The sequence below is a fragment of the Clostridium tagluense genome (genome assembly GCF_003865095.1).
Classification (GTDB): domain Bacteria; phylum Bacillota; class Clostridia; order Clostridiales; family Clostridiaceae; genus Clostridium_AD; species Clostridium_AD tagluense.
The window spans coordinates 1-115,343 of sequence record NZ_BHYK01000013.1 but is presented as its reverse complement, the minus strand read 5'-3'; the positions used below and the strand labels follow the sequence as shown (position 1 = coordinate 115,343).

The window sequence follows — 115,343 nt, the reverse complement described above, 5'->3', positions numbered from 1 at the left end:
CAAATTACATCCTTTTATACTTAAATTGCTTATACTAAATTCCATTTCATTTCCTTTGTAACTATCACTTATATATTCCGGCAAATTTTTTCCATATATAATTTTGTTATCACTCATAACCACAGACCTTTCTACTATATTTTTAAGTTCTCTTATATTTCCTGGCCAGGAGTAATACTTTAAGCAATCTAATGCCTCATCACTAAAATAACTTTTTAGTCCATACATTTCATTAATTTCTTCCGTAAAGAATTTGATAAGTGGTACAATATCTCCCTTTCTTTCTCTTAGAGGTGGTATGTTTATAGGAAAAACGCTAAGTCTATAGTATAAATCCTCTCTAAATAAATTTTCTCCTATCATTTCCTTTAAATTTCTGTTTGTTGCTGCTATTATTCTAACATCCACCTTTACTGGCTTTAATCCACCTACTCTTTCTATCTCATGTTCTTGCAGTACCCTTAAAAGTTCAACTTGAACCTCTTGTGATAACTCCCCAACTTCGTCTAAAAATATAGTTCCTTTATCCGCAAGCTCAAATACCCCTATTTTACCCTGCTTATTTGCTCCTGTAAAAGATCCTGCTTCATAGCCAAAAAGTACCGATTCTATTAAATTTTTAGGTATAGCTCCACAATTTATAGCAACAAAAGATTCCTCTTTTCTTAAACTATTGTAATGTATATACTTCGCAATCCCTTCTTTTCCAACACCTGTTTCTCCTTGCACGAGGACTGTGGTATTTACCCTAGAAACCTTGCTTGCCATCTTTAGTACTTGTATCATATTATCATCTTCTATTATCATTTTACTTATATTAAAAATATCACTTTTTATTTTTTCTTCATTACTTTCTTCTATATTCTCTAAAACCTCACTCATAATATATAATCCCCTTTAAAGAAATTTCCTTTATTAGTTACCTGAAATTCTTGTTTAATGTGTTAACGACTTAAATCCATCTCCAAAGGCTTCATATATATTATTTACTGTTATAAAGGCATCCTTATCAACAGAGTTTATAAATTTTTTTAGTGTTATAAACTCCCTTCTTCCTAAAATGACCACAAGAACTTCTTTATTCTCATTTGAAAAATCCCCTACTCCATTATATATAGTACATGTTTTCTCTAGATCTTCTCTTATATATTTTCTTATTTTATGGCTGTTCTTACTTATTATTGTAACTTCTTTGCATACGTTTATCCCATCTATAATATTATCTATAACATAACCATTAATTATAACTCCAAGCATCGCATATAATGATAACTTAATTCCAAAAGCAAAAGCTGCCATTATAGTTATAATTAAATCGCACATTAAAACTCCTTTTCCTAAATTTATATGAAAATATTTATTTAATATTTTAGCTAATATATCTGTACCGCCAGTTGAAGCATTTTGATTAAATACTATAGCCATACCTATACCTGATATTAATATTCCAAATACAAGTTCTAGGAAAATATCTCCTGTAAGTGGATTTTTAATAGGTATAAACTTTTGAAATACGATTATAATACCTGATACGCCAAAGCTTGCATATACACTTTTCCCACCAAAACTCTTTCCTATAATAACAAATGCTATTACAAACAAAAAAAGATTTATTATTATCATAATCCAGCCTACGGATAATCCCCCTATGAATTTATTTATAACTATTGCTAGTCCATTAGCTCCACCTGTTGCCAAATTGTTTGGCATTAAAAAGAAGTACATACCTGCTGATACCATAATCATTCCTATATTTATAAGCACAAATTCCTTTATCTTTGTTTTCATAATACTCCCCCTAATTATCAATTATTTTGCCCATTAGAATAATAATGATTTTTTTCCTGCAAAAAATTAAACCCTTTAGTATTTCTACTAAAGGGCGTGACAGCATCACAAAAAATAAAATTCATTTTTGTACAAATATGCGTCACCCCCTATCTCTCGTAGCGTTCTTGGTGCATTAATAAAGGCAGGTCTTCTGACTCTGGATCATAGTCGCTTTAATCCTTCCCAACAAAATTGTCAGTGGTATAATTTAAAGCTTCTCACCATTACAGCGGCGGGACCGCTTAGGAGTTTCACCTAATTCCCTTTTAAATGAGATACAAACTATCTCATACCTTTACTTTTTTTTAAAAGTTTCTTTGAAATTCTTCCATAAAACCTTTTTTAATTGAACCTTATTCATAACAGAGTTTTTGTTGAATTCTTCCACAATAACCCTGTCTGCTTCTCTATTTCCTGTTATATTGATTTGATATTCCTTAGCTAAGTCTTGATACATATTCATAATAGTTCCTCCTTCAAATTCTAAACATTATTTAACCATAATTTTAGAATTTGAGGTGGTTCTGGAAAACATCCATATGCACTTGCTCTTTTTAAATTTAAATACGTAGCATTAAATAAATCATTTAATGAAAATTTTATTAACTTATTTATTTTGCTCATACTTATAACACCTCCCAGTATCCACATGAGTAACTAGTATTACTTTACTTTAATAAATATATTATAAATTAAAACTTCATATGCCATACATATTTTATTATCCCAAGTCCAGGTTATATTTTTTTATTTTATATTGCAGATTTTGTCTTGAAATACTAAGCTCTCTTGAAGTTTTGCTAACATTATTATTGTTTTTTTTCAGTGTTTTTTGAATAATTTCCTTTTCAACATTAGCCATATAAGTGCCCAGCTCGAATTTTCCCTCTGAACTTGTCACCATATATTATAAACACCTCCCTGTCTCACATAGAGTTACTTATATAATTGTATAAAATTATTCTGACTTCTTATTTTTAAATGGTAAATGTGTAAAAAAAGTGGCAAAAAAAAACCACACCCCAAAGATGTAGAATAATGTAATTAACTTTTTCACGTATTGAAAAACCCAATATAATTGTTAAATTACGTATTTTCATCCTCCCTCCGAAGACTAAAATTCTACACATTAGGCAGGTTTACTGGCTTTAGCATCATCTTACTCTCCAACCTTCTCAGTTTCCCAATGGTTTTCTGGATTTCATCCTCTAATACAGTAGCGGTGGGCTGCAGTGGTTTTTAACCACTTTCCCTTTTAACCCTTAGTTCAGGGCACCTAAAGCTGATATTCAATTTTGTGATATATAAATCATATTGGCAGTATCTAGTACTGCCAATATGATTTATATATGAGTCCCATTATTTAATTTTCTTCTCCTGATTTTCTTTTTTAGTTCTCTCTACAAATCTTCCAAGGAAAAAGAAAAGAACACCGACTCCAATACCTGTCTGTAGACAAAAGAGTAAACTCTCAATTTCACCTGGTAATTCTCCACCAATCAAAGTTTCCATAACAGGTGTAGCCCAAGGCTTATACTCGGTACCTGTAATCTCGGAAACTACTTTGCTTCCTGCATCATCGGAGCCACCGAACTCAGCACCCTTTAACGCAAATAATGGTATAATGGCAATCAATGCAGCAATAATTAATAAAATGATAACTTTCTTTTTCGTCTTTGCCATTAATTTTCACCTCCATTTAAAAATCCAATATCTGTAAGTTCAGATTTTGCATATGTTTCAAGACCCATAATGATGACAACAGTCAGAATACCTTCGATAATTGCCAGTGGAAGCTGTGTCGGTGCAAATACTGCAAGGAATTTACCAGCAGACGCTACGATACCACCGCTTGCAGAAGGATATGCAAATGCAAGCTCAAAACTTGTTACACAATAGGTGAATAGGTCACCAATTGATGCTGCCAGAAAAATGCCTACATATTTATTGACTTTCAACTTCTGACATAATTTATAGATTGCATAAGAAATAAGCGGCCCTGCAATAGCCATGGAAAACGTATTAGCACCAAGCGTTGTTAGTCCCCCATGAGCAAGCAGGGTTGCCTGAAAAATCAGTACAATGATTCCAAGAATACTCACTGCCATTGGTCCGAATAAGATTGCACCAAGTCCAGTACCAGTCATATGTGAGCAACTTCCTGTTACTGACGGAATTTTTAAAGATGATAGCACAAAAACGAATGCTCCTGCCATAGCAAGAATAGTGATGGATTTACGATTATCTGACAATGTTTTCTTAATTGATAAGTAACCTGCTACTAAGAACGGGACACATATAACACCCCATATTATACAAAATTTTAGTGGAAGATATCCTTCCATAATGTGCATTGCGTTTGCTACGGTATTTACTCCGAAAATTAATGCAAAAGCAATTGCAATAGAGACTATTCTTCTTTCTTTTTGATTCATTTTTTTTCCTCCTTTATTGTTTTTAATTTATATTAATCTAAGCTAAAAAGCCTAGAAAAACTAACTATTTTTCAAGTATTTTCTTGAACTCTTGGATATTTTTCGGATAGGCTTTAGTATCTTCCAGCAGATGTTTTTCTACAAGCAATTCATAAACCTCCATCATAGTTGGCTGTTTTAGATTTGCCTGTTTTAAAATTTCAGTGTTTTGGAAAATTTCTAACGGTGTTCCATCTGCAATAATTTTCCCCTGGCAGAATACAAGGACTCGCTTAGCCCATCTATATGCAAAATCTACATCATGGGTGGAAATCAGCATTGTTTTACCCTCCAAACCAAGCTTGTCCAAAACTTCTTCTAACATCATTGCATTTAAAGGGTCCAGTGATGCAGTGGGTTCATCAAAGATAATGATTTCCGATTTCATAGCAATGATACCCGCAATGGTGACACGCTTCTTTTCACCCCCACTCAAATAGTGTGGCGGACGATCTTTAAAATCTGAGATGTTCATATATGCCAGTGCTTCATCAACCCGCTTTAGTACTTCATCTTTGGGAATCTTTAGATTCATCGGTCCGAATCCAACTTCTGCCCTAACTGTAGATGCAATTATTTGATTGTCCGCATCCTGAAATACGATTCCAATTTTTTTTCGAAGCTCTTTTAAATTTTTTTTATTGACGACAGTACCCCGATAAATGATTTTTCCCTGTTCTGGTGTAAATACACCGTTTATGTTCAAGAAAAACGTGGATTTTCCGGATCCATTGGAGCCAATGACAGCGATTTTATCACCTTCATAGATATCAACGCTTACGCCGTCCAATGCAGACTTTCCATTTCCATAGACGTAGTATAAATCTTCTACATTTAATATTGGTTTTTCCATAGTATCCCCTTCCTATCTTGTAAATCCCCAGATTAGAATCAAAAAAATTATAAATGCTACTGCATAGGCAATCTGTATTGTCTCTACCTTTTTATCTTCCTCTAAAAAAATAAGATCTCCATCATAGCATCTGGCCTCCATGGCATCATAATAAGTGTTTGCCTTTTTAAGGGAAATAACTAGCATATTACTTGCAATGCTTCCAAATGTATAACAGGAAGTTTTAAAATCACAGTAGCCCTGGCGGGATTCTGCAGAGTTTTTCATTTTAGAATAGACATCCATTAAAATGAAAATGTAACGATAAATCAGGTTCATCAGCTCTACAATAAGCTTTGGCACATGTGCGGCTCGGAGTACATAGATAATCTCAGAAGATGGAGTTGACAGTGTCATCATCTGTAGGGAACTTATAGCTGCAAAAACCTTCAGAATCAAAAAGACCACTTCCTTAATCTTTGCCTGAGAGGTAAACACATAGCAGAAACCAAGATTCAGGTTATACTGTCCCATAGGCTGCTTTGAAAAATCAATGGCAATTGTAAAAGTGCCAAGGAGAATAAAGACGATTGGAATCGCCAGTATTGACAAATATTCATTTACTGGAAGCTCTCCTTTTACAATGGTCAAATAGGCCATTGCAATAATGACAACAACAGATACATAAGGGTTTTCCAATGCAATACAAAGAATCAGTATAGCAGCAGAAAGAGATACTTTAAAAGTAGCATTCCAGTGTCTGATTTTAGAAGTGTAAGCATAAAAATCAATTGAAAACCCTTCGCCATGTTTATGTCCGCTTTTATGGTGATGATGTTTCCCATCTCCATGTTTCCATTTGAAGAAAACCACAACTATCAGAAATATGGCACATAAAATAATAATAATTTTTCCCATGTCACACCTCCTTTGAATTTTTACCTCATGTTAGCATTCTTAATAATTTAGAACCACAAAAATGGAGGAAACATTGTGAACAATGGAACCGACAATTGGGTTTAAAAAACAAAATTCCTTTTAACTAAAGTGTTAAAAGGAAACGCTTGAAAAATATGCTTATTCATATAAAATAAATAAACAAATTTTCATTACAATGCCCTCTCTATGACTCGTAGAGTTTATGGTGCAGAAATATAAGCAGGTCTTCTGACTAAAGAATCATTATTTAAGTACGCCTTCCCCGTTTCCAAGTGGCATAATATACCTAAATTCATCTATTACAGCTACGAGATAGTTCAGGATTTTAACCCAATTCCCTTTTAATTAATTTTAATTAAACCTATATTCTATTATTTAGTTTTTAGTTCTTTGCAAATGCCCTTACTATACAATAAGTCAATGAATTTAGTTGTAAAGATGTAACATATTTTGCCCCTCCAAACATAGCATCTTTTTCTATTATGTATATTAACAACCTTTTAAAACACTATATTCCAAAAAAAAATACCCAACCTACAAAAGGTCGAGCAAAATATTTTATAAAAATAAAATGTCTTCACATCCCATGTGAAAGCAATATAATTGCAATCCCGTCCCTCCGTAGGATAAAGCTGTATATCATCTAGGCAGGTCTCCTGGCTTAGGGGTCACTCTCCTCCAACCTTCCCAGCGCTTGCCAGTGGTATGGATTTGTCTCCGTGTACAGTAGCGGGGGCTGCAGTGGATTTCGACCACTTTCCCTATTAATCCTTTAAAAGGTACCTTAGATGACTATTTATTAAGTTATTACTGTTATTATAGCCTATATTTACCTTTATTGCAATATCTAAAATTCTATACCCTCTCTAGATGGCACTCCCTCATTAAAATAATGCTTTATGTCCTTCATCTCAGTTACCAGATTTGCTTTATCTATTATAGCTTTAGGTACGTTTCTTCCTGTTAAAATTAACTCTATATTGTAAGGTTTATTATCTATTAATTCTAGTACTTGTTCTTCACTTATTAATCCATTGTTCAATGCTCCCATTACCTCATCCATAATAAGTATATCGCATTTTTCTTCTTTTAATGCCTCTTTGCAAAATTCATATCCTTTTTGCACTTCTTCTTTTAATTCAATTTTTTCCTCAGCATTTAATGTCCAAAAAAAACCTCTCTTTTTCTCAAACCTAAATATATTAAAAAAAGGAGCCAATTTTTTGGAACTTTCAATTTCCCCAGTTTTACTTCCTTTTAAAAACTGTACCATAAATACATTGTATCCGTTTCCAGCAGCTCTCACAGCTAGTCCTACAGCTGCGGTTGTTTTTCCTTTACCATTTCCTGTATAAATTTGTACATATCCATTTTTTAATTTTCCCATTATATTCATCTCTCCTTGTTTAAAAATATCTAATTGTGGTACTACGGTAATTTCCTCTTAAGGTCGAGTAAAAGACTTTATATAAAATAAAATGCCTTCACATCCCATGTGAAAGCAATACAATGCAAAAAAGCATATATAATTGCCATCCCGTCCCTCCGTAGGATAAAGCTGTATATCATCTAGGCAGGTCTCCTGGCTTGCGGGTCACTCTCCTCCAACCTTCCCAGCGCTTTGCCAGTGGTATGGATTTGTCTCCGTGTACAGTAGCGGGGGCTGCAGTGGATTTAGACCACTTTCCCTATTAAACCTTTAAAAGGCACCTTAAATAATTTTTTATTAAGTTGTAACAATAGTATAGAATATTTTCTCTTTTTTTGCAATGCTAAAAGTAAGTTTTCATCCATAGCTTTCCAGTCCTTGGCTACTTGCTCTTATTTTATCACCAGCTCTTATTCATTGAATTTTAATCATTATCCATTTATCCTTTATATAGAATACATAAGATATATTGACAATTTGCAAAAGTATAAATATGATTAAACTAGATAATAACTATATTTCATTATAAACAGAATATTTTTATGCACTCATCGCAATTGGGGTGTTAAATAATTGAGAAGGGAGAGTGTCAATGGGTAAAAATATATTAAAAACCACAGATAAAAAATTAAATAAGGATATCAAGAAAATTTTCATGCTTTCATGGCCTATTATGATAGGCATGATACTTCAAAGTCTTTTAGGAACAGTTGATACATATTTCATAGCAAAGCTTGGTACAAATGAAGCCGCAGCTGCTGCACTATCTAATTCAGCTTCGAGTGTAATCTTTGTGATATCAACTCTAGTTTCAGCTGGAACTATAGCTCTTGTTTCAAGAAGTTATGGTGAAGGTGACATGGAGTCAGTTAGATCTTTTAGTGGACAATCATTTACTCTATCACTTATTTTTGGAATAATATTGAGTATAATATGCTTTTTAAATACAGAAAGCATAATCAAATTAATTTTTAATCCGGAACCAAATGTAGTAGCTCTGACCGAAAAATATTTATCCGTTGTCTTTATTGGAACAATATTTGTATTTTTAAATTCAGTATTAAGGACAATACTGCAATCACTAGGAGATACATTAACTCCACTTATAATTTTTGGAATATCTAATTTAATAAATGCAATACTTGATTCACTTTTTATGTTCACATTTCATTTGGGAATTGCAGGTGCTGCTATTGCAACAGTTATATCTATGCTCTTTTCCTGCATTGCAATTACCCTTGTTCTTATTAGGAAAATATACGATTCTAGTCTAAATAAATTTATATGGAGTATGAAGCTGCAACTAAATAACAGTATGAGAATATTAAAGATAGGCGGCTGGGCGTGTTTGCAGCAGGTTGCAAGACCTATTACCGGAATGTTTATGTTCAGTCTTGTGTATACAGTTGGAGGCAGAGAGGGTACCGCAGCTTTCGGAATAGGTGGACAGCTTTTTAACTATACCTTTATATTCCTTGTTGGTCTTTCAACTGCCATTTCAATAATGGTGGGGCAAAGCCTTGGGCGAGGTGATATAAATGCATGTGATAAAATTATAAAAGAAGGATTAAAACTGGCAGGCTACAACATGATTTTATTTTCAATACCCTATTTGATTTTTCCAACAGATATAATGAGTTTTTTTATTAATGATCCATTAGTAATAAGAACTGGAGCCGAGTACCTCCGAATAGTATATGTTGGTCTTATTTTTGTAGTATACACAACAATTTATGGAGGAGCTTTTCAAGGGTCAGGAGATACATTCCCACCTATGATTTCCTCAATAGTTGCAAACGTAGTTTTAAAGCTTCCCATTGCATATATCCTGGCAAGCAGATTAAATATGGGGACAAATGGTGTGTGGGCTTCAGTATCTTTATCAGTTGTAATTGAGGCAGTTATTATAATAGTATATTTTAAAACCAATAGATGGAAGGAGAAAATTATATGATAGTAAAAACTAAAATATCACAAGCAATTATGGAATACTTAAAGCAAAATGAAATTGTAAATTTAAATATAATAGGCATAATAGAAAATGAACCCCTGGCAGAAATATATGTGGATAAGGAACAATTATCTAGAGGTGTTCTTGTAAGATACGAATACTTTAACTACATATATACTGAGGATGATGTGTTTTTAGATGAAGTGCTTAAAACACTATTTAAAGATAATTTTTATGGATTTTCAGGTGTATACAGACCACTTGCCCAGAAAATAAGAGAAAGATATTTAGTAACCTGGGAAAGCAGATGTTCATTGCACTACCTTCCAAAGGAAAATTTAGATTTAAGTCTTGTAAAAAACACGGTAGAATCTATTAATATAAAAGATGCAGAAACAGTTGATAATTTTTACACCTATAGAAATCCTGATAGCCTTAAAACCATTGAAAAAGATATATCTCATCGACCATCTTCAGCTATATATTCTAATGGAGATATTGCCTCATGGGTGCTTGTTCACAATGACAATTCCATGGGTATAATGTTCACAAAGGATGAGTATAGAAAAAATAATTATGCAGTTGATACTTCAATAGACCTTTCATCAAAGATTATGAAGCTAGGAAAAATACCTTTTCTTCAAATAAATGAAGCAAATAATATGTCACCAGGTCTTGCAGCAAAATGTGGCTTTATAAAATATGGTTATTCAGATTGGTTTGGAATAATTGAAGGAACTCCGAAGGATCTCATAGATTCAAACAATCAAAGCAGAAATAATCATATTAAAGCCATTGAGGGTTTTAGGTATATAGATGATAAAGAGCTTAATTGTATGTACCTTCCACCCTACATTTTAAATAGTGAATATGAAAAAATAGAAGGATTTGCTATTGAAAAAGCTACAAATAGTGAAATGATAGACACATGGTGTGGAACTTTTATAGCTGCTCTTGAAATTAAAGAAATTGAAAAGAACACTTTTAAAAATATAGTTTATAATGCTGTTACAAACATTGAAAATGGCTATACTCTTTATAACGGGATTTTAAATGGGGAAGTAGTTTCTACAACTGCATTTAGTAAATTAGATACCGATGTCTTAGGATTATATTTTGGGGCCGTTAAACCTTCATTAAGGGGAAGAGGAATTGGACGAGCTACAGTAATTAAAACAATAAAAGATGTAACAAAAAATGATGATATAGAGTTTATATTACTTCAAAGTCCTGATAAATATGTTGATATGTTAGAAAAAATAGGCTTTGTTCACAGTCATTATATAAATAATGATATGGATATATAGCAATAATTTATAAATTTAAACGGTTATAAAAAAGCGACACTAATCAAATTATTTTGATAGTGCTGCTTTTTTGCTATATCTCTATTAATTAATGATGGAAACTAACTTTGTTACAAATACAAGTATTTAATACTGATTTATCATTTAAACTCTCCAATTCTTTTTTTAAATCACGAAGAAGTAAAAATATCATATCACGACTAACACCGTGACGAATTAAAATACGTTGTACAGTTATATCTTGTCGATTGCTTGGGAGTGGATAGGAGGCTATTTGCCAACCATGCATTCTTAAACGATCAGAAAGATCATAAAGTGTGAATCCACTTGCAATTTCATCCTTTAGTTTATAACAAACTGCAGGTATTGCACCATGACCATCATATAATATTTCAAATAAATCTATTTTGGAAAGCTCCCCACCTAAATACTGGGCAGTATTGGCACAACTATTCTGAATTGCAGTATAGCCCTCATGACCCAATTGCAAAAGCTTGTAATATTGGGCAATAATTTGACCAGCTGGCCTTGAAAAATTCAGTGCAAATGTTGGCATTTGTCCTCCTAAATAATCCACATTAAAGATTAATTCCTCAGGCAAATCCTCCAAAGCCCTCCAAACTACCCAACCAACACCAAGCGGTGCCATACCAAATTTATGACCTGATGCGTTAATAGATTTAACCCTAGGAATGCAAAAATCCCACTTAATATTTTTCTGTATAAATGGTGCAATAAATGCTCCGCTAGCTCCATCCACATGAATGGGGATATCATAGCCTGCTTCTTTCTCAATCACATCTAAGGCTTTAGCAATCCCCTCCACTGGCTCATAAACGCAGGTAAATGTGCTACCCAAAGTTGCCACTACTCCAATTGTATTCTCATCACAATAATCCACTAATTGAGAAGGCTTCAAACATAGCTCATCTGGTAGTAGAGGAATTTCTCTTATCTCTACATCAAAGTATCTTGCAAATTTATGCCAACATATTTGAACAGGTCCGCATACAATGTTAGGATTACTCGAAGATTTACCCTCAGCTTCGCGACGTTTGCGCCATTTCCATTTAAATGCCAATCCACCAAGTATTGCCGCTTCACTTGATCCAATTGTTGAACACCCAATGGTGTCTAGTTTTCCAGGTGAATGCCAAAGATTTGCCAATATATTAACACATCGATGTTCAATTTCAGCAGTTTGCGGGTACTCATCCTTATCTATCATATTTTTATTAATTGATAAATCCATTAGATCACGCACTTCGTCTTCAATGTATGTAGTGCAAAAGGTTGCTAGGTTTTGGCGAGCGTTTCCATCCATAAACAGCTCGTCGTAGATCAATCGCCGAATCACTTGAGGATCGGAAATTTTATGGGGCAATTCATCTTTCGGAAGCTGAGTCTGAGCTATTGAATTAGTGTAAAGAGATTTAAACCCTTCATCATCTCTGTTTTTATTATTAAACAATGTCATATTTTATTCCGCCTCTCTTATCCACAATAATTAAACCATTATATTTTTATCTATTACAGGCTACCAATATTTCTTGCTTAAACTAGCCTGCCTAAACTTATATTTTACCTTTTAATATATCTATAGATAATAGCCCATTTTTCTCTATATGACTAATTATATTATTTAATATTTTACACCTGTATTCTACGCATTATACTATCTCATTGAAAAAACATACTTAATATCACTTTTATATAAATTGCTGGTGCTTGTCCATGAATACATTAAGCTAAAATTATGAATATTTTCTTATTCATAAATATCTGAAAATTCTACATTCATCTTTTCAATAAATTTGTCTTTATCCTCAGTTTCGTTAAAATTATGTATTATGCACTCCTCATTTGTATCATATTTAACTGGAAGTTCAATAATAAATTCGCAGCCTTTTCCATATTCACTTTTTACGCTAATATTTCCACCATGCATTTCAACAAGAGATTTCGTTAAAGATAACCCAATACCACTACCCTCATTCTCTCTTGTAAATAGTTTTGAAACTTGTTTGTATCTTTCAAATATTATATTTTGATTTTCTTTTTCAATTCCAATCCCATTATCTTTAACTGAAATAACAATCCTGTCCACTCCCTTGTAAATATTTATAAGAACAGAATCCGCAGTAAATTTTATAGCATTTGAAATGATGTTTAACATTATCCGCTCAATCATATCCACATCACATGTTATTAACATTTTTTCAATATCTGTATGGAATAGCAAGTTGATGTCCTTTTGTTTTGCATAATCCGATACCGACAATGCAATTCTGTTAATAAGACTTACAATATCTTGATTTCTAAAATGTGGTTCGTAAAATCCCGCATCAATTTTAGTTGAATCAATTAGGTTGTTAACCAACCTTAATAGACGCATGCAATTTCGTTTCATAGCTTTTAAGTGTTTTGAAGTTTTTTCTTTGTTCAAATAAGAGCCATTTTTAAGATATAGCTCAAAAAGCTGAACCCCTGCCAGGGTAACGTTGATAGGAGTTCTGAGTTCATGTGACATATTAGCAATAAATTCACTTTTGTTAATACTAGCTTTTTCCGCAATTTCCTTTGCTTTTTTTAGCTCTTCTTTAACATTTTTTTGGAAAGTAATATCTTGAAAAACTCCGTACCGAAAAGACGGTTGTAGCAATTTTCCTTTTACTGATGTAAACCTGTCAAGAAACCATCTGTACTCACCATTTTTGCATAAAAACCGGTACTCTATTGCTATTGTCTCTGATGCACCATTCTTTGCGGATGCTTCTTTTATACGCTGGATTACATCATCCGAATCATCCGGATGAATCTTTTTAAAAACAGTATTCTCATTCATTACTAGAATTTCCTCAAGAGTATAACCTGTTAATCTTTCAAAAACAGGACTCATATAATCATATTTATCAGTTACAACATTTCTTCTATAAGATGCATCCTGGGAATACTCAAGAACATTAGAAAACCGTTCCTTAGCTTCTCTTAATTCCTGTTCCATTAGCTTGCGAGAATTAATATCAGAATGCGTACCTGTTACTCTTAAAGGCTTTCCATCTGTAGTCCAGCTTATAATTTTACCCTTGCTAAGTATCCATTTATAAAATCCATCTTTTGCACGGAGTCTATATTCACTGTCGTAGGCCGGAACTACTCCTTTTAAATACCTGTTTAACTTTAAATAAGCAGACTCCTTATCCTCAGGATGAAGCAACTCGTCCCATTCGCTAAATAAATTTTGAATCTCATTCTCTTCATAACCAAGCATGCCCTTCCATCCTTTTGAATAAATCATCTCATTTGTTATTGCATTCCAATCCCAAACACCATCTCCGCTACCCTCAAGAGCAAAGTTTAGCCGTTCCTCGTTTGCTTTTAGCTCCTCCATAGTTCTCTTATCCTCAGCTATCTCTTTTTCAAGAATAGCATTAACTTGTTCTAATTTTTTCATATTAGCTTTTAGTTTTTCTATTTCTATAGACCTTTCTCTATTCATAATTTTACCCCCCACCCTATAATCCAATAACACTATTTCAAACTGTTTGTATTTATTATTAATCAGTTACGCACTAACAAGTCTCACTTTAATTCTAAATTTATACATATATTTCAATTATATTAATATCCTATATTTATTCAACATAAATCTTAAAATTTTTAATATATTTTAGCATAAACTCAACATATTCCAAGAACACCATATAAATTTGTCATAGTATTTGTGTGAAATCGCCTTTTATATGCCCCAGGTAAATGTTAAACCTCGGAACACTTGCATAGATTGTATCTATATTGCTAGGGTTAAACTGGATGAAAAGCTCTCAACCCCTTCCAGAAAATCCTGTACATGATAAGGGTGGATGAAGTGAAAATCATCACCTGCGGTACTGCAATATTAACTAAAACATTACAAAACCCTCGATATTTGGTACAATGTTTGTGTAATTTAAATATTATAATATATAAATTCAAACTTGTTTTTTCTAATATAGGGGGTATGTAATATTAATAAAATAATCAAAATCATTTATGTATTAGTTGGTTTTATAGCAATGGGATTAGGTATTATAGGAATAGTTTTACCAGTACTACCTACAACCCCTTTCTTACTTTTAGCCTCCGTATGCTTTATGAGAGGATCTGAAAGATTGAATACCTGGTTTAAGAGTACTAAAATTTATAAGAAGCATCTAGAAAGCTTTATTAAAGATAGAACCTTAACTTTAAAGCAAAAGGTAATAATATTATTATTCGCCGATTTTATGATAGCTTTCCCACTAATAATTACAAATAACATATTCATGAAAATTGTTTTAATATTTATTATATTATGTAAATATTATTATTTTATTTTCAAAATTAAAACTAGAAAGATATTAAAAGTAGATTATCAGACAGAAGAAATCTGATAAGATGTAAAAAAGCCAGCTAAGATTATTAATATTTACCTTAACTGGCCTTTCTTTATATGTTTTATTGATTTTTTGCTTCCTTAGTAAGCGCATTGTAATTAGGTGAATCAGCACCAATTATTTTATCTAATTTCCAGTTGTATCCGTTAGTTCCATCATAAACAAGGAAATATAATGCTACAAAAGAACCAGAAGCGCTTTTATTCTTTTTATCATCCTTATAAGTAATACTTCCATAAACATATTTTATATTTTCAAAACCCTTTTTGGATAATATTTTACTAGTTTTAAATGTCTTCGCTTCTTCAGGTGTTATTTTATGATTATTAGACCACCAGAAAAACAAATTATTTCCTTCAACTTCAACATTAGTAATAGTTGATATTACTCGTGGAGTCGCCACATTATTTATTGTCCCACTATTAACAGTAGTTTTTGCTTTATCTGTTAACGCTATTTTGCTTAAAGATATTGAGAAAGTATAGCCAGTTGTTAATACTGATTTTATTTCCCCCGCTGTATTTTCCCTCTTAGCATTAACATATAGTACTCCCTTTTCTGCATCATACCTTTTACCAGCTACATTAATACTCTTAGTAAAACTATCCTTTACAGTAAACCCTTTGCCTCCAAAAAAATTCGAATAAGTTACTGTTTCTTCCAATCCATTTTCCCTTACAGCTTCAATAACCTTTTCGTCAGAAAAAGTTGGCGATATTACCAGTGTAAAATCCTCAGTGCTATTTTTCTCGGTAGTCGCAATTCTCCATACTTCATTTTCAAAAACAAGCTTGCACTTTATTTTTCCTGTAGTAGCCAGAAGTCCGCTGTCTATAGATGTTTGCATTAGAATTTCTTCTTTCCCCTTTTCTAAATCTGGTGTTTTTAAACTTATACCAAGACTTTTTACTTCTTGTCCACCTAATACTACTTTTGTATCTGCAATGGTTATACTTAATTTTTTCACGGCTTCCAAGAACTTCTTTTCATCCATACCTACAACCGGTTTTATTGCATTAACTGTGTCCAATCTAACTCCGTCACTTATTTTCCATTGATTTTTACCTTGGTAAGTATATACTACTGATGCCAAGGTCTTTGCCTCAATGGCGCCGTTGTTCAAAGTTAACGCTATCTTTATCTCATCCTTACTCTTATCTGTATTTCTAGTATTTATACTGAAGCTTTTCATGTTATCCGTGCTCATTTTTATGCTTGTACCTTTAGGAAGCGTTATTATTTTTCCCATCAAGTCTTCCTTTATTCTAACTTCATCTACGGGCCTTGCAGTAAAAAATGTGTATGCAAACACCCCTCCTCCAATAACAACTAATAAGGCTATTATAGGTATAACTACTTTCATATTCATAAAACTTTTCTTTAATGGAGTAATTTTTTTTTCTTTGATTACTTTCATATTCATAAAGGTTTTCTTTAATGAATCAAATTTTTTTTCTCTGATTACTTTCATGTTCACAAAGGTTTTTTTTAGTGAATCAAAAAACTTATCTCCATTTTCTCTGTTATACTTCTTTATATTTTCTTCTGTTATTACAGGCATAGGTTGTGTATCTTCATGGTTTTTCTTATTTATGTCCCCGGTAGTTATATTCTCGTTTTCTATGTTATTAATTTTCGAATCAATGCCTTCTTCTATTTCCTCTCCACAATATGGACAAAATTTCAATCCACTAATATTAGTAAATTCATTATTACAATTGTTGCAAATCATTTATTCCCTCCAAACATTTATGTAAATATATAAAATAACCAATATTTTGTATTCAATATATTATATCCTGTTTGCACACTATATTCAAACATATTCACCACCACTACCCTTTGAAATTATAAGGAATAAAGTTTTAGTACATATTGTGATTTCTTAAAAAAACCTTATTTCTGCCTGAATTTTTAGCTTTATAAAGTTCTTTATCAGCAATTAAATACATATCCTGTGAAGTTTTAAAGTCTGATCTACGACCATGCACGCCACCTATACTTATGGTTACTGGATAACACCCATTATTCCAAATATAATTAAAATCAAGCTTCTCAATGGAGCTACGAAGTAGCTCTGCACTCTCTAATACCTGATTGTATTCAATGCCTCTAATAAAACAAACGAATTCTTCTCCACCAAATCTTCCAAGTATTCCATATTTATTTCCAAAAACACTTTTTAAACAGCTTGCTATTTTTTTAAGACAATTATCTCCTTGAAGGTGTCCATAATAATCGTTATAGCGTTTAAAATGATCAATATCTATCATTAAAAAGGCTAAATTAATGGGACTTATTTCACTTTCCTGCCACACCTTAGAGATATAATTCTTTACTCCTCTCCTATTAGGTATATTAGTAAGTTCATCAGAGATTATCTTTACACTTAATTCTTTGTTTACTTTTTCCATTTTATGAAGTAATAGGTTTTGGCTCCCCATATCCTTTTCCAATTGTTTGTTTAATTTTGTAATTTTTTCAGCTTCCTCTTCACTAAATAACTTACTAAGCTCAATTTTTATTATTTCAAGCTTATGAGAGATTGCAGTAGTTTCAATTTTCTGCTCCATTGTATGATACTTTTTATAAAATTCAAGTGACAATCTAAAATCTGCTTTTCTTTCATAAAATTCAGTTATAATCTTATATATCTGACTTAGTTTTTTTCTAGCATTTATTTCTTCTCCATATTTAATGGCTTTATTGAGATAGAATAAGAAAAGCCCTTGGTTTTCAAGCCTTTCAAGTTCTGCAAGATTCATCAGTACATCTATTGAAAAAAACTTATTCTCTATCCCCTCTAATCGAGAAAGCGCATTATTATAGCATTCCCTTGCCTTACCATATTCCTTCTTAATAAAATGTATTTTTCCTATTTTATTTTCAACTTCTGAAAGAGCAGTAATATTATTATTTTCAATTAAAATATCATAACTTCTTTTATAACATTCAAAACTGTAAGCGTAATCTTTCTTTATAAAATATATTTCACCCAAGTTTTCTAATATAACCGCTATATTAGTCATATAATTATATTTTTCACATAAATTCATTGCACTATTATAAGATACTAGTGCCTCCTCAACATTTCCCACTTCTTTATACACTTCACCCATATTGTTCAATATTCTGCTCATTGTAAGCGAATCTCTTGTCTCTTCTAACATGTGTAATGCTCTCAAAAAATTTTCAAGTGCTGTCTCGTACATGGCATTATAAAAATATACAACCCCTATAAGGTTTAATGCCCCTGCTAATTCCACAGGTTTATCATAAATCTCAAATAGCTTAGAAGCATCAAAAGCATAATTAAAACAGTCATTAAGTTTTGTCATTGACCTACAAGCCAGTGCCATGGCAAACAATGCATAAGCCTCTTCCAGCTTTAAATTATTCGCTTTTGCAATATCATAAGCCTCCTTGCTCATATCAAAAGCAAGACTTGGTTGCTTAAACGAAATCACTTTTGCCTCTTTAATTTTATTCATAACTACTGTTGAAACGTCCATTATAAGAATTTCCCCCTAAAATATAACATTAGTCATACTTGTTTATTTATACATTACCTATTCTACACATTCCACTTTTTTCCTTTATCTTTCAAGGAATTCATCAAACAAAGAAATATTTTATTATATTATGGGTGAATTTGTTATATCCAAAACATAAGAGCATAAATTCAGTTTTCACATTATTTTTTCTTGAAGCTTTGCTTAAAATTCATGTTATAATTGTATATAAATAAACTATAATATAGCGCCCATTTGTAAAATATTACAATTAAATAAAAGGAAGATATAAAATAATAGTTCCTACCATTCTTATACTGCATTTCATAATTATTAGGAAAAATTTATGACTTGCCGTAAAGATGCAAGCTACTGATTAAGGGGGATTTATTGTGATTAAAAAAATTAATACAATGTATTTTAGTGCTACAGATACAACTAAAAAAGTGGTATGCAATATAGGAAAGAAATTTTCCCAAAATATTGATAAAGGAATATCTATAAATAATATTGATTTTACATTACCTGAAGCTCGAAAAAAAATAGTGTCGTTTACGAAGCAGGATATCCTTATTATAGGAATTCCTGTTTATGCAGGAAGAGTTCCTAATATATTATTAAAATATTTAAACTCTATTACCGGTAATGGTGCATTAGCAATTCCCGTAGTTGTATATGGAAACAGAAATTATGATGATGCATTAATAGAACTGAAAGATATACTTGAACTAAATGGTTTTAAAGTTATTGGCGGGGGTGCATTTATAGGAGAACATGCATTTTCTAAAACTCTTGCTAAAAATAGGCCCGATGAAGAAGATATGGCTATTGCACGCGACTTTGCAAATCAATTATATACAAAAATAATAACTCAAGATAAATATCAAACTGTAACTATAAATGGAAACAAGCCTTATAGAAAACACTATATTCCTACAAATAAAGATGGTATTGATGTTGATATTAGAAAGGTTTGTCCAAAAACAACTAGCAATTGTAATGATTGTAAACTTTGTGTAACTATATGTCCTATGGGTTCCATTGATTTTCAAGATGTATCTAAATTAAATGGAATTTGTATTAAATGTGGAGCTTGTATTAAAAAATGCCCAATGAATGCAAAGTATTATGATGATGAAGATTATTTGCTACATAAGCATGAATTAGAAGTTAATTTTACTTATCGAAAACAACCAGAATTATTTCTATAGAAAAATAGGCATGAACTACCACTACACTAAAACTAAATCTTACTGTTCCACTTTTGTATTTATAAAAGAAAAAAGAGCTATCTCGCTATAAAAATTACTTTCTATAGCGAGATAGCCCCCTCTTTATTTATAATACAGTTCTAAACTGTGACATATGAGTAATTATATACTCCATACATCCCATACCCATTGCAAATACGGATACCATTATTATTAAAATTATTGCGTGGAAATCGTATTTCATTATCTCTTCCTTGTTTATTAAATATGCTACAATGATTTCAATTCCCAGTAGCACTAGAACTAGTGGCCACAGCGATGCTATTTGTAAATAATTAATACTTGGATTTATTAATCGTAATAAAAACATTATTCCAAACATAACTAAAACTATTCCGGTTGTAAAGGTCCCCACTCTACGTCCCTTAATCATTCATATCACACTCTTTTTTCTTACCAATAATAAGTTTTGCACCTACAACAATTATTACAACACCTATGATTATTTGAGGAGCCACTCTTACTACATCATAGATAGCACCATATACTTCATCGGACATATATCTAGACAGACTATCCATAATATTATTCCATATTAAGTAGGCACCAAGCAGTAATAGCAGTACGCCTGACCACAAGGTGTGTTTTTTAAATATACCTTTATCTATTTTTGCAAGTTCATCAAGAGAAAATAAATAATTATCCTCTAAAAGTAAAAATTCTTCATCTGTAGAATAACGTTTGTTCATACAATCGAAAAATGAGTAAAACCAGATTAATGGCAATACAAAGAGCAGTGGACCTATAGCAAGAAAGCTAGAAAGAAATATTAAAAAGAAGAATGCTGCCATAAGTGATAGTCCCATCTTCATAAAGCCCATATACATGTGCCCTGCTCCAGGTAACATTGAAAAACAAAAGGTTAAAAATTTACTTTTTTCCTTTTTCATTATTAAAAACCTCCAAATTAATTATTTTTTGAGAGAAATTATTAAGACTTTGATTAACTGTGTTAATAGTACTTAAACTCATTGGGTTTACATTCAATGTTTTGGTTTTAGTATTTGCCAGAAAATTTAATCCATTTGAAAAAACAAACATCAATGCTATACTTGCTGCCATTGCCACCCTAAGAGAATAAAACATAAACTGGGTATTATTTTCTTTTTTATTTTTAATTTTGCACATTATTTCCTGCTCAAATCCCAAAGGAGCGTTTGCAAGTTCACTATCATTAAAACTATTGGCGAGCATATCCGCACACCCTTCACAATTGCAAATGTGTTCCGATAATAAAACTAGTTCATTATCACTTAGAGACCCCTCTTTAAATGCTTTTAGCGATATTTTAGTTAAATGGACCTTTTCTTCAAATAGTGTACTACTCACATTAACTCCTCCTTCCATAAAACTTTTAACAGTTTCTTAGATCTATAAAGATGGGTTTGCAATGTCTTCAAACTCTGACCTGTATCCTTTGCCATATCGGAAAGTTTAATATCTTCACAAAAATAGTTTAGGGCCACCGCCCTATAGGGCTCTTTTAATTTCTTACATAAACTATATATCCTTTCTCTACTATGTTTTTTTAAAAGTTTATCCTCAGGCAAATCTCCCGTGTCCACTAACCCATCAAAATCTTCATTAGATAAGCTATTAATTGCTCTTGCAGGACTTTTAAGAAAATCTTTACATTTATTTGTGGCAATTGTTGTAAGCCAAGCCTTAAAATTCACCCCATCAAATTTACTTAAGTTTGTGTAGGCAGACAAAAAAGTTTGTTGAGCCAAATCTTCTGCATCAAAGTAATTTTTTGTAAAGGATAGGCAAATAGTAATGATTAAGCGTTCATATTGTTTTATATAGTTTGCAAACTGCTCCTTTTGAATAACCATCACCCCTTTTTTGTCCTTACACTTAATATAACGATTGAAAATATAAAAACACTTCAATTCTATAAAAAATTAATTTATTATTAGATAACATCCAATATAGAGTACAATAAAATTAAATGAATTTATTGAAGTCTTTTGTATTGTAATTAAAAATAAGGCTAAAATATAATTAATTATGTTTTGTAAGGAGCAACTGATGTTTAAAAATAAAATAAACCCAGATCTTTATCATGGAAATAATAGAAAAAATAACTTTTTTGAAGGTTGGTATTTTAAGTTAGTAGATAAAAATATGAATAATGTATTAGCTTTAATACCTGGAATTCACCTTGGTAAATCCCAGGAAAACTCACATTCTTTTATTCAGATATTACAAGGTAATAAAGCCAGTTATAGCTATAAAAAGTTTACAAAAGATGAATTTTTCTCTGAAAATAATACTGAGTTTAATATAAATATTGCAAATAACAATTTTTCTCTAAAGGAAATTTCTTTAAATATAAATGATGACACTTATAATATAAAAGGCAGTGTTTGTTTTAAAAACTTATTGAAATGGCCAGACTCAGCAATAAATCCTGGAAGCATGGGATATTATAATTTTATACCTTTTATGCAATGCTATAGCCAAGTTTCGGTTATGGATATGGACCTTGAAGGATCTTTATGCATTAATGGATCTGAAATAGATTTTAGTGGTGGAAAAGGGTATGTAGAAAAAAATTGGGGCTCTGCTTTTCCTTATTCTTGGACTTGGGTGCAATGCAATAGTTTCAAAAATAGGAAAGCTTCTATTAGTTGTTCTATAGGCCATATTCCCTTTATGATTACAAGCTTCAGAGGTTTTTTAATTGGATTATTCATAGATGATAGATTTTATAAATTTACTACCATAAATAAAAGTACTTTAAACATTGTTCAAAACGCATTAGATGTTATAATAACCACTGAAAATAAAAAATACAAGCTAATAATTGAGACAAAAACAGATAAAAAAGATTTTATGCTCTGTATGGGGCCTAGAGATGACAAAATGATTCCACTAGTTGAGGAAAATTTAAAAGCATCAGTAAAAGTTACTCTTATAGATAAATCAATTTCTAAAACTATATTTTGTGAAAATGGTCTATGTTGTGGCATTGAATATGGTGGAGATCAAAGAATGATATTAAAGTGAATAATTAATAAATATCAATAAATATTTATTAATAATTATTATTGTTTACAAACATATTAAACTGTAGTAATATTAAAATAATAGAAAAACATACTAAGATTTATTTTGAAAGGAAGAGATTAAATTGAAAATTGAAAGACTACTCCAACCTAGAATTTTAGCTTCATCAATAAATGTAAAAAACCCCATAGTTATGGCACCTATGACCACTTTTTCAGGAAACCCTGACGGAACTGTATCTGAGGCTGAACTCAGTTATTATAAGGCCAGGTCAAAAGGGGTAGGAATTGTAATTACTGCTGCAACCTATGTAAGCTTATCTGGCAAAGGTTTTCCAGGACAATTTGCTGCCTATGATAACAGCTTTTTACCAGGACTAAAAAAATTAGCAGAAGCCATAAAAGGAGAAGGCGCATTGGCAATCCTACAAATATTTCACGGAGGTAGAATGGCAATCCCTGCTGATATACCGGATGGACAAACTATTAGTGCCAGCGCAGTAGCACCAGAAAGACCAGGCGCAATGACACCTAGAGAAATGACGCAGGCAGAGATTCAAGATACTATTAAAGCCTTTGGTGAAACAGCAAAATTAGCTATAGAAGCCGGTTTTGATGGTGTAGAAATTCATGGGGCTAACACATATTTATTACAACAATTTTTCTCTCCACACTCTAACCGCAGAAAAGATCATTGGGGCGGAAATGTAGAAAAACGAATGAATTTCCCATTGGCTATTATAGCAGAAGTTAAAAAAGTAGTAAAAGAAAACGCTAGTGATAGTTTTATAGTAGGATACCGTTTTTCACCAGAGGAAATGGAGAACCCAGGTATAACTCTAGACGATACCCTTTTATTTATAGATATATTAGCAAATCAAGGACTAAGTTACTTGCATAGTTCAATAATGGATTTTTGGCAGAGCTCAATGAGGGATACAAAAACTACAAGTCCTATTATTTGCAAAATTTTGGACAAGATACATGGTAGAGTACCATTCATTGGCGTGGGTTCCATCCATACACCAGAGGATGCCATTAAGGCATTGGATAGTGGTGTAGATTTTATATCTCTTGGCAGAGAGATAATCATGGACCCAGAGTGGGCTTTAAAAGTTCAAAGTGGGAAAATATCAGAAATACGTACTACCTTGAGTAAAACTCAAGAAAAAGAGCTAGATATACCAGCACCACTTTGGAATGCAATTATAAACACACCTGGTTGGTTCCCAATTACAGAATAATTCTTTTATAGATCTAAACTGCATAATGCATTTATATAAGAAAAGTGCCAGATATGAAATTAAATCATATCTGGCACTTTTCTTATAACTTAAAGCCTTAGTAAAATAGCCTACTATTTAATCAATTTATTTCTTCTCAAAAAGTCTTCTGCAACTTTTTCTGGCTTTTGACTAAGCTTATCCACCTTATAATTTAAATCTATCATGGTCTCATCATCAATTTTTCCAGCTAATTTATTAATTAAAGGTTTAAGTTCTGGATGTTTTTCAAGCATTTTATTATTAATTGTTGGCACGGCATAATAAGGTGGAAAGAAATGTTTATCATCTTTTAAAACCTTAAGCTTAAATGCCTTTAGCAATCCCTCAGTACTAAAAGCATCTAGAACATCCGTTTTATTGTTATTTAAGGCTGTATACCTTAAGCCACCGTCAATTGCTCTAACACCTTTAAACTTCAAGTTATATAATTTATTTAATCCCAAATAACCATCTTCTCTATTACTAAATTCTATTGTACAACCTAATACAAGTTTGTTACCTACCTTTGCTAGATCCGAGACAGTCTCTAAATTGTATTTTTGAGCAGTGTCTTGACTTACAGCTAATGCATAAGTATCGTTAAACCCAAGAGGCTTTAGCCATGTTATTGCATAGTGTTTACTAGAATAATCACTTACAACTTCATAAGTCTTATCTGGGTCACTAATAGGTTTTTTCTTCATGATATCAACTAAAGCAGTACCAGTATACTGAGGGCACACGTCTATTTTACCGGCTTTTAATGCAGTAAAAGCTATTGCTGAACCTCCTAAATTAAATTTTCTTTGTACTTTTAAGTCTGTATTTTTTTCTATTAATATTGATAACATATTCCCTAATATGGTCTGTTCATTGCTATTAGAAGAACCTACAACAATCACATCACTCTTTCTAGTAAATATGAATGTACAACTAGCTACAATAATAACTAATAAGCTACTAGCTACAATTTTTTGCATATTGTTAATCTTATATTTTTTCTTCTTAGACAGCTTAATTGTGCCATCCGCTTTTCTGATTCTTGGAGGAGTTACGCCTTGTTCAATTTTCCCCACAATAAAGTCCATTAATAGTGCGAGTAGACATGCAGGAATTGCTCCGGCTAGAATCATATAGTTATCTACAGTCTGTACTCCTGAAAATACCATATATCCAAGTCCACCTGCTCCTATAATAGCAGCAATTGTCATAAGTCCAACCGCAGTAACTGCTGCTACTCTTATGCCGGTCATAATTATTGGAAGTGCAAGTGGTATTTGAACAAGTTTAAGTATTTGTTTATTTGTCATACCCATACCTTTAGAAGACTCAATTACATCCGGATTTATATTCATAAGTCCAGTATAGGTATTTTTTATAATAGGAAGTAAGGAGTATAAAAACACCATAAGGATTGCTGGTCTGCTACCTATTCCCAGTACTGGTATTAAAAATCCTAATAATGCCAAACTAGGTACTGCTTGTATTACATTTGCAAAACCTATAACTGGTCCAGATAATTTTTTAACTCTAGATATTAATATACCTAGTGGAACTCCAACAATTATAGCTATAATTACAGCAAATATGGTTAATTGAATATGCTCAATTGTTAAATTTATTATCTCACCTTGTCTTAAAACTACAAAGTCATTAAATTTAGATATTGAATTTATCATATCCATTACGCCTCTACCTCCTGGTTAATATACTGATTGCTTAAAACTATTAACAAGCTATTTTCAGTAATTAATCCAACTAATTTTGAACTATCATCTACAACTGGCACATACCCAATTTGAAGTTCATTCATTAGATTTAGTATATCTATTAGAGAATCATTCAAATTAACAGTTTTAATTTCACGCCCCATAATAGTATCTACCTTTATAGAACCTAGGGTATTTCTTCTAATATTTTTTAGAGTAACAATTCCATCTATAATATTTTCTTTATTAACAATTAATAAACTGTCTACTTTATGTGACTTCATGATTTCTACAGCTTGAACTACTGTTCTACTCCCGGTAATTTTAATTGGATCAGTAATCATAATATCCTTAGCCTTTATAAATTCAGGCTGCTGCCATATCCTATTTTTTCCTATAAACTCTTTAACAAAATCATTAGCGGGGTTATTTAAAATTTCTTCTGGACTATCAAACTGAAGTATATTCCCGTCTTTCATAATGCAAATTCTATCACCAAGCTTAAGTGCTTCATCCATATCATGAGTTACAAAAATTATAGTTTTTTTAAACTCTTGTTGAAGATTAAACAATTCATCTTGAAGCTGATTTCTAGTAATTGGATCTAGTGCGCTAAAGGGCTCGTCCATAAGAATTATATCAGGATTTGTTGCCCAAGCTCTTGCTACGCCAATTCTTTGCTGCTGACCTCCACTGAGTTCACAAGGATATCTATCTACATACTGTGCGGGTTCCATCCCTACCATTTTAAAAAGCTCATTTGTTCTTTCAACTATCTTATCCTCTGACCATTTTTCGAGTCTTGGTATTAATCCAATATTTTCTCCTACAGTCATATGTGGTAAAAGTCCTGTTTGCTGTATGACATATCCCATATTTCGCCTAATCTTAATGGTATCTTCCTTTGATATATCTTTACCATCTAAATATATATTTCCCGAAGTTGGTGTAATTAACTTATTAATCATTTTTAAAGTTGTGGTTTTACCACAACCACTTTGTCCTACTATAATTATGAACTCTCCTTTATTTACAGTAAAACTAATATCCTTAATTATTGTTTGGTTTTTAAAAACCTTTGTTATATTCTTAAACTCTAACATATTCCCTCTCCTCAATAAACTAATAAAAGTCAGCTATTGTCTTTTAATTATAACTGACAACTTATATGGTATCATAGGATTGCCTGTTTACATAACTCCATAAACTAAGAACAAATGTTATAGTTCTTTGAATATTAAGATATAGTTTACATAGTGGCAAAAATGAAACATATGCTAGATATTCCTCCCATTAAGTAGCTATATGGCATAGTTGTAGAATATTCTATATTAAAGATTTCATATTCGAAAAAAATAGTGGGAATATTGTTCCCACTTGTTAATTATCTGCATATGAAACTGGTACATTATTTATTCCAAGTTCTAGTGCTGCAGCATATTCATCATATCCTGATACTATTACAAGGCTTCCTTTTTTCACAACAATAGGTTTGTTAAATTTATTATTATTCTTCATATAATTTATTGCTTTATTCTTTGAACGTTTTATTGACAGATCTTCATTTTCATTTACTAGCTTTGAAATATCCATTATTTCATCAGTTCCAGCTGGCATTTCATAATTTAAATCTATTTGTCCATTCTCATCTTTTAACAAATGGAATATTTTAATTGAGGTTGCCTCTACTGAAATAAACGGTGTACCTTTGCTATTTACGCAGGCCTTCAATTCACCTTTAATAACAAAGTAATTTACATCCTTCATACCTATTACTGCATCTCTCCAGTAATCCTTTTTTACAATTACTCTATAAATTGATTGTGTCTTATCATAATTAGCTATTTTAAAGAGTAAATTAACGTCTCCATTCTCTAGCCTAGTTGTTTTTACAGGTAATCCCTTAATAATAATCTCACTTTTATTCATAATTATTCTCCTTTTAATTTTATATTTTTAAACTCTCAAATTCTAAAAATAAAACACCTAGAAATCACATGTGACTTTCTAGGTGTTTTAAACTGAATTGTAATTTAACTCCATATTAACTTTTACTAAAGTGAATTTACTTAGTCCTATGTTAGATATTTTTAAATATTTTTCAAACGTATAATTATTATAAGCTAACAAAGACTTCACCCCATTCTAATTTTTTTTTATTTGTGACCAACAAATGTTATCTTTCAATATCTTTACTTATATATTCATTGTACCATTTCACGCATAAAATTACAATTTTAATCCCATTGCCCTTCTTTTCTTCTATTATTTAATATATTTTTCTTTTCCCCCCTTAAATCTAAATATATTAACGTATTTATAAATGGAGATTAATTTTCCTATTTTCATGTAAACTTTATGGATCTAGTGGTTACATAAAAATCAATATACTCTACTATAACAGTATTTTATTGTGCTTATAGTATAATTTGTATTTATGGAAATTATAATAATTCAGAAAGGAATAATAATTAATGGGTAATCCTATACTTGATACAGAAAAACTTAGAGAAGAATTAGAAAGACTTATTTCACTAAAAGGCTTAAATCATAAGGATGTATTAAAATTAAGTCAAAGATTAGATAAATGTATATTAATGTATTATTCAGAAAAATATTAGTTATTTTTTATTGTGCTATTGAACAGTTAATTTATGAGTGACATCGCGAATTGGATAAGATAATAAATATAATTATAAATAGAAAAGGTGGTAACTTAAATTGAAACAATTAAAATTTAAAGCTTGGGATAATTATAGACAGAAAATGCATAAACTACAAGGCATGACTTTTGATGCAAAAAGCTTCCTTCCTTCTGCTCTTAAACTCCCTGGTGTGACTTGGAGGCCCGTTGAAGAATACGAATTACTTCAATGGGTATACTTATCTGATAAAAATGGAATCAATGTATATGAAGGGGATTATATTAAGATTTCATCTACTGTTTACAATGTGGTTTGGAATGATACTATAAGGAATTTTCAGCTTGAAGGTATGGAAGACTCTTCAAGTCGGAGTATTATTGACGTCTCTTTGGGAGATATCCTTGGAAATAAATTTGAAAATCCAGATTTATATAATAAATAATTTATTACTTTTAGGCTTATATGTCACGTGCTAGCTGTAATTTTAAAAATTATTTTTATTAACATAAATATATATTAACTTTTTACCATATGTATTAGTAAAACCCTTTTAATCAATTAAATTATAGAATATAATAGAAGAGTTACAATCTATAAATTTTTTAATAGAGGAGTGCTGCATATGTTTATTTACATCCTCATTTTTCTCGCTAAAATAATTGAGGTTTCCTTAGCAACAGTTAGAACAGTCCTTATAACTAGGGGTGAAAAATTTTATGGTTCTATTATCGGCTTTTTCGAAGTAATTATATGGTTGTATTTAATTACCACAGTACTTATTGGAATAAATGAGGAACCATTCAAAATGGTAGCATATGCATTAGGATTTGCTTGTGGAAATTATATTGGTTGCATTTTAGAAGAAAAACTAGCACTAGGACTAGTAACCATAAATGCAATAGTATCTGAAAAAGATGGCCCGACACTAGCTAAAATATTGAGATCAGAAAATGTAGGAGTTACTATTATGGACGCAGAAGGTCTAAAAGAATCTAAAAAAATACTTGTATTACATGTTAAAAGAAAAAGAAAGTCTAAAATATTACAATTAATAACAAATTCCAATATTAACGCTGTAATTTCCCTAGTGGATACTAAAACTATATATGGGGGTTATGGTATTAGAAAATAAGTGCCACCCAAGTGGCAAATGGCATTGATGCCACTTGCCACTTGGGTGGCACAATCTCTATTTAAGTTTATTAATACTTTTGTATAAGAAAAATGCTGTTAATGCTGTAGCAATCAAATCTGCACAAGGTTGTGAAAGCCATAGTCCATCCAATTCAAAAAATAATGGAAGTATAAGAATAAGAGGAATTAGTACTATGACTTGTCTCAAAATACTTAGAATCATTGAGGTTTTCGCCTCATTTATTGCTTGAAAATAGCTTGCTCCTAAAATTTGAAAACCTAAAATAGGTAAAAGTATCAAGTCAATTCTAAGTCCACGTGCCCCCATATTTATTAGTTCCGGATTATTACCTACAAACACACCAATAAGAGGCCTGGCAAACAGTTGTACACTTATAAATCCAATTGTAGCAATGCAAGTCCCTGCGATTATTGCATACTTTAAAACCTTTAAAACTCTTGAATAGGATTTAGCCCCATAATTATATCCTATTATAGGCTGAATTCCTTGACTTATACCAAATATAGGCATAAAAATAAGCATTGATATACTATTTAATATTCCCATTGCAGCTATTGCAGTATCCCCTCCGTAAGCATAAAGACCTTTATTATATAAAATAATTACAAGGCTTGATGCAATTTGCATAGAAAAAGGCGCCATACCAATAGCAAAAATATCCTTTACAATGTGTGTATGAAGCTTTAAATTTACTTTCTTTATTTTAAGTACACTTCCACTGTTTTTAGAAGTAAAATATTTAAGTACCCATAGAGTATTAAAAGCTTGAGAAATTATGGTTGCTATTGCAGCACCCTCAACTCCCATATTAAAACCGAATATTAATATTGGATCTAATATAATATTAATAATTGCACCAAATACCATTGTTAGCATTGCCATTTTTGGATTGCCTTCAGCTCTAATTATATTATTTATACCAAATCCTATATTTTGAAAAACCGCTCCCATAAGTATGATTTGTATATATGCTTTTGCATAGGGGATACTCTCTCCACTTGCTCCGAATAAGATTAAAAGCTTGTTTAAAAACAAAACTCCAATCAAGCTAAGTACTAATGATATTATTGTTATGAGTATCACTGCATTTCCCAAAATATCATCTGCGGCCTCTTTGTTTTTTTCTCCTAGTCTTATTGATATAACTGCACTAGCACCTATTCCAACAAGCATGCCAAAGGCCATTATAATAACTGATATTGGAAAGGTTATAGCAAGTCCTGATAGTGCATTTGATCCTACACCCTTAATATGACCTATATAAATTCTATCTACAATGTTATATAGTGCATTGACAATCATTCCGGTTATTGCAGGTATAGAAAACTTAAAAAGTAGTTTTCCTATACTTTCTGTTCCTAGTGCTTTTGTTTGATTCATAAAAATTATCCTCCATATCAAAATATAAATATAAAATGTCTGAGTATGAAAATTTCACCATTACTATATCTACTTTATAGTATAACATATGTTTTTATTATTATTAAATCATTGAATTTTAAGATTTCATTAAATATTTTCACCAAAAATATGATATAATAATTCTTTATTGTCTTCTCTACATTTAATTTAATTTAATTTAAATATAGAGAATAAATTATAGAGAATAAATTATAGAGGATAAAATTGTTAGGAGTGACAAATTATGAAAAATACAATATTAACACCTAGTGGAGTAGCAAAATTAGAAGAAGAATTAGAACTTCGTACTGGGGAAAAAAGAAAAGAAATAACAGCAGCAATTAAAGAAGCAAAGGGTCACGGTGATTTAAGTGAGAATGCAGAATATGATGCAGCTAAAGATGATGAAGCCACCAATAATGATAGAGTAATTAAGATTCAAGAATTGCTTAGAAGTTGTACTGTAGTAGAAGACTACAGTAATGATGAGCATTTAGGTCTTGGTGGTGAGGCTGATATTAAATTCCTTGATACAGATGATATTGAGAAAGTATGCCTTGTATCTACAGTAGAGACTGACCCCGAGTTAATGAATATAAGTATTGAATCTCCACTAGGCATGGCAATATACAAGAAATCCCTTGGAGATAAGTGCATTGTTTTAGCTCCAGAGGGTAATTATGAAGTAACTATAGAAAAAATTTACTAATAAAATAAAGCTAAAAAATATAAGCAGAGATAATTCTCTGCTTATATTTTTTAGTTTCATTATGCTTTCTACTTGTTATTATCAACCATATTTTTTTCTGCTGCTTCTACCATTCGCCTTACCATCTCTCCACCAACATTACCTGAATTCTTTATCTTATTTACAATTCCACTAGGAACATCTCCCATATATACACTTTTGTTTTCAATGTCGCCTAGTCCCATGTCTTCCGCTACTTCCATTTTGAATTTTTCAAGTTTTCCCATTGCTTCTGGTACTAATGTTCTTTTAGTCATCTTAATCCCTCCCTATAATTTTTATTTCTACTTTGCATATCTACAATTAGTATTTTTAAAAAGGGATTTTTTATTCATTAGCTTTACTTAGCTTGTTTAGATTCATTCCATTCTTTTGCATAATCTTCCAATACTTTATGTAAAACTTTTCCGACTTCAGAATAAGATTCATCATTAAGATTTGCAAGTGATATTCTGATAGCCCACTCTGGGCCATGGAATCCACTACTGCCTAACAAAACTATAGAAGATTGCTCTGCTAGACGTATAAGAATGTCCACTGGTTTATAATTTGCTTGTAAATATTCCATAAATTCTGCATTATATTTTCGACCTGCCCACTCTAGTAAATCAAATTGAGTATAGTAAGACGCATCGAAAGGATCTTCCTGTAAATCCAGTCCCAATCCATCGGACAAAAGTTTTTTGCGGTTACGACAAATATCTTTTGTTAATTGTTTATATTTATTTTCTTTATCAATTATAGCAAATACCGAAAAAAACGCCATTTGAACTTGTTGTGGGGTTGATAATCCTGCAGTATGATTAAGTGCTACCTGACGGCTATCTGCTACTATTCTATCGATAAAAGCAATATTATCAGGCTCAGTAGAAATTCCGCCGTAGCGTATTCTTGCCCTCCCCTTCTTGTCTTCATCTTGCTGCCTTAATAGTTTATCAAATACATTGTCTTCATAAAGTGAAATAGTTCCAAGACGCCAGCCAGTTACTCCAAAATATTTTGAATAAGAATACACTCCAATTGTATTGTATGGCAAATCTGCCATTAATGAACGGAACTTGTCTACAAAAGTACCATATACATCATCTGAAATAATCATTAAATCTGGATTAACATTCTCTACAATGTTTTTTAACTGATTAACAGTTTGGGGTTGCATTGCAACAGAACCTGGATTACTTGGATTAACTATAAATAATGCCTTTATGCTTGAATCATTTATTTTATCAATTTCTTTAGAAGAATATTGCCATGTATGTCTACCATCTTCAGTTATTTCGTCAGCCAAAACCTCAACAACTTCAAAATTATAGCGTGGTAAATGAGGTATCTCAAGATAAGGTGTGAAAATTGGTGCCATAAGTGCGATTTTATCTCCCTTTGACAATATATTATTTGCAATCAATGTATCAAAAATATAGCACATCGCGGCCGTAGCACCTTCAACTGCAAATGTTTTAAACTTCCCTGGAAGTAGCTCATTGTAACATAACTCCTGAACAAGATAGTCGTTTACTACACTTTCAACATGTACTAACATTCTATCTGGTTTCGGATAATTATCGCCAATAATTCCATCTACTAATTCGTAAATCCAATCATCTGAATTAAATTTTTTGACTATTATACCGTAATCAATCATTTTACAAAGAAGTTCAATTCCTGGAGCATCTTGATGTTTTTTTGCAAAATCTATAAAATGCTCTGTAATTCCTTCTTTCCTCGGCATTCCAGCTAAGTCGTTCTCACTCCACACCTTGCGACTTTCTTCAATAGCAAATTGACCAAAAGTAAAAAATGCTTCTCTTGGAGATGCTGCAATCCAATTAGGATTTCCTCTACCTGCATCCAGAAGTGTGTGTGTACCACTTTTCTTTGATTCTTCCGCAAGATTGATTAATTTATCTTTAAGTTCAAAAGGGCTTATTTTACCATAAACCTCTTCTATTTCTTTACGCTGAAGACTTAACTTATCCAATATCTGATACCCCCTATTTATAATTAATTTACTATTTATTATTATGCCTAAATAATTTCATTTTAACCTAATAGCCTGATTCCATCAAAAAATAAGCTACCATATCGTAGAAAGACCACCTTATAAAAGGTGGTCTTTCTTACTATAAATACTATTTATATTGCTGAAACCTCAATTGCTTGAAGTCCCTTAGGTCCTTCTTCTGTTTCAAATTGAACTTTTTCGCCATCTTCAAGACTTTTTCTTGAATTTTGAATTGCAGATGTATGAACGAAAATATCTTTTTCACCTTCAACTTCAATAAATCCAAATCCTTTTTCTGAGTTAAACCATTTTACTGTTCCGATTTTCATTAATTATCCTCCAAATACAAAACACTATTTTGTGAGATACATTAATTTTGCATCAACAATGCTTCTTTAACAATATAACACAACATTCAAAAAATATCAATTTTCTGTGTTCCTATTTTAGATCACTTATGAAATTTGGAAGATCAAAGCAAGATTTTGCAATGTTCTTTGTTAAATAGCGAGTTTCAAAAGGCAATTTACTTACATCCATATTGCTAGGATCATAAACATCTGACGCCATTGTAAAACTCCATAATCCACCTGGATAAGTTGGAACAAACGCTATATAAGTTTTTACAATTTTAAAGTTCTTCTTCAATATGCTTCTTGTATTCTCAATTATGTTACGATGTATCATTGGCGATTCACTTTGACATACCATTACTCCGTCAGAATTCAATGTTTTCTTTACATTTTTATAAAATTCTTCTCCAAATAAATCCTTAGCAGGTCCCTCAGGATCTGGTGAATCCACCATGATTATATCGTACTTAATATCAGTACTCTTTACATATTCAACTCCATCTCCGAATTTAAAATTGATTCTTTTATCAAAATCAGAACCTCCACTTATTTCCGGAAGGAATTTTATACATTCTTTTGTTACTACTTCGTCAAGTTCCACCATATCAATTATCTCAAGGTCCTCATACTTTGATAACTCTCTTACCGCTCCACAGTCTCCTCCACCAATTACCAATACTTTTCGTGGATTTTTATGAGTAAGTACTGGAATATGAGTAATCATTTCATTATATATAAAGCCATCTGCCGAAGTGGTCTGCATTACACCATCAAGAACAAGACACGGACCAAATGCCGCAGAATCAATAAGTGCTACCTCTTGATATGGAGACTTAGAATAGGAAAAACATTTATTGATTTTGTAAGTAATTTTCAAATTTTTCTTCTCAACTTCAACTTCTTCAAACCATAGTTCATTATCAATTTCTTTAAAATACGTTGGTAACTCATTCATTTTCATAATAATTCCTCCATTGTAATAAATATATCTACCTTTTGTATCTCAAAAAGTTAGCACACCTAGTATACCATAAATTTAAATAAGCTAACAATCATAAATTTATGATTGTTAGCTTACTTTTCTATTACATTCTATTCCAAATTTTTTCTCTTACGCCAGTAATTCCTTTACAAGAGGATTTATCTTCTTGCTATCATACTTTCCTTTTAAGTGTGGCATAACAGCCTTCATAACCTTACCCATGTCACCATTTCCCTTAAAACCATTTTCTGCAATAACTTCAACGACAATTGCCTTTGCTTCCTCGTCTGTAAATTGCTTTGGCATATAAGCTGTGAACATTTCAATGGCAATCTCTGTCTCAGCTATAATCTCTTCTTTGCTCGCTTGTTTTGCATAGCTAAGAGTTTCATTTAATTGTTTAATTGTTTTCTCAATAATACCTATTAACTCATTGTCTTCAAGTTCTTTCTTTAAGTCCATTTCCTTATATTTAACCTCAGCCATTAAAGTCCTTAAAGCAGTTAGTCTTATCTTATCCTTACTCTTCATATACTTAATAATATCATCTTTTAATGTTTGTTTTAACATATGTACGTACCTCCAATTGATTTAGTGTTTTTCAATAAATTATCTTATATTATATTGTTCTATATACATTATACCCTTAATTTGCTATAAAAGACAAACTGACATGGTATTTCTAAAAAAACCATAAACATCTGAATTCAAAGCATTATAATGTTATAATATATATATTAAAATTAGTTAAGAGGCGACATACATGAAATGGATACGGAAAGATGTAAAGGAAGTGTTATTTTGATTAGTTATATTAATAATAAAGTGCATGAATTTGAAACCCTAGATAAAGCCTTTGCTAATAACACATCAAATACAAAAGAAGTGTTTTGGCTTAATATTAATAATCCAACTGATAGTGATTTTGAATTTTTGAAAGGTAAATTTAATTTTCATCCTCTCACTATTGATGACTGCATTCATAAGAGTAGGAGGAGTAAAATAAACGACTACAATGATTATCATTTTTTAATTATTGCCACATCAGATAGTCATCCAAATAATACATTTTCTTATAATAACATATATGTATATATTAGCTCGGATTATATTATAACAATACATTATGGCGAAAGCAAATCAATAAAAAAAATTATAAATGGCATAGACAAAGGTTTAGCCGTTGTTTCTAATGGAAGTGATTTTGTTTTATATCATATTCTTGATGAAGCAATAGACCAATTATTTGTTATAACTGATAAACTTGAAGAAAAAATCAATATCTTAGAAGAAGAATCCATGAACAACCCTGTTCAAAATACACTTAACAATATTATGAGAGTAAAAAAAAGCGTTATTAAGCTACGACGAGTTGTTTCTCCGCTACGAGAAGTATTAAATACTCTTTTGAGGCATGATGATATTATAACTGAAAAATACAGATTATATTTCTCTGATATATATGATCATATACTTCGTATATATGATTTAATTGAATCTGACCATGAAATGGTTACATCTTGTTTAGAGCTTTATTCTTCGCAATTATCTAATTCCATGAATAAAGTTATGAAGGTTTTAACTATAATCACTACAATTATGATGCCACTTACAATTATAACAGGAATTTATGGTATGAATTTTGAAAATATGCCCGAACTACATGCTAAATACAGTTATTTTATTGTTATATTTATAATGATTTTTAGTTCTTTATGCGAAATCATATATTTTAAAAAGAAAAAATGGTTGTAATAATCTCATCACTATTCTAAATTAATTTCTAAAATTTCTGGCATAGCAAAAAATCTTATAGGTAGCATTCCATTACCTATTCCACGGGTTAATACTATGTCTCTATTTTCCTCATGAACTATCTTCTTTATATACTTTTGACCATATTTAGAAGATGTGTATGGTGCATATAATCCAAAAAAATTTATTTGGCCCCCATGAGTATGCCCTGATAGTGCTAAGTCATAATTAATCAGATTTTTATAATCACTGAAAAAATCCGGGTTGTGGCATATAGCAATAGTGAACTTATTACTATTTTCTTCAAGCATGCTAATTTGGGGATTTCCTTCAAATAAATCATCTATTCCTACTAGCTTTATACTATCTTCCCCAAAATTAATGAATTCCTTTGTATTTTTAAGTAACTTAAAAGAACTTGAGCTAATTTCATTTAATAGGGCATCCTTCCTATTATAATAATCATGATTTCCTAAAACAGTATAAATCCCTAGCTTAGCTTTTAAGTTTCTTAAAATTTCAAACTCTTTATCTAAATAAACACTTACGTCCCTTTTGCTTTTCACTGAAATATCTAAATAATCTCCACCTATTATTATAATATCTGCCTCTAGTTTATTAATTCTATCTACTACACTTATCAACCTTTTGGACCTAAAGGTCTTCCCATAGTGAATATCTGATATAAAAATTATTTTAAATTTTTTAAAACCTTTTGGTATCTTGCTATTCACAACTCTAATCCGTCGAACTCTATAAACTTGAGCTTCAATTAGAATCCAAAATGTAAAAAAAAGAAATAAGTATATTAAAATGTGAAATGTATTAGTCATAATTTTTCCCCTTTTCGAAAAAAAGCATTTCCACCCCTTTAGCAAATACATTTTCTATATTTAAATCATTTTTGTTAACTATTACAATGTCCGCATCTTTGCCTTCCTTTAATTGTCCTTTACTATGCAGTTTTAAATTCCTAGCTACATTTGAAGTAACTACTTTTAGTGCAGTCTCTAAGTCTACTCCCTCTTTAAGTACTGCATCTCTAACCTCTTTATACAAAGACTTAATCGACCCAACTCCTAAACCTATAAATTCTCTCTTTTCATTAAAGATAGGCATACTTCCTTGTCCATCAGAAGTAAATTGAATTTGTTCTACTGGTATTCCTCTGTCTAGTGCCATTTTAAGACCTGTACTTGCTTTAACTTCATCTACCTCAAGATGCTGTGGATCAAAGCTAGTAGTCATATCAATAATTCCTCCCAGTTTAGCAAATTCTATTCCTGCATTAAACACAGAAATACTTCTGTTAACATGAGTTGGTATAACCTGTTTAATTGGTATTTCAGTTTGCTTTACCATATTGACTAAATATTCTAGCCTTCTCTCTCCATCGCCAAGATGTACATTCACAATTCCAGCTTTACCTGAAAGGATTCCGCCTACTCTAGCCTCTGCTACTACCTTTATAAATTCTTCAAAAGTAGGCTGTGAGGACCTATGATCTGAAAGAGCTATCTCTCCTATTCCAATAACCTTGTCTACAATCATAATGTCAGAGCGGCAACTGTTTGTAATGGTATTTACCGGTATTTCGTAGGATCCTGAGTAAATATAAGTGCTAATTCCTTCCTCTTCAAGCCCCCTCGCTTTGGCAAGAAGTGATCTTACATCTCTACATACCCCATCAGTACCTAAACAACCTACCACTGTTGTGACACCACCAGCTATAATTTCCGAAAGCTGAATCTCAGGTGTTCTGGTCTTAAATCCACCTTCTCCCCCTCCCCCTAAAATATGTACATGAGAATCGATAAAACCTGGAAATATAAGTTTTCCTGTTGCATCGATTACTTTTATTGTGGCAAATTTCTCTGGAATTGAAATATTTTGAGCAATAGCCTCAATTTTTCCTCCCGCAATGATTAAATCTACTTTCCCTATATACTCTGGTGCATAGACTTCTCCGTTTTTAATTATTGTAATCATAAAATTCCTCCTTGCTGTTTATTCAAAATACCCTATACAATTCATTATGACACTTCCCAGCTAATTTGTCATATACAAAAATACATTAAAATCCTTATCTTTATATAAAAAAAACATAAATAACTTTAATAAATTAAAGTTATTTATGCTAATTTCCCGACTTTTATCCATTGAGCCTCACATCATTGAAGTCTATCAACATCAACGAATTTTCTAAGAATCTCATCATAATTAATTTTATAATCTAGATAAGTTCATCTCTATATTTTCATAATGAACAAATCTTTACATCTCTATATCCTTCCAGCACTCCTTAAAGCTAATTCTCCAAAGGATTACATTAACTATTAAAAGTAGCACCGCATAAACATCAACAAATATCATATTATTTCTAATAATTATATGTATTCCAGCAAAGCCGCAAAGCAAAAAAATTGTGATTACGGATGGCATTATAAGCTTCCCACTATCTGCCGTACCAAACTTTACGCTAAAGGGCATTGCCTTATTGGATACTTTAAAATACACTAATGATGATATTATAAGAACTAAAAACATTACTATTAAGTCTATAATTATTGATGGTCCTTTAAATATTATAAACACTATAGACTCTAATATATAGACTGGTATTATTAGCTTGAATATAGTTCCTTTTATTGCTCCTTTTAATAGTACTCCTGGTTTTTCTATAGGCAATACCTTGTATATAAAAGCCCCCTTATAATTATCACTATTATTTATAAACGCTGTACAAAAGCATAGTAAGAATATACTCGTATACATTAATAAATGAATTTTCCCACCATAGCCTGTTTGAATATTAGCCATGAGGGATTTACCACTTCCCCTATCCATAAACACAAATAGGATTGGTATAAAAAACGCCATTGCAAGTGATGGATACACCTTAAGCTTCAAGTTTCTTTCTGTGGATATCATGTTTTGAGTAAATTTAAACATACTTTTTTCAATCTTATCTTTGCAAACAAGCCCTGCTATAAAATTTTGCCTAGCTGCGCTTCGCTTACTTACAACTCCTCCATTTTCATTTAATTTTTGAAGGTTCTTTTCAAAATAAGGTACTACTCTTTTAATATAAAGCGTAATTAAGGTAATGGGACCTACTATTGCAAGTGAAAGTAAAATTTTTAAGAAAGATTGTTTATTCCCATCTATCAATATTCCAAAGGGAGATGCAAACCACATAGATGGAAGTAGTGCATGCCAAATTTTAGGCACATATTCACTATTCATACCTTTCATATCAAAAACCCTAGCAACTAGCTGATACCCGAAGGCAAATACAAATGCTAATAATATTTGAAAATAGTTTATTATATCCTTTAGTTTTTCTCCATCAAAAAACTTTAAAACTAAAGTATATAATAGCGCTGTTAAAGCTATAACTATTAGTACTGCCAGTATATTTTCTATACTAAATATAACAAAAAATAAAGCTCCATATTTTACTGTACCAAGAACTAGTGGAATCAAATTTAATGACAGTGATAAACCCATTAAATATATACATATATGAGTAGTCTTAGCTGCATTAAAGGTCCTACTATCTATAGGTCTCGGTAACAATATATTTTTTTCTTTTACATCTAGTAAAACTGCTGAAAAGTCAGATATCATAAGTGATATCATCATAAATAGATTTATACCTATTACAATATTTGTAGCTTTCATAGCTGGCATATCACCCATCATTATTAATCCAATAAAAATACTCATAAATACATTGACCATCAATAAGGATAAATAATTATTCTTATCCTTATCCTCATCTGTCTTTTTATTATTTCCCATAGCAGTACTTACTCTACGACCATCCATGGTTAGCTTTATCTGCAGAATCATTCTCATAGTCTTATAATTAATGCCTGATTTTTTATATAATAATTGAAATTTATCTAATATTTTAAGCACGATGAAATCTTTCATATTTACACCTCACAAACCAAAGAAACAAATTCTTTTGCAATCTCTGCATGCTCATTAAAGCCTGTTAATTGATTGAATATTTCTTCAAGTGAACCTTCCTTTTGATTATTCTTAAGCTGCTCAAAACTTCCATCTGCAACTACTTTTCCATCATTTAAAAGTAAGATTCTATCACTTACTTTCTCTACAACATCCATTATATGTGAAGAATAAAATATGGTTTTACCTCCCTTTGCAAGAGTGTTCATAACCTCTTTAAACACCATTACACTATTAGCATCTAGTCCACTTAAAGGCTCATCGAAAAATAATATTTCTGGATTATGAATCAAACTACATATTATAAGTAGCTTTTGCTTCATACCTTTTGAATATGAAGATATTCTTGAATTTATAACGTCTTCCATTCCAAATAAGCACATCATTTTTTTTGCTCTCTCAATAAGGTTTTTCTCTTCTAATCCATATATTTCACCTAGAAAGCTTAGATACTCATAAGCAGTTAAGTTTTCATATATGTCTGCAATCTCTGGTACATACCCTATTTTCTTTTTATATTCTATGCTTCCATCACTTATATCTTGTCCTAATATTTCAACTGTTCCTGTGTATCCTTCTAATATCCCTAGCATTATTTTTATAGTTGTACTTTTACCGGCGCCATTAGTCCCTATATAACCTATTATCTGCCCTCTAGGAATTTCTAAATTTATCCCATTAAGCACCTTTTTACTACCATAGCTCATTTGTAAATCTTTAATTGATATTATAATTTCTGAATTTTCCATGATACCTCCCCCTCTTTAGTTCTTTCTATTCATTGAAACTCTTATATAAAAAACACCCATAAATATAAGCCCTTAAGTTTATCAATTGCGTATTTGCGACTTTAACTATTCGGCAAAATTTACATTATATATAAATTATAACATTATTATAACTAATAGGTAATAGTTAATAAAGTTTTCTCTGTAAAAAGATAATTTCTTTAACGACATTTCATAAGGAAAGTGATGATTTAATAGTAAATAGTGTATCACTTTCCCCTTTTTATAATTTGTACGCGCGCTTTATGCGCAGATTTTAATAGCATGATTGATGTGTATATTGCAACTATTACCACTAACCATTTAACAATACCTAGTGGTAGGGATTTAACAATATATGCAGCAATTAATACTCCAACACTTCCAAACAACGTAATAGCTATGGATGCTTTTCTATCATATGCCCCATTTTTTACAAATTCAATAGATCCCGCCGGCATAAGGAAAGCACAGGAGCCCATCATTATTGGAAAAGCAGCAAGAGGATTCATTCCAAGTGCATAAATTAATGCCATACAAGGAGCATAAAGACCAACACCTAGTTGCATTAGAGCTCCAAGTATAAAATTACAACCAATGGCTATCATAAGCCTCGTTCCTGTAAGCCCATTAGCTGTTCCCGCGATTGGCATAAAATGCAACAAATCTGAAAGCATAATAATAGCAACCGTAATTAGTGCGAGTCCCATTCCAATTCTTACTTTTCTTATGTTAAATCTTGCAACAATATCTGCTCCCATTATTGCACCTAAAACTGCAGCAATAATCATTGAAATCAATGTTATTTTATCAACTTTTATTACAGTAAAAAAAATAATTGCCTCCAAAACTGTAGGAATTGTACAAGATACATTTAAAGTACCGGGAAGGGTTCTATCCTCAGTCAATTCTAAGAACCTTACTATGGATGTTATAATAGCAAAACTTCCTACTCCTAAAGTATCAAAAAAATTAGCTATAAACCCTATTATACCAAAAGTAATAAAATTTCTATTGCGGATTTTTTCTGCCTTTGCTGCTTTGAGTAGGTCATAAATATATATAAAGGCAAAGTATAATGTTAACAAAATTAGTAACCCTAATAGTATTTTAACCATACAACATCCCCATTCCTGAATTTATAACAATACATTATATACCATTAAGAATAGTATATTCTATGCAAATGTCTTCTATACGAAAATGTTTGTACCTATAACTAAATAAAAAAAGTTAAACCACTCCTTTATGAAGTTGTTTAACTTTTTTATTACCAATTGAATCAATAATGTTCTATTTCCATATGCGCTAATTTATTTTATGGTGATGGTTTAATTTCCACAAAAACTAATTTCCCGTTTGAAATTGATGCCAAATAATTCGTGTATATACCAATAAATTCACCCTTGAAATCTATTTTTTTATCATCACTTACCCTAATTATACTATTATCAGAAATAGTATATACATCTCCACTTTTAAGAATTATTAATTTGTTAGGTGAAACATTTCCTTTTAAGTTTAACTGTTTCCAACTAGATTTGTTATCCGAAAGTTTTCCGTAATGTAAGTTACTAACGTTTCCATTTTCATTTTTCCCAACATAAATATTATCTTTTCCATCCGCACCTAATAAAAGTAAGTTAGTAGAACCATTTATCTTTATGATTCTTTCTTTTGTATTTGTTCTTATAAAATTGTTAGTTAAATCTTCATAAGCCAAATGATCATCGTGGGATGCAACAGCCATTCTACTAATACTTCTACCATGTGTTTGTATTTTAGTCATTTCTTCATTTATATCAATTCTATATACAGAACTTGTTATTTTATTACTGTATGTTTTTAAATACATTAATCCAGTTAAAGTAGATACTTGAATATCAACTTTTGTTTTTTCATCCACTAGTTTTATAGCATTTGCAATATCTAAGCTATAATCTCTTATTTCTTCTTTTGTTTCCTTTTCAGCATCATAGGTGAAAAATTTTATATATCTTGAATTACCAACGGTAAGCTTCTCTGCTAACATTATCTTATTAGCATCTGGTAACCATTTATAGGATATACACTTAGCCCCTCTAAATTTAATACTTTTAAAATTGCCAGTGCCTGTATCTAAGACTTTTAGATCTCCGCTGTTATCAAAATATGTAGTATATGAACCATCATATGAAAGAGAGACATCTGAATAACCCTGTGGAAAGGTAACATTAGGTTTTAATGTTTTTTTCTTTATTATATCTTGAATTTTAGTTATTTTAATGTTATGTTCATCTGAAAAATATATTTTATCCAAAAATAGGTATAATGAACATTGAAGAATCAGTGATATTACTATCCATCGGATAAATACTTTTGAAGCTTTCATTCATTTCACCTCCTATTTTTTAACATAAAATATTGTTGGAATAGGGCGTTCACCAAACTTACCACTTGGATTGTTTAAAACTTTTCCATCATAATACATAGTTGTTGAAGCCCCTCCATCCAAATTAATCGCATTAAAGGCATTTTCTTGTTTCATTATATCTTGTACATCTTTTATTGTAGCTCCAATTTGAAGTCCTTGTCTTCCGTCTATTACAAGTAACAAGATCGCCCCATCTTCTTTCCTTTGACCAATGGCAGTTCTTGGTGCAGGGCCTTGATTATCTATATTTACACCATCTTCTCTATTTTTAGTAATACCATCTAATATTAAAATTGGTCCAAATGTCATTGCATCTGTTACTTGATTTTTCCTTAGCTCATTTAAGCTATACTTTCCAACAATTAATACACCATTTTTGGTTATACCTACTAGATCTCCAGCTATTTTCTTATTTGGATCTGCTATCTCTTTAGGATAAATAACATTACCAGCTGCCATAACTATACCAATTGGTAATGCCCCTGTTCCAGTCCATGTAGCTGTGGAGTTTTGTGCTTTGTCTGTGAATCCACCGCCATTTATAGCCGCTATTGAATTAAATTCTTTGGCAATGGTACTAGTTTTTTCTCCTTGTTCTCCTAATAATTTAGAGTACCCTACCTTCAACATTCTTGGATTATGTACAACCATCATTAATCCACTAAATTTTTTTCCTTGAATTTTTTTTAATTCTATACTATTATCATTTAAATTTGTGTTTATATTATTTAAATCTTGTTGTTGTGTGGAATTATCACTCGAATTTGTATCTGCAGGCACAGTTGAAATATCACCATTTCTTATTTTTTCTATTTGTGAATTTGACAAAAATAATGTAGCTAAATATTGATGCTTAAAACTAGACATAGCTGCACCAACCACCATCTTTTTAAGTGTATTAAAAGGTCCATAATACACTATAAATGGCGAAGTGGCTACGGAGAAAAAAAGTTCAAACATTATAAAATATACAAATAGCTTAAACCTTCTACTTTTTTTGTTTTTCCTCTTATCCATTATGCTATTATTGTTTCCCTTGAACATAGCTTTTCTCCTCTCAGTTACAGTTTATATTTCTATAAGATATTAATATAATTTTTTTATTGTATTTATCATAAATAATATCATATTGCCTTTGGAATCCACCAAATATTTCATCAGTAATCTCTCCACATGTTGCTACTCATTCCTTGGCAAGTTGTAGACAAAAACAAGAGAATGCCAGAAATTAACCTTAAAGATAAGTATTAGGTTAAGGATAAAATAAGGTAAAATCGTTTTGTCCTTGATTAAGGTAATACCATAAAAGTGGATACTACCAATCTCTCCCCTTTACTATCACATGGATTATTAATCACTTTTTCATTATAATACATAGATGAAGAACTTCCTCCATCAAGATTTGATGCATTGTAAGCTCCATGCTCTAAAAGTATATTTTGCACATCTAGTAATGTTGCTCCTAGTGATTCTACTCTTCTACCATCAATTGTAAGCATAATAACCGTGCCATCTGCTTTTTGTCCTATTGCTGTTCTTGGAGCCATTCCCATTCCACCATCGCTACCATCTTTAATTGTAGGTTTTCCATTAACTATAAGTGCAGGTCCAAAGCTAACAGCTTCTGTTGTATTAAGATTTTTTAATTCATTTAATGAATGATTGCCAACCAGAAGAATACCTTTGTCTGTAAAACCAACAATTTCTGTTTTTTTGGCATTGTCTTCTATATCATTAAAAATAACCTTTCCATTATGCATTATAAGTCCTGTTGGAGAGAACCCATTATCTAAATCGTCTGTAAACGCCCCTGCATTAATAGCGCATATTGCTTTATTTTCTTTAGCTATTTGACTTGTAGTTTTAACATTTTTTGAAATATCATTATTAACTCCAACAACAATTTTCTTACCGCCAGGTATCATTAAGATTTTACCTTTAAAATGCTTACCAATAATTTCATGCTCAGTAATAATATTTTCTTTTGTTTTACTTTCATCACTTGAAATTTTGTTGGTTACTAGGGTTGGATTTTTTTTATTATCCGCCAAAACCGGATTATTTTTTGCATTAGTAAGCATTATTCCTCCCATTAACGTTAATGCTAGTACAGGGATTATTGACCATTTATATGAATTTTTCTTAAACTTAGATATCATAGTAACTCTCCTTTTAATTTGAGATTTATTATTTATAATGCAAGCCATTCCATATGTGTGGGTTGTCTTTTTATAACTTTCTAATAATTTTATAATAGTTTTCCCATAATTTATATAATCATTTGAATTAACATAAGATAAAGCTAATGCATCACAAGCGAGTTCCTTATCATTACGCATTCTGTAAAATGAATACCATATAATAGGATTAAACCAATGTATTATTTGAAGTGCGCCAGATATACTACTTACTAGTATGTCTTTTCGTTTTATATGAGCTAATTCATGTAAAATTACAAACTCTAATTCATCTCGATTTAGACAATTTTCTATGTCAATAGGCAATAATAATTTTGGTTTTACAAACCCAAAAACACAGGGTGTTTTAACTAAATTAGTATTAATAATTTTTATATTAGATTTCAAATTAAGCTTATTTTTACATTGTAATAAAAGGCTTATAAATTCTTGATTTACACATATATGCTGATTTTTAAGCTTATCCTTTAATTTTACTGTCATAATAATTGTATAAGTAGCAATTATTATGACTCCCAGTAACCAGATGCAACTTATTAGCTGCAAATTCACGGAACTATCTTTAATTTTAATTATGTTTTTCCATAAAATTGTTAGGCTACTGCGTAGTCTAGTTTTGTCTTTACTTGCTGTTACATTTTCCTTACCTATTAGATTTTTATTATTTTCAGCTGATTTTGCCTCATTGTAATTTTGCATCTTCCCAGTTGTTTCATTTTTTAATGTATACTGGATTTGTGTAGGATTTTCATAGCTAAATTTAAAAATATTAAAAACACTTAATGAGCTTTGTGGTCCATAAGGTATTAATAATCTAATTATAAGAATAAGCCAAATAGCATAGTGCCACCTCACCCCTAGCTTCTCTTTAAACAATATCTTAAAAAGAAGAACTATTAAACTTAAAACACTTGCCAAAGCTGTTGAATATAATACCCACTTAAAAATAGATATAAGCCACAACATAACCACACCAATTTACCCTTTCTTTTTATCAAGAATATTTTTCAATTCCTCAATATCCTCATCAGATAATTCTGATTCATTTAAGAAATTAGCAATCATACCATTTAAAGAACCATTAAACACACGCTTTATAAAAGAGTCACTTTCAGCTTTTATACACTCATTTTCTGATAATAGCGGAAAATAATAATATGTTTTTTTATCCTTTTCATCTATTTTATAACCTAAAACTTCCTTTTTAATTAAACGATTTATTAAAGTTCTAATAGTATTTGACTTCCAATCAGTAATTTTACTTAAAGCATCAACAATCTCATTAGCAGTACAAGGAACATTACCCCAAGCATACTTCATTATTTCCCATTCTGAATTTGATATTTTAGATACATCTGCCATTTTCTCATCTCCTTTTATTTCAGATATATATTATCTTGGACTCACCATATATTACATGTGTAATATGTAATTGTCAATATAATTTATAATTATTTTACAATTTTCATAACAAGGCTATATATTCTTAATAGTAAACAGAAGTTTTTCAATGACTAAAGGTCTTTTTTGCTGTTCATCAAAAATATGATATAATAATTCTTAATTGGCTTCTCTATATTTAAATAAATTTGAGATGTCTAATTTGTTTAAATATAAAAAGCAGCACAGGGCATAAAAATATTGCAACTACAGTTTAAAAACTAAAAGGAGCTGATTTATATAAAAAAAATATATTTAAAGAATGGAAAAGAAGTTACTATTAGAGAGGCTTCAAAAGAAGATGCAAAGCTTATGATAGCTTTTTATAATCTAGTAGGTGGAGAAACTGACTTTCTTTCCTTTGGGAAAAATGAATTTATAAAGGATTTAACTGATTACGAGAGTTTCTTAGAAACTACCAGAAAGGAAGATAATTCAATAATATTACTTGCAGAAATCGATAATAAAATAATGGGTATAGCCACAATTAATTCTAGTTCCAAGTCTAGGTTTAAGCATGTTGGCGAATTTGGAATAGTTATAGCAGCGCAATATTGCAAGCTGGGGCTTGGTAGAAAAATTATGGTTAATCTTATAATATGGGCAAATGCAAATGGAATCACTAAAAAGATAAGCCTTGTAACTAGTGAAAATAATTATAGAGCCATGGAATTATATAAGAAAGTTGGATTTCAAGTAGAAGGTACACTAAAAAATGATACTTATGTAAATGGCGTTTATGGTAATACAATTGTAATGGGAATGATTCTTTAGGCTATTCTACCCAATATTAAAGATAAATCCTACAAAGCCTGCTTGTCATTCTTTAACACAAGATTTCCACCTAAAAAATAGATTAGAGAGATTATATCTAATAAAGATATAATCTCTCTTTTTTGTACCTGCAAGGCTGGTACCATAATTATGATCACTAATAATAATATTTTATATTAAATCGTTTTTAAACCCCTTTCCCCTTACTTCAGAGGCATCAACTGTTATCATAAATGCATCATTGTCTATTTCTTTAATAATTAATTTCAATTCTGGAATCTGATGAAGTGGTACTGTGCAAAATAATATTTTTTCCCTCTTACCAGTATACCCACCTTGCCCATATAAAAAAGTAACTCCTCTGTGCATTTTATATAGGATTCCACTACAAATTTCTTTCTCTTTTACAGTAATAATAAGCACTAATTTTTGTTTACCTATTCCAATTATTATTCTATCAGTAACTTCAGCCGTTATAAACATAGCCACTATAGTATATAATGCACTGGTTACTCCAAAAAAGAATGTAGCGATGACAACAATTATAATATTAATATAAAATGATATTTGTCCTATTTTATAATTATCATGTTTCACCTTTATAAGAGCGGAAATAATATTAAGTCCTCCTGCGGAACCGTGATTGCTGAATACTATTCCTATGCCAATTCCATTTAGTGCTCCCCCGTATAGACATAATAACAATGTATCCGTTGTATCAATAACTCCTTTTAATGGAGCTGTTAAAATTAAAAACATTGAAAATGATATTGTGCCTATAAACGTAAGAATAGTAAATCTTTTGTTAAGGAATTTATAGCTTAATATTAATAGTGGAATGTTTAATAGCAAAATCGAATATCCAGCAGGAAATTTAAACAAATATTGAATAATTAAAGATATCCCAGAAGCACCACCACTTAAAAGCTTTGCTTTGGATATAAACAAATTAATTGCAAGTGAAGATATCAAACTTCCTAGTAGTATAAAAAGAACATTCTTAACTATACTTTTATTTAAATATTTAATCATTTCGTTTCCACCCTTCGAATAAAATCTACTTTTCAGACTTTTATAATATTATTTTTATAGATATTTGTGAAAACACAATGAATATTAACCTACTTCTTACATTGTGCCATAACAATAGCATATTGTGAAGGGATTGCAGAAAAAGAAGTTTATATAAATACAGACTTTAATTTACAAACATTCTCTGAAGAATTTATTGAACTTGAAAATAGATAAATTTTAACATTTTTCCACCACCATCAGACATATATATATGCTAGGGATAATTTCAAGTCATTAGATGTTATGTAGTAAAATCTCATTTGGTAATTTATTAAATATATTATATAATTAGTATATGCTATTTTTTAAAAAATACAAAAGGAAAGGTAGGTGAAAAACCTGCACTGTGGTTAAGCAATATCCGCTAACCCCACCATTCTATTTAACGAATAGAGTGCTAAAGTTGTTTGTTACAATTTTAGGTAGCAGGTGTTATTTTGAGAATGATTTTATTAGGTGCCCCTGGAGCTGGAAAAGGTACTCAAGCAAATCTAATATGTGAGAAATACAACATACCCCATCTATCAACTGGAGATATTTTTAGAATGAACATTTCAACCTGTACTCCACTTGGTGTACAAGCAAAAAAATATATTGATAAGGGACAGTTAGTGCCTGATGATCTGACTATTCAAGTAGTTGAAGATAGACTAGTGAGAGAGGATTGCAAAGATGGCTTTCTATTAGATGGATTTCCAAGGACAGTTTTTCAAGCAGAGGAACTTGCTAAATTTCTCCAAAGTATTAATAATACCTTGGATGTTGTACTTCTAATCGATGTTCCTACAGGGTTTATACTTGAAAGAAACATTGGACGAAGGATATGTTCTTCCTGTGGATCAAGTTATCATATAAAATTTAATCCACCGGAAGAATTAGGTATCTGTGACTTTTGTAGTGGGAAATTAATTCAAAGAAATGATGATAATGAAGAAACGGTTAAGGAAAGACTTAATGTTTATACTACTCAGACCCATCCTCTAATAGATTATTATAAAACTAATCATTTTTTATCTACAGTTGATGGTAGAGATGATATACTTACCGTTTCAAAAAATATCTTTTTAATACTAGATAATTAATATATTTTAATAGCTCTTCAATGTTTTAACTTATTTGGTCTTGGACTAAACTTTTAAGTGTTATGCTCTCTTTGAAAATTGGGTCTAAGGCCAATGATTTTTCTGTGTACTCTAGCGCTTTTTCAATTTTTCTTAGATTATAAAAGCAAACTCCAATCCTATAATAGATTTCAGACGTAGCACCATATAATTCATATGAATATTGAAAAAATCTTAAAGCATCATTATCATTACCAATATAACTAAACAATAAGCCTATATAGTATGCTAAATCCCCCTCTTCACCAATAGGAAAATAGTGCTCCCAAACTTTATTCATTACCATAATCAATTCTTCAGTCGGAAAATTTTCTTCCGTATCTATTCTTTCAAGTAGTATGTTATAAACTTCTTGAAATGTTCTTGCATCCCATACAGTAAATCGAAGAAAGGTTAGTATCTCTTTAGTCTCTAGAGATTCACTTAGAGGCACCACTGCTTTTTTTAAAATATAAAAATCATCTGGTCCTATACTTTCAATAATCTCATTATATGCCATTGTGGTTTCTACGAAATTATGAGAACTGTTTGTTAATACAAACAAAGACATGTTTATATTTTCATGTTCATATATGCTATGAATGGCTTTCCCACCAATATTTTTAAAATACTGTTCCAATGAATGAAAGTTAACAGTCATAGAAATACATCCGTGTTTTGATAAAAATGGATGAGAATTTTTAAGCATAGCCTTTTCATCTTTATAACCTTTATCCGCAGAAATTAAAATTATGTCATCATTAAATAATCTTTTTAATCTAGAAATACATCTCATAGCCATTATTGGAAGTGAAAAGGATGTATCTTCCAAGTGATTTTTATAATATACAAGGATATCATTAAAATTATCATCTTCGTAATAATTTTTACCTTGGATTTGGTTGTCTGTATAGTAATAATCTAAGCCAGCCAGTATGGATTTGTCTTCAGCATCAGCCTTTACTTTTGGAGAAGTTACTGTAATCAAACCTTCAAAAATTTCTCCCTTGTTTACATAAAAGGTATCTTGTGGAAGACTGTCAAAGGTGTAATTAGCGATTAAGATCAAAGGGTTTTTAAGCTTTCCGCGGGCTAAAATTTCACCACTGTTTCTTAATTTAAGCTGATCATCTTTAGCTATATCGAAGGTTGCACAGTCAAGTATTCCACAATCAAAATAGGGTTTTAAAAAGCTATGGTTTTGCCAATACTCAATGTTTTTTTCAGAAAAATCAGTTACTATATATTTAAATTTCAACCCTTTTAGAGAAGAATTTTCTATTATATGTAAGAATCTTTTAAGGAAAGTATAGGTAAATCGACCTACCCCTGACGCAAGCTCCATTATGTATATAGTAGAGTCTTTATCTATATCAGTTCTTGTAACATAATCTCTGCAATATCCAAATATAGTTTTAGCATATAAATTTGCTATATAAGGATTAGTAGTTATATATTGAGGCACAATTCCGCGGGTCCAGGCTTCTGGACCCTGATTTGAGAAAAAATCTTTCTGCAGCTTCCATAGCATGGATTGTGATAATTGTTTTTCAGCTTCGATTATAACATCGGTATGCTCCTCACTTGTTGTCTCAAGGTCTCTATGAATATTGTACTGTTTAATTTTGTTTGACAAAACAATTCCCCCTAAATAGAAAAATAAAATGATTTAAAATACTATATTACTTATTCCTAAACTCTTAAGAATACCTGTTGCAATCGCCTTAGCTAATTTATATTGATATGCATCTGTAGTTAATAGTTTTTCTTCTTCTGGATTAGAAATGAATGACGTCTCCACCAGTATAGAAGTAGCATCTACATTTTTTATAACATATAAACCAGTAGTAGTTTTAAGACCCCTATCTACTCTTCCAGTTTCTTTGATTAGTTCGGTTTGTACAGCTTGAGCCAGCTTTTGTCCAGCTACACTACCACTGAAATAATAAGTCTCAATGCCACTAGCTGTTAGAGCTGAAAAGCTATTCTCATGAATACTTACAAAATAATCTGGTTTAGCTGCATTAGATATATCACATCTTGCTTGAAGATTTTGAGCTTCATTTGTGGACCAAGCTATATTATCACTAGTTCTTGTGTATACTGTCTCAACACCATTCTTAATTAATATACTTCCAACCTTTAAAGTAATTGCAAGTGTTATGTCCTTCTCATTAATTCCCGTTGGTCCTGTTGCTCCGGGATCATATCCTCCATGCCCTGCATCTAAAACTACTTTGTATTTTTTTTGGGTAGTTGCTATTACATTTACTACTAAATTAACTTTTATAGTACTGTCTTTAATAGTTCCTTGAAATGTGTACATTCCAACCTTGCTTGTATCTAGTGAATTACTATTCCAAACTACATCTACATCTTTTTTGGAGTTATTACTCATAGTAGCTTGTACCGTTTTAGGGAAGATATATTTACCACCTTGTTCTATGTTGGTCTTTATATCTCCAACTGAAGATACTTTAAAAATAGAATCGTAATTAGTATCGGAATTCGCAAACCCCGCATAGTTCATTGATCCATTAGCTATAGCTTTTGCCTCATTATTTTGATATTCTGCACTACTTAATAATATCTCTTCATCTGGATTGGTCAGGAACCCTAATTCCAAAACTACTGCGGGGCAACTTACCTTATTTAATATTCCTAAGTTTGCTTCGTTACTTGCTTCTTTTATGCTCCTATTAGTAGCTTGTGTTGCTTTCATTAATTCATCTTGAATTGAAGTCGCCAGCATCTTATTATTACTAACACCAGGTTTGTAATATGTTTCAATTCCTTTCGGAGTATTTGAAGTATAAGAATTAGTGTTTATACTTAAAAATAGATCCGCTTTTGCAGTAGAAGCAATTTTAGCTTTTGCATCATCCTCATCACTCTGATTCCAAGATACTGAATCACTGTTTCTTGTGTATACTACGTTAAACCCTCTTGTTTTTAGTATGTTACCTAATTTTAACGCTGTACTTAAATTTATATCCTTAGCCTTAACACCATTTATGCCAGTAATTGCTTTATAGTACTGACCTGGGTCTATACATACAGTGAACTCACTTGGTTTTGTAGGGGCACTTTTAGTAGTAAAATTCATTCTAACTTCACTGGGAAGAGATTTTCCGTCAGCAGAATTAACCTGATTTGTCACTATCAAAGTATATGTCTTATTATATTCATAGTTTTTCACTGGTTCAACTAACACATTTTTATTACTATTAGCTAAACTAACTTTAATATCTATGTATTTATTATTTTCTCCAACCATCTTAATGTTTGTAGTATTCACAGTAGTAGCACTCAAAGGTTTATTAAAACTCACTGTCCAAGGTTTATTAACTACCACATCCTTTTTAGAACCCATATCTGTAAATGTACTAGCCCTTACTATTATTTGCATAGGTATACACAATGCAAAAGTTACGACCATAATTATAAATGTTTTAAAAATGTTTTTCATATAACTCCTCCAAATCTTTATAGTTTTCATATTTAATTATTATATCATCATTTGAATAATCTTAAATATGAATGTAAATTATAAATGTGAAATTGCTTGATACTCAGTAGTCTTATAAAATATTCTTCCACTTTATAATACGTTTGTTTTAACTATTCGTTTCAATTTGGGATAAACAATTCCTGCCATTATATTTTTCTAATTGTATACTTGTCCCAATTACAAGTTCCCGTCAGTGCCCTTATTTTTTCTTTAATATTTGAATTTGTCCTAAAGATCTTTCCTTACCATCATTCCCAACTCTAGTCATTATATATACTTCATAAAAATCTCCACTTACTTCAACATTATTTTTATCCATATACTCAATAAGAGTTTTATAATACTTACTTGTATCCTTATAATCATCATCAAAATTTAATGTTATATATTCGCCCTTTGGCAAAGTTATTAAATTATTATCATCATTTGTAATAGATTCCGAAACACTAATTAACATATTATTATATATTAGTTCATCATATTTTTTTATGTCTTCATAGGATACAGCAAAAGCAAGTTCTTTATTTGAACTGCTATACTTCTGTTCCATAGATACTAATATTTCACTTAAATTTATTTCAAACTCTTCTGTATACCTTTTTGTATTATTATATTTAATAAATTTTCTTTCTTGATTATATTTAATAAAAACATGGTCAATGCCTTCTTCTAAAGAATTTTTTATACGCTGCTCCAAAAAATTAATATTATTTTTCACTATGGTTAATTCTTTTATTTTAGTATCTATCATTTCCTTTTGCTTACTTATTATATTAAGTATAGAATCAAATGAAGTATAATTTTCTATTAATTCCTTTATCTCCTCTAAGGATAAACCCATAGCCTTACACTGTTTTATTAAATCAAGTATTACTAAGTGCTTAGCAGAATAATATCTGTATCTGCTCTTTTCATTTATATATGACGGTTTTAGTAGTCCAACTTTATCATAATATCGCAATGTTTGAATTGATAGATTTTGTAACTTTGACATTTCTCCTATTGAAAAGTTTGTCCCCATATCCTCACCTCACTTGTGTTTAATAATTTTCATAAAATAACTAGTACCTATGCTAATTTATTTTTTAAGATACTTTATTCATACTTAATTTTTGCAAATAAAAAACTATGCCTAAATTACTTTAGGCATAGTATTATTATACTACTATTTTTCCTTTTTATAAGAAATTTTCAAACTATTATTTTCATTTAAACACCGAAAGTCTATTCAGCAAAAACTGCTTGTGTGGAAGTTTTTACATTAGCAATTAATTTTATAGTTATAAATGTTAAACTTTCAGATACTGTTGCGCTTATCCATATCCCATTTATTCCAAACATACTTCCAAATATAAATAAACATATTGGCAAGAAAATAACCGATCTACATATGCAGCTTATATTTGAATACATTGGTTTTTCTATAGCTTGATAGTATACAAGAGTATTTAGATTTAATCCTACTACAAAATAACTAAAACTTGCTACTCTAAGTGCCCTATAAGCGAGTTTAGCTATATATGGATCTGATGTAAATATTCCTATAAGGTTCTGTCCAAAAACAAAACTTGTTATAACAAAAGCTCCACTTATCAAAAGTGATGATATACAGGTTATTTTAAAGAATCCTATAAGTTTCTCAGCATCTTTTCTTCCATAGTTATAACTTAAAAGTGGTTGTACTCCTAGTGTTATTCCGTAAAGAACCATATATATATTTGTAGTTAGATAATTTATTATACTATATGCAGAAATCCCCACGTCCCCAACATATTTTGCTAAAGCTATATTATGCAATAACACAATTATTGAATAACTTGCTTGCGCAAAGAATGATGGGAAACCTATTAGTGAAAACTCTTTAATAATTTCTTTATTAAGTCTTACCTTACCAAAAGTTAATTGACCTTTTCCTTTTAAGAAATGAGGTAATAACATACATACTGTAACTATTTGACCAAGTCCAGTAGCAATAGCTGCTCCTTTTATTCCAAAACCAAGTTGAAATATAAATACATAATCTAATATTATATTGGTTACCGCACCGCATATTGTAGATACCATTGCGAGTTTCGGTCTCCCATCATTTCTAACAAAACTACTAAGAACTATTCCTGCTAAATTAGGAATACAAAATAGTGCATAAAACCTTAAATACTCTACGGACATAGTTTGCAATTTCTGTGTTGCTCCTAGCAAATTCACTATTCCTTCTGTAAAGAATGCACCTATTATACTTATTCCAATACTAAGTATTAATAAGAACTTAAACACTTGTCTAAATATATTTACTGCCTTTTCAGTATTGTTTGCTCCGAAATTTTTAGAGACTAGAGCTCCTCCACCTATTGCAAACATAGAAGCAAGTCCAAATAACAAAACTGTAAATGGTAACACTATGTTAACTGCTGCTAATGCTGAATCTCCAACACCTTGACCTACGAATATTCCATCGATAACTGTATACATTGAAGAAATAAACATAGCGATTGCTGATGGAACAGCGTATTTGAAAAACTTTTTCGTCATAAATATCCACCTTTTCTCATTATTTTCACACTTTTCCTAGTATAAACTATATTGTTACTATAGAGTCAACTTATTTTTTCAATAAGAAAAAGTGTTACTAAAAATAGAAGTAGCAGATAAAAGTATACTAACATAATAAAGACATCCAGTTCGCTTTGCAAAATTGGATGTTTTTATTTGACTTATCTTAGCACTCTATTTACCAATTCAACCAAAGAATCCTTCACGAACTCCTTCTTCATAAAACAAATAGCTCCAAATGCCTCACACAAACCTAACTCATCAATAAAATTATATTTTCCACCATCTGAAAGTACAATCATTTTTGTATTCTTATACTCCTTGCCCAGTTCAATTACCACTTCTATTCCTGTTTTTTTAGGCATATATACATCAGTAATTACTAAATCAATATTTCCCATGCTTTTAAATAATTCTATACCTTCTTCCCCATCACATGCCTCATATATTCTATAACCTGATTGTTCTAAAATACCCCTTATAAAGTTTCTAATACTTATAGAATCATCAATAATTAAAATATTCTTTGATTCTTTGTTCATTTTTTAATTCCCCCTTGTTATATTAAATCATTACCTTTGATATGTAATATTAAAAGCTTCAGAAGACGATTTAGACTTGCGCTGAAGCTTTTCTTTGCTAAAGTAGAAAACCCTTACTTATAATATATTTATCGTATACTATAATAAAATATTAATATAGAATTTCAAAAAGAATAAAAAAAGTTATAACTATTATATCATACCAATACATAAAAGTATAAAAAATGACAAACTTACAGTAATTTAAGCAACATAAACCTTGTTATGCGCTTTACTTATTCTATTATGCATTTTACTAAAATTATTATATAGTTTTGTAGAAATTCCTAAGGTTGCTACAGTTTTTATTGCATAAAAATATGTAAAGTATTATATTTTAAATAAGGGGATGAATCGAGATGTTAGATATAATAATAAAAAATGGTTGTATAGTAGACGGTACAGGTAATACTTCTTATCAAGGAAGTTTAGGAATAAAAGATGGAAAAGTAATAAAAATCAAAAATAATATTGATGAACAAGCCTTAGAAATTATTGATGCTAATGGACTTGTAGTTTGCCCAGGGTTTATTGATGTGCACAGTCATAATGATTTAGTACCTTTTATGGATGAAAAAATACAAAATTTAAAACTAATGCAAGGTGTAACCACCGAGCTTGTAGGACAATGTGGCTTAGGGGTTGTTCCTTGTATTGAAAAAGAAAATAACATATGGAAAAACTATATAAGAGGAGTAGTTGGAGACCCCTCACTTAATTGGAGCTTCTCTAATCTTTATGACTATATACGTCAAATTTCTTCAATAGAGCTAAAAAATAATTTTACAATTCTAATTTCCCATGGAGCAATTAAATCGAGTGTTATGAACTTTGATAGTAGAATAGCAACTAAAGAGGAGATTAACACCATGTGTAATATAGCAGAGGATGCTATGAAAGCTGGTGCTTTTGGCATGTCTATAGGACTTCAATACCTACCTGGAATTTTCAGCACAAAAGATGAATTAATAGCTATATGTAGCATTATAGCTAAGTATGATGGAATTGTTATGGTTCATCTTAGAAATCATGATGATACTATAACAAATGCTCTAGAGGAAATAATTTATATAGCAAAGCAGTCTAAGGCACGTCTTCACATTTCACACTTGAGGTCTTATAACTCAAAGGATTTGGGTTGTGATGCTAAAAATCTTATAAGTTATATAGATAGTGCACTGGCTAATGGAATTAAAATAACTTTTGACGAACATTTGTATTTATCTGGAAGTACTCTTATGACTCAGCTTTTACCGCCCTGGATTACTGCTGGTGGAAGTGAAGAAATGGGTAAAAGGCTTAAAGATAAAAAAATTGTCCTAAAACTTAAAGAAGAACTTAAAAGCCCTAAAACTCATTATAGTGGCTGGGACAATTATAGCTTAATTACAGGTTGGGATGGCATACTTATAACTTCAGTAAAAGAAAAGGAAAATTTAAAATACCTTGGAAAGACTGTAGGTAACATTGCTAAAGATTTAGGTATTGATCCCATAGATTTTGCGCTGCAACTACTTATGGAAGAAAAATTTGGGGTAGCAGTAGTAACTCTAAATGTATTTTCGGAAGAGGATACCATTAAACTAATAAATCATCCACTACAAATGGTAGGATCAGACAGTATACCAGGTGGAAATCCACATCCCAGGCTTTATGGAAACTACCCACTTTTTATAGGTAAATTTGTGCGAGATAAAAAGGCCCTTTCTCTTGAGACCGCTATATATAAGATATCATATCTGCCTGCAAAAACCTTAGGACTTAAAAATATAGGAGAAATAGCTGTAGGTAAAACTGCTGATATAGTTTTATTTGATTTAAATGAAATCAAAGGTTTTGAGAATTATTTCAAACCTACCACGGCCCCTGTAGGAATTAAATTTGTTGTATTAAATGGTAAAATTGCAGTAAGAGATAGCATTGTTTGTAAGCGTGGCTATGGAAAAGTTTATAATTTTTTGTAGAATTTCAAAGAAATAAGTATTATAGTATAATTACAAATATTCTTCAAATTATTTTATGATACTAATATTATATAATTGGGGAGCGGGTAAAATGGAAAAAAGATGTATAGCTATTTTAGATTGTGAAATTGGTGAAATAATTGCACAAAAAATTGTAAGCAAGTATGGGATAACCATTGTTGTAGAAAACACTACAATAAATAGTTATATTAAGGATAAACTAGTTGCCTTTAAAATAGATTATCTTTGGATTTATGGAACTTGTAGGGTCGAATCTATTAAACATAAAGACAATGATTTAAAACAATTAAAGCAAAAATATAAAAGCAATGTATTAGAAATCAGGCAAATATTAAATGATTTGACTAAAGGAAATAATGCAAGTATTGAAAAAATAAACTTAATATCTAATTCAATATATGAACCTATAAACAATGAATATCATGTTGTTCAATGCCTAAATGAATTAAAATCTGTAGATGAGGATACTTTTACCCATAGTATAAATGTGTCATTATATGCAATGTTATTGGGCAAGTGGCTATTGCTACCAGAAAGTAAAATAATAAATCTTATACAAGCCGCATTGCTTCATGATGTTGGTAAAACAAAAATATCCAATGTAATTCTAAATAAAAAAGGAAAACTGGAAGTTGATGAATTTGAAGAGATAAAAAACCATCCTATCTATAGCTTTGAAATTATAAAAAATATAGATGGTCTTTCAATAGAAAGCAAGGAAGCTGTATTAATGCATCATGAAAGGGAAAACAATTCAGGTTACCCAACAGGCGTAGGTGGATCGGAAATGAGTATATGTTCCAAAATCATAGCTATTACAAATTTCTATGCCTCAATAACTTCTGAAAGGTCTTATAGAAAAAGCGTAAATCCCTTTGAAGCTTTTCAGATTCTCCAAAATCAAGCTATAAATAATTTTGATATACATATAGTTAATACCTTTTTATCCAATATATCTACTTGTTATGTAGGTACTAAAGTTTTATTGAACAATGGTAAAATTGGCGAAATCGTGTATGTCCCACCACAGGCTATTACTAAACCAATTGTTTGTATTGATTCTGAATATTTAGATTTATCTAAAGAACATAATTTAAAAATTGCAAGTATGTTATAAAAAATTTAGGACCTATAAATTGTATACATTATATTTTGATTTATGGAAAATGATGCATTAATAAGATTGAATTAACAGTATAGGTATGTTAGTATTATTATCAAATAGAAACTATATTTAGGGGGAAATAAAATGAGAAAAAAAATGCTAACAAGTACTTTTTTTGTACTTTTGCTAAGTATATTATTAGTAAATACATTTAAAATTGAGGTATTTGCTCAAACAACAACTAAAATAACAACTCCAGCAGAGTTTAAATATGCCATTAAACCTCAATTTGATAAGGTATATGATTTCAGTGAAGGTTTAGCAAAAGTTAGAGTTGATGGTAAATATGGACTTATTGATAAAACTGGTAAAATTGTTTGTGAGACTAAATTTAATACTATAGATAAGTTTAGCGAAGGCCTGGCAATAGTTTCTGTGGATGGCAAATATGGATTTATTGACAAAACCGGTAAAATTGTTTGTGAACCTCAATTTGATAAGTTATATGATTTCAGCGATGGTTTAGCAAAAGTTAAAATCAGTGGCAAATATGGATATGTTGACAAAACCGGTAAAATTGTTTCTGAACCTGAATTTAACTTGATATATGATTTAAGTGAAGGTTTATCAATATTTGGTGATAAAGGTATATTAGTTGATAGAACCAGTAATACAGATATTAAAACTAATTTTAATAAGACAGGTAATTTCAGTGAAGGTCTCGCAATAGTTAAAGTTGGTAGTAATTATAAATTTACTACTAAAACCGGTAAAATTACTGATTTAGTTGTTAAAAATGAATTTGGTAATATGTATAATTCCAATGAAGGTTTGAACATTGATTTTTCTGGTAAATCCGACTACTTCAAAGAAGATTTGGCAAAGCTTTGTGTTAATGATAAATGGGGCTTTATTGATAAAACCGGTAAAATCGTTTGTGAACCTCAATTTGATGAGGTAAATCTTTTCAATGAAGGGATAGCAAAGGTTAAACTTAATGGTAAATATGGGTTTATTGATAAAACTGGTAAAATCATTTGTAAACCTCAATTTGACTTTGCAGATGTTTTCAGTGAGGATGTAGCAACTGTTAGCGTTGATGGCAAATACGGATTTGTTGATAAAACTGGCAAAATCCTTATTAAACCTCAATTTAATGTTGCAGGTAGTTTTAGTGAAGGCTTAGCAATGGTTTACCTTGGCGGTAAATGGGGATTTATTATGAATCCTCTTACTAAATAATCTAAAACTCAAAGCAGATTGTGTATAGGGGTATCCAAAATGGGTACTTCTATTTTTTTATATATTTAAAATAATAAGCTAAGCAAATTTACAGATTCACTGTTATAATAATATAGGGTGAAAAAAATAATGAAGAAAAAATATATATTAGGATTTTTAATTATAATGACTGTACTTATATTTACGAATAGTTATTTTAAAATAGAGCACAACATGAGCATAGCCGAATATCTTACAACAGACAATAGCCTAAATGCATCCGAAATAGCATATTTGAAAGAACATGGAGACTTGATATATGGATCAGATCAAACTACTCCACCGCTAAGATATTTAAATCCTGATAGCGGACAATATGAGGGTCTCGTAATAGATTACATCAATGCTCTTTCTATAGAACTAGGAGTCAAAATAAAGATGAAACCTATGATTTGGAATGAAGCCCTTAAGGCCCTTGAAAAAGGAGATATAGATTTTTGTGATATGCACGCTTCCACTGAGCGCGCACACAACTTTATATTTACGAGCCCCATATACTATCAAAGAGGGTCTGTATTAACAAAAAAAGATAATACTAGTATAAAAACACCTCGAGATTTAAAAGGAAAAACTATAGCGGCAATAAAAGGAGACTATGTATTTGATCATTTAGCTGAAAATTATACTGATGTACGTGGAGTTAAAACTGACAATCTAAGAGAGGCTATTAGCCTACTTCAAAATAGTAAAGTAGATGCGGTCCTTGGGGATGAGTCAGTAATAAACTATTATTTGACTGGGGAAGGACTCAGCCGCGAATATTCAATACTAAATGAATACTTGTACGAAAGAGACGCGGTAATAGGAGTAAAAATAGGCAATGAAATATTAATAAAAATAATTAACAAAGCAATATATCAGCTGCAAAAGGATAATACTATGGAAAGAATAGATGAAAAATGGTTTGGAAAATCACCGCTAATCATGAAAAATAAAAATGCTGAAAAATATATGCTTTTAGTTAAATATGCTATACTCCTAGCAATGCTAATCGCACTATTTTTTTACTACTGGAACAGAGAATTAAAAAAAGAAGTCAAAAAACAAACAAATGCACTTAATATATCAAAAAATGAATTAGAGACTACATTCAATGGACTTACCACTCATTTAATGGTAGTTGTAAACGAGGACTGCTGCGTGTCAGAATCCAATACAGCATTTTGCAAGTATATAGGGTACACCGTAGATGAAGTGAAACATATGCACTGCAAAAATGTTAACGGAATACTAGGAAGTAACTGTGAGGTCTGCCTCATTAAAGATATATTTGAAACTAGAACTTCAATAGAAAAATCAGTAGAATATCAAAATAGAACATTTAAAGTGAGAACTTATCTGTTAGATAAAGTGCCAAACACTAGAGAGCGAGTACTTGTCATGATGGAAGATATCACTGATCTAAAACTTTCAGAACAAAGAATGCTACAATCAAGTAAAATGGCTGCTGTAGGGCAGCTTGCTGCAGGCATTGCACACGAAATCAGGACGCCTCTTGGAATCATTAGGAACTATACCTATTTACTTAAGCGTATGGAAAAAGAAGAAGATAAAAAAGAGGCAATAGATATAATAGAAACTTCAGTGACTAGAGCCAATAAAATCATAGATAATCTTTTAAATTTCTCAAGGCTTTCTGATAACAAAGTGCATAGCATACAAGTCAAAGATTTCATATCAAATCTTTATGAACTTAATAAAAAAGCCTTGCAGGAAAAACATATAGAATTCAAGTTAGATGTGGAAAGAGATTTAGAAGTAGAACTATATAGTGAATCACTGAAACATGTCTTGCTAAATCTTTTTTCAAATGCCAGGGATGCCATGAAGCAAGGCGGTATACTTCAGGTTAAAGCATTCAAAAAACTTGAAAATATAATCATAGAAGTATCTGACACAGGCACAGGCATGAATTCAAATACGCAAATGTACTTATTTGATCCATTCTACACCACTAAGCAAGTGAGCGAAGGCACAGGACTTGGGCTGTTTATTGTTTATAACGAAGTACAAAAAATGGAGGGAACTATTAGAGTGGAAAGTAAAATTGGGGAAGGCTCAAAGTTTATAGTCACACTTCCAACAAAGATGCAGGGACCCATACTAATATTGAAATAGGAGATAACAAATGAAGAATAAAAATTTTGGAATATTAATAGTAGATGATGAAGCCGCATACTCAAAAGGACTAGCTAAAATACTTGAAATTGAGGGATATCTCATAGAAACAGTACGCTCAGCAGAAGATGCCATGGAGAAAATAAAGAAGAAAAAATATCAGATGGTAGTGACTGATTTAATGATGAATGGAATGAACGGCATAGAACTTTTAGAAAAAACATTAGAATTAAATAAAGATATCAAAGTCATAGTCATGACTGCATATGCTACTGTACCTACCGCAGTAGACGCCATGAAAAAAGGAGCATTATCTTATTTTGTAAAAGGAAATGATCCTGTTGAACTAATAGACGAAATAGAAAAAGTATATGAAGAGTACAAAAAATCAGAACTACACTCTAAAACATATGATAAAAAAGAAAACTCTCTTCTTGAATCAGAAAATAAAGAATTCAAAAAAATTATAGATATGGCTCGAAAAGTAGCTGAAACCACCGTTAACGTCATTTTGCTTGGTGAATCAGGAGTAGGAAAAGAGGTATTTGCAAACTACATCCATACTCAGAGCCCGCGCAAAAATCAACCCTTTATAGCGGTGAACTGTCATGCGCTATCTGAAAGTGTATTAGAATCTGAACTATTTGGACATAGCAAGGGAGCTTTCACTGGTGCCACTGAAAATCGAATTGGTAGATTTGAATCAGCTAACACGGGAACCTTATTTCTAGATGAGATAGCTGACATGCCATTATCCACACAAATCAAATTACTAAGAGTTATTGAAGAGAGGGCAATAGAAAAAATAGGTAGCAACGTAACTACCCCCGTTGACTTTAGACTGATAACCGCCACCAATAAATCTATAGTAAAACTAATAGACCAAGGACTATTTAGAGAAGATTTTTACTATAGAATCAACACCATCATCATTGAGATACCCCCTTTAAGGGAACATAAAGAAGACATATATAGTTTGGCTAGTAAATTCATAGCTAAGGCCTCCATGCAAATGAAGAAGGAAATACACACCATAGAGCCTGAAGTTTGGGAATATTTAAACCAGTATGACTATCCAGGCAATATACGAGAATTTAAAAACATAATCGAAAGGCTGGTAGTATTTAGTGAAAATGGTGTAATATCAAAAGATGATTTGCTAATACATGAAGTTCCAGCTACAGACTGTGAAGGTGATCAAACATTAAAAGCATTTAGGTCTGCAATAGAAAAAAAATACATAGAAGCAGTCCTTGCCAAAAATAACTTTAGTATGACAAAAACAGCAACAGTATTAGGTATCACTCGAAGACAGCTACAAAATAAAGTCAATGAATATGAGATACAAAAGTAAAAACGGGAAATTTTTTTCCAGGTTAGTTGAAAAAAAATTTCCCGTTTTATTATGAATATAGAAATCAACAGTAAACATTTACAACTGCATTCTAAAAAATAATCCTGATAAATATAGATACGCACTAATTTTTACTAGAGTTTTAAACTTTTTTCAGAAAAATTCGAAAATTAAAAGATTTCGGCATAGTAATTGCTACATAGAGTAGTAAAGGAAATAATCACAAATCATTTATTAATAATCTATGTATTACAAAAATTTATTCATCTGGAGGTATTCTTATATGAAACATTCAACAAAACATGCAGTTGTTATAGGTTTTGCACTATTTGCAATGTTTTTCGGTGCAGGGAACCTAATTTTTCCACCATTCCTCGGAAAAGCTGCTGGAAGCGCATTTCTTGCATCCATAACAGGTTTTCTAATTACAGGAGTTGGTCTTCCACTAGCTGGAGTAATTGCCTGTGCCAAAATTAATGGTACTTACGACAAAATGGCCAATAGAGTAGGTAAAAAATTTGCTGCAATAACCGGTGTAGCCTTAATTCTTGTTATAGGACCGTTATTTGCAATTCCAAGAACTGCTGCAACAACTTTCGAACTTGGAGTACATCCTCTATTTCCATCTGTGCCACAAAGCGTAATAGTTATATTGTACTTTGCAATAACACTTGCATTTGTGCTTAAACCTTCTTCAATAATTGATAATATAGGTAAAATACTTACACCCGCACTTTTATTAATGCTAGCTATAATTATATTTAAAGGAATAATAGATCCTATTGGACCAATTGTAAATACATCTTACGAAGGTGGATTCTCAAAAGCTCTAATAGAAGGTTATCAAACAATGGATGCTATGGCTTCTGTTATATTTGCAGGAATAATCATTTCATCTGTTAGATCAAAAGGTTATGAAAATGCAACTGATATAATGAAGATGACTATAAAATCAGCACTAGTTGCTGTAGCAGGACTGGCTTTTGTATATGGTGGACTTATGTATCTTGGAACACAAACAAGTACTTTGTTTCCAGCAAACATAGCTAGGACTGAGTTAGTTACAAAACTTGTTCAGTTAGACCTAGGCAGTATTGGTGCAGTTGTTCTTAGTTTATGTGTTGCTCTTGCATGCTTAACAACTGCTATAGGCTTACTTGCAAGTGGAGCAGAATTCTTTGCTAATCTTTCAAATAATAAAATATCTTACAAAACTGCTGCCGTTGTTATGGCTGTAGTAAGTGGCGGAATAGCTACAAAAAATGTTGATGCTATAATTTCACTCGCAGGTCCTGTGCTGCAAATTTTATACCCAATTGTAATTGTTCTTATACTTATTACATTACTTGGTGATAAAGTTAAAAACAATACAGTTGTTGCTATAACTACATACACAGCACTAACTGTAAGTATTTTAGATACTATAAATGGTATATATCCAAATAGTATTGGATTCATTAAATATATTCCTCTATCCAGTGCTGGATTCTCATGGGCTCTACCTACTTTAATAGTTTTTGTAATTGCCAACATTTCAATGAAATCAAAAAATGATACTGTAAAAGTAGAATCAGAAGTAGCATAAATATATCAGTAAAAAAACAACATTCTATTACTAGAATGTTGTTTTTTTATTGCATAAACAATTATTTTACAAGCTCTATTCCACAGCTTGCACCAATTCTTGAAGCTCCATTTTTTATCATATCTTGCATTTCCTCTTTAGTATGAATGCCTCCAGAGGCTTTAACTCCCATATCAAATCCAACAGTTTCTCTCATTAGCTTAACATCCTGTGCTGTTGCTCCACCCTTTGAAAATCCAGTAGAAGTTTTTACATAACCTGCACCAGCTTCTTTAGCTAAAATGCATGCTCTAACTTTTTCCTCATCTGTTAATAAACATGTCTCTATAATTACTTTAACTAGTTTATCTCCAGAAGCTTCCACAACTTTCTTAATTTCATCTCTTACATAATCATCATTGCCTGATTTAAGTTGTCCAATAGCGATAACCATATCCACTTCATCAGCGCCATCTTCAATAGCAACCTTTGTTTCATATACTTTAGAAGCTACAGAAGCTGCCCCTAGTGGGAACCCTACAACAACGCAAACCTTAACATTTGAATCTTTCAATTGTTCATGCGCAAGCTTAGCCCAACTTGTATTAATACAAACTGAAGCAAAATCATAAGTTTTAGCCTCTTCAATAATTTTTAAAATATCCTTCTTGGTTGCCTCTGGTTTTAGTATTGTGTGGTCGATATACTTAGATATTTTCATTTCTTACAACTCCTTGTATTTTGTCTATACATTTATAATAGCACTTAACAGAACAAATGTAAAATAACATTTTTACATTTGTTCTGTTATTCCTTGTTTTATTATCATAAAAGGGCTACTGAGGAATATTCAGTAGCCCTTTTCTATTATTCTATAAGCAATAATTTAGCAGTGAATTGGTCTGTTACTAGCGTATTAGCTATTCTTGAACTTAATGCACCATGCAAAGCTCCAATTTTTCTTTCTCCACCTGCCACCAAAATAGTTCGTTCTTTTTTTTTCAATTCTTCCAGTTCTATTCCAACTATTCTACTATTTATTTTTTCATCACATATTTCACCATTCTTATTGAAGAACCTTGAGCATACATCACCAACTGCATTCTCCTGAATGCGCTTTACCTCCTCTTTATTAAAATAACCTAGTTTAAATAACAATGCATCATCTTTAACTGTACCTATGGAAAAAACAGCAATATTTGCTTGCTTACCCATTTGAATTATTTTATTAATATGACTATCTTTTTCTGTAATTGTTTTTAATTCTGGTGTATCAAATATAAGCGGCAATGGTAAAGATCTTCCCTTTGCATGAAATGCATTTGTAAACAATTTATTCACCTCTGAAGCATATGTATTAATGTCAGTATGACTTAATCCTCCTTTAAGCTGTACAACTTGAACTCCCTTTAATTTTCTTTCAACTAAATGCGTGGCTATAGCATACATAGTTGTTCCCCAGCTTATTCCAATAATATCGTCATCTTTAACAATACTATGCAAATAATCAGCTGCAGCACGCCCTATATGTTTTTTTATTTCATCATCATTATTTAATGGACAATAGGCAACAATAGCATCATCCAAATTATACTTATTTTTTAGGGCTATTGATAAATCATCCGATATATCTGATGGATCATTAATTTGAATAGTAACATAACCTCGTTCCTTTGCATAATTCAATAACTTTGATACTGTAGGCCTAGAAATATTGAGTAGCTTTGCAATTTGATCTTGATTGTATTCTGATTGATAATACAATCTTGCAACATTTATACTTTGTCTATCTTTATCTTTTTCCATTTTTTAATCTCCCGTTATAATTAATATAGGACATGTAATCTCTTCTCTGATTTCAAAAAATGCATTTAACAAAATGATACACTCGTCCCTCCCGCTTCCTTAAGCATTATATTAATATCATACCATATCTTTCCTAAAATAATACTCAATTGTTGATATAACTATTATAAGTAGAAGTTGATTAAGCGAAATTAAGTATTTTTATTTTGCGTATAATAAATATCTTTATAGATATAATAATAATGGATAAATTATTAAATCACACAAAGGATTGATTTTCACCTATATTTTCAAAGTTATCTATGATAATTTTAGAATGTGTCATATTTTTAAAACTGTATAGATATGGATTTACACCTTGCTACATCAGTTCATTTAATTTTTTAACTCTCTCAACAACAACTTCATTTGCATCTCACATAATAGTTTTTAAATTTTCAATATTAACATAATCCCTAAACATAATAATACCAACTTTTTTATTAAAATTTTAATGCTTTCCAAGCCTGAAATTATAAAATTAATCATAATAATTAATGTACTTTCAGATTTTATAATTTAAAAAAATAAAAAAACTCTCACCCCCAAGACAATGTAGTCTTGGGGATGAGAGTATCTATTTTCCTGGTACAACCCCAGTTTATCAATATGTCACCATATCTACTCTTCTCATCATCGTCTCTATACTTATATATTTTCAATATTTCACCATAAATATTTTCACTGTCAACTATTACAGTTATTGTAATCTTAATTTATAAATAAACTGGCGAAAGTATGGACAGATCTTTTAAATAAAAATGGTACTCCAAAGTCTCCTAAAGAGATAAATGATTTAATGGCTTCAGATACTATATACTTTTACTTTTCCTCATCCCATTCAAAAAAAATCTAAGTCTTCCTCTTTTATTAGAACTACCTTGAATTTTATCTAAGTCCCCACCATCTATATGTTTCCTATATACTACTAAATCATTTTCTTTAATTTTATAATATATATACTTACCTATCATTTGAACTTTACAGACATTACAGTTCGTTAACTTAGTAACAGAAAATTCATTTACATCAAGAACATAAAGCATGTTTTCTACGTATTTAAGTTCCATATCAGTAACACCTTCATAAGTAAAGAACATATGTTTATTAAAGATTCCTAATATTTTATTACACTGACTCATTTCATAAAGTTTTTCTCCCGTTTCCAAATCCTTAATTATTGTCAAATCAGAAGTACTATCCATATACACAATATATTTACTATAATAATAATATACATCCTTATAAAAAAGTTCTGCTACATCCTCTACTTTTCCAGCTCCAATATATAGTTTTCTTAATAAATCGTTTCCATAACAAGCATTCCCTGTTCTCTTATAATATATATAATCATTAAAATAATATAAATCTGAAATATCTCCCATAGTTTCATATACAATCGAAATTTTTCCACATTGTATTGGCATAGACTTTATATGATTTTTATAATTAGATTTCTCGCTATAATATATCATTCCCTTTTCAACACAATAAGCCGTATATGAAGTTAAATTTTTACATATTAAATGTGTACCTTTACCTTCTAAGTCACATTTATTTAACATAATTTTTCCATATTTTTTTATAGTATAAAATATTTGATTTTCTTTTATAAAAATATTTTCCACATTGTAATTGATTACCATATCTTCTTTACCACTGTATTTGCATATTTTGTATAATTTGTATTTTCGCAAAGGATCTATATAATAAATATACTCTTCTACTTCTACATAATTATTTATATTAACCCTATTATAAGCATGAAGTAAGTCCACTGAACTGTCTATATCAGTAATTTTTTCACCTATGTTCTCCAATTTATACCCCCGCCTCTAATCTTTAGTTTTTAATATTTAAATTAATTATTCATATTATATTAATCGTACACTTATGTATAAAACTTAATACCCAACATTTAAAAACAACTTAAGAATGTATATGCATAAGATACTTTGATGATTATAATATTGAGACTTTTCTCGCAATTTAATTGCTTAACGTGTTATAATTCTATTAAAGCATTAGAAAATATTAATTTATGGAGGGATACTATTATGGTAGATAAATTACAAACCCCAGAAGAAAATATCCAATATGAAGGTAATAACATAATAAGGCTTTTTGTTTATGGTACGCTTATGAAAGGAAATAGCCATCATGATGAATTCTTATCCGGCGCCAGATTTGCAGGGCATTTTATAGCTGACGGTTTTCAATTATATGATTTCGGTAATTATCCGCTAATAATTCAAAATGAAATTGATAAAGTCCGTGGAGAGATGTATATTGTCGATAGTAACATATTAGACAAAATAGATATATCTGAAGTTAAAGGAAATTTATTTTCAAGAAAGTTAATTAGAGTTATTAATGATAATGATGATGTTCAAGAAGCTTATGTCTATGTGTATAATAAAGATGTTTCAAAGAATGTTAAAGTTAGTCCAGACAACCCACCTAGGGAAGCGGTAAAAAGAAACGATTTTGTTTGGTATGCAAGCTATGGATCTAACCTAATTTATGAAAGATTGATAAGTTATATTAAAGGTGGAAAGTGTAAATTTAATGGAGTGAATTATGAGGGTTGTAGAAATAAATCATTACCAAAGGATACTAGACCAGTAACCATTCCTTATAAAATGTATTATGGTAATGAAAGTTCTCCTTGGGGAAGTGGTGGAATTTCATTTTTAGATACTCAGAGCAGGGGTCAATCTTTAGGTAGAATGTACCTTATTACTGAAGAACAGTTTGAAGATATTTCAAAGCAAGAGGGAAGTGACGAAAATTGGTATAATCAGAGTCTTTCCTTAGGAGAATACAATGGTGTTGAAATTGTTACTATTACTAATAAAAATACAAGACCATCTCACAACCCTTCTGATAATTATCTTGAAGTAGTCAGAATGGGGATAAAGGAAACATACCCTGAAATGAGTGACTTTGAGGTAATGAAGTATTTAGTTGAATGTGGAATCGAAAAGAGATAGCCTGTGGCTATCTCTTTTCCTTTTGAATGAAAAACTATTATCTCATAATAAAAAAGTCACCTTAACTAGTCATTTAATGTGACATTAAAATCAGTTGGCACTTGCAAATGAATATGGTTTCAGGCTAGCTTACATATTTACACTCATTTCCTGTTTTATTACATAAATAAATCAATATTACTATATTCTACAAAATATACAAATTACCTTCAAGTAATCTATTTTTTTAATATTTTCGACTTTTTATACTATCATTAAAAATCAATAGGGGGGTAATTTAATTAAAATAAAATAAATATTGAAAAAAGTGCTCCCAATATATTTTGCAAGGACTTAAGGAAGATTTTGTTTTTATTTATTATCTATATATTTAATATTTTGATTTTTTGGCATAGATATATTCAATGCTTTTAGTGTGTTTTTATTTATGTACACTTCTGTTTCTGCTGAAATTTTAAGTGGCATATTGGATATATCCTTACCCTTTAGTACATCAACTGCCATGTTTCCTGCTTCATATCCTAGCTTATAATAATTAATTCCTACAGTAGCTAATGCTCCAGATTCCACTGAGCCTTTTTCAGATGCTATAACAGGTATTTTTGCCTCCAATGTGTTTTTTACTATTATAGGCATGGATGACACTATTAACTGATCAGTTGGCGCATACAAAACATCTATTTTCGTAAGCAAGCTGCTTATGGCACTATTAACCTCATTAGTATTTGTTACTCCAGAGGTAATAACTTCATATCCTTTAGCTGCCTTTTTTAGTTCGTTTACCTGTACTTCGGAATTCACTTCACTTGTATTATATAAAACTCCTATTCTTTTGACACTCGGCATCAATTGCTTTATTAACGCCAATTGTTTTTCCACTGGCAAATAATCCGAAGTACCTGAAACATTGGTTCCCGGCTTATTTAAAGATTTTACTATTCCAGCTTGCACAGGATCCGTAACAGCCGTAATTATTATTGGGATTTTTTTTGTAGCATTATATGCCCCCTGTGCTGAAGGAGTAGCGATAGCATAAATTAAATCCTTCTTTTCAGATGCAAACTTTTTGCCAATAATTTGAGCTGTAGTTATATCTCCTTGGGCATTTTGATAATCAATCTTTATATTGTCCCCCTCCTTATAACCCTTCTCCTCTAATGCTTTTATAAAGCCCTTGCGACTTTGATCTAGTGCAGTATATTCTACTATTTGACTTATACCTATATTTATAACTTTCTTCTTATCCACCTTTGCACATCCTGTTAACATACATGTAATTATTACTGCGATAGCTACTATTTTTTTCATAATACTCTCTCCTTTATACTGCGTATTCAAATTTTTTTAATATATTTTCTATTGTTAATTTTTTCTTCTCAGCTTGGTTTAAATCTAAAATAACTTCACCCTTGTGTAGCATTATTAGTCGGGTGCCATACTGGAGTGCATCCTTTAAATTATGAGTTATCATTATTGTAGTAATATTTTTTTCTTTTACAATCTTTTGAGTTAACTCCATTATCTCCTTAGATGTCTTTGGATCTAAGGCTGCAGTATGTTCATCTAGTAGCAATAACTTAGGAGTAGATAAACCTGCCATTATTAATGATAATGCTTGCCGTTGCCCCCCGGATAAATACTTTACCTCCACATCTAAAAGTTTTTTTAGATCTAGTGATACTCCATTTAAAAGCTCTTCCAATTCCTTAGTTTTATATCTAAGGCAATTTTTCAAATTAATTAATTTCCCTTTATTCAAAGCCAGAGATAAGTTTTCTCTAACGGTCATGGTTGGACATGTTCCTAAGGAGGAATTTTGAAAAACTCTACTTATATTTTCTGTTCTTTTATATTCAGGCATTTTAGTTAAATCATTTCCTTCAAGAAAAATATTACCTGAGGTTTCTTTAACTAATCCAGAAATTATATTTAATAATGTGGACTTACCTGTTCCATTGCTACCAATTATTATTATAAATTCCCCTTGTTTAACCTCTAGATTAATGTGCTTAAATAACACATTTTCACCTAAATATGAATTATAAAAACTTTTTGATAAATCTTGTATTTTTAACATTTAGTAGCCTCCTTACAGTTTTAGTTGTTCCACTTTTGTTTCTAGCACCAATTGTTATAAATAAAATTATTACAAAAGATGTGACCATTTTTAAATCCATAGGTGTAAGTCCAATATTCATAGCTAAATATATGGTGATTTGATAAATTAGAGTTCCTATAATCACACTACTTGTCTGTTTTATAAACTTTCCACTTTTAATAATAGATGCTCCAATGATTATAGAAGCAATACCTAAAACTAATGTACCTATACCCATAGATATATCTGAAAACCCTTGATATTGAGCCATCATACTTCCAGAAAAAGCTACAAGGCCATTAGATATCATAAGCCCAAATATCTTTATTTTTCCTATTTCTACTCCCAGTGATTTAATCATTTGTGGGTTATCCCCCACTCCTTTTAATGCATATCCCAATCCCGTTTTTAAAAACATATCAATGGTAATTTTAAATATTACAACAAAAATTAAAGCTACAATTAAAGGGTTAAAATTGAAAAATATATTTGTATCACTAAAAATAGGAATATTTGCTTTCCCCATAATCCGTAAATTTACAGAATATAAAATTCCCATTACTAAAATACCTGAAAGTAAATTTGATATTTTAAATTTAACATGCAGTATTCCTGTGAGTAAACCCGCTATACATCCTGCAACTAGAGCAAGTACTGAACCTAAAATAGGAGAAATTCCACTTTTTAAGGTTACAGCTATTATTGCTGCTCCCAAGGAAAAACTTCCATCAACTGATAAATCAGGGAAGTCTAAAATTTTATAACTTATATACACCCCCAATACCATAATTGATAAAATTAAACCTTGTACTAGTACTCCTGCTACAACTTCCATAAAAAAAACCTCCTTTTTAAAATTTAGGTAAGATATTTAAAGTACAAAAAAAGTCACATGGAAGTCCATGTGACTTAGGATAATAATCAAAAAAGCCACATAGATAATCTATGTGGCTTTTTTCATATTACTAATGAAAAACTTACAATCATAGCCAACATAGATACAAATCATTTGATGCAAGCATCAATGGACCTGTACCTATGCTTAATTTGCAGGTACAAATCCTATCTAAATTGGCTAGTAAAGACAAATTGTGTTTTTTGATTTAATAAGTTTTTCATAATTAATCTCCCCTTAAAAAAATATTATATTTATAATATCACTACTTTTATAAATAATCAAGCTTATTTTTCCTTAAGGAAGAAATAATGCAGGATTTTAAATATTTTTATTATACTACTGAACGATTTTCATAATCATTACCCAATAAGTCTTCGCTTTTTTCTGTAATATATTCCTTGCATAGCAAGGCTCTAATATATCCCCTGTCATTAGTGGTGGATTCTATATAGAAACCTCTTCCATAATAAAATCTAATAAGTGAAAACATTCTGGATGCAGTATGAAGATATAAAGATGTAATCCCGAGTTCCTTCATTGAATTGTCAATTGCATTCATTAATATTTTCCCGATACCGTTATTTTGATGTGAGGCTGAAACGCCAAATCTACTTAAATAAGCAGTTCCATCAGGCTTGATTTCAATTCTCACACTGCCAATAACTTCTTCGTTATATAGAGCTACAAAAACTTCAGTAGTTTCTATAGCCTTTTTTACTTCCTCATAAGTTTCATTAAGAGGTGCAATAAGTTCTGTAATTGATGCATTTACCGTATACATTTTAAAAGATTCTCCTGCGAGTATTCGTATTTCTTCAATGTCGCTAGTAAAAGCTTTTCTAACTTCAAAAGACATTTTTTCCATGGATCTACCTCCCCCATATCACATTATTTCTGTGAGTAATTATATATAATTTTTAATCAAAAAACAACATATTTTTCGTTAAGAACATGTTAAAACTTTTTTAAAAAACTCATTGTGTATTTAAATCGGATTTAAATATCCTCAGGGTAGTATTATCTGAATTTTTAGGTTAAAATATTGTATGTTTATTATACAAGAATGAGGTATAAGATTTGAATATTAGCGAAGTAATAAATCAATATATAGATTCTATAAAAGAATTAAGAAAAAAATTGAATGTTAACGCTGAATTATCTTTTGTGGAATTTAATACTCAAAGTATTATTCTTGATTTTCTAAAAGACTTAGATGTAAATAGTATTACTCATGCCTGTGGACATGATTGAATTGGATTTCATGTATGGCCTAATGTACCTGTAGGAATCATAGAAGTTATAGCATAACAAATTTTATACTTTCTATGGATTACTAAAATTATAAACATAATATTAATATAGCAGAGAGCCATCGCCATTTGGAGTATATTTAAATTCTTAGGCTGATGGCTTTGGGTGGCGGGGTGATATTCTTCATTTTGTAGATTCTTAACTTAATGATATGCCCTTTTTATATATTCTTTGCAATTGTCTTATGTGCTTTTTTCTTCTTTGTGGTTTTATGTTTAAACTCATGAGACATTACGCTTATATTTCCGTCTACTTCTAATACTGCTAAATCTACTTGACCTACCACTGCTACTCCATGCTCTCTGATTACTTCCATAATTTCATTCATTGAGATTTTAGATTTAGTCATATTTTTTTTATTAATTTTACCATGATAAATTAGTAGCAATGGTTCTCCCTGAATTAACTTGTTAAATTTGGAAAATCGATACATTACCAGTTTAAATAAATAATTCACAACAAATAATGAAGTTGCTGCAACCATTCCGCCACATAGTGATGAATCTGTACCCACCATTGCATTCTGAACAGCATTACTAATAAGTAAAATAAAAACTAAATCAACCACAGATAATTGAGCTAATTCATTTTTACCAAAAAACCTTATAGCAACTACAATAAAAATATATACACTTACAGAACTTAAGATAATTTTTAAATATGGAAATATTAGCGCCATCATAATTCACCTCACTTACTGAATCTTTCTATAACTATACTTTCATTTATGATTATGGCCAAGTATCCGGTTAGTTATGTGTTTTTCATATAATTCTTAATTATAATATATTATATTTAAATTCTCCATTAAAGACGTACTTATTGGATATCCTGTCTATCGTAACCCTTCTGTCACCAAAACTTAATCTTATTTTAACTTCCTATTTTAAATATAATGTTAGAATGTATTTATGTTAAGGTTATAAACTATTAAAAGCATTTAGTAACATATGCTTTTTATAATAAACTTATAATGGGAAGTGAGGATTATACAAATGAAAAAAATAAAGATTACTATTATTTCGTCAATTTCAATTATTGCTTTGGGAGTGGCTGTTTTTTGGGGATATATATATGTCAAGACTAAAGAATGGGAGGCCATAGTATACCCTAATACTAAAATTGAGGATATAGATCTTTCAGGAAGAACCCTTGATGAATCAAAGAGGTTAATTACACAAAAATATGGAGATGCAATACTAAAAAAGAATATAACTATAAAAACATCTAATAAGGACTACAAATTGAACTATTCAAAATTAAATGCACGATACAATATTGAAGATATAGTAAAACAAGCCTTCGATTATGGGAAAAATTTAAATTTATTTGATAAATATAAAGTGATAAAGAACCCTGCAGCCCATCAATATAATTTAAAATTTATTTATGATCCAGCGCCAATAAAGAAATTTATTTCTACCATAAAGAAGGAGGTAGAAATTGGGTCAAAAGATGCAAGTATTTCACTAATAAATGATAATTTTCAAATTACTCCCGATAAAAAAGGAATAAAACTTTTAGACGACAAACTAGAAAAAATTATACTGAGCAATGTAAATGGAAATATTAATTCTAATGATATAGTTGAATCTGCACCAACAGAAAAAATTTTAGCTAATATTACTAGTGATAAACTTGAAAATATTGATGCTAAGATTTCTTCTTTTAGTACAAGCTATACCTCTTCCGATTCTGCTAGGTCAACCAATATTGAGCTTTCTGCCAAAAGTATAAATAGTAAACTACTAATGCCTGGAGAAACCTTTAGTTTTAACAAAACTGTTGGAAATAGTTCAACTGACAGAGGATATAAATTAGCTCCAGTAATAGTGGGTAAAAAGTTAGAATTAGCTTCTGGTGGAGGAGTATGCCAAGTTTCAACTACTCTTTATAATGCCATATTAAGGGCCAACATCCCTTCTGTGGAAAGGTACAAGCATTCCTTACATTCTAGCTATATTGGTGTAGGTATGGATGCTACAATTGCTTACGGCATTCTGGATTATAGATTTAAGAATACGCATCCTTATCCTATATATATAGAAGCTATAACACAAAACAAAAATGTAACATTTAATGTTTACTCAAATTCAAGTCTTAACAATAAAAAATATGAAATTGTTAATGAAGTTGTAGGCAAGAATGTAAAAGTATATAGAACTACCTATAAAAATAGTAAGTTACTATCAAAAGATTTACTTTATACAGATAGCCTTACATAAAATTTTCTATTATTATAACAATAAGATAATTAATAAAAGTCTTACTGATTATTATTATCACTTGACAACTAATATCATTTGAGTTATTATAATAGCATAATAAACTTTACTATTAGGAGGAATTAATTATGAAATTTGAATTACCAAAACTATCTTATGAATACAGTTCACTTGAACCTTATATAGATGCTCAAACAATGGAAATACATCACAGTAAACATCACCAGGCTTATGTAAATAACTTAAATGCAGCTTTAGATAAATATCCAGAGCTCTATGATAAAGGCTTAGAATGGTTATTAAAAAATCTAGAGGAGATTCCATCTGATATACGAATGGCTGTTAGAAATAATGGAGGAGGTCACCTTAATCACAGTATGTTTTGGAATGTTATGTCACCAGGTAAAATGGGCACACCAAAATCAGAACTAAGCAAAGCTATTGATGAAAAATTTGGAAGTTTCCAAGTATTTAAAGATGATTTTGCAAAAGCAGCAACAACTAGATTCGGAAGTGGTTGGGCCTTTCTTGTAATAAATAAAAACAAAGAACTTGAAGTTATTTCAACACCAAACCAAGATAATCCAATTAGTGAAGGATTTATACCTATCTTAGGCTTAGATGTTTGGGAACATGCATATTATTTGAAATTCCAAAACAGACGTCCTGACTATATTTCTGAGTGGTGGAACGTAGTTAATTGGGACTATGTATCCGAACTATATCTAAATGCTATAAAATAAAACTAAAAAGCAAGGTTGTGAGTGATTAAATCTCACACAACCCTGCTTTTTATTTTGTCTCTATAATCTTTTAAACATTGTAACCAATGGAGATACGTTTATGGTCTAAATTAAGATTTCTACCAATTAGTCTATTTTTTAGCTTGACTTAATGCATCCTTAACTGCACTAATAATTCCTTCACTGCTGTATGTGGCCCCAGAAATTGTGTCTACAGTAGCTGATTGAGCTGAAATTATTTCAGATACTATTTCACGTTCAACCCTGCTATAAAATTTTGGCGTGTCTTGATTTGATACTGTTTCAACATTAGTAATTTTATTATCTTTTACTGTAACTGCAATTTCAGTTGTACCGCCTTTAAACCCAGTACCAGCTCCTGTATATGTTCCATTGGTATAATTGCTCTGATTTATTGTAGTTGAACTAGCACTTTCATTTGCATTATTAGTACTTGATTCCTTTGAACTATCCGTTGTACTTGTTGAAGCGTTACTAGCGTCTGAAGTTGTTATATCCTCATATTTTTGAGGTGTGTTATTTATACTAGCACTTACAGAAGTACTAGTTTGTTTTGTTAATTTACTTTGAGCTAATGCCTCTGCTCCTAAATTGTTAAGGTTATAAAGTCCTACCATAGCAACTATTGCTACAGAACTAGCCAGTTCAGGATTTACATTTTCACCAAAAACATTTAACTGAGTATTATTCCTAGGGCATGCTTCGATACACTTTAAACAGTTAATACAATCTCCACCACGTATACTTTCAACTTTATAAAGAGATAGTGCCATTGAACAATTATTTGTACATAATCTGCACTTTCCGCATTTATCAGTGGGCTTTTTAATTTTTAATATACCTATTCTAGAAAATATATTAAAAACAGCTCCTAAGGGGCATAAATACCTACAGAAAAATCTTTCTATAAAGAAAGCTCCTATTGTTATTAAAGCTAATAGTATAAATCCAATAGTATAATCAGATAGTACCTGGGGGAAATTCGTTATTTGCGCAAAAGCATCCCAAGGACTAGTCGTTTCTAGAACTTTACTTCCCATACTCCATACAAGAACTACAAGTAATAGTAGAACTACATATTTTGCGTATTTTAACACAGCATCTACTTTCTCATTTACTTTAAAATTAATCTTAAATACATTTTTAGACAATAAATGGAGCAAATCATTATAGGTTCCAAAAGCACAAACCCAGCCGCAGAAAAACCTACCAAGTACAATGGTTATAATTATAACTGTTGTGAACTCAACTAAACTAGGGAAAGCTTGAAGGAAATTGAAATCACCTTTAATAATCATTTGATATATACTTTTAAATCCTGAAAATGCTAATATAAATAATCCCGGTGATAAAACAAATAAAATCAATTGTATTATTAGTCTAAATATTTGTATTTTCTTTATCTTTTTTTTCATTTTTACATTTCCTCCCAAATACTGTTTTACATGCAAATTCATCATTAGCAAGTGTAAAGTTTTCTCTTATTCCCTTAATATACAAAAATCAGTTTATTTAGTTTCTATATTTTAATTATATCTACTGTAAATGTCAGTGAGGTGTCAACCTAATGTTTATTTTGTGTGTTTTTTATAAATTTTTAAAGTACCATTAAGGCAACTAGGGCCTAAAAAATATCAAAACAAAAGTGGTGCTGGCTTAATTATAACTGGCATTACTTATGTTGAAAATGGCAATGACATGCTGGACGCTCAAGAAAGACCTAGATTAATTTACATTAACCTAGGTCTAAGTTTTATCTTATTAATTGAACTTTTCTAATATCCTCAATGAAGGATTTTCGCTAATTAAATTTTCATGTTCTATAATGCTTTAAGTGCCACTGTGTTTAATAAACTCCATGGTTTATTGAAGTGTGGCTGGAAGAAGAAATCTGTCATTGCCAATTCTTCTATGGTCATATTGTTTTGTATTACCACAGATAAAGTATTCATATGCTGAGTCAAGTCCTCCTCAGATATTATTTGTCCTCCAAGTATTCTCCTTGTATTTTTTTCATATACGAGCTTTAACATAGCTTCACTAAAGGTTGGCATAAACTCTGGTCTATTATTCTCATTTATAGTTACGCAGCCTATATCCATAGATGTAGTATGTTTTGCTACCTCCTCAGTAAGACCAGTGGATGCAATGCACTTGTCATATATCTTTATTCCTGAGGTTCCTTGGGTACCCATATACTTAAGAGTTGGCTCAACTAAATTTTTAGCTACAAGAGTCCCCATTCTAACTGCATTTGTTGCTAGTGGTATATATCGCTTATCCTTTGCTGGGTTATATTCTACCACACAACAATCCCCTGCTGCATATACTCCCTCAGCACTAGTTCTCATATACTCATCTATTATTATTGCTCCATTTGGAAGAGCGTCTAATTTATCCTTAACAATCATTGTATTTGGTACAAATCCTATACAAAGTACAACTAAATCTGCTTCTATAGTGTTTTTATCAGTAACTACTTTGGCTATTTTTCCATCTTCTCCTTCAAATTTTTGAACCTTTTCCCCTAATATTAGGTTTATTCCGTGGCCCTTAAATTCTCCTTCTGCTATATCTGTAAACTCTTTATCAAGGTACTTACTCATTATTCTATCTTCTGCATCAATTAGAGTTACATTCTTACCCTTTATTTCAAAAGCTTCAGCTAGTTCCACTCCTATATATCCTGCACCTATAATTACTACATTCTTAGCTTCATTAGATTTTTCTATAATTGTCTTCGCATGATCATAGTTCTTACAAAGTAATATATTTTCAAGGTTCTTGCCTTCAAAATTAGGAACTATTGGCCATGATCCTAAGGTAAGAACTATTTTATCGTATTTTTCTTTTACTATATCATTATTTTTTAGGTTTTTAGCTGTAATAGTTTTCCCTTCTATATCTATATCCGTTACATCATAACTCATTCTCATATTTATTCCATTTTTTCTCAAGTTTTCTACGGAATTATAAAATAATTTTTCTGGTTCATTAACTATACCTGAAACGCTTAAAGCTATACCACAGGAAAGAAAGGATACATTATCATTCCTTTCATAGACAGTGATTTCACTATCTGGATAAAGCTCCCTTGCGTTTACTACAACTGCTGTGCCTGCATGAGTACATCCTACAACCGCAATTTTCATATATATTGGCCTCCCTTAATTTTTAATTTTTCACAAAAGACAATTTTTATTAAATTATTATTTTTCTTTAATGATATTATTTATCACTTAATATTGATTACTTATAATATAACCCTATTTTCCTGTTTTTTCAATATTGATTTTAGCCCCTATACTCAAATAAGATTTACTATACCCATGTTTGCTTTAATACTAACAAAATTTCGCAAAGATTCGATGATAATAAAAAAATAACACCCTTATCAATCCGGTGTTATTTGGAAATATCTAATATTAATTTTAAAGATACAGTTTTATCTACTTTAATACACCCTTAAATGTGAGTAACTTTTTAGATAACGTTTACCTCCAACCATTCACCAATATAGTGTAACAATGACAATGGCTCAAAATTTAGTTTTATACACTTAATTTTAAGCCAGTCAACTTTATTTATATTTTTTTTGTTTTGATTTATCAAAAATGATTATTAGCACAAGACCTAAGATTATAATAATTAGTAATACCAAATTGATTACTGAAAATTGAATTTTATTTATATGAATTCCTTCCCGAATAATTGAAGCAGGTACTGTCTTTAATCTCTGGAAACCATAAAGTACCATGGCATAAATTGTACAAATAAACAAATTAGCAGTGGTAAATACAACACTTAGTTTAAGTTGTTTTCTTCTTGGAATTAGACTTAAAATTACAGATAAAAGGATGAAGGTTACAAAAAATATGTAACCTATATTTATCCTCATTTCAAGCCATTCACTTTTAAAACTGGTAATTGCAATTACCAGTGCCCATAAAAAACTATTATAAATAATATTTAAATATTTCATATAACACCGTAAGTTTCAATTATTTAGCAAGACGAAAAGTAACTGTTACTACTTTTCCATCTTCTGGTAACACGTCTTCATCTCCATAGAATTTAACAACTTTGTTTTGTGTAGTTCCAGTTGGATATGCTGCATCACTTGTAATACCTGTTGCACAGCTATCTAAACAAAGTACACATCCAGTATTGTTTTTCTTAGCACTTTCAAGGTTTCCACCAAAACGTAAATCCATTGGTTTTTCTACGCTTGCTTTGATAATATCCGCAAAGGGAATTTCTTTATCTTGTCCTTCCCAAGTTACTACGGCGTTTAACTTGTCTCCATCAACAGCTACTCCTTTATCTGCGGTTGCTTTCATATCTGCTGCTTTTAAGTTATTTCCAGGTTTAGCTCCGATATCAAGTAATGCTTGATGGAATTCTTTTTCATCTGCCAAACCACGAAGAACTGATTTTTCGCCATTGGACCCTTTTGCAAAAACAATACCATGACGAGTTGCTTCTTTAAAATACTTACCATTTACTTCACAAAGCATTTTAATTTCCTTTGCCTCTTTGTTAACTACTAATACTTTTGCCTCAGTTTTTGATGCTTTTGGTGCTACTTTTGGTGCTACTTTACTACAAGCTGCAAGTGAGAATATAAGTGAAGCTACTAATAAAACGGTTAATACTTTTTTCATTGTCATAATTATTCAATCTCCTCTTAATTTATATTTTTTTTATTAAACATCTGTAAAATAGATTATTTATTTACAGTTGATTTTTTCTTTTGTTTTTCTACATAAATTTGCCTAAACAATATAACTAATGCAGATAGTGCAAATAAACATAATAAGCCTGTTACAAACAATTTTGCTCCTCCAGTTAACATACTTCCTACATAGGAATAAATAATTGTTGCAGGTAATTGCCCTATACCCGTTGCAATAAAGAATGAACCAAATGACATAGAAGTTAAACCTGCTGCATAACTTACAATATCAAAAGAAATAAAGGGTAATAACCTGGCTATCAAAATACTTATTTTACCATGCTTTATAAAAAATTTATCAATTTGTTCTAGTCCTGTTTTGCTTGTCAATTTGATTACAACATCTCGTCCTAAAACCCTAGCGATATAAAAACAAACTACTGCCCCCGCCATGGCACTAGTCCATGAAAGAAGTGCTCCTTGCCACCAACCAAATAGGTTTACATTAGCAAAAGTAATTAAGAAGGCAGGTAGTGGTGCGGCTATAGATTGGAATATCATTAATAAAAAAGAAATAACTGCCGCATAAGCTCCATAGGATGCTACAAATGCACTAACAAGTGTAAAATCTCCACTTGCAAACATTTTAAAGATGGTATTAAATGATTCCTTTATAGTTGGGACAAGTAAATAACTTAAAACTAAAATTAAAAGTAGTAGGATTATTATAATTTTACTAATCCTACTCTTTTTCTTATTAGGTGTGTTTTCCATTTTTTCGCTCCTTAATTTAATATTATAGTCTTTTATTTTAAAATTCCTTTTTCCATTTCATAGGTTTTTTGTGTGTAATCTAAAAGACCAATATTATGTGTACTTATTAAAATTGTTGTTCCCTTAGAGCTAATTTCTTTAAAGAATTTCATAATCATTTTTGAGTTTTCAGGATCTAAATTACTTGTAGGCTCGTCTGCTATAATTATTTTGGGATTATTTATTAATCCTCGTATAATGGAAACTCTTCTTAGTTCACCGCTCGAAAGCCTGGCTGGATATTCCTCCTCCATTCCTTTCAGTCCCACCTCCTCTAAGAGTTCCATTGCCCTATCTTTCACTGTTTTTTTTCTAGTTGATAAATATGCAGGCATACATACATTATCTAGAATTGTAAAGTTCGATAATAAATTTTGTCCCTGCAATACATATCCTATTTTTTCATTTCTTAGAAGGGCTAATTCATTTTTATTTTTTCCGAAAATTTCACTTCCATCAATGAAAACCTCCCCTGATGTAGGTTTAAGTAACCCTGCTACCATATTAAGCAAAGTGCTTTTTCCACAACCAGAGGGACCCACTATAGATGCAAACTCCCCCTCTGAAATTGATAAATTCACATCATTAACTGCTAAGAATATTTCATCTTTTCTTTTATATTCTTTGCTTAGGTTTTTTATTTCTAAAATCATTATTCATTCTCCCTTATGAGCACATAAGGCTCTTCTTTACTTATTTTATAGGCAGAATAAAAAGAAGCTACAAAACCTGTTAGCACAGATACTAGCATGCATTTACTAGATACCAATAATACCTCTGTAAATGTCATTTCGAAATATGAAATTCCAAAACTCATACCAATGAAATTTCTAAATAACAATAGTAATCCTTCTGATACCAAAACCCCAAGGACTCCTCCAATGATACTAATAATCAATGCTTCAATTATTATCATAGAAAAAATTTGTCTGCCATTGGCACCTAAGGTATATAGAATTCCAAATTCTCTTTTTCTTTCATTAATAGTAATAGTAAAAATACTGATTAAGGCCATAGCCGTAGCTATAAATAATATTACAATTAGTACGCTACTATAAGATGTAAACTTTTTAAGTTCTGCAGCTATTCCACTAAAAAGACTATTTGCCGTATGTACTGCAATATCATCATCATTATATACATGTTGAATTTCAACAGCTAATTTATCAGGAGAATAACCTTCATCTGCGTCTATGGCTATCATGGATATTAAATTTTCGCTATTATCTAATTTTAAGTTATTATTGGCACTCTTAGAATTTGCAAGCTCAAAGGCAGTATCGAAACTCATAAATACAGAATTATCATATCCCATTGAAGTTTTTGAAAGCTTTGCAGCAACCTGAAATTCTGTATTATAAAAAGTAACTTTTTCCCCTACTTTGGCAATAACATCATGACCAACCACAACTTGTCCTTTTTTTAATTCTAGGTTTCCTTGAGTTTTTAACCAAGGCTCTATAAGAAAATCAGTTTTTGGATCAATAGCAATTAATTGTACTGCTGCCTCACAACAAGCTGCTTCCAAAGTAGCTAAATACAGCTGTGGTGAAATCTTATTTACCCCTTTTACTCCTTGTAATTTATTTACCCACTGACGATCAAAATAAATTGTGCAAGGTTTTCCCATAAATAATGACTCCTGTAGCTCTTTCGAATTCCTATTCGGAACAACAATTACCTCAGCGCCCATTCTTTCGGTTGTATTTATAATTCCTCTTTCCATATTCATCATTAACATAGTACTAAAAAATAATGCAAACGTCTGCAAAAAAACAAAGAATATCATAAATCCATTACGAAAGGCTCTATGCTTTATATTCTGCAGGGAGATGGAGAAAATATTTAAGTCCTTGTGTTTTTTCATTTTATTTTAATTCCTCTTCATTCGTTTAAATAAGGATATACAACTAAAAATGGAAACAATTGTGGTAAATCCTCCAATAATATAAATACATGGAAAACTCATGCTTTGGCACATCATTGTTTTTTCATACAACCACCAATAAGAACACTTGGAATTAAAATAGCCATAACTCCCAAAGCACTGGTCATTATACAAATACCAAGCTGAATTTCCTGTGATTTAAAAGATAGTGTAGCAATTCCTGCTACTATAAGCATAATTCCAATTGAAATTTCTGCCTGTGCTGACCACCAGCATTTCATAACTGTTTCCCCTTTATGACAAACTGCAAATAATGTATGGGGTCCTATCGCAAGTAACACCCCTATAATAATAAAATAAATACCGTATATTACTCTTTTTTTCATTTTTACTCCTTTATACTTTCATATTTATTAAAGATTAACGCATAAGTATACTATCAATGTTCTTTATAGTTGTCCAATAGATATCTTCTATGTTTATAGCTATATCTATAGATAAATCTAATAATCATTTTCCTAGTCTGGCATTACTGTCGCTTTATTTATTCTGTAGAGCTTCTTAAGCTTCCTGTAAAATATGGAGCAGATATCGATATAAAGGATAAATTAATGATGGAATCAGATAATTTATCCTTTACAAAAATTAGTTAATTTATTGTTTTCAATAATAAAAATAAGACTCAGTATATTTATATACTAAGCCTTATTTCTAAATCCTTACATATTATTAAGATGAACCACATGAATAATATTTCACAATTTAATTTCTATTTCCAATCATATTCTTAATATTCATCTATATTTTTCAATTATCTTATCTCAATAACTCCACCTTTCATACCAGAACTTGCCATGCTTGTATACATTCCAAGTACACCTTTTGTATATTTAGGCGGTTTTGGTTTCCATTCTTTTTTTCTTTCATTTAGTATATCTTGAATTTCTTCTAATGATTTTTCTTCTCCATTGATTCCTATAATGTTTATACTTCTATGCTCTATATTAATATGGATTGTATCTCCATCTTTAACAAGAGCTATTGGTCCTCTATATAAAGTAATATCTACTTTTCTACCCACACTACATATAACATAAGTTTAAATTATAAGAAATGGCAAAACAAATTGTATTGAGAATTCGTTAATATCCCCCGGAGAATTTTCCTAAGAAGCTTGCCACTAAGGTTACATTTTAACCTTGATATGTTAAAATAATATTATAAAAGCAATAAACTGATTTTAAAGCTAAAAATCTGACATCAGATGCTGGTTTTTTAAATTAACAGGAGGTACCCAACATGAAAATATTCGGTAATATATTCTCTAAAGACCCTAAATCAATTTATAGATATATTGAAGAAGGTAACATAGATGAAATAAAGAATTATTTGAAGGTGGCTAAGGATTTAAATTCTGACTTTGCACTGGAAAGTATACTTCATTATGCCATTAATAATAGCGAAAATAATTATTTTAAAACAATTGAGCTTTTAATAAATAACGGTGCTGATATTAACAGTCATCACAGTGAATTCTTGGAAACTCCTCTTCATAAACTTTGTGCAAGAGTAAAACCTCAAATAGATGTAATAACTATGATATTGGAAAAAGGAGCTAAAGTTAATGCAGTCAACATATCCGATAAGACCCCAGTGTTTTACTGCAGCTTTAATTATTCTGTGGAGCTTCTTAATCTTCTTGTAAAATATGGAGCAGACATCAATGTACATGATAAATATAAAAATACTCTTCTTCACGATGATTATATTAACTGTTATGATGAACACTTTGAAGAATTTTTAAAAGCTCTCATAAGTCTAGGCTTTGACATAAATTCAACAAATTCTACAGGATCGACTCCCTTGGATTATTGTGAAAATAAAAAAATTAAAGATATTTTAATAAAATACATTGGAAATAAATAAAAAAGCATTTCATTAAATTTTACTCTAATGAAATACTTTTATTGCTTTGTAAAATTCTTCACCATATCAACAAATAGCTTTTCATATGTTGTAAAGACATGATTCTTCTTATAAATTATAATGTCTTTATTAACCAATGAACTAGCAGAAGATTTTCTGAGTATCATATTCTGACGTTCTAAAACATCCTGTGGAATTTGCGATACCCACATAAAGGAACCCTTTACCCTTTGTAGTAAGTCAAATTGGCTTCCCCTCTCATATATATAAATTCGCTTTAAATGTAGCCTAGCTTCAGCATCCTTTTTAATTTCACTAGGTGAAAGAGAAGGTACCTGGAAATCCCCATGGACAATCTCTGTATAGTTGCATAGGTCATAATATGGAATATCCTCCAGATTAGCAAGAGGATGGTCCTTTGACATAAGCAGGCATAAGTCAAATTCCCAAAGTGGTTCATATTCCAAATCCGAATCCTTTAAAAAGGATAAAAAATAGTTTTCATATAGTTTTTCATAACGAATAATTCCTAAATTAGAATCTCCGTTATGCACATCATTTATTGCTTCCATGGAATTTGTTTCTTTAAAAAAAATATTTATTTCTCTTTCCTCATTTAGAGAGTTAACAAACTCAGAAAATGCCACAGAAACATAAGTTGCTCTAGGAACAGATATATTAAATTTTATGACATCCGATTCGCAAGGCTTGTATAAAGACTCCAACTCATTAACTTGAGATAGAATTGCCTTTGTATAAGATAAAAATTCAGCACCTTTTCTAGTTGGTTCAACCCCTTTAGCCGTACGCTTGAAAATAGTAATTCCAATCTTCTTTTCTAAATCCTTAATAGCTCTACTTAAATTAGGTTGTCCCATAAATAGATTTTGTGCAGCCTTTGTAATCGAATTAGTCTTTTCAACTTCAACAATATATTTTAAGTGTAATAAGTTCATAGCCCTCACCCATTCATTATTAAACATATGTAATATATAAATTATACATTACCCCCTCCTAAAGTTCAATGTTACAATAAAAGTATTGTAAATTTTTTATCAATTCTCACAAATAATTCTTAATTAAGTCATAAATAAACATTTTTAAAGGAGAGGGTAAAATGGATATTTTAGTATGTATAGGAAGCAGTTGCCACGTTAGAGGATCTTATTCAATAATGAATGAGTTAAAATCAATGATAACTGAAAAACATTTAGATAGTGAGGTTTATATTAAGCCTGCCTTTTGTCTTGGTTATTGTAAATTAGGGGTAACCATAAAAGTGGATGAGCAGCTTGTAACTGGAGTAACAAGAGAGAATTTAACAGAGGTTTTTGATAAATATGTTTTAAAGAAGGTTGATTAACCTATGAGCATTTTAAAATTAAAGAAAGCAAATTGTAAAAATTGCTATAAGTGTATAAGGAATTGTCCTGTAAAATCTATTGAAGTTAAGGACCATCAGGCACAAATTCTTGAAAGAGACTGTATACTTTGTGGCAATTGCATTTTAACCTGTCCTCAGGACGCTAAAGAAGTTAGAAACGACTTAGAAATCGCTAAAAATTTAGTTAGAGGAGACAAAGATATCATTGCTAGTGTCGCCCCTTCCTTTATTGCAAATTATGATGTTTCAACCTTTGAAGCATTTAAAGATATACTTAAAAAATTAGGTTTTTCAGACGCTTATGAGACAGCAGAAGGTGCATTTTTAGTAAAGAGTGAATATGAACAACTCATAGCTAAAAACACTGGAAAAACAATAATCTCATCCTGTTGTCCCACAGTAGTTAAATTAATTCAAAAGCATCATCCCAGTACTCTTGAAAATTTAGCTCCTGTTTTATCTCCAATGCAAGCTCATGGGAATCTGATTAAAGCTAAAAATCCCAGTGCACAGGTGGTATTTATCGGCCCTTGTATTTCTAAAAAAGATGAGATTGAAAACTATCCAGGAGCAGTAGATATGGTTTTAACCTTTGATGAACTCAATCAGTGGCTTGAAGATGCGCAGATTAACATAACTGCTATGGAAGATACCCGCTCCTTAAAATATTTATCTAGATTGTTTCCTGTAGCTGGTGGAATAATTAAAACCATGAACATAAATACAGATTATAAATATATTTCTGTAGATGGCATTGATAACTGTATTGATGCACTGATTGAAGTAGAAGAAGGTAACTTTGAAAATTGCTTCATCGAAATGAGTGCCTGTAATGGCAGCTGCGTTAATGGTCCTGCAAGAGGTAAAAATAAATTGAAGCTTATAAATGCACAAATAAAAGTGGAGAAACTTGCCCTTAATAAGGAAACTCTCTGCGATTATGATTTAAATACAGATATAAATCTCTATAAAGAAATTAAAAGTGAAGAGATTGTTTGCCTTCCCCCTAGCAAAAGTGATATTGCAGCTATACTAAAAAAAATGGGTAGAAATAATCTCAGTGATGAGCTTAATTGTGGTACCTGTGGCTATAATACCTGTAGAGAAAAAGCTATTGCTGTATACTTTGGTAAAGCTGAAATAACCATGTGTCTTCCTTATATGAGGAGCAAAGCAGAGTCCTTCTCAGATAAAATCATAAGTGCAACTCCCAATGCAATTTTAGCTGTAGATATGGATCTCCGAATTCAACAGATTAATAGAGCTGCCTGTAATATTTTTGGGATTTTAAGGTGTGAAGATGTTATAGGTGTACCTGTGTCAAGAATTATGGACGAGTTTGACTTTGTCAATGTAATTTCTAAAGAGGAAAGTAGGACACATAAAAAAGTTTATTTAGCAGAGTATGAAAAATACATCGAAGAGCTACTAGTATATGATAAGAATAGCCATGTAGTAATTTGTATAATGAAAGATATAACTAACAAGCACTTAAAGAGAGAAAAACTGCTAGCTTCAAGAAATAATGCAAAAAATATTGCAGACAAAATATTAGAAAAACAAATAGGAATTGTTCACGAAATCGCTTCCCTACTTGGCGAAACTACAGCCGAAACACAAGTAGCCCTAAAAGAGCTGGAAAACACCATGTTTGAGGAGGATGAATATTAGTGAAGAACATATTTATGGAATGTGGATTTGTAAGCCTCAGTAAGCATGGTGAGAAGATTTGTGGAGATTACTATACCATGGTAAAAAAAGAGGATACCACTACTATTGTGCTTTCTGATGGTCTTGGCAGTGGGATTAAAGCAAACATTTTAGCTACATTAACTTCCAAAATTTTAAGCACTATGATGGCTGGAAATATGACCATTGAAGATAGTGTGTATACCGTAGCAAACACATTGCCTGTATGTAAGGTTAGAAATCTTGCCTACTCGACTTTTACAATATTTCAATTAGTTCACTATAATAATAATGCTTATTTAGCTCAATTTGATAATCCGAGTGTAATTTTAATAAGGGAAGGTAAAAATTTTCCCTACTGCTCCACCTGTAAGATTATTGGCGAAAAAGAAATCTATGAAAGCAACATACAACTTCAAGTTTACGATATGATTATTTTACTTACAGATGGCATTACCAGTGCTGGACTTGGGCGAGTTACTACAAATGGTTGGCCACGAGATGAAATTATCAAATATATAGAGCTATGGTATACCCCTAATATGTCACCTCAGAGAATGGCCTCTGCCATCGCTGATGCCTGCCTGGATTTATCTCTCGGTACTCCTCAGGATGATTCAACAGTTGCAGTATTTAAGATAAGAAAAAGACAGGTAGTAAACCTTATTATAGGGCCTCCCGAGAAAAAAGAGGAGGATAATATAATACTAAAGCTCTTCTTTTCTAAAGCTGGTAAAAAGATAGTCTGCGGTGGGAGTACTTCAAAAATGGTTAGTAACTATTTAAACAAACCTATAAAGGCAACTGAAAGTTCTCTGGATGAAGAAATACCTGCAATCGCTAGTATAGAGGGTGTGGATTTAGTTACTGAAGGAGTTATTACCCTTGGCCGAGTAGTAGAACTAGGTAGAAAGTACTTAGAGGATAGTAAAATATCCCTAGATTTAGAGAATAAAACTGATGGTGCTTCTCTACTTGCAAAGTTACTCTTTGAGGAAGCTACAGATGTAAATTTTTTTATTGGTAAAGCAATTAACCCTGGTAATGAAATAGATGGTATGAAGATTAGTGCATCCGTTAAAATGAGTTTTATAAGAGAAATTAAGGGCATTTTAATTGAGATGGATAAGAAAGTTAAAGTAAGCTTATGTTAGGAGGTAAAACCATGCGATTATTTGATACTAATGTTCAAGAACTTAAATATGAGGTATTAAAAGAAGTTGCAAAACTTGCTTTTGAAGATGGTCTACAAGATGGAATACTAAATATACCTGAGAAAATTGTACCTGGCCCAGATGCTACTATGCGTTGCTGTATTTATAAAGAGCGTGCTATTGTAAATGAACGTGTAAAGCTTGCCATGGGTGGAAATAAAAATAACCCCAATGTAATTGAGGTTTTAAATATTGCTTGTGATGAATGTCCTGTTACTCAATTTTCTGTTGGCCCTGCTTGCAGGGGATGTATTGCTCATAGATGCGAAAATGCTTGCCCAAGAGGTGCTATTTCCTTCGCCCTTCATAAGGCGGTTATAGATCATAAAAAATGCATTAATTGTGGAAAATGCTTAAATGCTTGCCAATATAGTGCAATTATTAAAAATGTTCGACCCTGTGAAACTGCCTGCAAATCCCATGCTATTTCTATGGATGAACATAAAAAAGCTCATATTGACGAATCCAAATGTATTGCTTGTGGCGCCTGTGTTTATCAATGTCCCTTTGGTGCTGTTATGGATAAATCCTATATACTAGATGCCATAAACCTTCTCCGTGAAAACCATACCGATAGTAAAGTTTATGCCATTATTGCTCCTTCTATTACAGGACAATTTAAAACTGCTAAGATAGGGCAAGTAGTTTCTGGACTTAAACAGCTAGGTTTTTACAATGTTGTAGAGGCAGCCCTTGGTGCGGACATAGTAGCCCACAAGGAAGCTAAGGAACTTGCAGAAAAAAAATTCTTAACTAGTTCTTGTTGTCCTGCCTTTGTAGCCTACCTTCTGAAAAATTTTCCTGATTTAGAGGAGCATATATCTCATAATCTATCACCTATGGCTGAAATAGGTAAATATATTAAAAGCGTTCACCCCAGTAGTAAGGTGATATTTATTGGCCCTTGCACTGCAAAGAAAGCTGAAGTTAAAAAAGACAGCGTTAAACAATATGTAGATGTGGTCTTAACCTTTGAAGAACTTCAAGCACTATTTGATAGTAGAGACATTAAGCTTTCAAGTTTACCAAACGATGTGCTAGATAATGCCTCTTACTTTGGAAGAATTTTTGCAAGAAGTGGCGGTCTGTCAGATGCGGTAGCAGAAGCTTTAAAAGAACAAGGAGTAACAGATTTTAAAGTCTCCCCTATTCCTTGTAGTGGTATTGAAGAATGCAGAACTGCCCTTTTAAAAGCTAGTAAAGGTGTTTTAAAAGAAAATTTTATTGAAGGTATGGCCTGCAACGATGGTTGCATAGGGGGTGCTGCCTGCTTAACCCACGATGCTAAAGATAGGAAATTAGTTGATGACTATGGCAGAGAGGCTATGGAGAAAACAATAAAGGATGCAATTGATATTTTAAACTTTACTTAGGTGCCTTATGGCTAAAAGCCATAAATATAGGACTGTTTTAAAAGTATTTTCTAATAGAATATACTTTTAAAGCAGTCCTATTTGTCTATATTTATATGGTAATTTAGAAAAGTATTGCAAAATACGCCTAAAAGTGACATAATGTGTGTGTGTTATAACCTAATTTAGTCTCAAAATTTATAAAATTTAGGAGGTGACACTTTAAGTATATATATTTTGTTATATGACTTATAGGAGATTAACAATTATTTAATAAAGGAAGTGAAGAGTATTGAAAAAAAATTCCAAATTTATATTTACAATTTTAGTAATATGTATTTTTATTTTTAGTGGAATTATTTATCTATTAAGTAAAGAAAAAGTTGGTGAAAAATTTACTCAGGTACTTGCATTTGGAGATAGTTATTCAGACAATGGACAAGCTAAAAAAGTTTCTGCACAAATCATGGCAAGCACTAATAAACCTAGTGATGCATATTTAAAACCTTCCGATAAATTATATTGGAAAGGTAGATATTCAAATGGCCCTACATCTGTTGAAGTGTTAGCCGAAAAGTTAGGTGTACCATTAATTGACTATGCTACAGGTGGTGCAACCACTGGAGAAAAAAACTATTCTAAGTGGATGGATTACTTGGGAAATACAGGGGTACTCGGACAAATTGAAAAATTCGAAAAAAATTTAAAATCAGGTAAGGCTGATCCCGATGCATTGTATTTTATTTTTGCTTCTGCCAATGATTATTTTTTATTCATGGATTATTCTTTACCCGGTACAGTTGAAAACGTGGCAGATAAAGCTGTTGCTAATATAAATACCGCAGTTAAAAGATTAGAAAAGCTTGGAGCTAAAAAGTTCCTTGTAGTAAATAGCAGTGATTTATCACTTGTACCTTATGAAATTACTAATAATAGAACAAAATCTGCTGAAGTTTTTGTAAATCATATGAATAAAAAACTTCCTGAAACCATAAAAGAATTACAAAAAAACTCAAATATCAAAATCATGATGTTTGACTTACCTAAAATCAGTGAAAATATAATGAAAAATCCAAGCCAATATGGGTTAGTTGAACTAAATAAGGCGTGTCAAAGTACTTATCCAAAAATCAAACCAGCACATGATAATGCAGAGCAATTTTATTTTTGGGATGAATGGCATTTTACAGCTGTTGTCCATAAGATATTTGGAGAAAAAATGTATGATCAGGTGAGAATGTTTAAATAGAAAGATATAATTCAGGTTAGGAGATAGTTATTATGATTAAGAAATTTAAAAGTATTCAAACTCAAATTTTAGTTATTACCATACTTATTATAATATTGGCACTTGCAACTGTTGGTATTATAATTAGCTATCAAGTTAATACTCAAGCTAGAAAAGATTATCTTAATAATTCTAAGGAACAGATGAAATTGGCTGAGAATTCTATCCAAATTCTTTATGATCAAATAGATAAAAATATAAATATGCTAGCCACTCATCCCTTAATAGGTAAGGCAAACAAGAGTAATATTACAAATTATATTAATACTACAAAACCTACTAAAATGACACCCTCTAAAAACGGAACAATAGAACGTGGAATTTATAATGTATTTGAACAATATGCAAATTCACATCCTGGTACAATGTTTGTTTATTTGGCTACTAAAGATGGTGGTTATGTAAATTGGCCTGAAACTACTATATCAAAAAAATACGATCCAACTTCTAGGGATTGGTATCAGAAGGGTTTAAAAGGAAATGGAAATATAATAAGAACAGCCCCTTACAAAGCTGATACTGGTTCAATGGTTATAAGTAATGTACGTTCATTAACTGATTCTAACGGAAAGGTATTAGGTACAATAGGAATTGATGTTGAACAATCGGTAATTAGTAACATGTTAAGTAAAATGAAAATAGGGAAAACAGGTTTTTATATGCTTATACATAATACAGGAATGATTATGGCAGATGGAAATAATGCTACTAATAATTTTAAAAATATAAAAGATGTGAATATACCAGGAGTAGAAAAAGTATTGTCAAAAGATTTAAATTCTTTTAATGTGACTATTAGTGACATTAAATATATTGGTAATACATATAAAATAAATAATACTGACTGGATTTTAGCATCTTTTATGTCAGAAAATGAATTAATAGCAAGCGCTAAAAGAATATCTATTATAGTCTTGGTTATTTCAATATTTATGTTAATTTTAACATTTATTTTAATTAATATTAGCACAAAGCGAATTACCAATCCAATAATAAAATCTTCTCAATATTTAGGAATACTCGCAAAGGGTGATTTTTCCCAAGCGCTTGACTCTGAATTATTGTCAAGAAAAGATGAAATAGGCTCAATTACCAATGGTATTAATAATATGAAAAATTCATTAGTGAATTTAGTGGATAGTATTAAAACAGAATCCTCCGCTATGGAACAGAAAGTGAATAGTATTGTAGACAATGTACAGATATTAGATAGTGACTTACAAGAAATATCTGCAACCACAGAAGAATTAGCCGCAAGTATGGAAGAAACCTCAGCAGCATCTGAACAAATGTCAGCAACTTCACAAGAAATGGAAATAAGTATTCATTCTATAGCGCAAAGGTCAGAAAAAGGTGCTATTGCAGCTAATGAAATTAGTAAAAGAGCAACTTCCATTAAAGAAAATGCCAATATTGCTCAAAAGAGAGCTGCAAGCATTCTTCTTCATACACAAACGCAACTTGAGCAAGCAATAGAAGATTCAAAGGTAGTTGGTGAAATCAATATCTTATCTGAATCTATCATGCATATAAGCGAAAAAACTAATTTACTTGCATTAAATGCTGCTATCGAAGCTGCAAGAGCTGGTGAATCTGGAAGAGGATTCTCAGTTGTTGCTGATGAAATAAGAAAGCTTGCAGAACAATCAAAAGATACGGTGCTAAAAATACAAGCTGTAACAACAAACGTTATATCTTCAGTAAATAATCTTTCTACTAATTCTAATAATTTATTAACTTTTGTATCTACAGATGTTGCTAATGATTATCAGGTGATGTTAGATGTTTCAGAAAAATATAACGAGGATGCTAAGTTTGTAGATGAACTAGTAACAGATTTTAGTGCTACTTCTGAGGAACTTTTAGCTTCAGTTCAAGAGGTTTTAGGCGCTATAAATAACGTGGCCCAAGCAGCTAACGATGGTGCTTGTGGAACTACAAATATAGCAGATAGAGTTACTACAGCAAATTATAAATCAACAGATGTTATGGCGGAAGTTTTAAAATCAAAAGAAAGTACTGATAGATTAGAACAAGAAGTGAATAGATTTAAAATATAATCTATATTTTAAATTTATTGCAGTTTAAGCAGTCTTTCCCCCATATCAGGTGTAATACTAAAGAGCGACACAAAAATAATTAAAAATTTACGAAAGCTGTATTAATGAAATACAGCTTTCGTAAGAAATAAAGTATTATATTACAAGAGGATTACCTACTGTTTGGACTTTTAACAGATTAGTTGTTCCAGATATACCAACTGGCCCTCCAGCTGTTATTACAATAATATCTCCTTCTTCAACTAATTTAATGGCCAAAGCTTGTTGAACTCCAAATTCAAACATTTGTTCAACGTTTAAAGCTTCCCTAACTAGTAATGGAATTACTCCCCAAGAAATACATAATTGTCGTAGAACCTTTGGCTTTGATGTAGTTGCTATTATGGGACAATTTACTCTAAATCTAGAAATCATTCTAGCAGTTTGTCCAGATTGAGTTGGAGAAAGTATTGCAGTTGCCTTTAACTGCAGTGCAATTGCACAAGTCGCATAGCATATAGCATTTGTAATATCTTCCACCATGTTAAATTGCATTGCAGTTAATTTGCTGCCATAATCAATAGATTTTTCTGCCATTTCAGCGATTCTAACCATAGTTTTCACACTCTGAATAGGATAATTACCAATAGCACTTTCACCTGAAAGCATAATTGCGCTAGTTCCATCATAAACAGCATTTGCTACATCACTAGCTTCGGCTCTAGTAGGTCTTGGATTTTTAATCATTGAATCTAACATTTGAGTTGCTGTTATTACTGATTTACCACTTTCATAGCATTTTTTGATTATCATTTTTTGAACAATTGGAACTTCCTCTGTAGGTAATTCTACACCTAAATCTCCTCTTGCTACCATGATACCATCTGAAACCTCTAATATTTCATCAAAATTACTTACGCTTTCTCTATTTTGAATCTTTGAAATTATCATTATATCCTGTCCACCATATCTCTTTAATATTTCTCTCACTTCGGTTACATTCGAAGCCTTTCTTACAAAAGAACAAGCTATAAAATCAAATTCATTTTCTATAGCAAATTTTATATCTTCGATGTCTTTCTCCGTTATTGAATGTAAATGGGTGTCTATTTCAGGAATATTTACTCCTTTGTTATTACTTATGACTCCACCATTTAATATTTTGCAATGGATGTCCTTACCCACCACCTCTTGTACTTCTATTGCTACAAGTCCATCATTTATTAATATTCTTGTGCCAACCTTAACATCCTTATATAATTTCTTATGTGAAATAGTTGCCCTATCTTCTGTCCCTAAAATATTTTCATTTACAAGTACAAATTCATTGTTCTCTTGTAATATTACTTCACCTTTTTCAAATTTACCTAATCTAATTTCAGGCCCTTTTGTATCAAGCAATAATGGAAGTGGAATGTTTAATTTTTCTCTAACCTTTTTTACCCTATCCACTCTTGCCTTATGTTCTTCCTGAGTACCATGAGAAAAATTTAATCTTGCTACATCCATCCCGCCCAGTATTAATTGTTCTAATAAATTCTCATCATCTACCGCTGGTCCTAAGGTACATACTATTTTAGTCATTCTCATTGTTTATTAGCCCCTTTCATTGGTGTATAACCAGCGAAGTGCTGGTTTACGTGGGTTTGTAGTGATAAATTTAAAGGTAAACATAAAAACTGCTACTAATTAATATGGCGTCCAAAATAAATTAATTTGTATTACTCTAGGAATGTTTATAAATTATAATTTATTTATGAACTAAATATATCATAAGTTTCAATTATAAGGAATGGAGTAAATCAAATAAAAAAAATTATCTTTTAATATTCCTTATTCAAACATTTTTTTATTGAATCTTTAATCAACCCTTCTTTTGCAATATATGGAATGGTTATATGGTCAGTTCCATTATGTGTTTTGTTAAATTCCGCAGCAGTTTCAATTGAGTGTTCATTTCTTGCCCATGAGCGTCTTGCAATTCCACTCATGACATCCCAGGATAGTGCAGATTTAATTATCTCATCTACTTTATAACTTCCATCAAGTACTAATCCAAATCCGCCATTTACTGCTTTTCCTATTCCCACTCCACCACCATTATGAAGTGCAACAAAACTCATTCCTCTTGCCGCATTACCAGCAAAGCATTGAATAGACATATCTGCCATAACATTACTTCCATCTTTAATATTAGATGTCTCTCTCAATGGAGAATCTGTACCACTCACATCATGATGATCCCGTCCCATCATAACAGGTCCTATTTCTCCTTTTCTAACCATATCATTAAATTTTAATGCAATTTTGATTCTTCCTGCAGCATCCTGATATAATATCCTTGCCTGAGTTCCTACTACAAGATTATTTTTCTCTGCATCCTTTATCCAATTATAGTTATCCCTGTCCTGATACCTTCTGTTTGGATCTATACATTCCATTGCAGCATAATCAGTTTTTATTAAATCTTCATTCTTTCCACTTAAGCAAACCCACCTAAAAGGTCCATAACCATAGTCAAATAACTGTGGTCCCATTATATCTTCTACATAAGATGGGAAGATAAATCCATCCTTATCATCTCTTTTATTCTTGGATATTTCTTTTACTCCTGCATCATATACAGCTTTCATGAAAGAGTTCCCATAATCAAAAAAATAGGTTCCTCTATCAACAAGTGTTTTTATTAATTCAAAGTGTCTTCTTAAGCTTTTATCCACTAATTGATTAAATGTTTTTCTATCTCGTGCAAGCAATCTTGTTCTTTCCTCAAAAGTTATACCATGTGGACAGTATCCTCCATCATATGGAGCATGGCATGAAGTCTGATCAGTTAATAAATCAACTTTAATGTTATTTTGAGTTGCATATTCAAGCAAATCTACTATATTACCCCAATATCCTATAGACATAGGCTCTTTCCTTGTTATATACTCATTTGCAATTTTAAACACTTGACCCAAATCTTCTGAATACTTCTTAACCCACCCTTGCTCAATTCTTGTGTCTATTCTTGATTTATCAACTTCAGCTATTATTCCCACACCGTTTGCTATCTCAACTGCTTTTGCTTGAGCACCACTCATTCCCCCAAGTCCTGAACTTATAAATAAATGCCCTCTTAAATCTCCATCATTTGGAATACCTAATTTTAATCTTCCTGCATTCAAAAGGGTATTATATGTTCCATGTACAATTCCTTGAGGTCCTATATACATTAGGCCCCCTGCTGTCATTTGCCCGTAATTTGCAACACCCATCTCTTCGGCTATTTCCCAATCCTTCTGATTATCAAACATGCCTACCATAAGTGCATTAGTTATTATTAACCTTGGTGATTCAGGCCTGGATTTAAAAAGTCCAAGTGGATGTCCAGATTCCAATACAAGTGTCTGATCCTGCGTCATTACTTCAAGGTATTTTTTTATAAATTGATACTGCATCCAATTTTGAAATACACTTCCTGTCTCTCCGTATGTAACAAGTTCATATGGATATAATGCTACTTCAAAATCTAGATTATTTTCTATCATTACCTGAAAAGCCTTGCCTTCTATACATTTCCCTTTATACTCATCTATTGGTTTACCATAAATTCTTTCTTTTGGGCGAAATCTGTACCCATATATTCTTCCTAGTTTTGTCAATTCTTCTAAAAATTCAGGTATAAGTTGTTCATGATACTTTTCAGGAATATAACGAAGTGCATTCTTAAGTGCAATTTCTGTCTGAGCTTGCGTTAAATGGAATCCTCTACTCGGAGCCCTTCTTATTCCTTTTGCGAATGTAGGCATCTCTGGTAGGTAGTCATCTAACTTTACTGTCATAGCTTCTGAAATTTCAAAATTATCTAACATAAAACATCCACCCTTCAATTTATAGTTTTATTTACTCTGTTTATTGCAGAACCATCCAAACAAAATAACAAAAAAAAATCAGCTACAAAACAATACACGTAATGATTGACTGTATCTTATTCATATTAATCACCTCAATACATATTATTCTGCATATATCCAAATATTACTTTTTTATCTATTCCATACATATCACATTACCACTTTTGATAAATTGCTTAATAAATCTTTTAACTTGTATCGGTTTACATCTTTGATAGTGTCAATAAAAAAGCTATCAAAATGATTATTACATCTTGATAGCTTTTTTATCATTAATTAATCAAAGTATTTTTCTTACTTCAATAGTTCTTCATAATTATTTTTTACTATTTTAAATACAGTTTCACTGAATCCAGATTCCGACTTTAGCGACGGAAAACCTTTTAGTGTCTCATTTATAATTTCCTTTATCACTTCTAAATCAATCTTAGGTATATCATAATTATGCTCCTCTAATATTGGCTTATAATTATTTCTTGTAAATGATGTTGAATACCATGTATTTTCTAAGCCACTATTATTAAGAACTCCAGATAATCCTAAATTATTATCAAAATTTGGCGCTAGCCCTATTGGTTCCCCATCTTTTCTTAATATTCCAAAATTAAATGTATGTCTATCTATGTTATAGCACAATGCATCCATAAAAGTAATATTCAAAAAATCTTCTATATAACCAAGTTCTTTTATAATACTTATAGAATCATCTATTTCCCAATACTCGCGAACAAAGCTGAACATTGGCTCGAAGTCCACTTCGCAATTATTAGTAAAGTCTTTACTCTTAACTAATGCTCCATCTTCTATAGCTTCATATTTAACAGCATTGAATCCTAAATATATAGCAATATTTGCTATTAATACTTCCGCAAAATTCTCCTTATAAGTACCCTTTTTTATCATATACCAACATCCCTCAATGAGTTTCCAACACTTCTCAAAACTTCCTATGTTAGTTAATTCAGGACTTATATCTACATCCTTAAAATTTATTTCTGTAGCATTACCGTATAAAGCAATAGTATTTAGTCCATCAGATAACCTACTTCTCACGTCATTATAAGTTATATCTTCATCCATCCATTTTAACCAATAGCTATCCGTAATACTTATAGCTCTAGCTTTAATAACTATTTCCTTAGGAACCTCTGATCTAACACTTAATCTACGCCTTACTTGCCTTGAGTTTGTCCTATGAGTGTCTATAACTCTAGTTTGTAGCCATGCTTCTAATGACCCTGCATTCTTATTTATCATTATTACTGGTAATAAATTGTCATCCAAAGACTTTATGAACTCTGTGTCTTTTATTTCAGCAATTTGTTTGTCCTTATACATCAAATATCCAGTAAAATTATATTCTTGATTTTTTGAATATTTATTTGCTATGTTTATTAAATCTACTTTTTTCATATAATTCCTCCATGATTTAATCAATATTATAATTCTCTTATATTATATTATAACCAAGCTTTGCATTTTAAACAACGACTAATCCAGCACTTAATCCAACCCCACTTATTTGAAAATAGGAAGACTTTAATAAAATAGCTTAATTTTCATGTAAAAAAATCACGCTAGGATAAGCGTGATTTTTTTATTAAATATATAATTCCCTGTATTATCTTTTATCTTTTTTCGACCATATTTTTAAACCTATAAGCAATCCAGCCCCAATTGTAGATGCAATGCCTGTATATATGGCTACTTTACCTTTGGTTGTTTTATTTTTTGGAGTTTTAACTGTGTTGTGATAATCTTCCATCAAATTTTCATACTGTTTCTTGTTGATATTTCCTATACCTATGCCCATAACTTTACAATTCATAGCTGCAAAATAATTAATTTTTTCTGCTATGTAACAGTTAAATGTATGTATTTTCTGAGGTGTTGAACTTCCATCATTCCATAATTCAACTCCAAATAATTCTTCATATATAAATTGATGTTGAAAAACAACTAAAGAGTAATTACCCCGTTTTGAGTGATATATATTGATATATCCATTTTTTGCAATTAGATTGTCAATATTTCCTTTGTATAAAACTAAAATATTCTTGGATGAATTTTCATTCTTGATCTTATCGAATAATTCTCTGCCATCAAATGAATAAAATAATTCAACACTAGTTATATTATTTTTCACTAATGCTAGTTTGATTACCTCAATATATGAATTAATGTATTGTATATCTTCTGGAAGTTTATTTTTATAATCATTTATTACATTTTGAGTTTTTTTATTAAATATACCATTGATAAATTCCATTTTTATACACCTCTCTTTTTCCTTGTCAGTTTTGTTAGTCTTATTAGTTTATCATATTTTGCCCTATTTGTTTGTTTAACATAAGATATATTTTTTTAAATTTTATAAAATACTTTAGAAATTTATAGTTGCTATTTTTACAAAAAAATAAAAAACTATCTAACAACACCGCAACTATAAGCACTATAAGGCTAGTTATACCAATGCTTTGAAGTGATTATTTTATACCCAAAGCCTAATTTAAAACATCTCAGGTATTAGCTTATTTTCAAAGAAATCTACATCTTTATAACCATCAACAAACTTATTTTAAAAGGAATTTTCTTTATGTTTTATTTATATTTTTATAAAATGGAAAAAGGGAGCTAATTGCTCCCTTTTAATTATAAATTACCTTCTCTTTATTTAATAAAGATTTTCATTGCAGTTATTATTTTGTGCATTATTATAAAGAATACCCATAATAATTTAAGTCTATATTATTAAAATAACATATAAATGAGAAATTTTGTTAAAAATATTTAGGTTTCATATGCCTATATCTTATTCTTTAAATAGCAAACAATTTACATCCTTACTCGTCTTCTCCAAGTTGCCTTATATATTCGTATTCTTTTACATACATTAATCTAATTTTTGTTTGTTCTTTACTTAAAGTTTGAAACGCTATCTTATTACCTTGTGTTTCAATTAAATCTGCCTCCATTAAGCTATCATCTTCAATACTGATTCTAAGTTTATATGTATTAGCTACATTTTTATCCCAAGATTCCAGATGTACTGTTTGCATTATTGTATTCCCACATTTTGAACACTTGATATATAATTGCTGCTGAATTTTTTCAAAGGTTACTTTATTGTTATCGCACTGCTTGCACACGATAGTTCTCTTCATATATAACCACCTCACTACTTATATGTATTAAAGCAGAGATTTAGTACCGATGTGCAATTCAAATCCCTACTATGGCATGAGCCACAGCAATGCCTTCTTAAACCTATTGGGTAAATCTGAAAAATGTCCACCATCATTCCATTCCAATATAAGATTTTCTTTGAATTCAAGCTGCTTTTCTAGTATGAGAGCAGCTTTACGTGTACAATTACCTACTTTAGCCATGCGCTGATTTCTGCTATGTTCCTCACTTCTTCCAAGAGACATATACACACGGCTATTTGCATTTGCTGGCATGTGAGAATCCATAAATTCTATCCATCCATCATACCACAAAGAACCAGACATGCTGCCTATCTTACCAAAGGCACTAATTGTATAAAGGCCATACAATGCAGTAAGTCCCCCTAAAGAATACCCGATAAGTGCAGTATTTGATGGCTCCGGTCTTGTTTTATAATGCTCATCTATAAATGGTTTGATTGTATCTGCAAGAAAATTAAGATAGCTTGCTGCACCCCCTTTAAAAGACCCACTCTTTTTTGTTAAAGGAGGCGCAGTCCATGGCGTAAAATTCTCATTCCACTCTTCCACCATAACACTTATGGCAATAAATGCACTACAATCTACTCCAAAATGAGATTCCAAATCCCCCATTATCTCCTGTATATTGTCTTCACCATTTATATATACAACAGGATAACTCACATCATTTATGTAGTATTTCGGTGGTAAATATAATGTACACTCATACCCTGCTATAGATAAATTTTCTATATTACCTTCCATGGTTTCACTCATTACTTATGTTTAGTGAGACACTGTATACTAAGTATGTAAGCCCACTAAACTCTCACTTCCTTTCTATATCTCGTATAGCACAGGCTACACTGATTGATTTTACTTGATTACTACATAGAATACAATGAATATTTCCGCTAAAAATTTCTACTCCAAACTGTCCAAAAAACAATAAAAACCCCTAAATTCAAGGGTTTTCATTTTAACAAGCAATGATTTCCTTAATCATAAACTCTTTTCCACTTAATATCTCCCAGTGCTTACTTGTGCACTTTGGACATACATTATTATTCTCAATGAGATTAAAAACCTTATTGCACTCTTTGCAAATACCATTGCCCGGTAATATCTCAATTTTCAATTCCGTTTCTTGCAACATGGTACCATCTATTGCAGCTGGATAACAGGCTTCAATATATCTAGGGATCATTGATGATAGCTCACCAATTTGAAGAACCAATGTCTGGATTTTTGTTACTCCATTTTTTTGTGCGAAATTTTCAACAGTTTTAACCACTTCCATCAAAACTCCAATTTCATGCAAATAAACTCACCTCCCTTGTCAAAGAATAAGAACGGAAGAACGCCCGCTCTCCCGTCTTTTACCCTAAAAAACATTAATTATTCTATGCTATGTCTTTATTTTGAAAATATTTTTTTTACATTTTTCATTGCAATTTTTCCTTGACGCTTGATAACATGTTTTATAACTGCAGGTCTCATATCCTTAAAATCTACACCAGCGCTATCATATTTTCTTACCAATGAAATTGCATCAAATTTGCATTTTGTAGTACAAACTCCACAGCCTACACATTGGTATTCATCTATAACCGTAGCCCCGCATCCAAGGCAGCGCTCCGTTTCCTTCTTTATTTGTTCCTGCGTAAATGTAACACGCAAATCTTTAAAGGTTTCTTTTGACTTGCTTCCATCCACGTGAAGTGCTCTTTGCCTTGGCAAGCGGTCATAGCCATCCATGTTTAAGTTTTCTTTATCAAGAGCATGGTATTCTCTCTCTCGACATATTGTTAAATTATCTCCATGAACATAACGATGGATTGAAATTGATCCTTGCTTTCCCAGTGCAATAGCATCTATAGCAAACTTAGGACCTGTTAATGCATCTCCGCCAGCAAATACATCTGGCTCACCTGTTTGGAAAGTGATTGGATCAGCTTTTATTGTCTTATTTGGATTTAATTCTATTTTGGAATCTTCTAATAATCCGCCCCACTCCATTCCTTGACCAACTGAAATCAATACATTATTTGCCTTAACAATCTTTGTTGTATTTTCATCGAATTTAGGACTAAATCTTTTATTTTCATCGAAGACAGAAATACATTTTTTAAATTCTACACCCACAACATGGCCATCTTCATGAAGAATTCGTGTTGGACCCCATGAATTGTTGATAGCAATGTCTTCTGACAAGGCTTCTTCAATTTCTTCCGGAAGAGCAGGCATTTCTTGTCTATTTTCTAAACAATACATATCTATTTGCGTGGCACCAACTCTTTCTGCAGTTCTGGCAACGTCAATAGCAACATTTCCTCCACCAATTACAATTGCTGGACCTTCCATTTTCAGATCTTCACCAAGACTTACTTTGCGTAAGAAATCTACACCTGTTATTGCTCCAAAAGCACTTTCACCATCAAGACCTAGATTTCTACCTGCTTGAGCACCAATTGCTACATAAAATGCTTTGTAGCCATCTTCTCTAAGCTTAGATAGGGTAACATCCTTGCCAACTTCAACTCCTGCTTTAAACTCTACTCCTAATTCCTTCAAACTGTCTATTTCTGCATTTACTACTTCTTTTTCTAGTCTGAAGGAAGGAATTCCTAGGGTTAACATACCTCCAAGCTTGTTTTGCTTTTCAAACACTGTTACCTTATATCCTTCAACCGCTAGAAAATAAGCACAAGAAAGTCCTGCAGGGCCTGCACCAATTACAGCAATTTTCCCTGGTCTTTGTGCACATTTTTCAGGTACAAAACGATGCTCTGATTTTAATTCTTGATCTGCAATGAATTTTTTAATTTCATCAACAGCAAGGGCTTCATCTACACCCGCTCTTGTACAAGCATCCTCACATTTTCTTGGACAAATACGTCCACAGATTGCTGGAAAAGGATTTTCTTTCTTTATAAGTTCTAGAGCTTCACTATACCTTCCTTGAGATGCCATCTTGATATAACCTTGAACTGCTATGTGAGCTGGACACTCAGATTTACAGGGGCTTGTTCCACCATCCTCAACAAATTTACGATTACGATAATTAAAATTCCACTTATCTTTTCCCCACTTCGTATCCCTTGGTGTATCTTTTTCCTTAGGAACTTCAATAGGTTTCTTTGTACATAAATTTTGTCCTAGTGTTGCTGCACTTGCTTGGCAATTTTCTACACACTCTCCACAAGCAACACATTTATCTTTATCAACTACTGCTACATAGTTTGACCTAGACCAATCAGGATTTTTATATAAAGTTGTATTTCTTAGTCCAAAACATCCACATCCACAGCAGTTACAAATAGCAAGAGCATTTCCTGGTCCTGATAAATTTGGAATAGAATGTACCAATCCCTCTTTTTCAGCATTCTTGCAAATAGTAATAGCCTCTTCCCTCGTAATTTTTCTCCCTCTTCCTGTACGGATATAGTACTCAGCTGCTGGTCCAACTTGAATACACATTTCTTCAACTGTATGTCCACAACCTTGACCAATAATTCTCATAGATGTACGACATGCACAATCCGCAACAGAGAAAACCTTATGATTATTAAGAATGTGTGCTGTTTCCTCATAAGAAGCCCTTCTAGTTTCCCCTTCAATTGCACTTTCAATTGGGATAACTCTCATTACACCAAGCCCAATTGGAATATTTCCTGTCATTAATGCACCTAATTTTCTCGTATACTCTTCAAAGCACTCACCAATTACGGGATACTTTTTAACATTTTCCTTGTTTGCAACCATGTATTCCATAACACCAGGAACAAAAAGCTCAAGGAAATAGTGATCCTCACCGTTACTTTCTTCTACTTTAATTACACCATCAACGGCCATTTTAAATAGCATTTTTTCTACTTCCCTCACAGGTCTACCGCAGAGCTTAGCAATTTCTGTTAGGCTTTTAGGTTTACGAATCTCCAGTTTAAGTGCTATTTCTGCCATTTCATCAGTCATAACAGGTTCCATAATCCTATATTCTGGGTCTGTTGGTTTTACTTTTACTATCCCGCCAGTAATTCCAGCTGCAATCTTATTGGCTAGTTCAAGTACTTTTTTCTTTACCACATTATTTCCCCCCCCCAAATTTAATCCCTTATTTCATATAATTATGGGTGCTATTTTTCATTCCAATTTTTTACTTCTGTACGTATCCACTGTGTCCATTCATCCATTCCCTCACCTTTTTTAGCAGAAATGGGGATAACCTTAATATTTGGATTCAATTTTTTTACACGTGCTTTCACTGCTTCCAAATCAAAATCAAAATAACCTATTGCATCCATCTTGTTAATTAATAAAACGTCTACAATGGAAAACATTAAAGGATATTTTAGAGGTTTATCATCGCCTTCTGGTATACTTAAAATCATGGCATTTTTTGATGCACCAGTGTCAAATTCTGCTGGACATACCAAGTTTCCTACATTTTCTAAAATAGCGAAGTCAACGTCTTCTGTTCCAAGGCCTATTAACCCTTGCTTAGTCATATCTGCATCTAGATGACACATGCCACCTGTGTGCAATTGAATTACTTTTGCACCGGTCTTAGAAACAGTATTAGCATCAACATCTGAGTCAATGTCGGCTTCTAAAATACCAATTCTCATTTCATCTTTTAAAGCTTCAATAGTTCTTAAAATAGTTGTTGTTTTACCCGAGCCTGGTGATGACATTAAATTCAATAAAAAGGTCTTGTCTTTTTTCAATTGTTCCCTAAGCAAATCCGCCTGCTTGTCATTATCTTCAAACACACTTTGTTTGATTTCAAGAATTTTATATATATCCAAATCAGTACCCCTCCATTTTATATTAATTTTTTTCTCAAATCCTTATAACTCTGGTCAAGATAAGTATTTATTGTACAACTTCTTCTAAATATTTTTCAATAGACATATAAAAGTAAATCATAACAGCCGACTAAAAATAAATTAGCCGACTGAGATAACTTACCTTTGTATTTATATTGATTTAGATCATTTTATACCTTTTCAACAAATCTCCAATAACTGTTCCAGAAACCATCTTCATTGTTTTTTCATTCATAAATTTTTCCATAAATGGAAGGTTCAATTCAGTAATTTTTTTTCCATCCATCATTTTTACTGTAGAATCTAAGAGTCGACGTACATCATAGCATGAATCAAATACCTCTGGAATACCACGATCTATGTCTAGCAATGTATAAACTGCCTCCATAGCTGTTCTAACTGAATACTCGGTTGTAAACACTGTGTCACGAGGTGTGTCAGCAAACTGACCAATGAAAGCAAAGTTTACGCAGCCCTCAGGTACAACCTTAGGTCTATCACCTTTTGCTCTTGGCATAAAGAATGCAGTAACATAAGGCATCATGCAAGGGATAGAGATTGCAGATTTTGTAGCCATATCATGAATCTCAGATTCAGGCACACCCATATGATAAAGCCATTCCTGGGTAATTTCAACGCCCGTACATTCTCTCATTGGTTTCTTTATATAATTTCCTGGAATCTCGGAGAATAAACCATATACCCAAACTACTAGCTGATCTTTTGGTTGAGATTTAAAGTGAGGTTGTCTATTTACAGTATAGCTCATAAGCCAATTTGAGTCTTTTACAGTAATGATACCACCTGAAACAACCTTTCCGCTAAATGGGTCACGTTTGCAAATTTTCTCAATATATGGAGGAATTCTATCATCAAGTGTGGTAATTGTAGAAGATTCCCAGAATGTTTCTTCTGTGCTAGTACAGAATTTATCAGGATGACCGAAAGCTGGGTCTTGTTTCGCAATATTTCTCCAAAGCTGCCAACAACCACCTATAGATTTATCAAATTTTGGTGCGTGGTTTTGATCACCTAGGGTAGAATTTTCTGTGCAACTTCCATTAGTAACAAATACTAAATCATTTTTAGTAAGTTCTATAGTTTCTTCCTTGTCCTTATGTTTATAAACAATTTCCTTAGCAAGCTTTTCGCCATTTTTAATATCAAAAATAACATTTGTTACCACCGTATCATATTGGAACTTAACGCCATGAGCTTCAAGATATTTTACCATTGGTAGAATTAATGACTCATATTGATTGTACTTTGTAAATTTCAAAGCAGATAAATCTGGAAGGCCGCCAATGTGATGAATAAATCTCTGTACATAAAGCTTCATTTCCAATGCACTGTGCCAATCTCTGAAAGCAAACATGGTTCTCCAATAAAGCCAGAAGTTAGAATTAATAAGTTCCTCTGAGAACACATCAGAAATCTTCTTATCATATAAATCTTCATCACGACTCATAAATAGTTTAACAAGTTCCATAGAAGCTTTCTCACTTAATCCGAACTTTCCATCAGTATGAGCATCCTCACCTTTATTCATCGTTACTCTCTGCAAAGAATAATTTGGATCTTTTTTATTTAGCCAATAAAATTCATCTAAAACAGAAACATCTTCCGTCTCAATAGAAGGAATAGAACGGAACAAATCCCACAAGCATTCAAAGTGGTTTTCCATTTCACGACCACCACGAATAATAAATCCCTTTTGACTATCATTAATACCATCGCAAGCTCCACCAGCGATACTAAGTTCTTCAAGAATATGAATATTATCACCTTTCATTTGACCATCACGTACTAAAAAACATGCAGCTGCCAATGACCCGAGTCCAGCTCCAACTAGGTAAGCAGATTTTTTGTCTACATCAACTGGTTTTAAAGGACGTGCAAATGCTTCATAATTTCCATTGCTATAATACATATCAAATACCCCCTACAAACTAATATTCTTAATAACTTGATTATAAAAAAAAATTTGGGACATCACAATAGACAATAAATGCATTTTGTCTAATTATAAGTAAAATACTTGTGCTTATATTTACTCTGCAAGCGTTTTGATTTCTTTAAATTCTTTCAAATCTGTATAAAGTTCACCAAGATAAGGATTTCTCTTTGTCTTAACTACTTTGTAAATCATGTAAACAAATACTGCTATATTTACAACTAGTGCTATGAAGCTAAATGCAAATAGTGCCCCTTTATTGTAAGATGACGATACGACAAAAGCACCCTTATCAATAAAGGCTGGGAATGTCTGTGCAAACATACACCATATAGCCAGTGTTTGTGCACGATGCTGTAACCATGCTCCTTTTCCCACTGTAAATGCACAGAGGGTTGGTGCTAGTAACAAAGCAAGACCGCAATACCAAGCATGTCCCGGAAGACAGTTATAAGTATAAGCAAAATTCCATAAATCATAGGCTATAATCCAAAACCATAGCATATCAGGCCACAACATATCCTTGCTGCCATCTTTTGAAGTCTGTTTTTTTATGCAAATTCCAAACCACCCGGTTATAGCAATGATGTTTAGAATACCCGCTATACCATTCATAAAATTCCAGTTACCACCAAGTACATACATGGCTTCATCTGCTAGAGTCCCCCCACCAGCATACTGAATACCAACTTGGAAATCACGTATTACTGCCTCCATAATGTTAATTGCAAGAATAAGAGGTGGAAAACATAATACCCATTTTTTATCAGATAATCTCCACTCTTTACCTGTTAATTTATTTTTCCCCTTAAGGTGCCTAATGCACCAAAATCCTATACATCCAGCTGTAGACGAATACACCTTTGCTAAATGGAACCAGTCTGTATAGGTTGTGTCACTTAATACCGTAAACCATAATATTGAAAGTACTATTGGTAAAACAACAAAACTGAAGAAACCAACATACTTAAATCTACGAGCTACTTCATTAAAGGCAAAGAGCGCTACGAAAACAATTATCCAAACACCCCATACACTTAATGCTGATGCCCCGTTGGCATAGTTGAAATTAAACATATTATCCCCCCTAATATAAATATCTAGTGTTTTATATATCTAGTATTTTATATATCTATTGTATAATTTTTGTCAATTCCATTTCAATAGACAAAAAAATGAAAGTGTCTATTTTATACACTTTCATTTATCTAAAATAATTATTCTTTTATTTCTTCTTCAAATGCAAGAACAGAACGAGGAATACTTCCGGTTATCATGGTCAATAGCTTTTTAAGGAGAATTTCGGGTTCTTCTTCCATGCCTTCACTTACCCAGTCTATAATTAGCCCATTAAACACATGTCTATAAAAATTAACGATGAAAACATGATCTTTATCCTTTAGTTTTACTGGGGTTTTTTCAACACACTCATCTACCACATCATCCAATAATCTGGTAGAAAGATTTGTAAAGTAAGTATTAAACTCATACCAATAAGAAGAGTTATATACATGTAGAATCATTTTAGAGTTTTTCTTCAGATAATTCATTGTAGCCAGGAAACCGCCTCCCCAGGTTTCAAAGGTTCTGTTTTGAGCAATGTCTGTTGATAATTCCTCAAAAAATATAAATTTAAAAACGTCCATGATATCAGTAAAGTGATTATAAAAAGTTTGCCTGTTTACATTGCAATGTTCACAAATTTCCTTTACTGTAAGCTTATCTATAGATTTTTTGGTTAATAATTGTTTAAATGAGTTAATTATTGCAGTTTTAGCATTCTTTTTCATAGTCTTCTCCTCTAATACAAAAGTAGATTTTATCTTTTTTCAATTTGAATAATGGAAAAGGTTACCTATAAAGGATTATAACATCAAATGTACATTAATTAAATATATTAATTACTATTTTTTACTCATTTACCAGTTTAATATTTTGCAAATACGTTTTCCTATACTACCACAATGACTTTTCCTTGTAGAAGGTTTATGTTTAAAAACTATGAAACTCAAAGACAATCACTTTTCATGTCATCTTTCTCCTTCCAAATACTTGAATGTTTTTTCTTTTTCATAAAACTATTTTTGAATTAATCCGAAGGCAATTTTACTGCGCCTGTTAATTTCCTGGATCTCGAAGGCACTAAATGGTGACGACGGAACACTCTCACTAGCCTACTCTGGTGTTTTAAAAAAAAATTAAAAAAAACAGTTGACAAAATTTCTTGTTGTAACTATAATGAGTACAACAGCAGTCGTAATCAAGTCAGTTACATTAAAAAATATAACTTAATGATTAAAATTAAAATTGGAGGATGATAAATATGAAAATAGCAATTATAGGTGCAAATGGAAATGTAGGTAAGGTGATTTTGGAAGAAGCCCTAACAAGAAATTATGAGGTTACAGCAATTGTTCATAATAAAGCTAAATATATAAATAAGCAAGGTAGTTTAAAAATAATTGAGGCAGATGCATTTGATGAAACGAGCTTAGTAAATGCAATAAAAGGAAATGACCTTGTTATTAGTGCTTTTGGTCCAAAGTTTGGCGCAGAAGATAGTTTACTTTCTGTTACAAAAAATTTAATAAATGCAACAAAAAAAGCTTTAGTACCTCGACTTATGGCTATCGGTGGAGCAGGAAGTTTATATGTGGCTCCTGGCCTTAAATTAGGTGATTCAGAGAACTTTCCTGCTGATTGGAAACCAATTAGCTCAGCACATACTAGTGCCTTAGAACTTTATAAAAATGAAAATGAACTGGACTGGACAGTTTTAAGTCCTGCAGCCCTCTTTGAATCTGGGAGCAGAACTGGAAAATACAAGCTTGGTAAAGAGGATTTAATTGTAGATGATAAAGGCGCAAGCAAAATTTCTTTTCAAGACTATGCACAAGCTCTTCTTGACGAAGCTTCAAATCCAAAATTTTCTCGCCAAAGATTTACTATTGGATACTAATATTTTAGGAGGTATAAAAATATGAAAAATAAAATATATTACGTTATGGATACAATGTGTGGATGGTGCTATGGTTTTAGCGATGTTATTACTAGAATCCATAAAAATCATAAAGATAAATATGACTTTGAAATCATACCTGGAGGTATGTGGATAGGTGATGAAGTTAAAACCATGGACACTCGTCTAGGTGAATTTATAAAAACTAGCAATGTTAGAGTAGAGGCCTTAACTGGTATACACTTTGGTGAAGGCTTCAATAAAAATGTATTAGATAGCAGTGATAGAATTCTTGATAGCTTGCCAGGTGCAAAAGCAGTGGTTCTCTTTCAAAAATTAAATAAAGACATGTCCTTTGATTTTGTAAAAAAAAATACAGGAGGCCTTCTTTGTAAACGGAGAAGACATGAATGATATTTCTATCTATAGCAAAATTGCCGAAAGTTTTGGTGTTTCTAAAGAAGACTTTGAGAAAAAATTTCTTTCAGAGGAATTGATGGAAGAAACTTTTGAATACTTTAAAAAAGGAGAAAAATTAGGAGTACAGAGTTTTCCAACGATTATTCTTGAAAAAAATAATAAACAAACAATAATAGCACAAGGCTATAGCAATTTTAAGGGACTTGATAAAATTCTATTGGAAGGATAAGCGTCTATGTGATAGTATTGTTTGTGTATAACTCCTAATAGAAAGTTGAAATAATTTTAAATTAGGATTCATAAGCAATAAATAGATAAAAAGGGGTTTTGGTCATGAAAATAAGTAGTCGATTCCCGGTAGCAGTCCATATATTATCTATTCTATCCATTTATGCAAATCCATTGCCCACTTCAGATATGATTGCAGGAAGTGTGAATACCAATGCAGTGGTAATTAGAAGAATACTTGGAATGCTTAAAAATGCAGGTCTTGTTGATATGAAACGCGGAACTGGCGGTTCCTATCTCACTAAACATATTGAAGATATAAGTTTATTAGAAGTATACAAAGCGGTAGACGTAGTTGAAGATGGTGGTTTGTTTCAAATTCATCCAAATCCAAATCCCAATTGTCCAATAGGTGCAAACATTCAATCTGTTATCGAGGTCACTTTGCTTAGTGCACAAGAAGCAATGGAAAACGCTCTAAGAAAGGTTACTATGCTTGATGTTGTTGGCGACATTAACAAAAAAATTCAATAAAAAAATGAAAATCTCAACTTTAAAGAGCCTATAAATAATTTTGTGTAACTAGAATAAAAAGTACTCTTTCTTGGCAATAATTGAGATAAGCTAATTATCAAATATTGTAAGGAGGAGTATTTTTATGTCAGATATTTCTAAAGAGATTTT

The 115,343-nt window shown here is 31.1% G+C and carries 106 protein-coding genes and 5 riboswitches (1 of these 111 running past the window's edge); of the genes, 34 read left to right on the top strand and 72 right to left on the bottom strand.

Annotated elements, in window-relative coordinates; all coding sequences use genetic code 11:
* From Ctaglu_RS13040 to Ctaglu_RS13005, 10 genes are all read right to left on the bottom strand, one after another.
* Nucleotides 1-882, bottom strand: the 5' portion of a protein-coding gene (locus tag Ctaglu_RS13040; protein ID WP_125002342.1) for a sigma-54 interaction domain-containing protein. 144 nt of this gene lie to the left of the window's left edge; only the first 882 of its 1,026 coding nucleotides appear in the window; the start codon lies at nt 880-882; its stop codon lies off the left edge, out of view.
* A 54-nt stretch (nt 883-936) separates the two neighbouring features.
* Nucleotides 937-1,788 carry a YitT family protein gene (locus Ctaglu_RS13035; protein WP_125002340.1) on the bottom strand — a complete coding sequence of 284 codons (852 nt, stop codon included), beginning with the start codon at nt 1,786-1,788 and terminating at the stop codon, nt 937-939.
* A 166-nt stretch (nt 1,789-1,954) separates the two neighbouring features.
* A riboswitch (cobalamin riboswitch) is annotated at nt 1,955-2,142 on the bottom strand.
* On the bottom strand, nt 2,126-2,293 hold the full coding sequence (locus Ctaglu_RS25225; protein ID WP_164946979.1) for a hypothetical protein: 168 nt from the start codon (nt 2,291-2,293) through the stop codon (nt 2,126-2,128). It overlaps the preceding riboswitch by 17 nt.
* 20 nt (nt 2,294-2,313) lie before the next feature.
* Nucleotides 2,314-2,454 carry a hypothetical protein gene (locus Ctaglu_RS25220; protein WP_185732706.1) on the bottom strand — a complete coding sequence of 47 codons (141 nt, stop codon included), beginning with the start codon at nt 2,452-2,454 and terminating at the stop codon, nt 2,314-2,316.
* Nucleotides 2,455-2,551: 97 nt separating this feature from the next.
* The gene (locus Ctaglu_RS13030; protein ID WP_125002338.1) at nt 2,552-2,734 is read right to left on the bottom strand and encodes a helix-turn-helix domain-containing protein; all 183 of its coding nucleotides are present in this window, start codon (nt 2,732-2,734) and stop codon (nt 2,552-2,554) included.
* A gap of 211 nt (nt 2,735-2,945) precedes the next feature.
* Nucleotides 2,946-3,125: riboswitch (cobalamin riboswitch) on the bottom strand.
* Between the two features lie 64 nt (nt 3,126-3,189).
* Nucleotides 3,190-3,513, bottom strand: a complete 324-nt coding sequence (locus Ctaglu_RS13025) for an energy-coupling factor ABC transporter substrate-binding protein (protein ID WP_125002336.1) — start codon at nt 3,511-3,513, stop codon at nt 3,190-3,192.
* On the bottom strand, nt 3,513-4,265 hold the full coding sequence (locus Ctaglu_RS13020; protein WP_125002334.1) for an energy-coupling factor ABC transporter permease: 753 nt from the start codon (nt 4,263-4,265) through the stop codon (nt 3,513-3,515). Before Ctaglu_RS13020 ends, Ctaglu_RS13025 begins: the two co-directional genes overlap by 1 nt.
* Nucleotides 4,266-4,329: 64 nt before the next feature.
* On the bottom strand, nt 4,330-5,157 hold the full coding sequence (locus tag Ctaglu_RS13015) for an energy-coupling factor ABC transporter ATP-binding protein (protein WP_125002331.1): 828 nt from the start codon (nt 5,155-5,157) through the stop codon (nt 4,330-4,332).
* 12 nt (nt 5,158-5,169) lie between these two features.
* Nucleotides 5,170-6,054, bottom strand: a complete 885-nt coding sequence (gene cbiQ, locus Ctaglu_RS13010; RefSeq protein WP_125002329.1) for a cobalt ECF transporter T component CbiQ — start codon at nt 6,052-6,054, stop codon at nt 5,170-5,172.
* A gap of 222 nt (nt 6,055-6,276) precedes the next feature.
* A riboswitch (cobalamin riboswitch) is annotated at nt 6,277-6,454 on the bottom strand.
* Between the two features lie 251 nt (nt 6,455-6,705).
* Nucleotides 6,706-6,877, bottom strand: a riboswitch (cobalamin riboswitch).
* A gap of 45 nt (nt 6,878-6,922) precedes the next feature.
* Nucleotides 6,923-7,462, bottom strand: coding sequence for a cob(I)yrinic acid a,c-diamide adenosyltransferase (locus tag Ctaglu_RS13005; protein WP_125002328.1), 540 nt, complete (start codon nt 7,460-7,462; stop codon nt 6,923-6,925).
* 168 nt (nt 7,463-7,630) lie between these two features.
* Nucleotides 7,631-7,805: riboswitch (cobalamin riboswitch) on the bottom strand.
* A gap of 291 nt (nt 7,806-8,096) precedes the next feature.
* On the opposite strand from Ctaglu_RS13005, the gene Ctaglu_RS13000 reads away from it, so the two are divergent.
* Both Ctaglu_RS13000 and Ctaglu_RS12995 read left to right on the top strand, forming a co-directional pair.
* Nucleotides 8,097-9,458: an MATE family efflux transporter gene (locus Ctaglu_RS13000; RefSeq protein ID WP_125002326.1), complete on the top strand. Its 1,362-nt coding sequence runs from the start codon at nt 8,097-8,099 to the stop codon at nt 9,456-9,458.
* Nucleotides 9,455-10,762 carry a GNAT family N-acetyltransferase gene (locus Ctaglu_RS12995; protein WP_185732705.1) on the top strand — a complete coding sequence of 436 codons (1,308 nt, stop codon included), beginning with the start codon at nt 9,455-9,457 and terminating at the stop codon, nt 10,760-10,762. The genes Ctaglu_RS13000 and Ctaglu_RS12995 overlap by 4 nt, the downstream gene beginning before the upstream one ends.
* Nucleotides 10,763-10,850: 88 nt before the next feature.
* Here the strand turns inward: Ctaglu_RS12995 and gad are convergent, their stop codons facing one another.
* Nucleotides 10,851-12,239, bottom strand: a complete 1,389-nt coding sequence (gene gad, locus Ctaglu_RS12990; protein ID WP_125002322.1) for a glutamate decarboxylase — start codon at nt 12,237-12,239, stop codon at nt 10,851-10,853.
* A 291-nt stretch (nt 12,240-12,530) separates the two neighbouring features.
* Complete coding sequence (locus tag Ctaglu_RS12985; protein ID WP_125002320.1) at nt 12,531-14,261, bottom strand: sensor histidine kinase; 1,731 nt, start codon at nt 14,259-14,261, stop codon at nt 12,531-12,533.
* 508 nt (nt 14,262-14,769) lie between these two features.
* Here Ctaglu_RS12985 and Ctaglu_RS12980 point away from each other — a divergent pair.
* Nucleotides 14,770-15,174: a YbaN family protein gene (locus Ctaglu_RS12980; RefSeq protein WP_125002318.1), complete on the top strand. Its 405-nt coding sequence runs from the start codon at nt 14,770-14,772 to the stop codon at nt 15,172-15,174.
* Between the two features lie 64 nt (nt 15,175-15,238).
* On the opposite strand, the gene Ctaglu_RS12975 is transcribed toward Ctaglu_RS12980, so the two are convergent.
* Complete coding sequence (locus Ctaglu_RS12975) at nt 15,239-16,909, bottom strand: hypothetical protein (protein ID WP_125002316.1); 1,671 nt, start codon at nt 16,907-16,909, stop codon at nt 15,239-15,241.
* Nucleotides 16,910-17,042: 133 nt separating this feature from the next.
* Complete coding sequence (locus Ctaglu_RS12970) at nt 17,043-18,689, bottom strand: GGDEF domain-containing protein (protein ID WP_125002314.1); 1,647 nt, start codon at nt 18,687-18,689, stop codon at nt 17,043-17,045.
* 389 nt (nt 18,690-19,078) lie between these two features.
* On the opposite strand from Ctaglu_RS12970, the gene Ctaglu_RS12965 reads away from it, so the two are divergent.
* Nucleotides 19,079-19,900, top strand: coding sequence for an EFR1 family ferrodoxin (locus tag Ctaglu_RS12965; RefSeq protein WP_233439772.1), 822 nt, complete (start codon nt 19,079-19,081; stop codon nt 19,898-19,900).
* 127 nt (nt 19,901-20,027) lie between these two features.
* Here the strand turns inward: Ctaglu_RS12965 and Ctaglu_RS12960 are convergent, their stop codons facing one another.
* The 4 genes from Ctaglu_RS12960 to Ctaglu_RS12945 are packed head-to-tail and all read right to left on the bottom strand — an operon-like array spanning nt 20,028 to nt 21,798.
* On the bottom strand, nt 20,028-20,333 hold the full coding sequence (locus Ctaglu_RS12960) for a LiaI-LiaF-like domain-containing protein (protein ID WP_125002310.1): 306 nt from the start codon (nt 20,331-20,333) through the stop codon (nt 20,028-20,030).
* Nucleotides 20,326-20,850: a hypothetical protein gene (locus Ctaglu_RS12955; RefSeq protein WP_125002308.1), complete on the bottom strand. Its 525-nt coding sequence runs from the start codon at nt 20,848-20,850 to the stop codon at nt 20,326-20,328. The genes Ctaglu_RS12960 and Ctaglu_RS12955 overlap by 8 nt, the downstream gene beginning before the upstream one ends.
* A complete protein-coding gene (locus Ctaglu_RS12950; protein ID WP_125002306.1) occupies nt 20,831-21,289 on the bottom strand; it encodes a hypothetical protein in 459 nt (152 codons plus the stop codon). Before Ctaglu_RS12950 ends, Ctaglu_RS12955 begins: the two co-directional genes overlap by 20 nt.
* Nucleotides 21,286-21,798, bottom strand: coding sequence for an RNA polymerase sigma factor (locus Ctaglu_RS12945; RefSeq protein WP_185732704.1), 513 nt, complete (start codon nt 21,796-21,798; stop codon nt 21,286-21,288). The genes Ctaglu_RS12950 and Ctaglu_RS12945 overlap by 4 nt, the downstream gene beginning before the upstream one ends.
* 193 nt (nt 21,799-21,991) lie before the next feature.
* On the opposite strand from Ctaglu_RS12945, the gene Ctaglu_RS12940 reads away from it, so the two are divergent.
* Both Ctaglu_RS12940 and Ctaglu_RS12935 read left to right on the top strand, forming a co-directional pair.
* Nucleotides 21,992-22,972, top strand: a complete 981-nt coding sequence (locus Ctaglu_RS12940; protein ID WP_125002302.1) for a tocopherol cyclase family protein — start codon at nt 21,992-21,994, stop codon at nt 22,970-22,972.
* Between the two features lie 124 nt (nt 22,973-23,096).
* Nucleotides 23,097-24,215, top strand: coding sequence for an NADH-dependent flavin oxidoreductase (locus Ctaglu_RS12935; RefSeq protein ID WP_125002300.1), 1,119 nt, complete (start codon nt 23,097-23,099; stop codon nt 24,213-24,215).
* A gap of 113 nt (nt 24,216-24,328) precedes the next feature.
* Here Ctaglu_RS12935 and Ctaglu_RS12930 read toward each other — a convergent pair whose 3' ends face one another.
* From Ctaglu_RS12930 to Ctaglu_RS12920, 3 genes are all read right to left on the bottom strand, one after another.
* A complete protein-coding gene (locus Ctaglu_RS12930) occupies nt 24,329-25,921 on the bottom strand; it encodes an ABC transporter permease/substrate-binding protein (protein ID WP_233439770.1) in 1,593 nt (530 codons plus the stop codon).
* Nucleotides 25,921-27,048 carry an ABC transporter ATP-binding protein gene (locus Ctaglu_RS12925; protein WP_125002298.1) on the bottom strand — a complete coding sequence of 376 codons (1,128 nt, stop codon included), beginning with the start codon at nt 27,046-27,048 and terminating at the stop codon, nt 25,921-25,923. Before Ctaglu_RS12925 ends, Ctaglu_RS12930 begins: the two co-directional genes overlap by 1 nt.
* 277 nt (nt 27,049-27,325) lie before the next feature.
* A complete protein-coding gene (locus tag Ctaglu_RS12920; RefSeq protein WP_125002296.1) occupies nt 27,326-27,874 on the bottom strand; it encodes a ParB N-terminal domain-containing protein in 549 nt (182 codons plus the stop codon).
* A 545-nt stretch (nt 27,875-28,419) separates the two neighbouring features.
* Between Ctaglu_RS12920 and Ctaglu_RS12915 the strand changes: the two genes are divergently transcribed.
* The 3 genes from Ctaglu_RS12915 to Ctaglu_RS12905 all read left to right on the top strand — a co-directional run bounded on the left by Ctaglu_RS12915 (nt 28,420) and on the right by Ctaglu_RS12905 (nt 29,722).
* Nucleotides 28,420-28,566, top strand: coding sequence for an aspartyl-phosphate phosphatase Spo0E family protein (locus tag Ctaglu_RS12915; protein WP_125002294.1), 147 nt, complete (start codon nt 28,420-28,422; stop codon nt 28,564-28,566).
* Nucleotides 28,567-28,666: 100 nt separating this feature from the next.
* Nucleotides 28,667-29,032, top strand: a complete 366-nt coding sequence (locus Ctaglu_RS12910) for a YopX family protein (protein ID WP_125002292.1) — start codon at nt 28,667-28,669, stop codon at nt 29,030-29,032.
* A gap of 180 nt (nt 29,033-29,212) precedes the next feature.
* Nucleotides 29,213-29,722: a DUF2179 domain-containing protein gene (locus tag Ctaglu_RS12905; RefSeq protein WP_125002290.1), complete on the top strand. Its 510-nt coding sequence runs from the start codon at nt 29,213-29,215 to the stop codon at nt 29,720-29,722.
* A gap of 57 nt (nt 29,723-29,779) precedes the next feature.
* Here the strand turns inward: Ctaglu_RS12905 and Ctaglu_RS12900 are convergent, their stop codons facing one another.
* A complete protein-coding gene (locus tag Ctaglu_RS12900) occupies nt 29,780-31,126 on the bottom strand; it encodes an MATE family efflux transporter (protein WP_125002288.1) in 1,347 nt (448 codons plus the stop codon).
* A gap of 265 nt (nt 31,127-31,391) precedes the next feature.
* Here Ctaglu_RS12900 and greA point away from each other — a divergent pair, with 265 nt between their 5' ends.
* Nucleotides 31,392-31,856: a transcription elongation factor GreA gene (gene greA / locus Ctaglu_RS12895; RefSeq protein ID WP_125002286.1), complete on the top strand. Its 465-nt coding sequence runs from the start codon at nt 31,392-31,394 to the stop codon at nt 31,854-31,856.
* 68 nt (nt 31,857-31,924) lie between these two features.
* On the opposite strand, the gene Ctaglu_RS12890 is transcribed toward greA, so the two are convergent.
* From Ctaglu_RS12890 to Ctaglu_RS12870, 5 genes are all read right to left on the bottom strand, one after another.
* A complete protein-coding gene (locus Ctaglu_RS12890; RefSeq protein WP_125002284.1) occupies nt 31,925-32,152 on the bottom strand; it encodes an alpha/beta-type small acid-soluble spore protein in 228 nt (75 codons plus the stop codon).
* A gap of 83 nt (nt 32,153-32,235) precedes the next feature.
* A complete protein-coding gene (gene aspD, locus Ctaglu_RS12885; protein ID WP_125002282.1) occupies nt 32,236-33,873 on the bottom strand; it encodes an aspartate 4-decarboxylase in 1,638 nt (545 codons plus the stop codon).
* Nucleotides 33,874-34,028: 155 nt separating this feature from the next.
* Complete coding sequence (locus Ctaglu_RS12880) at nt 34,029-34,226, bottom strand: cold-shock protein (RefSeq protein ID WP_125002280.1); 198 nt, start codon at nt 34,224-34,226, stop codon at nt 34,029-34,031.
* A gap of 112 nt (nt 34,227-34,338) precedes the next feature.
* Entirely contained in the window at nt 34,339-35,211 is an 873-nt protein-coding gene (gene speE / locus Ctaglu_RS12875; RefSeq protein ID WP_125002277.1) for a polyamine aminopropyltransferase, read from the bottom strand.
* Nucleotides 35,212-35,361: 150 nt separating this feature from the next.
* Entirely contained in the window at nt 35,362-35,802 is a 441-nt protein-coding gene (locus Ctaglu_RS12870) for a GatB/YqeY domain-containing protein (RefSeq protein WP_125002275.1), read from the bottom strand.
* Nucleotides 35,803-36,033: 231 nt separating this feature from the next.
* On the opposite strand from Ctaglu_RS12870, the gene corA reads away from it, so the two are divergent.
* Entirely contained in the window at nt 36,034-36,987 is a 954-nt protein-coding gene (gene corA / locus Ctaglu_RS12865; RefSeq protein WP_207669477.1) for a magnesium/cobalt transporter CorA, read from the top strand.
* An 11-nt stretch (nt 36,988-36,998) separates the two neighbouring features.
* On the opposite strand, the gene Ctaglu_RS12860 is transcribed toward corA, so the two are convergent.
* The 9 genes from Ctaglu_RS12860 to Ctaglu_RS12820 all read right to left on the bottom strand — a co-directional run bounded on the left by Ctaglu_RS12860 (nt 36,999) and on the right by Ctaglu_RS12820 (nt 47,705).
* On the bottom strand, nt 36,999-37,820 hold the full coding sequence (locus tag Ctaglu_RS12860; RefSeq protein ID WP_185732703.1) for a metallophosphoesterase: 822 nt from the start codon (nt 37,818-37,820) through the stop codon (nt 36,999-37,001).
* The gene (iadA, locus tag Ctaglu_RS12855) at nt 37,813-38,976 is read right to left on the bottom strand and encodes a beta-aspartyl-peptidase (RefSeq protein WP_125002269.1); all 1,164 of its coding nucleotides are present in this window, start codon (nt 38,974-38,976) and stop codon (nt 37,813-37,815) included. The genes Ctaglu_RS12860 and iadA overlap by 8 nt, the downstream gene beginning before the upstream one ends.
* Before the next feature lie 285 nt (nt 38,977-39,261).
* Nucleotides 39,262-40,926, bottom strand: coding sequence for a hypothetical protein (locus Ctaglu_RS12850; protein ID WP_125002267.1), 1,665 nt, complete (start codon nt 40,924-40,926; stop codon nt 39,262-39,264).
* Between the two features lie 2 nt (nt 40,927-40,928).
* The gene (locus tag Ctaglu_RS12845; protein ID WP_125002265.1) at nt 40,929-41,714 is read right to left on the bottom strand and encodes an ABC transporter ATP-binding protein; all 786 of its coding nucleotides are present in this window, start codon (nt 41,712-41,714) and stop codon (nt 40,929-40,931) included.
* Nucleotides 41,715-41,962: 248 nt separating this feature from the next.
* Nucleotides 41,963-42,850 carry a sulfite exporter TauE/SafE family protein gene (locus Ctaglu_RS12840; protein ID WP_125002263.1) on the bottom strand — a complete coding sequence of 296 codons (888 nt, stop codon included), beginning with the start codon at nt 42,848-42,850 and terminating at the stop codon, nt 41,963-41,965.
* Between the two features lie 200 nt (nt 42,851-43,050).
* On the bottom strand, nt 43,051-44,103 hold the full coding sequence (locus Ctaglu_RS12835) for a hypothetical protein (RefSeq protein WP_125002261.1): 1,053 nt from the start codon (nt 44,101-44,103) through the stop codon (nt 43,051-43,053).
* Nucleotides 44,104-44,115: 12 nt separating this feature from the next.
* Nucleotides 44,116-45,189, bottom strand: coding sequence for a phosphodiester glycosidase family protein (locus Ctaglu_RS12830; protein WP_125002259.1), 1,074 nt, complete (start codon nt 45,187-45,189; stop codon nt 44,116-44,118).
* Between the two features lie 245 nt (nt 45,190-45,434).
* Nucleotides 45,435-47,309: a M56 and phosphodiester glycosidase domain-containing protein gene (locus Ctaglu_RS12825; protein WP_125002257.1), complete on the bottom strand. Its 1,875-nt coding sequence runs from the start codon at nt 47,307-47,309 to the stop codon at nt 45,435-45,437.
* A 12-nt stretch (nt 47,310-47,321) separates the two neighbouring features.
* The gene (locus Ctaglu_RS12820) at nt 47,322-47,705 is read right to left on the bottom strand and encodes a BlaI/MecI/CopY family transcriptional regulator (protein ID WP_125002255.1); all 384 of its coding nucleotides are present in this window, start codon (nt 47,703-47,705) and stop codon (nt 47,322-47,324) included.
* 309 nt (nt 47,706-48,014) lie between these two features.
* Here Ctaglu_RS12820 and Ctaglu_RS12815 point away from each other — a divergent pair, with 309 nt between their 5' ends.
* Nucleotides 48,015-48,557 (top strand): GNAT family N-acetyltransferase, encoded by a 543-nt coding sequence (locus Ctaglu_RS12815; protein WP_307720488.1) that lies wholly within the window; start codon nt 48,015-48,017, stop codon nt 48,555-48,557.
* Between the two features lie 171 nt (nt 48,558-48,728).
* Here Ctaglu_RS12815 and Ctaglu_RS12810 read toward each other — a convergent pair whose 3' ends face one another.
* Complete coding sequence (locus tag Ctaglu_RS12810; RefSeq protein WP_125002251.1) at nt 48,729-49,589, bottom strand: YitT family protein; 861 nt, start codon at nt 49,587-49,589, stop codon at nt 48,729-48,731.
* Between the two features lie 479 nt (nt 49,590-50,068).
* Here Ctaglu_RS12810 and Ctaglu_RS12805 point away from each other — a divergent pair, with 479 nt between their 5' ends.
* The gene (locus Ctaglu_RS12805; protein WP_125002249.1) at nt 50,069-50,713 is read left to right on the top strand and encodes an adenylate kinase; all 645 of its coding nucleotides are present in this window, start codon (nt 50,069-50,071) and stop codon (nt 50,711-50,713) included.
* Between the two features lie 25 nt (nt 50,714-50,738).
* On the opposite strand, the gene Ctaglu_RS12800 is transcribed toward Ctaglu_RS12805, so the two are convergent.
* The 5 genes from Ctaglu_RS12800 to Ctaglu_RS12780 form a co-directional block, all read right to left on the bottom strand.
* Nucleotides 50,739-52,367 (bottom strand): tetratricopeptide repeat protein, encoded by a 1,629-nt coding sequence (locus tag Ctaglu_RS12800; RefSeq protein ID WP_125002247.1) that lies wholly within the window; start codon nt 52,365-52,367, stop codon nt 50,739-50,741.
* 33 nt (nt 52,368-52,400) lie between these two features.
* Nucleotides 52,401-54,200 carry an N-acetylmuramoyl-L-alanine amidase gene (locus Ctaglu_RS12795; RefSeq protein ID WP_185732702.1) on the bottom strand — a complete coding sequence of 600 codons (1,800 nt, stop codon included), beginning with the start codon at nt 54,198-54,200 and terminating at the stop codon, nt 52,401-52,403.
* A gap of 241 nt (nt 54,201-54,441) precedes the next feature.
* Nucleotides 54,442-55,263, bottom strand: coding sequence for a MerR family transcriptional regulator (locus Ctaglu_RS12790; RefSeq protein WP_125002243.1), 822 nt, complete (start codon nt 55,261-55,263; stop codon nt 54,442-54,444).
* Nucleotides 55,264-55,466: 203 nt separating this feature from the next.
* Entirely contained in the window at nt 55,467-56,771 is a 1,305-nt protein-coding gene (locus Ctaglu_RS12785; RefSeq protein ID WP_125002241.1) for an MATE family efflux transporter, read from the bottom strand.
* Nucleotides 56,772-56,953: 182 nt separating this feature from the next.
* A complete protein-coding gene (locus Ctaglu_RS12780) occupies nt 56,954-57,334 on the bottom strand; it encodes a response regulator (protein WP_125002239.1) in 381 nt (126 codons plus the stop codon).
* Between the two features lie 398 nt (nt 57,335-57,732).
* Between Ctaglu_RS12780 and Ctaglu_RS12775 the strand changes: the two genes are divergently transcribed.
* The 6 genes from Ctaglu_RS12775 to brnQ all read left to right on the top strand — a co-directional run bounded on the left by Ctaglu_RS12775 (nt 57,733) and on the right by brnQ (nt 66,801).
* Entirely contained in the window at nt 57,733-59,337 is a 1,605-nt protein-coding gene (locus Ctaglu_RS12775; protein ID WP_125002237.1) for an N-acyl-D-amino-acid deacylase family protein, read from the top strand.
* Nucleotides 59,338-59,428: 91 nt separating this feature from the next.
* Complete coding sequence (locus tag Ctaglu_RS12770; protein ID WP_125002235.1) at nt 59,429-60,475, top strand: HD-GYP domain-containing protein; 1,047 nt, start codon at nt 59,429-59,431, stop codon at nt 60,473-60,475.
* Nucleotides 60,476-60,607: 132 nt separating this feature from the next.
* Complete coding sequence (locus Ctaglu_RS12765; RefSeq protein WP_125002233.1) at nt 60,608-61,705, top strand: WG repeat-containing protein; 1,098 nt, start codon at nt 60,608-60,610, stop codon at nt 61,703-61,705.
* 129 nt (nt 61,706-61,834) lie between these two features.
* Complete coding sequence (locus tag Ctaglu_RS12760; protein WP_125002231.1) at nt 61,835-63,862, top strand: transporter substrate-binding domain-containing protein; 2,028 nt, start codon at nt 61,835-61,837, stop codon at nt 63,860-63,862.
* A 10-nt stretch (nt 63,863-63,872) separates the two neighbouring features.
* On the top strand, nt 63,873-65,216 hold the full coding sequence (locus Ctaglu_RS12755) for a sigma-54-dependent transcriptional regulator (protein WP_125002229.1): 1,344 nt from the start codon (nt 63,873-63,875) through the stop codon (nt 65,214-65,216).
* 283 nt (nt 65,217-65,499) lie between these two features.
* The gene (gene brnQ / locus Ctaglu_RS12750) at nt 65,500-66,801 is read left to right on the top strand and encodes a branched-chain amino acid transport system II carrier protein (RefSeq protein ID WP_125002227.1); all 1,302 of its coding nucleotides are present in this window, start codon (nt 65,500-65,502) and stop codon (nt 66,799-66,801) included.
* A gap of 61 nt (nt 66,802-66,862) precedes the next feature.
* Here the strand turns inward: brnQ and deoC are convergent, their stop codons facing one another.
* From deoC to Ctaglu_RS12735, 3 genes are all read right to left on the bottom strand, one after another.
* Nucleotides 66,863-67,501 (bottom strand): deoxyribose-phosphate aldolase, encoded by a 639-nt coding sequence (gene deoC / locus Ctaglu_RS12745; RefSeq protein WP_125002225.1) that lies wholly within the window; start codon nt 67,499-67,501, stop codon nt 66,863-66,865.
* Between the two features lie 146 nt (nt 67,502-67,647).
* Nucleotides 67,648-68,586: a DNA-binding transcriptional repressor DeoR gene (gene deoR / locus Ctaglu_RS12740; RefSeq protein WP_125002223.1), complete on the bottom strand. Its 939-nt coding sequence runs from the start codon at nt 68,584-68,586 to the stop codon at nt 67,648-67,650.
* Between the two features lie 851 nt (nt 68,587-69,437).
* Nucleotides 69,438-70,445, bottom strand: coding sequence for a DUF5050 domain-containing protein (locus Ctaglu_RS12735; protein WP_125002222.1), 1,008 nt, complete (start codon nt 70,443-70,445; stop codon nt 69,438-69,440).
* 237 nt (nt 70,446-70,682) lie between these two features.
* Here Ctaglu_RS12735 and Ctaglu_RS12730 point away from each other — a divergent pair, with 237 nt between their 5' ends.
* Entirely contained in the window at nt 70,683-71,618 is a 936-nt protein-coding gene (locus tag Ctaglu_RS12730) for a gamma-glutamylcyclotransferase family protein (protein WP_185732701.1), read from the top strand.
* Nucleotides 71,619-71,969: 351 nt separating this feature from the next.
* Here Ctaglu_RS12730 and Ctaglu_RS12725 read toward each other — a convergent pair whose 3' ends face one another.
* The 4 genes from Ctaglu_RS12725 to Ctaglu_RS12710 form a co-directional block, all read right to left on the bottom strand.
* The gene (locus Ctaglu_RS12725; protein WP_125002218.1) at nt 71,970-72,926 is read right to left on the bottom strand and encodes an ABC transporter substrate-binding protein; all 957 of its coding nucleotides are present in this window, start codon (nt 72,924-72,926) and stop codon (nt 71,970-71,972) included.
* A gap of 13 nt (nt 72,927-72,939) precedes the next feature.
* Nucleotides 72,940-73,695, bottom strand: a complete 756-nt coding sequence (locus tag Ctaglu_RS12720; protein WP_125002216.1) for an ABC transporter ATP-binding protein — start codon at nt 73,693-73,695, stop codon at nt 72,940-72,942.
* Nucleotides 73,658-74,551 (bottom strand): ABC transporter permease, encoded by an 894-nt coding sequence (locus tag Ctaglu_RS12715; protein ID WP_125002214.1) that lies wholly within the window; start codon nt 74,549-74,551, stop codon nt 73,658-73,660. Before Ctaglu_RS12715 ends, Ctaglu_RS12720 begins: the two co-directional genes overlap by 38 nt.
* Nucleotides 74,552-74,945: 394 nt before the next feature.
* Nucleotides 74,946-75,479: a GNAT family N-acetyltransferase gene (locus Ctaglu_RS12710; RefSeq protein ID WP_125002212.1), complete on the bottom strand. Its 534-nt coding sequence runs from the start codon at nt 75,477-75,479 to the stop codon at nt 74,946-74,948.
* A gap of 212 nt (nt 75,480-75,691) precedes the next feature.
* Between Ctaglu_RS12710 and Ctaglu_RS25215 the strand changes: the two genes are divergently transcribed.
* Nucleotides 75,692-75,865 carry a hypothetical protein gene (locus Ctaglu_RS25215; RefSeq protein WP_185732700.1) on the top strand — a complete coding sequence of 58 codons (174 nt, stop codon included), beginning with the start codon at nt 75,692-75,694 and terminating at the stop codon, nt 75,863-75,865.
* 220 nt (nt 75,866-76,085) lie between these two features.
* On the opposite strand, the gene Ctaglu_RS12705 is transcribed toward Ctaglu_RS25215, so the two are convergent.
* Entirely contained in the window at nt 76,086-76,607 is a 522-nt protein-coding gene (locus Ctaglu_RS12705) for a DUF421 domain-containing protein (RefSeq protein WP_207669476.1), read from the bottom strand.
* Nucleotides 76,608-76,920: 313 nt separating this feature from the next.
* Between Ctaglu_RS12705 and Ctaglu_RS12700 the strand changes: the two genes are divergently transcribed.
* Nucleotides 76,921-78,150: a VanW family protein gene (locus Ctaglu_RS12700; RefSeq protein WP_125002210.1), complete on the top strand. Its 1,230-nt coding sequence runs from the start codon at nt 76,921-76,923 to the stop codon at nt 78,148-78,150.
* Between the two features lie 128 nt (nt 78,151-78,278).
* Entirely contained in the window at nt 78,279-78,893 is a 615-nt protein-coding gene (locus Ctaglu_RS12695) for a superoxide dismutase (RefSeq protein WP_125002208.1), read from the top strand.
* A 131-nt stretch (nt 78,894-79,024) separates the two neighbouring features.
* On the opposite strand, the gene Ctaglu_RS12690 is transcribed toward Ctaglu_RS12695, so the two are convergent.
* The 9 genes from Ctaglu_RS12690 to Ctaglu_RS12650 all read right to left on the bottom strand — a co-directional run bounded on the left by Ctaglu_RS12690 (nt 79,025) and on the right by Ctaglu_RS12650 (nt 87,371).
* Nucleotides 79,025-80,329 (bottom strand): 4Fe-4S binding protein, encoded by a 1,305-nt coding sequence (locus Ctaglu_RS12690; protein ID WP_125002206.1) that lies wholly within the window; start codon nt 80,327-80,329, stop codon nt 79,025-79,027.
* A gap of 405 nt (nt 80,330-80,734) precedes the next feature.
* The gene (locus Ctaglu_RS12685) at nt 80,735-82,066 is read right to left on the bottom strand and encodes an FAD-dependent oxidoreductase (protein ID WP_125002204.1); all 1,332 of its coding nucleotides are present in this window, start codon (nt 82,064-82,066) and stop codon (nt 80,735-80,737) included.
* A gap of 428 nt (nt 82,067-82,494) precedes the next feature.
* A complete protein-coding gene (locus Ctaglu_RS12680; RefSeq protein WP_125002202.1) occupies nt 82,495-82,896 on the bottom strand; it encodes a hypothetical protein in 402 nt (133 codons plus the stop codon).
* A gap of 19 nt (nt 82,897-82,915) precedes the next feature.
* Complete coding sequence (locus Ctaglu_RS12675) at nt 82,916-83,584, bottom strand: YdjY domain-containing protein (RefSeq protein WP_125002201.1); 669 nt, start codon at nt 83,582-83,584, stop codon at nt 82,916-82,918.
* 56 nt (nt 83,585-83,640) lie between these two features.
* Entirely contained in the window at nt 83,641-84,363 is a 723-nt protein-coding gene (locus Ctaglu_RS12670) for a TVP38/TMEM64 family protein (protein WP_125002199.1), read from the bottom strand.
* A gap of 32 nt (nt 84,364-84,395) precedes the next feature.
* Nucleotides 84,396-85,055, bottom strand: coding sequence for an ABC transporter ATP-binding protein (locus Ctaglu_RS12665; protein WP_125002197.1), 660 nt, complete (start codon nt 85,053-85,055; stop codon nt 84,396-84,398).
* Complete coding sequence (locus Ctaglu_RS12660) at nt 85,055-86,269, bottom strand: ABC transporter permease (RefSeq protein ID WP_125002195.1); 1,215 nt, start codon at nt 86,267-86,269, stop codon at nt 85,055-85,057. The genes Ctaglu_RS12665 and Ctaglu_RS12660 overlap by 1 nt, the downstream gene beginning before the upstream one ends.
* Nucleotides 86,270-86,382: 113 nt before the next feature.
* Nucleotides 86,383-86,676: a DUF4418 family protein gene (locus Ctaglu_RS12655; RefSeq protein ID WP_125002193.1), complete on the bottom strand. Its 294-nt coding sequence runs from the start codon at nt 86,674-86,676 to the stop codon at nt 86,383-86,385.
* 425 nt (nt 86,677-87,101) lie between these two features.
* Nucleotides 87,102-87,371: a dihydroxy-acid dehydratase domain-containing protein gene (locus Ctaglu_RS12650; protein WP_233439768.1), complete on the bottom strand. Its 270-nt coding sequence runs from the start codon at nt 87,369-87,371 to the stop codon at nt 87,102-87,104.
* A gap of 218 nt (nt 87,372-87,589) precedes the next feature.
* Here Ctaglu_RS12650 and Ctaglu_RS12645 point away from each other — a divergent pair, with 218 nt between their 5' ends.
* The gene (locus Ctaglu_RS12645; RefSeq protein WP_125002189.1) at nt 87,590-88,216 is read left to right on the top strand and encodes an ankyrin repeat domain-containing protein; all 627 of its coding nucleotides are present in this window, start codon (nt 87,590-87,592) and stop codon (nt 88,214-88,216) included.
* Nucleotides 88,217-88,254: 38 nt separating this feature from the next.
* Here the strand turns inward: Ctaglu_RS12645 and Ctaglu_RS12640 are convergent, their stop codons facing one another.
* Nucleotides 88,255-89,172, bottom strand: coding sequence for a LysR family transcriptional regulator (locus Ctaglu_RS12640; RefSeq protein WP_125002356.1), 918 nt, complete (start codon nt 89,170-89,172; stop codon nt 88,255-88,257).
* Between the two features lie 161 nt (nt 89,173-89,333).
* Between Ctaglu_RS12640 and Ctaglu_RS12635 the strand changes: the two genes are divergently transcribed.
* From Ctaglu_RS12635 to Ctaglu_RS12610, 6 genes are all read left to right on the top strand, one after another.
* Complete coding sequence (locus Ctaglu_RS12635) at nt 89,334-89,579, top strand: (2Fe-2S) ferredoxin domain-containing protein (RefSeq protein WP_125002187.1); 246 nt, start codon at nt 89,334-89,336, stop codon at nt 89,577-89,579.
* A 3-nt stretch (nt 89,580-89,582) separates the two neighbouring features.
* A complete protein-coding gene (locus tag Ctaglu_RS12630) occupies nt 89,583-91,271 on the top strand; it encodes a [Fe-Fe] hydrogenase large subunit C-terminal domain-containing protein (RefSeq protein ID WP_125002185.1) in 1,689 nt (562 codons plus the stop codon).
* On the top strand, nt 91,271-92,443 hold the full coding sequence (locus Ctaglu_RS12625; protein WP_125002183.1) for a SpoIIE family protein phosphatase: 1,173 nt from the start codon (nt 91,271-91,273) through the stop codon (nt 92,441-92,443). Before Ctaglu_RS12630 ends, Ctaglu_RS12625 begins: the two co-directional genes overlap by 1 nt.
* Nucleotides 92,444-92,454: 11 nt before the next feature.
* Nucleotides 92,455-93,876: a 4Fe-4S dicluster domain-containing protein gene (locus Ctaglu_RS12620; protein ID WP_125002181.1), complete on the top strand. Its 1,422-nt coding sequence runs from the start codon at nt 92,455-92,457 to the stop codon at nt 93,874-93,876.
* 271 nt (nt 93,877-94,147) lie between these two features.
* The gene (locus Ctaglu_RS12615; protein WP_125002179.1) at nt 94,148-95,104 is read left to right on the top strand and encodes an SGNH/GDSL hydrolase family protein; all 957 of its coding nucleotides are present in this window, start codon (nt 94,148-94,150) and stop codon (nt 95,102-95,104) included.
* A 32-nt stretch (nt 95,105-95,136) separates the two neighbouring features.
* A complete protein-coding gene (locus Ctaglu_RS12610) occupies nt 95,137-97,203 on the top strand; it encodes a methyl-accepting chemotaxis protein (protein ID WP_125002177.1) in 2,067 nt (688 codons plus the stop codon).
* 135 nt (nt 97,204-97,338) lie between these two features.
* Here the strand turns inward: Ctaglu_RS12610 and pyk are convergent, their stop codons facing one another.
* The 12 genes from pyk to Ctaglu_RS12550 all read right to left on the bottom strand — a co-directional run bounded on the left by pyk (nt 97,339) and on the right by Ctaglu_RS12550 (nt 112,842).
* Nucleotides 97,339-98,772 (bottom strand): pyruvate kinase, encoded by a 1,434-nt coding sequence (gene pyk / locus Ctaglu_RS12605; protein ID WP_125002175.1) that lies wholly within the window; start codon nt 98,770-98,772, stop codon nt 97,339-97,341.
* Between the two features lie 233 nt (nt 98,773-99,005).
* Nucleotides 99,006-101,039 carry a urocanate hydratase gene (gene hutU, locus Ctaglu_RS12600; RefSeq protein ID WP_125002173.1) on the bottom strand — a complete coding sequence of 678 codons (2,034 nt, stop codon included), beginning with the start codon at nt 101,037-101,039 and terminating at the stop codon, nt 99,006-99,008.
* A gap of 336 nt (nt 101,040-101,375) precedes the next feature.
* Nucleotides 101,376-102,494 (bottom strand): HipA domain-containing protein, encoded by a 1,119-nt coding sequence (locus Ctaglu_RS12595; RefSeq protein ID WP_125002171.1) that lies wholly within the window; start codon nt 102,492-102,494, stop codon nt 101,376-101,378.
* Between the two features lie 208 nt (nt 102,495-102,702).
* On the bottom strand, nt 102,703-103,350 hold the full coding sequence (locus Ctaglu_RS12590) for a hypothetical protein (RefSeq protein WP_185732699.1): 648 nt from the start codon (nt 103,348-103,350) through the stop codon (nt 102,703-102,705).
* Nucleotides 103,351-103,924: 574 nt separating this feature from the next.
* Nucleotides 103,925-104,245, bottom strand: coding sequence for a hypothetical protein (locus tag Ctaglu_RS12585; protein WP_125002167.1), 321 nt, complete (start codon nt 104,243-104,245; stop codon nt 103,925-103,927).
* A gap of 69 nt (nt 104,246-104,314) precedes the next feature.
* The gene (locus tag Ctaglu_RS12580) at nt 104,315-105,034 is read right to left on the bottom strand and encodes an alpha/beta hydrolase (RefSeq protein WP_125002165.1); all 720 of its coding nucleotides are present in this window, start codon (nt 105,032-105,034) and stop codon (nt 104,315-104,317) included.
* A gap of 214 nt (nt 105,035-105,248) precedes the next feature.
* On the bottom strand, nt 105,249-105,590 hold the full coding sequence (locus tag Ctaglu_RS12575; RefSeq protein WP_125002162.1) for a hydrogenase maturation nickel metallochaperone HypA/HybF: 342 nt from the start codon (nt 105,588-105,590) through the stop codon (nt 105,249-105,251).
* A 95-nt stretch (nt 105,591-105,685) separates the two neighbouring features.
* Entirely contained in the window at nt 105,686-108,355 is a 2,670-nt protein-coding gene (locus Ctaglu_RS12570; RefSeq protein WP_125002160.1) for an FAD-dependent oxidoreductase, read from the bottom strand.
* Between the two features lie 50 nt (nt 108,356-108,405).
* Nucleotides 108,406-109,077 (bottom strand): hydrogenase nickel incorporation protein HypB, encoded by a 672-nt coding sequence (hypB, locus tag Ctaglu_RS12565; protein WP_125002158.1) that lies wholly within the window; start codon nt 109,075-109,077, stop codon nt 108,406-108,408.
* 181 nt (nt 109,078-109,258) lie between these two features.
* The gene (locus Ctaglu_RS12560; RefSeq protein WP_125002156.1) at nt 109,259-111,028 is read right to left on the bottom strand and encodes an oleate hydratase; all 1,770 of its coding nucleotides are present in this window, start codon (nt 111,026-111,028) and stop codon (nt 109,259-109,261) included.
* A 120-nt stretch (nt 111,029-111,148) separates the two neighbouring features.
* The gene (locus tag Ctaglu_RS12555; RefSeq protein WP_125002154.1) at nt 111,149-112,129 is read right to left on the bottom strand and encodes a DUF5692 family protein; all 981 of its coding nucleotides are present in this window, start codon (nt 112,127-112,129) and stop codon (nt 111,149-111,151) included.
* Between the two features lie 140 nt (nt 112,130-112,269).
* Nucleotides 112,270-112,842: a TetR/AcrR family transcriptional regulator C-terminal domain-containing protein gene (locus Ctaglu_RS12550; protein ID WP_125002152.1), complete on the bottom strand. Its 573-nt coding sequence runs from the start codon at nt 112,840-112,842 to the stop codon at nt 112,270-112,272.
* Nucleotides 112,843-113,375: 533 nt separating this feature from the next.
* On the opposite strand from Ctaglu_RS12550, the gene Ctaglu_RS12545 reads away from it, so the two are divergent.
* From Ctaglu_RS12545 to Ctaglu_RS12530, 4 genes are all read left to right on the top strand, one after another.
* Nucleotides 113,376-114,011 carry an NAD(P)-dependent oxidoreductase gene (locus Ctaglu_RS12545; RefSeq protein ID WP_125002150.1) on the top strand — a complete coding sequence of 212 codons (636 nt, stop codon included), beginning with the start codon at nt 113,376-113,378 and terminating at the stop codon, nt 114,009-114,011.
* A 21-nt stretch (nt 114,012-114,032) separates the two neighbouring features.
* On the top strand, nt 114,033-114,425 hold the full coding sequence (locus tag Ctaglu_RS12540) for a hypothetical protein (RefSeq protein ID WP_125002148.1): 393 nt from the start codon (nt 114,033-114,035) through the stop codon (nt 114,423-114,425).
* Nucleotides 114,418-114,660, top strand: coding sequence for a thioredoxin domain-containing protein (locus tag Ctaglu_RS12535; RefSeq protein ID WP_125002147.1), 243 nt, complete (start codon nt 114,418-114,420; stop codon nt 114,658-114,660). Before Ctaglu_RS12540 ends, Ctaglu_RS12535 begins: the two co-directional genes overlap by 8 nt.
* A gap of 104 nt (nt 114,661-114,764) precedes the next feature.
* Nucleotides 114,765-115,193 carry an Rrf2 family transcriptional regulator gene (locus Ctaglu_RS12530; protein WP_125002146.1) on the top strand — a complete coding sequence of 143 codons (429 nt, stop codon included), beginning with the start codon at nt 114,765-114,767 and terminating at the stop codon, nt 115,191-115,193.
* Nucleotides 115,194-115,343: the final 150 nt, after the last annotated feature.

Bases quoted from the DNA above. Each gene is read 5' to 3' on its own strand.
- Ctaglu_RS13035 (WP_125002340.1), bottom strand. From the start codon at position 1,788: ATGAAAACAAAGATAAAGGAATTTGTGCTTATAAATATAGGAATGATT.
- Ctaglu_RS25225 (WP_164946979.1), bottom strand. From the start codon at position 2,293: ATGAATATGTATCAAGACTTAGCTAAGGAATATCAAATCAATATAACA.
- Ctaglu_RS25220 (WP_185732706.1), bottom strand. From the start codon at position 2,454: ATGAGCAAAATAAATAAGTTAATAAAATTTTCATTAAATGATTTATTT.
- Ctaglu_RS13030 (WP_125002338.1), bottom strand. From the start codon at position 2,734: ATGGTGACAAGTTCAGAGGGAAAATTCGAGCTGGGCACTTATATGGCT.
- Ctaglu_RS13025 (WP_125002336.1), bottom strand. From the start codon at position 3,513: ATGGCAAAGACGAAAAAGAAAGTTATCATTTTATTAATTATTGCTGCA.
- Ctaglu_RS13020 (WP_125002334.1), bottom strand. From the start codon at position 4,265: ATGAATCAAAAAGAAAGAAGAATAGTCTCTATTGCAATTGCTTTTGCA.
- Ctaglu_RS13015 (WP_125002331.1), bottom strand. From the start codon at position 5,157: ATGGAAAAACCAATATTAAATGTAGAAGATTTATACTACGTCTATGGA.
- cbiQ (WP_125002329.1), bottom strand. From the start codon at position 6,054: ATGGGAAAAATTATTATTATTTTATGTGCCATATTTCTGATAGTTGTG.
- Ctaglu_RS13005 (WP_125002328.1), bottom strand. From the start codon at position 7,462: ATGGGAAAATTAAAAAATGGATATGTACAAATTTATACAGGAAATGGT.
- Ctaglu_RS13000 (WP_125002326.1), top strand. From the start codon at position 8,097: ATGGGTAAAAATATATTAAAAACCACAGATAAAAAATTAAATAAGGAT.
- Ctaglu_RS12995 (WP_185732705.1), top strand. From the start codon at position 9,455: ATGATAGTAAAAACTAAAATATCACAAGCAATTATGGAATACTTAAAG.
- gad (WP_125002322.1), bottom strand. From the start codon at position 12,239: ATGACATTGTTTAATAATAAAAACAGAGATGATGAAGGGTTTAAATCT.
- Ctaglu_RS12985 (WP_125002320.1), bottom strand. From the start codon at position 14,261: ATGAATAGAGAAAGGTCTATAGAAATAGAAAAACTAAAAGCTAATATG.
- Ctaglu_RS12975 (WP_125002316.1), bottom strand. From the start codon at position 16,909: ATGATTTGCAACAATTGTAATAATGAATTTACTAATATTAGTGGATTG.
- Ctaglu_RS12970 (WP_125002314.1), bottom strand. From the start codon at position 18,689: ATGGACGTTTCAACAGTAGTTATGAATAAAATTAAAGAGGCAAAAGTG.
- Ctaglu_RS12960 (WP_125002310.1), bottom strand. From the start codon at position 20,333: ATGATTAAGGGACGTAGAGTGGGGACCTTTACAACCGGAATAGTTTTA.
- Ctaglu_RS12955 (WP_125002308.1), bottom strand. From the start codon at position 20,850: ATGAAAAAGGAAAAAAGTAAATTTTTAACCTTTTGTTTTTCAATGTTA.
- Ctaglu_RS12940 (WP_125002302.1), top strand. From the start codon at position 21,992: ATGTTTAAAAATAAAATAAACCCAGATCTTTATCATGGAAATAATAGA.
- Ctaglu_RS12930 (WP_233439770.1), bottom strand. From the start codon at position 25,921: ATGGATATGATAAATTCAATATCTAAATTTAATGACTTTGTAGTTTTA.
- Ctaglu_RS12925 (WP_125002298.1), bottom strand. From the start codon at position 27,048: ATGTTAGAGTTTAAGAATATAACAAAGGTTTTTAAAAACCAAACAATA.
- Ctaglu_RS12920 (WP_125002296.1), bottom strand. From the start codon at position 27,874: ATGAATAAAAGTGAGATTATTATTAAGGGATTACCTGTAAAAACAACT.
- Ctaglu_RS12915 (WP_125002294.1), top strand. From the start codon at position 28,420: ATGGGTAATCCTATACTTGATACAGAAAAACTTAGAGAAGAATTAGAA.
- Ctaglu_RS12905 (WP_125002290.1), top strand. From the start codon at position 29,213: ATGTTTATTTACATCCTCATTTTTCTCGCTAAAATAATTGAGGTTTCC.
- Ctaglu_RS12900 (WP_125002288.1), bottom strand. From the start codon at position 31,126: ATGAATCAAACAAAAGCACTAGGAACAGAAAGTATAGGAAAACTACTT.
- greA (WP_125002286.1), top strand. From the start codon at position 31,392: ATGAAAAATACAATATTAACACCTAGTGGAGTAGCAAAATTAGAAGAA.
- Ctaglu_RS12890 (WP_125002284.1), bottom strand. From the start codon at position 32,152: ATGACTAAAAGAACATTAGTACCAGAAGCAATGGGAAAACTTGAAAAA.
- Ctaglu_RS12880 (WP_125002280.1), bottom strand. From the start codon at position 34,226: ATGAAAATCGGAACAGTAAAATGGTTTAACTCAGAAAAAGGATTTGGA.
- speE (WP_125002277.1), bottom strand. From the start codon at position 35,211: ATGAAAATGAATGAGTTACCAACGTATTTTAAAGAAATTGATAATGAA.
- Ctaglu_RS12870 (WP_125002275.1), bottom strand. From the start codon at position 35,802: ATGTTAAAACAAACATTAAAAGATGATATTATTAAGTATATGAAGAGT.
- Ctaglu_RS12860 (WP_185732703.1), bottom strand. From the start codon at position 37,820: ATGACTAATACATTTCACATTTTAATATACTTATTTCTTTTTTTTACA.
- iadA (WP_125002269.1), bottom strand. From the start codon at position 38,976: ATGATTACAATAATTAAAAACGGAGAAGTCTATGCACCAGAGTATATA.
- Ctaglu_RS12850 (WP_125002267.1), bottom strand. From the start codon at position 40,926: ATGAAAGATTTCATCGTGCTTAAAATATTAGATAAATTTCAATTATTA.
- Ctaglu_RS12845 (WP_125002265.1), bottom strand. From the start codon at position 41,714: ATGGAAAATTCAGAAATTATAATATCAATTAAAGATTTACAAATGAGC.
- Ctaglu_RS12840 (WP_125002263.1), bottom strand. From the start codon at position 42,850: ATGGTTAAAATACTATTAGGGTTACTAATTTTGTTAACATTATACTTT.
- Ctaglu_RS12835 (WP_125002261.1), bottom strand. From the start codon at position 44,103: ATGAAAGCTTCAAAAGTATTTATCCGATGGATAGTAATATCACTGATT.
- Ctaglu_RS12830 (WP_125002259.1), bottom strand. From the start codon at position 45,189: ATGTTCAAGGGAAACAATAATAGCATAATGGATAAGAGGAAAAACAAA.
- Ctaglu_RS12825 (WP_125002257.1), bottom strand. From the start codon at position 47,309: ATGTTGTGGCTTATATCTATTTTTAAGTGGGTATTATATTCAACAGCT.
- Ctaglu_RS12820 (WP_125002255.1), bottom strand. From the start codon at position 47,705: ATGGCAGATGTATCTAAAATATCAAATTCAGAATGGGAAATAATGAAG.
- Ctaglu_RS12810 (WP_125002251.1), bottom strand. From the start codon at position 49,589: ATGATTAAATATTTAAATAAAAGTATAGTTAAGAATGTTCTTTTTATA.
- Ctaglu_RS12795 (WP_185732702.1), bottom strand. From the start codon at position 54,200: ATGAAAAACATTTTTAAAACATTTATAATTATGGTCGTAACTTTTGCA.
- Ctaglu_RS12790 (WP_125002243.1), bottom strand. From the start codon at position 55,263: ATGGGGACAAACTTTTCAATAGGAGAAATGTCAAAGTTACAAAATCTA.
- Ctaglu_RS12785 (WP_125002241.1), bottom strand. From the start codon at position 56,771: ATGACGAAAAAGTTTTTCAAATACGCTGTTCCATCAGCAATCGCTATG.
- Ctaglu_RS12780 (WP_125002239.1), bottom strand. From the start codon at position 57,334: ATGAACAAAGAATCAAAGAATATTTTAATTATTGATGATTCTATAAGT.
- Ctaglu_RS12775 (WP_125002237.1), top strand. From the start codon at position 57,733: ATGTTAGATATAATAATAAAAAATGGTTGTATAGTAGACGGTACAGGT.
- Ctaglu_RS12770 (WP_125002235.1), top strand. From the start codon at position 59,429: ATGGAAAAAAGATGTATAGCTATTTTAGATTGTGAAATTGGTGAAATA.
- Ctaglu_RS12765 (WP_125002233.1), top strand. From the start codon at position 60,608: ATGAGAAAAAAAATGCTAACAAGTACTTTTTTTGTACTTTTGCTAAGT.
- Ctaglu_RS12760 (WP_125002231.1), top strand. From the start codon at position 61,835: ATGAAGAAAAAATATATATTAGGATTTTTAATTATAATGACTGTACTT.
- Ctaglu_RS12755 (WP_125002229.1), top strand. From the start codon at position 63,873: ATGAAGAATAAAAATTTTGGAATATTAATAGTAGATGATGAAGCCGCA.
- brnQ (WP_125002227.1), top strand. From the start codon at position 65,500: ATGAAACATTCAACAAAACATGCAGTTGTTATAGGTTTTGCACTATTT.
- deoC (WP_125002225.1), bottom strand. From the start codon at position 67,501: ATGAAAATATCTAAGTATATCGACCACACAATACTAAAACCAGAGGCA.
- deoR (WP_125002223.1), bottom strand. From the start codon at position 68,586: ATGGAAAAAGATAAAGATAGACAAAGTATAAATGTTGCAAGATTGTAT.
- Ctaglu_RS12730 (WP_185732701.1), top strand. From the start codon at position 70,683: ATGGTAGATAAATTACAAACCCCAGAAGAAAATATCCAATATGAAGGT.
- Ctaglu_RS12725 (WP_125002218.1), bottom strand. From the start codon at position 72,926: ATGAAAAAAATAGTAGCTATCGCAGTAATAATTACATGTATGTTAACA.
- Ctaglu_RS12720 (WP_125002216.1), bottom strand. From the start codon at position 73,695: ATGTTAAAAATACAAGATTTATCAAAAAGTTTTTATAATTCATATTTA.
- Ctaglu_RS12715 (WP_125002214.1), bottom strand. From the start codon at position 74,551: ATGGAAGTTGTAGCAGGAGTACTAGTACAAGGTTTAATTTTATCAATT.
- Ctaglu_RS12710 (WP_125002212.1), bottom strand. From the start codon at position 75,479: ATGGAAAAAATGTCTTTTGAAGTTAGAAAAGCTTTTACTAGCGACATT.
- Ctaglu_RS12705 (WP_207669476.1), bottom strand. From the start codon at position 76,607: ATGATGGCGCTAATATTTCCATATTTAAAAATTATCTTAAGTTCTGTA.
- Ctaglu_RS12700 (WP_125002210.1), top strand. From the start codon at position 76,921: ATGAAAAAAATAAAGATTACTATTATTTCGTCAATTTCAATTATTGCT.
- Ctaglu_RS12695 (WP_125002208.1), top strand. From the start codon at position 78,279: ATGAAATTTGAATTACCAAAACTATCTTATGAATACAGTTCACTTGAA.
- Ctaglu_RS12690 (WP_125002206.1), bottom strand. From the start codon at position 80,329: ATGAAAAAAAAGATAAAGAAAATACAAATATTTAGACTAATAATACAA.
- Ctaglu_RS12685 (WP_125002204.1), bottom strand. From the start codon at position 82,066: ATGAAAATTGCGGTTGTAGGATGTACTCATGCAGGCACAGCAGTTGTA.
- Ctaglu_RS12680 (WP_125002202.1), bottom strand. From the start codon at position 82,896: ATGAAATATTTAAATATTATTTATAATAGTTTTTTATGGGCACTGGTA.
- Ctaglu_RS12675 (WP_125002201.1), bottom strand. From the start codon at position 83,584: ATGACAATGAAAAAAGTATTAACCGTTTTATTAGTAGCTTCACTTATA.
- Ctaglu_RS12670 (WP_125002199.1), bottom strand. From the start codon at position 84,363: ATGGAAAACACACCTAATAAGAAAAAGAGTAGGATTAGTAAAATTATA.
- Ctaglu_RS12665 (WP_125002197.1), bottom strand. From the start codon at position 85,055: ATGATTTTAGAAATAAAAAACCTAAGCAAAGAATATAAAAGAAAAGAT.
- Ctaglu_RS12660 (WP_125002195.1), bottom strand. From the start codon at position 86,269: ATGAAAAAACACAAGGACTTAAATATTTTCTCCATCTCCCTGCAGAAT.
- Ctaglu_RS12655 (WP_125002193.1), bottom strand. From the start codon at position 86,676: ATGAAAAAAAGAGTAATATACGGTATTTATTTTATTATTATAGGGGTG.
- Ctaglu_RS12645 (WP_125002189.1), top strand. From the start codon at position 87,590: ATGAAAATATTCGGTAATATATTCTCTAAAGACCCTAAATCAATTTAT.
- Ctaglu_RS12640 (WP_125002356.1), bottom strand. From the start codon at position 89,172: ATGAACTTATTACACTTAAAATATATTGTTGAAGTTGAAAAGACTAAT.
- Ctaglu_RS12635 (WP_125002187.1), top strand. From the start codon at position 89,334: ATGGATATTTTAGTATGTATAGGAAGCAGTTGCCACGTTAGAGGATCT.
- Ctaglu_RS12630 (WP_125002185.1), top strand. From the start codon at position 89,583: ATGAGCATTTTAAAATTAAAGAAAGCAAATTGTAAAAATTGCTATAAG.
- Ctaglu_RS12620 (WP_125002181.1), top strand. From the start codon at position 92,455: ATGCGATTATTTGATACTAATGTTCAAGAACTTAAATATGAGGTATTA.
- Ctaglu_RS12610 (WP_125002177.1), top strand. From the start codon at position 95,137: ATGATTAAGAAATTTAAAAGTATTCAAACTCAAATTTTAGTTATTACC.
- pyk (WP_125002175.1), bottom strand. From the start codon at position 98,772: ATGAGAATGACTAAAATAGTATGTACCTTAGGACCAGCGGTAGATGAT.
- hutU (WP_125002173.1), bottom strand. From the start codon at position 101,039: ATGTTAGATAATTTTGAAATTTCAGAAGCTATGACAGTAAAGTTAGAT.
- Ctaglu_RS12595 (WP_125002171.1), bottom strand. From the start codon at position 102,494: ATGAAAAAAGTAGATTTAATAAACATAGCAAATAAATATTCAAAAAAT.
- Ctaglu_RS12590 (WP_185732699.1), bottom strand. From the start codon at position 103,350: ATGGAATTTATCAATGGTATATTTAATAAAAAAACTCAAAATGTAATA.
- Ctaglu_RS12585 (WP_125002167.1), bottom strand. From the start codon at position 104,245: ATGAAGAGAACTATCGTGTGCAAGCAGTGCGATAACAATAAAGTAACC.
- Ctaglu_RS12580 (WP_125002165.1), bottom strand. From the start codon at position 105,034: ATGGAAGGTAATATAGAAAATTTATCTATAGCAGGGTATGAGTGTACA.
- Ctaglu_RS12560 (WP_125002156.1), bottom strand. From the start codon at position 111,028: ATGTATTATAGCAATGGAAATTATGAAGCATTTGCACGTCCTTTAAAA.
- Ctaglu_RS12555 (WP_125002154.1), bottom strand. From the start codon at position 112,129: ATGTTTAATTTCAACTATGCCAACGGGGCATCAGCATTAAGTGTATGG.
- Ctaglu_RS12550 (WP_125002152.1), bottom strand. From the start codon at position 112,842: ATGAAAAAGAATGCTAAAACTGCAATAATTAACTCATTTAAACAATTA.
- Ctaglu_RS12545 (WP_125002150.1), top strand. From the start codon at position 113,376: ATGAAAATAGCAATTATAGGTGCAAATGGAAATGTAGGTAAGGTGATT.
- Ctaglu_RS12540 (WP_125002148.1), top strand. From the start codon at position 114,033: ATGAAAAATAAAATATATTACGTTATGGATACAATGTGTGGATGGTGC.
- Ctaglu_RS12535 (WP_125002147.1), top strand. From the start codon at position 114,418: ATGAATGATATTTCTATCTATAGCAAAATTGCCGAAAGTTTTGGTGTT.
- Ctaglu_RS12530 (WP_125002146.1), top strand. From the start codon at position 114,765: ATGAAAATAAGTAGTCGATTCCCGGTAGCAGTCCATATATTATCTATT.